This is a genomic window from uncultured Treponema sp. (assembly GCF_934725225.1).
In the GTDB taxonomy this organism is placed as follows: domain Bacteria; phylum Spirochaetota; class Spirochaetia; order Treponematales; family Treponemataceae; genus Treponema_D.
Genome location: NZ_CAKVAM010000004.1, coordinates 173,015 through 284,385, shown reverse-complemented (window position 1 = coordinate 284,385; position 111,371 = coordinate 173,015). Strand labels below are relative to the sequence as shown.

The following is a 111,371-nucleotide window of genomic DNA, read 5'->3' as shown; positions in this document are numbered from 1 at the left end:
AACAGCCAGCCGCAGCATCAGGAGGCGGAAGGACCTGCAGTCGCGCGGAAACTCCTTGAGCCGCTCTCATTTCCTTCTGACGATGTTGAGCGAATCTGCTTTATAATCGGCCACCACCACACATACAAGGCAATCGACGGCTTGGATTTTCAGATTCTTGTTGAGGCAGATTTTATCGTGAACGTGATGGAAGGCTACTGCAAGCGCGAATCAGTTCCTGCGATGAAAGAAAATGTTTTCAAGACCGCAAGCGGAAAATATCTTCTGGAAAAAATGTTTGAAAAGTCGGCGAGGTAAGTTTTTAGCTCAAAAAAATCCGATGAATATTTTTAGAATGGCCAGAAATGTCGTGTCAATAACTTTTTCTCTTTCCAAATAAAAAATTCTGCTGCGACATTATATGTCGGTTTGATGTTGTATGATTCTAGAAAATAGAATTCGGTTTTTACGGAGTTTTTATGGGTGACAGAATCGGAAGCGGAAAAGAAGTTATTCTGGTTTACGGAAATGATTTAAGAAATTGCGGAGACTCGGAATTTTATAAATATCTGCGTAAAAATTATAGAAATGTTTCCACAAAAGGCATTTTCAGTTCCTGTCCGTGGGTTTACATTAATCTGAAAGACAAGACGTTTTTTCCGGGGATTCCAGGAATAAAAATCACAGAAGCTTTTCACGGGCACGCCGTAACAGTTGATGAGTTTTTCTCGATTGAAAAGATTTATGAGGAATTAAAAGGCAAATTCTGCAGAAACAGGAAAGTCAAGGATATTTATTCAAAATACAAAGGAAAGGATGTGTTTGTTTTCAACAAGGAAAGATTTGACTGTGATGAAGGCGCGGAGGTTGCACGTCAGCTGATAAAAGAGCGGGAATTGCATGAACAGCTTGAAAAAGAAAGAGTCTTCTGTTTTATAGAACTGGACAAAGAAAAAATATTGCAAAGAGAATTTATTCTGCTGAAATCAGAAGAGACTAAAAACTTGCTTCCCTCATCTGGAATTTACGACGGAATGCTGCAGCAGCAAAGTATTCCTGGCGATGAGTATTACAAATGTAAAGTGGAGTTTACCGATACGGAAATAATCATAAGAACCGATGGATATACAAACGGTCCAGATTATTTTGAGAATTTAAAGATTTATAGGCATGATTAAACAAGTTTTGGAAAAGTGGCTATAATATCAATATTTCTCACTGGAGAAAATGATTTATATATGGAAGAAATTTGGTATCCTGCAGAAAATGAGTACGAATCTGGAATCACAAAAGAACAGTGGAAAGCGTTTGTAACGGACAGAAAAATATTTACGACAGATTCGCTGACAGCCTTTGCCTGTATTCAGAAAGCGGCTATTGCGACTTGCACGGACATGGCGGAAGAATTCGGCAGAACGAAAAATTTTTATAACAATGCTATTTGGAGAACAGACGAGAAGGTTCATAAACTGACAAATTGTCCTTTGAGTTTGCGCCCTGATGAAACTGAACGTTTCTGGTCAATCTGCTGCCTTGGAAGAAAACTGCCGAATGGAAGAATTGAACTGAAAATCCGCCCGGAATTAAAAGAAGCATTTGATGAAACCGGAGCTTTAAAAGGAGTTGAAGTTATGGAAAAAGAAAACAGAAATTATTATGTTATAAGTCCGAATGTTTGGAATGACAATAATTTTGACCATTTGCTGGATTATATGATACAAAATCATTGCGTCTTGATGGGGTGGCAAACTGATAATCCCAAGGGAAAATTGTTTTCAGATTTAAAAATTGGCGATTGTATCGTAGTTGCTTTAAGAAGAAGTTGGAAATTTAATTACTATTTTATTGGTACACTTTCTTCTGATACTGTGGAAGAATATGATGATGCTCAGAAACGGTCTTTAGAAAATTTTATTTTGCTTGAAGATAAAAACTGCGATTTTTTGAAAACATGGTCTGTCGCCGGTTCGTCGCAGATTCCTGCTATTGCTAAAATTGATAAGACGAAAAATCCTGAAATTATTTCTGCCATAAATGATATTTTGAACGGAGGAACCGTAATGCCAAATAATTCTCTTGCCGACCAGCTCACCGACCTTCTTCAGCATACTCACAACCTGATTCTCCATGGCGCGCCGGGAACTGGAAAAACGTTTCTTGCCAAACAGATTGCGGAAAAAATGGGCTGCTCACAAAATGAAATCGGCTTTGTCCAGTTTCATCCGAGCTACGACTACACGGATTTTGTCGAAGGTCTGCGCCCCAAAAATCAGAGCGGCGGCGAAATCGGATTCGAGCGGAAAGACGGCGTGTTCAAGGAATTCTGCAAAAGCGCACTGCTGGCGATGAACGTTTCTTCGGTTTCTGATAATTTTGAGCAGGTTTGGGAAAATGTCGTTGATTATCTGAATGAAAAAGATTTTATGGACATTCCGCTTCTGACAGGAAAAAGCACATTCCGTGTTGAACTGAATGAAAACGGAGACGGACTTGCTACCAGAACTTATGAGAACGGCGATTATAAGAAAGGCGAATGGATTCAGGGAAAATCCAAATTTTACAACAAAGAACAGTTGTATAATATTTACAAAGGACTTCCGGGAATTCCATCCCGAGGACATGACAACTACAGAAAAGCCGTGATTGAATATTGGAAGAAAAATTTCGGGCTTGTTGATTATTCGGTAAAAGAAAAATCTGAAAGTGAATCTGTAAAACCTTTCGTCTTCATCATCGACGAGATAAACCGTGGCGAGCTTTCAAAAATCTTCGGCGAGCTGTTCTGTGCGGTTGAGCCGGGCTACCGTGTTTCCTATGACGACTTGAAGAAAAATCAGTCTGGCGAAAAAACACTTTCAACAATCCGCACTCAGTACGCAAATCTTGAAACTGAAAAAAACGAGTTTGACAATGCGTTGAGCGTTTCAAATCCGTCAGATTACGGCCATTTTTTTATCCCGGAAAACGTCTACATTATCGGCACAATGAACGACATCGACCGCAGCGTTGACACAATGGATTTCGCGTTCCGCCGCCGTTTTGCATTCAAGGAAATCAAAGCCTCTGAAAACCTTGAAATGCTCAGAACGCTTGGTGAAATCGCGGGCGAAGCAGAAACCCGTCTTATAAAGCTGAACAACGCAATTACAGAAATCACGGAACTTTCTTCGCCTTCCTCATATCACATCGGCGGCGCATATTTCCTTAAACTGAAAGATTTTGAAGGCGGCAGCAACGAACGCTTCCAAAAACTTTGGGATTACCACTTGGAGGGGCTTCTAAAAGAATATCTCCGCGGCACAGAAAACGCGGAAGAAAATTTTGAAAAACTTAGGAGCGCGTATTTCAGTTTGGAAAATTCTGAAATAACCGATGTGTAAAATTGATAATAAACAATTCTTATAGTAAACTTTGAGAAAAGAACTATATTAAGATGTTAATATTGATTGGAAAAATGATATGATTAAGAAGAATCTTGATATTCAGAATTTGCAAAAAGAAGCTAAAATATTTTCCGAAATTGAGTCAGAGCATGATGAACCGTCGATTTTCGGCTCTACAGATGGAAAAGCAGTTGGAACTTATTTGGAGCATAAATTCAAAAATTTTCTTGCCGAAAAATATGATTTTGTGAATGGAAATTCTGCAAGCGGAATTGATTTGCCCGGTCTTGAAGTTGACATAAAAACGACAAGCATTATTCAGCCGCAGTCGTCTTGCCCATTTAAATCAGCAAGACAGAAAATTTATGGGCTTGGATACAGTCTTCTTGTTTTTGTTTATAAGAAAGAAGATAACCAAGAAACAAAGACAAGCCGTTTATATATTCTTCATACAATTTTTGTTGAGAAAAATAGAACTGCCGATTTTCAGCTTACAACAAGTATCAGCAAAATCTTGGATAATGGAGCAAATGAGGATGATATTATTGCTTTGTTTCAAGATAAAAATCTTCCTGTTGATGAAATAACAGCTGCATCTCTTTCAAAGGAAATCATTTCTAATCGTCCTGAAATCGGTTATCTGACAATCTCAAATGCGCTTCAATGGAGGCTTCAGTATTCAAGAATTATTGAAGAGGCTGGAAAAATAGGCGGAATAAACAGGCTGGTTTAAAATTGCAGAAATTAAAAGAACTTGGTGATTTTCAGACTCCAAAAGAGTTAGCTCAACTTCTCATAGAAATTCTCAGAAATAAAGATTTTATCCCCGATGCGATAATTGAACCGACTTGTGGCAAAGGATCTATTTTACTTGAGGCTGAAAAATATTTCAAAAACTCGAATATTCTGGGAATAGAAATTCAAAGAAAATATGTTGATTTTTTATCTCCTCTTATAGGTCAAAATACAAATATTTTAACTGTTGATTTTTTTGATTCGATTGATTTTATAAAGAGTTTTGTCGATAAAAATGAAAATCTTCTTTTTGTAGGAAATCCTCCTTGGGTTACGAATTCGGAACTTTCCTCAATCAATGGAGCAAATCTTCCAAAAAAATCTAATATCGATAACCTGCGAGGAATTGAAGCTATTACTGGCAAAAGTAATTTTGATATTTGTGAAAGTATTATCATGCAATTGATTTCAGAATTTTCTGATAAGCAAAGCGTTTTTGCTTTTTTGTGTAAAACTGCTGTGGCAAGAAAAATAATGCAGAGACTTTGGAAAAAAGATTTTAAATATAAGGATGCAGAGCTTTATCCTGTCGATTCACAAAAATATTTTTCGGCGGCTGTTAATTCATGTTTTTTCCTTTTGGATTGTACAGAAAAAAAATCTGTAACAACTCTTAAAATTTTTAATTCAATTGAGGAGCATAAATTTATAATTGAAAGCGGATTTATAAATGGAATTTATATTACAGATGTTTCAAAAAAGGACAGTCTTGATGTATATGGAAAGAGTATTTTTACCTGGCATAATGGAATAAAACATGATTCTGCAAAAATCCTTGAATTGAAAAATGATAACGGCATATTAAAAAACGGAAAAGGTGAAATTGTAGATGTTGAAAATGAGCTTCTCTTTCCGTTGTTAAAAAGTTCTGATATTGCAAACGATAATTTTGAAATTGAAAGGAAAATTTTAGTGACTCAGAAATATATAGGAGAATCTACAGATTATATTAAAAATAAATTTCCAAAAACTTGGTCTTATTTGGAAAACAATGAACCGCATTTTTGCAAACGAAAAAGTGTTATTTACAAAAACAAACCACGATTCGCTATTTTTTCTGTTGGTGATTATACATTTAAGCCTTATAAAATTGCAATTTCTGGGCTTTACAAAAATCTGAATTTTGTTTTGATTGAACCTAATAATGGTAAGTCTGTTATGCTCGATGATACATGTAATTATATTTCATTTGATGATATAGAATCTGCAAAATTTGTTTTTACACTCCTGAAATCAGATATCGTGAAAGAATACTTAACTGCGCGTATTTCTTTTGATTCAAAACGTCCTGTAACAACAGAAATCTTGAACTCGATAGATTTGGAGAAAGTCGCCCAATTAAAAAATAAAACCGATGATTTTTCTTCTTTATTTAAAATCTGTATTGCTCCTTCGTTATTTACTGAGTCAGAATTGAAAGTTGTGTAAAATGCTCCACCTTAAAACCACAGACAACAACTGTTCCAAAAAAGTCTCTGCAATTATACAAGGCGTTTCTTCCAGAACTGGCGACGCAGAACCTTTTTCCGTCGCTCATTATTCTTCTCTTTCTCGTATTGCGAATGTTCCTGTCAAAGAGTTGGCGGTGAAAAATCAGAATCTTCTTGTCTTTCCGTATGAAATTGACAAATCTTACGGCAGAATCGGCGAGCTTCCGATTTTTGAGATGTGCGGTTGTGCTGAAAATCTTTCCGAAGCAAAAATCAAAACCGGGAACTTGATGGGCTTTGTCGGTGTCGGTTCTGGCGGTGGTGCAGAAAACGGCGCGGTTCAGCTTGAAATTGCCTCTCGTTTTTCCAAGTCAAAAAACGACTTTTTCCTTCACTATATGCTTGGAAAAGTTTTTGGCGAAAATCTTTTCAGCCTGAATTACAACGCTTCGGGCGGCAGCGTTTTTGACCTCCTGATTTTTACTTTTCCGCTTGTCCTAAAAAATGCATTTCGGCAAGGAATTTTCAAGACCTACAGAACTTTTGAGCGGAACGACGCGAACGTAAAAGGCGCGCTGAATCTTACTCGGCACATCAGGCAGAATATTCCGTTTTGCGGAAAAATCGCATACAAGGAACGCACGCAGGTTTTTGATAATCCGCTTACCGAGCTTGTGCGCCACACGATTGAATTCATCAAGGCAAAACTGTTCGGAAAATCAGTCTTGAACTGTGATTCCGAAACGAAATCCGCAGTCAGCCAAATTATCGAGCTTACTCAGAACTACAGTTTCCATGCACGGCAGAAAATCATTTCCGAAAATCTACGAGGAACAAATCATCCGTTCTTCACAAAATGGAAGCCGCTCCAAAAACTTTGCCTTGCGATTCTGAACCATTCAAAAATAAATTATCATTCAGGCGAAAAATCAGTCTGCGGACTTTTGTTTGATGGCGCCTGGCTTTGGGAAGAATATCTGAACACAATTCTGCACCCGATTGGATTCATTCACCCGGAAAACAAGAATCACAAAGGCGGACTTAGAATGTTCAAGAATGATGACGAGCTGGCTTTTGATAAAGACTACCGCAGAATCTACCCGGATTTTTACAAAAAAGGCGAGTACATTCTGGACGCAAAATATAAGCCGCTTCAAAAAAATGTCTGCCGCGAGGATTTGTATCAGGTCATTTCCTATATGCACACGATGAAAATTTCCCGCGGCGGATTTATTTTCCCGGACGACAGCACGGATTTTGAAAACCGACGTTACAATCTTGCGGGCTACGGCGGAACTCTTGATGTAATCGGCATGAAAATTCCGGAGAAGGCAGAAAATTTGCAAGAATTCTGTTCGTTTATGAAAAATGAGGAGGAAAGAATTCCTTGGAAATTTGCAACTTTATAGTTTTTTTTCGTTTGCCATTTCCAGCTGAAAATGCGCTTTAGCAAAATCCTGTCCGCTGTTTTTTCTTGACATGAACCTTTGTGAATTATACTATTTACCAAGAAACTTGCAGTGCAGTTTTTTTATGGAGGAAAAATGAAAAAGATTCTTACAGTTGCGGTCAGTGTTCTGCTTATCGCCACATCAGCGTTTGCCGCCGGAAAAAAGAAGGATTCCAAGAAGTCGAATCTCAGGGTCGGAATGGTTACGGACTCAGGAACAATCGACGACAAGTCTTTCAATCAGGGAACTTGGGAAGGAATTTTGCGCGCCCAGAAGGACATGGGAATAAAGACAAAGTACCTCAAGCCTGCCGGAACAACAGAGGCGGATTATCTCAAGGAAATCGGAAACCTTGCGGATGCCGGCTATCAGATGATTATCTGTCCGGGATTCAAATTCGAGACGGCCGTTTATGCTGCTCAGAAAAAATATCCGAACGTTCTTTTTGTCATTCTTGACGGAAAGCCTCACACGGCGGACTACAGCACTTTCGAGACTGCGAAGAACACTGTCGCCGTCTCTTGGCTTGAGCAGGAGTCAGGATTTGTCGCAGGAGTTGCAGCTGCGGTTCAGATTAAGGAAGGAAAATTTGGATTTATTGGCGGAATGGAAATTCCTGCGGTTCAGAAATTCAACTGGGGATGGCAGCAGGGAATCGCCTATGCGAACGCCAACTACGGAACAAAGATTTCAATTGATGCGGAGAACGTCGTCTATCAGGGAACATTCTCTGACGTTGCCGCAGGACAGCAGCTTGCGGCCTCAATGTACGACAAGGGCGTTAAGGTTGTGTTCGCGGCTGCAGGCGGTGTAGGAGTCGGAGTCATCAACGAGGCAAAGACACGCCGCTCGACAGGAAAGGATGTGTGGATGGTCGGAGTTGACGTTGACCAGTACAATGATGGAATCTACGCCAAGGGAAAAAGCGCGGTTCTCACTTCCGCACAGAAATTCCTTGACCGCGCGTCCTACGATATGATTGAGGCCCAGCTTGCAGGAAAATTCCCAGGCGGACAGGAGCTTGAGCTTTCTGCGGCGAACGACGGAATCGGAATTCCTGTTAAGAATCCTAACCTTTCTGCGGACGCGCAGAAAAAGGCCGACGAGGTTCTTGCCCTCATAAAATCAGGCGAAATCAAAGTCGCGGCTTCAGGTGACGGACTCATAAAATAAAATCAGAATTTCATCTTGAAATTAGCCTTCGGCGTAAAAACCGGAGGCTTATTTTTTTATTGAGATTTGCTGTTTCATATTTGATAATTGTCATGGGGCTGTCCCAAAAGTATCTTTTTTGTCATTTTCGGGCTTGACCCGGAAATCTGTTGCTCAAGGTGCTCCGGTCAAGCCGGAGTATGACATGGGTGTGAGTCTGGGGCTTATTTTTTTTACACGGAATCCGTTTGCTGTGATATAATTTCATGTTGAAATTGGAGTAAAAATGGGCGCAGACAATTACGTGATTGAGATGCTCAATATCAGGAAGGAGTTTCCGGGTATTGTTGCGAATGACGATATTACGCTTCAAGTGCGGGACGGAGAGGTCCATGCGATTCTGGGCGAGAACGGAGCCGGAAAATCCACGCTGATGAGCATTCTGTTCGGGCTTTATCATGCGGACAGGGGAACGATAAAAATCCGCGGAAAGGAAGTTTCCATAAAGAATCCGAATGACGCGGCCCGGCTTGGAATCGGAATGGTCCACCAGCACTTTCAGCTTGTAAGCAATTTTACGGTTACAGAGAACATCATTCTCGGAAAGGAAGGCGGATTCATTCTGCACAGAAAAGAGGCTTCCGCAAAAATCAAATCGCTGAGCGAGAAGTACGGACTGAACATTGATCCCGACATGAAGGTTGAGGACATTTCCGTTGGAATGCAGCAGCGTGTCGAGATTCTGAAAATGCTTTACTGCGACGCCGACATCCTGATTTTTGATGAGCCGACAGCTGTTCTGACTCCGCAGGAAATCGACGACCTCATGCGGATTATCAGGAATCTTGTGAAGGAAGGAAAGTCCGTCATAATAATCACGCACAAGCTGAACGAGATAAAGGCAGTCGCTGACCGCTGCACGATTATCCGCCGCGGAAAACTGATTGACGTTGTGGATGTCGCTTCAACTGATGCCGCTCTTATGGCCGCGAAAATGGTCGGACGTCCTGTGAATTTCAAGGTTGAAAAGTGCGCTCCAAAAATCGGTCGTCCTGTTCTTGAGGTGAAGAATCTTTGCGTGATGAATACAAAGAAAGTTCCGGGCGTTAAGAATTTTTCCCTTACAGTTCATGCCGGCGAGATTGTCGGACTTGCGGGCGTTGACGGAAACGGACAGACTGAGCTTGTCGAGGCAATCTGCGGACTTGTTCCTGCGGAAAGCGGCTCTGTCATTATTGACGGAACGGATGCGACTAATCTGACTGTGCGCAAAAGAAATGAGCTTGGGCTTGGCCATATTCCTGAGGACAGAATCAAGCGCGGACTTATCGCTTCTGAGCGGATTGCCGGGAACATGGTGGTAAAGTCGTATTACAAGAAACCTTTCAGCAGAAACGGAATCCTGAATTTTCCGGAAATCAACTCATATTCGGCGGATGTCGTTCAGAAATTCGACGTCCGGTCAGGCGAGGGAATAAATTCTCCTGCGGGCAAGCTTTCAGGCGGAAACCAGCAGAAGATGATTGTCGGCCGCGAGATTTCCATGAATCCGAAGCTTCTAATCGCCGTTCAGCCTACACGCGGTCTTGATGTGGGCGCGATTGAATATATCCACAAACAGATTGTGGCGCACCGAGATAAAGGAAAAGCTGTGCTTCTTGTCTCTCTTGAGCTTGACGAGATTTTCAACCTTTCGGACAGAATCGTCGTCATTTCAGGCGGAGAACTGATGGACATTGTGGATACATCTTCGACCGATGAGCATTCTGTGGGACTTATGATGGCAGGCGTGAGGAAAAACAAATGATGATTAAAAAAATATTTTCTGCAAAAAAAACAGAAGAGAAAAAGAGCGGGCCGTTCATGATTGCCCTGAGCGCGATTGTGCTTGGTCTTGTTGCAGGCGGACTTCTTATGCTTTTTATCGGGGAAAATCCGTTTGAGGCTTACGCCTATATTTTCAAGGGCGCGCTGATGAACCGCGAGAGAATCGGAAACACTTTTGCGACTGCCACTCCGCTTATGTTCACGGGACTTTCGTTTGCGTTCGCATACAAGACGGGGCTTTTCAATATCGGAGCTTCCGGGCAGATGCTGGCTGGCGGACTCTTTGCTACGATTGTCGGACATTTTGTTTTTCTTCCGCGTCCGCTTTATCTTGTTGTGCTTGTGGTTTCCGCAGTTGCAGGAGGTGCCTTGTGGGGCGCGCTTGTCGGTTTCCTCAAGGCGAAGTTCAATGTGCACGAAGTAGTTTCTTCAATCATGCTGAACTGGACCGCGTACTGGAGCATTTACTATTTTATTCCGGCATATTTAAAAGGTCCTTCGCTTGAAACTGAAAGTTCTTCTATTGCCGTTACGCAGTCGCTCAGAAGCCCATGGCTCTCGGCGGTCTTTTCAGGCTCGGAATACATCAACTTGGGAATAATTTTTGCCGTCGCTTCGATTTTTCTTGTGCGCTGGTGTCTAAACCGAACCATAGTAGGGTATGAGCTTAAGGCTGTGGGCGCGAACAAATTCTGCGCGGAATATGCCGGAATCAACGTGAACCGGAGCATCGTGCTTTCGATGGTGATTTCCGGAGGACTTTCGGGGCTGGCCGGTCTTTCGTATTATGCCGGTTACTCGCTGAATATGCAGATTGGCGTGATGCCTGCCCAGGGATTTGACGGAATCGCGGTTTCCCTGCTCGGAGCTTCAACACCGGTGGGCGTTCTGTTCGCATCTCTTTTCTTTGGAATCCTTCAGTCTGGAAAAGGATTCATGAACGCGCTCACCGATGTTCCGCCTGAAATCGCGGACACGATTATTTCTGTAATAATCTACTTTACTGCGACGAGCGTCCTTTTTGAGAAATTGTGGAACGGGCTTTTCCATAAACTTCATGAAAAGAAACTTGCGAAACTTTCTGAAAATTCAAATCAATCGGGAGATGAAAAATGAATTTGCTTTATCAGGTTTTTCCTTATGTAATTGCATACACGATGCCGATGCTCATAACTTCTTTGGGCGGATTTTACAGCGAACGTTCCGGCGTTACAAACCTCGGACTTGAGGGACTTATGCTTTCTGGGTATTTTGGAAGCGCGTTTGCAATCAGGCTGCTTGAGAATTCCGCGGGACATACGCAGGTCATAATAATCGGACTTGCCGCAGGTGCTTTGTTCGGAATCATTTTTGCGCTTCTTCATGCGTTCGCATCAATAACGCTCAAGGCGGATCAGGTTATTTCAGGAACAGCAATCAATATGCTTGCCGCCGCAATCACGATTTATATCGCGCGTCAGGTTACGGGCAGCGGAAACATTCCGATTATGATGGGAATAATTCCGATGGACTATGCAGGGCTTTCAAAAATTCCGCTTCTTGGAAAACTGATTTTCTCGCGCGTATACTGGTCAACCTGGCTCGTCCTTGGAATCTGGGGATTCTCGTTCTGGCTGCTTTACAAAACCTCATTCGGTCTGCGCCTCCGTGCCTGCGGTGAGCATCCTTCCGCCGTCGCGAGCGCAGGAGTGAACGTGCATTTTATGCGCTATGTCGCGGTTATTGTGAGCGGCGCCTTGTCCGGTCTTGGCGGAGCTGTCATGCTTGTAACCTATTCCGGCGAATTCAACGGAAGCGTCGCGGGACTCGGATTCCTTTCGATTGCCGCGCTGATTTTCGGACAGTGGAAGCCGCTTGGAATTTTGGGCGCGACTTTCTTCTTCGGATTCTTCACGACGCTTGCGAACGTCTCACAGGTTATTCCAGCCCTTTCAGTGATTCCGACAGTAATCTTCAAAGTGTTCCCTTATGCGGTGACACTTGTCGCGCTCGTCTTCTCGTCAAAGAAAATGGCCGCCCCCGCCGCAAACGGAATTCCGTATTAGAAATATAACGGAGAGTTAGTATGATTGTAACATTGAAAAATGAAAATTTTGAGCTTGATGTGAATACTCACGGAGCTGAAATCAACAGGTTTGTCCGCCGTGAAAATGGGCATGATATTATTTGGCGCGGAGATTCGTCCGTTTGGAAATTTCATGCGCCGGTTCTTTTTCCTCACTGCGGAAAGATAAAAAATGCTTTTGTTCTCATCGATGGAAAATCGTTTCCGCTAAAAAGCAACGGATTTGCAAGAGACCTTGAGCACAAGCTGATTTCGCGCACAGAAGATTCCGCGGTTTTTGAACTTTCCGAAAATGAATACACGCTGAAATTTTTTCCGTACAAATTTATTCTTCGCGTTGAATACAAACTGAAAAATGACGGCGTCGTTTTTAGGTCAACCGTTACAAACACAGATTCAGTTCCGTTTAAATTCAGTCTCGGAAGCCACAGCGCATTTGCGATTGGCAATGTGAACGACTTTCAAATTGAGTTTGAAAAGAAAGAGCCTCTTGTGCAGATTGCCTGCTATGACAACGGCTTTCTTGCTTCCACTTCAAAAGGCGAGTGCCCGGTTAAAAAACTTTATGCTGAAAAAAATCCGGGAATAATTCCTGTTACTGAATCTGGTTTTGGAAACGGACATCTTTTTACGGACATAAAATCAGACTGGGCTGGACTTAGAAATATTCGGACTGGCGAACTTATTCGTGTGAACACAAAAAATTATCCGTATGTGATGATTTGGCAGAACACAGGCGCTCCCGAATTTGTCTGCATAGAACCTTGGTTCGGACTTCCCGATGCCGACAACACAGACCATCAGTGGGAACATAAGCCCGGACTTGAAATTCTTGAACCGCGAAAAACTTTCACCGCCGACCAAAGCATAACGGTTGACTAAAGAAAATGTGATTTTTTTTCTTATGCGTGATAAACTTGTTTCCACTATGCTTTCACTAATTTTTCTAATTTTAGCTGTTTTGTCCGGTGCTTATTTTGTTCTGATTAACATTGTTTCTCCGGGAACTTTTTTGGGGACGATTTTTAGTTTTTCTGCGGTTTGGTTTTGGATTGCAGTTTTCTTTGCGCTTCTTTTTGTGCTTGAAAGGCGGAAACTTTTGAAAACAATTTGCGGAAAAATTTCAAAACGTATAAAAATAATTTTGATTTCTTTAGTTTGCGCAGGAATTTTTATTGCGGGCTTGAATCTGTTTTTTATTTGTACACCACGGCTTTCTGACGGAAAAGAAAATGTGCGCTACGTAATTGTTCTTGGCGGCGGAATCACAAAAGATGCCAGGCTTACTGATTCAGTGCAGAACCGTGTGCGTGTTGCTTCCGAATATTTAAAATCTCATCCGGCGGCTCTTGCGGTCGTTACAGGCGGAAAAGGAAAATTTTCTCCTTGCCCGGAATCTGATGTTTTAAAGCCTGCGCTTGCTTCTTATGGAATTGACGAAAATCGGATTCTTGCAGAAAACAAAGCGAAAGACACAATTCAGAATTTTATGTTCAGCGCGGAACTTTTTGCAGAGCATGACGGAGTCAGCATGGAAGAAGTTCTTGCTTCTCCAGTTGCGGTCGTAACAAGCGACTTTCACATTGCGCGTGCTGAACGGCTTGCTTCCAGAATGGGATTTTCAGATGTGTACGGAGTCGCGTCAAAAACTCCGCCGCTTTTTGTCCTGAACAGCTACTGCCGCGAAATCTGCTGCTACATAAAACTGAACTTAAGAATTTTACTCACAGGAAAACCAAAACATCTGTAGCAAATCCGCGCGCTGTGATAATATTGGATAAGATTTATTTTTGACTTTTTGCTGGAGAAATTGATTATGAATAACTTTTGGGAAAAGGTAAAATTATTTTTCATTGACCTGAAAAATAAAATTGTTTCTTTTTTTGAAAAACTGAAGAATTCTTTCTGCGGATTTTTAAAATCACTGCGAAGCAAAATTTCAGACTTTTTTGAAAGACTTAAAAATTCAAAGGCGCAAAAAGATTCAAATTTAAAAGATGAGCCTGAAGAGCCAAAAATAAAAAAATCAGTTGGTAAAAAAATCGGTTTTGCATTTTTGAATTTCTTTGATATTATTTTTGATTTAGTTTTTGTGGCAGTAATTATTTTGATACTAAAGCCCGAAATTAGAAATGGCAATTCACTTTGCAATAAACTTTCGATTATTGATTTTGTGAAAAATAATTTGCCAGAAAATTTTTTATTTTTAATTTTTCTTTGTGCATTGTTGGCGGCATATTTTATTTTCAAGCTGATTTTTTCATTTATTTATGTGCGCGGTTTGCAAAGAATTTCATGTGCAATGATTGTGGTTCTGAGTATTGTTTCAATTCTTCTTTTGCCAACAAATATTTTGTTCTTTCTTTTATTTTATTTTCTTCTATATATTACGTTTCAGATTTCGTGCGGAATAAAACCCAGCTGTGCCATTTACAAACTTATTGCAGTGATAGTTTTGGACATTACGCTTTATCTTGAACTTCATATTTTTTTCATAGAAGAGATTCAGGAGTCTATAAGGAAGATTCAGAATTCAATTTTTGAAATTATTGGTTATCTTAAGATTTAAAATAATAATAAAAGGAAATTTATATGAAAATTAATTTTAGTCTTAAACAGTTTTTTCCTCAAAAGTGGCGGGTAAAACTTCCGGTTATGCTTTTTGCGGTTGTGATGATGGGAATTACGCTTTCAGTTCTTATTGAAATTGGTTGGGGAACGGATCCTGCGACTTTTATGAATTATCATGTGGCGGCATTGCTCGGAACTGATAATATCGGCTTGATTCAGATTATGGATTACGCGGTTTTTCTTATTTTTGTGATTTTGTTTGGGGCGCAGCATATTGGCTTTGGTTCGATTGCAAATATGTTTTTTATCGGATTCGTTTCTGATTTTTCACGCTGGATTTGGAAACTGATTGGGTTTCATCAGTTTTTGCAGAATGCGGAACTTTTGCCAAAGGCTGGAGTTTTCGTTGTTATTTTGATTTTCTTTGTAACTGCTTGCGCGATTTATATGAATTCAGAATTGGGAATTGCTCCTTATGATGCGGTTCCTAAAATTATCAGCGACAGATTTGTTAAGCTTCCTTTTTTTGTTGTCCGCATTATTTTTGATTATTCTGCAATTACCATTGGACTTGTGGCGGCTTGCTTTGCGAAAAATAATATTCCGAATCCAGTTGCGACTTTTGCCGGAATCGGACTTAGAACAAATATTTTCGGATCAGTCTGCATGGGACTTCTTTTAGGACCAGCCATTTCTCTTGTCGGAAAATTTATGAAAAAAATTATTCCAGTGTTTCGCGAAAATTAAAAAATAAAATCGCATTGTTTTTTGTTTCCTTGCGCTAGAAATTTTACAATTTGGATTATATACTTTCGCTTGTACTGCAATTGTGTTGAATAAAATCAGGTTCAAGGATTTTTATAAAATGAAAAAAATTGTATTATCATTTGTGTTGTTTTGTTTGTCAGTTGCGCTTTTTTCTCAGCAAGTTAAAAATTCTAAAAGTGAGATTTCCGAAAAACTAAATTTTGTTCCTCAATATAAAGTTGGCGATGAAGGCGAGGGCGGCGGAATTGTGTTTTATGTTTCGCCGGAAGGTTTTGTTGTCTATGACGGCATGGGTGGAGAAAAATTGTGCCATTATCTTGAAATGTCTAAATCAACGCTGGGTTTTTCAGGTTGGTCTCCTGCTACTGGTCATGCTAATACTTTTGCTGGAATTGGCTATGGAAAATTCAATACAAAAAAAATTTTGAACTATTATGAAGAATTCAGCCTTACAGAAGAGAATTGCGCCGCATACAGATGCAGTGTTTATTCCACAGAAAAAGCTGCGGCAGGCGAATGGTTTTTGCCAAGCAGAGATGAATTGAATGAAATGTATAAGGCAATGAGCGGAACTGTGGTTTCAGATGCAACTTACAATGACTTCTGGTCTTCGTCGGATTTGAATAATCTTTTCGCATGTGCACAGAATTTCAGTGATGGTGAATTGTGCGCTGAAGATAAAGGGTGGCTTTGGTATTCTGTTCGAGCTGTTCGGGCTTTTTAATTGCCGCAGTAACAGACACCTAATTGAGTTTATGTTATTGTCATTCCCTTGTCGGAGCACAGCAATGACAACTTCAAAAAAATTCAGCAATGACAATGTGGATTTATGTCATTGCCAGATTTAACTTTAATTGTCATTCCCTTGCTTGACAAGGGAATCTGTTTATGGGATGAGAACAAACCAAATAATGACAGGCTGAAATTATTTTATTGCAACGTAAATATAAATTGTTCCTGTTTTTCCGTCGCAGTCTTCCTGATATTCTTCAAAGTCGCCAGTGAATGTGCGTTCAAGCGGAGTGTTCCAAATTTCAGCCCAGGCTTTGCCAACGTCTTTTGCAACGTCGCCTTTCACCGTGAACTTTGCATATTTTCCGTTTGGAATTTGCTTTACAGTGAAATTTTTTTCATTTGCATCTTCTGCTGATTCATTTGAAATTTGAACTCCCACAAGAACTGTGTAATCCTGTTCCGTCGGCATTCCGTAGTCGCAGTAAAGTCCCACTGCTTTTTGATTTGTTCTGCCCATGAACTTTGACTGCACGCTTCCAAGTTTCTGCCAAAGCCCGCCAATTTTTTGCGTCATATCCGGCGCGCTGTTTGATGTTACTTCTGTAAGTCCTGCGAATGTCATTTGCGGCAATTCTACGATTTCGTATTTCATGTTTTCTCCATTGAAAAAAAATTATGCTTGAATTATAAAACGCTTAATATGACAACAGTATGTCATGTTTTGTTTTAAATTGCATTTATTTTTTTTTTCTTAAATGCTATGATGAAAATGTCCGTGAAAAAAAAATTTGTCTTTGCTTTGTTTATTTTATTTTTCTCTTGCTTAAAGTTCAGCGCTGAAACTTTTTCACTTGCGGCTTCCGTTGGTTTTCAGTCTGGAAAAGTTCAGGAATATGTTTATGATTCTGGCGATGTTCTTAGCCGTCTTGATTGGAAAACTGATTTTATTCCTGTTGCGGATATTTCTTCTAGACTGAATTTTTTTCACGTTGTTACTGACATTGATTTTCTTTGCGCCTTGCCGATAAAGTATGGAACGATTGAAGACCGGGACTGGCTTGGCGAAGATAAAACAAGAGTTACAAATTTTTCAAAGCACAATCTTTCAGTTGAAAGAAAATTTGAAGTTGAAGCAAAAAGCGGATATGAATTTATTTTTGAAAAAATAAAACTTGTTCCGCAGATTGGCTTGCGTTATCGCAATCAAAAGTTCAAAGCGCACGACGGATATTATCAGTATGCGGATTATGAAAGTGGAGAGTATTTGAACGGTTCAATTGAAAGAAAAAAAATTAATGGAACTGGACTTTCTTACGAGCAGCAGTTTGTACTTCCGTTTATTTCTCTTGAAGCTGAATCTAAAATTTTTTCTAGCTGGGTTCTGGTTTTAAACTGGAGGTGCTATCCTTATATTTATTGCTTTGCGGTTGACAGACATTATTTTAGAAATGCGGATTTCCGCGATGCAATGTACGGCTCTGGATTTTTGCTTGGCGCGGAATTGCGTTACAAATATTTTTCAATTCTTGTTGATTACGAATTTCTTGAATGCAAAAACGGAACGTCAGAATATAAGGAAGACGGAAAATCCGCAGTAAAGCTTTATACTGTGCCGGGAATAAAATCTTCTGTTGTTTCTGTTATGGCGCGGTATAGATTTTAAAATAAAAATATGTCGCAGAAAAATCTTTTTGAACTCGTTTACATTCTCTTGGATAAAAAATCTGTAACTGCAAAAAATCTTGCGGAACATTTTGGTGTTTCTGAAAGAACAATTTTGCGTTGGGCAGAATCTTTGGCGGAAGCGGGAGTTCCCATTTATTCTACGCAAGGAAGATACGGCGGATTTGCGATTGCAGAAAATTATGTGCTGGACAAAACTATTTTTACTGATGAAGAAAAATGTTCTGTTGTTTCAAGTTTGAAGGCTGTTGCAAAACTTTCAGGCAACGAGCATTCTTGCAAAAATTCTGCGGAAAAAACTGCGGTGCAAAAACTCAGCAAGTTTGCTGAAAAAAATACTGACTGGCTTGAGATTGATTTTTCTCCATGGAATCCGCAGGGAAAAAATATCAACGAAATATTTAACAAACTTAAAAATGCCATAATAGAAAAACAGCAAGTTGAGTTTGATTATTTTTCACTTAACAAAAAAACTGAGCATAGAACTGTTCAGCCTTGGAAAATTGTGTTCCGCGGTGTTGGCTGGTATTTTTATGGCTGGTGCAATGTGCGTTGCGCTCCAAGATATTTTAAACTGAATAGAATTTGCAATTTAAAAGTGTTGAACAAAAAAGTTTTTATGGAAGAAAAAGAATTTGAAACTGAACAGAAAAATTCTTATAGTGCGGAAAAAGAAATTCCTCTGGTTGAAATTGTTATTCAAGTTTCAGACAGCGAGCTTTATAGAATCCTTGATGAATTTGCGGTTTGCAAAGTTGAAAAATTTTCTTCAGAAAGTTCAATTGTAAAATTCAATGCACCGGAAGTCGGCTGGCTTGTTCCATTTCTTTTGTCATTTGGTTCAGCTATAAAAATAATTTTTCCTGAAAAAATAAAAGGGCAGTTTTCTCTTGAAGTAAAAAAAATGTCAGCACTATTAAATGAAAAATAAAAATTCAATTGAAGAAGATAAAAATATTTGTATAATAAATTTTAGTTTATACATAAGGTTGAATATAGAGTTTTATAAATTAATGTCATTATCGGACTTGACCCGATAATCTATTTAAAAGTTATACTAGATTCCCGCGTCATTGCACGGGAATGACAGTTAAACAGGTGTTTTTATGAAAAATTTTTTGCGGATTTTATTTTCATCTTTTGTTTTAGTTTTGTTTTTTGGATGCATGACGACAACGACTTCAGCAGGAAATGTCGGCGCGGACAGAAATCAGCTTATGATTGTTTCCGAAGCGCAGATGGAGCAAAGCGCGAATGAATCTTATGCTCAGGTTATTGCTGAAGCAAAAAAATCCGGCACGCTGAATGTTGATGCTACGACTGTTGCCCGCGTAAGAAATGTTGCAAAAAATTTAATTTTACAAGTTGGAGCTTTTAGGGAAGACGCGCTTTCTTGGAACTGGCAGGTGAATGTAATCAGCGATAGCACTGTAAATGCTTGGTGTATGCCCGGCGGAAAAATTGTTGTGTACACTGGAATTATCCAAAGCCTCAATCTGACAGATGCGCAGCTTGCCGCTGTAATGGGACACGAAATTGCGCATGCGCTTAGGGAACATAGCCGTGAGCAGGCTAGCAGCGAAACTTTGAAGAATGCTGGAATCGCAGTCGTTTCTTCTGTTGCAGGACTTAATGAAACTGGAAACTCTTTGCTTGGACTTGCGGCTCAATATACTTTAACTCTTCCATTTTCACGTTCGCACGAAACAGAAGCGGATCACATTGGAACAGAACTTATGGCACGCGCTGGATACGATCCTAATGAAGCTGTTGCAGTTTGGGAAAAAATGTCTGCGCTCGGCGGAAGCCAAGTTCCAGAAATTATGAGCACTCATCCTTCCAACACAAGCCGTATAAAAGATTTAACTGAAATTTCTAAAAAAGTTTATCCGCTTTACGAAGCTGCAATAAAGTAAAATTTAAATGAAAATTGCCGGAACAAGTCCGGCAATAGTTTTTTTATTACTTAATATTTATTTCCAGACTTCTTCTGCAATTTTGCGGACAAGCGCGATTTTTGCCCACTGCTCTTCCTCTGTAAGCTTGTTTCCAATCTCGCACGAGGCAAATCCGCACTGAGGGCTGAGATAAAGTCTTTCAAGCGGAATATATTTTTCGGCTTCTCTTATGCGGGCAATCACAGCGTTTTTGTCTTCAAGCACTGGAGATTTTGTTGTAATAAGGCCGAGAACGACTTTCTTTTCTTTGCTGACTTTCGCAAGCGGAGCAAATCCGCCCGATCGCGCGTCATCATATTCAAGATAAAGGCTGCTCACGTTCTCTTTCGCAAAAACGTAGTCCGCAACTGTGTCGTAAGGGCCGCTTGTAAAATACGTAGAATGATAGTTTCCGCGGCAGATATGCGTGTTGATTGTCATATCGCTTGGCTTTTCCGCAAGCGCAAGATTGTTCACTTTCAAAAGCTGCTCTTTAACTTCTTTCAGGCTTCCGAGCTTTTCGTATCTTTGGGCAGCCGCATTTCCAACAACCGCGCCCCAAGTGCAGTCGTCAAGCTGGAGAGTGCGGCAGCCGGCATCGTAAAACTGCTTAATCACACTGCGGTAAGCATTTGCAATGTCCTCGATAAGCTCGTCGTTTGTCGGATAGATTTTTCTTGTCGCCTCAAAGTTTTTCGGAATATTAAGCTGCTGCAGGAACTGCGCTGGAGCCGGAATCGTCTGCTTTGCCTCGAATCCGTCGCTTTCAAGGCTTTTCACGAATTTAAAGTCTTCCACAAACGGATGCGCCTTTGCGGAAATCTTTCCAGTGATAAAAGTGTCCTCAAGGTCTGCAATCTCGCCGTTAAAAGGAACACCGCCGCCTTCTTTTTTATGCTCCACGCCGTTGAATCCCCAGAAAAAGTCAAGATGCCAGAACTTTCGGTTGTACTCGCCATCAGTGATGTACGGAAGCCCAGCTTTTTTCTGCTTCTCAATCAGTTTTTTTATCTCTTCCTTTTTGATTGCGTCAAAATCAGCCGCTGAAATATCGCCTTTCTCAAACGAAGCGCGCGCCTTTTTCAAGCTTTCCGGGCGAAGAAAACTGCCCACAACATCAAATCTTTTTTCTGCCATAAATTCCTCCAGAAGTTCTGTTTTTTGTTTTTCTTGACGAAAATATAGCCGATTAAAGAAATCGTGAAAAATACTAATTTTATGCGGTTTGATATAGATTTAAACTATAATGAAAGATTAAAATAAGGCGAAATGACACTACAGCAGCTAAAATACGCGGTTACAGTCGCCGAGTGCAGGACAATTTCAAAAGCGGCGGAAAAAGTCTTTATCTCGCAGCCGAGCCTCACAGCCTCAATCAGGCAGCTTGAAGACGAAATGAACGTGAAAATCTTCTCGCGAACAAACAAGGGAATTGAAATCACAAAAGACGGCGAGATTTTTTTGTCCTACGCGCGGCAGGTTCTTGAACAGGCAGACTTGCTCGAGGAAAAATTCACAGGAAAGCGAAGCGCGAATCCGTTTTTCAGCGTTTCTTGCCAGCACTACTCGTTCGCGGTGAATGCTTTTGTTGACGTAATCAAAGAATTCAAAGGAGAAAAATACAATTTCACGCTACGGGAAACCCAGACTTTTGAAATCATCGATGACGTTTCGCGCCTAAAAAGTGAAGTGGGAATTCTCTACACGGACTCAAAAAACGAGGAGATAATCGGAAAACTTCTTAAGAAAAACGAGCTTGAATTCTCCGAGCTTTTTACGGCAGAACCTCACGTTTTCATAAGCGATAAAAATCCGCTCTGCAAAAAAAGCCGAATCACCCTGAAAGACCTTGCGCCTTTTCCTTATCTCGTGTTTGAGCAGGGCGAGCACAGCTCCTTTTATTTTTCGGAAGAGCCTTACCCCGCGATTGACCACGAAAAAACAATCATGGTGCGGGACCGAGCGACTCTCTTTAATCTTCTGATTGGACTTGACGGATTTACAGTAAGCTCAGGCGTAATCGACGAGGAGCTGAACGGCGAGCATATAATATCGCGGCCGCTAGAACTGGACGAGAAAATGAGAATTGGAATAATCACAAAGAAAAACGTGATTCTTTCAAGATACGCGGCAAAATATATTGAGGCGGTGAGGAAATATATTTGAGAGGGATGCGGGATGAGGGAAGTGGGACATGGGAAGAGGAATACGGGGGATTAATGTTTTCTGAAAGTATAAAGTTTTTTGGAACGTTACGATGACGTTTGGAGAAAATGTTTGCGGACAAAGAACGTTAAAATAACGTTTTGAAAAATTACACTCGAACGGCAAACGTTACGGTAACGCAAGGAGAAAACAAGCAAATTCGGTAAACGTTATTTTAACGCTGGCGGAAATCAGATGTTGCCGAAGAAAATCAAAATAACGTTCGTCAAAAGTGCGCCAGTTCACGGAACGTTACGATGATGCAATATGAAATCAATTGAAGATGAAACATTTCCGTTTGACAACCTATTAGTCGGTCGGGTATATTGTCAGTGATATTTTTATTCAGGAAAATTCACGATGGCGGAAAAAGGTAACACAAAGCAGGTGATTATGGCGGCGGCGCTGGATTTGTTTTCGGTGCAGGGCTACGAGGCGACTTCCATGCAGCAGATTGCGGAAGCGGTGGGAATCCGTAAGCCTTCTCTTTACAGCCACTTTGTGGGCAAGCAGGAAATTCTTGACGCGCTTGTGCTGACGACAATCGAGCAGTACGAAAAACATTCGCTTTTTGCTCAGGCGGACTGGAACAATCCCGATTTTACCGCAGGCAAGCAGAACATTACAGAAAACGACGTTCTCCAGATGATTCTGAAACATTTCCGCTACATTGTCCACGATCCGCAAATCAGCAAGTCGCGAAAAATGCTTACAATCGAGCAGTTTCAAAATCCTACGCTCAAGGAGCTTCAGACCAAGCAGAATTACACGGATGTTATGCGATATTTTACCGGGCTTGTGAAATTTCTTATCAGCCGGAAAAAACTTTTCGGAAGCGACGTTGAAATTATGGCGGCTCAACTTTGTCTTCCGATTTCCGTTTGGATAAACCTTTGCGACCGTGAACCTAAACGCGAGGGTGAAATTGTCGATCTGATTGAAAAGCACGTCCGTCAGTTTTTTAAGATTTACGGAAATAAAAAGTGAGAGAGGCTAAAATGAGCAGAATTCTTGTATTGAACGGAAGCGTGCGCAGAGACGGAAACACGAATCTTCTTGCGCAGTCATTTGCAGAAGGCGCGCGGAAAAACAACAGCGTGGAAATTGTCTCGGTGGCGGATTTCAAGGTGAATCCGTGCATAGGCTGCAACTCGTGCTTTAAACGAGAGGGAAACGCCTGCTTCCAGAACGACGATATGACAAAGATTTACAAAAAACTCAAAAACACGGACATCCTCGTGATTGCCTCGCCGGTTTATTTCTACGGAATCAGTGCGCAGCTTAAAGCCGTGATTGACCGCCTGCACACTCCGATGCGCGATTCGTTTCCGATAAAAAAACTCGCTCTGATTCTGGTCGGTGCCGCAAGCCTGCCTGAAATGTTCGACGCGGTAAAAACGCAGTACCGGCTTGCGCTGAATTTCTTTGGCCTTGAGGACGCGGGAACAGTTCTTGTGCGCGGCGCAAAGGAAAAAGGCGACGTAAAAAACACGGACGGACTGAAAGAGGCTTACAACCTCGGAAGCTCGATGTGAAAATCAGCGGAAATAAAAATTACGAAGGAACAAAACATGACTGAAACAAAAAACGACATCTGGGAAAAACTTTACAATGCGGCGAAAAAAGTTCAGAATGCGCGGACTGTCTCGCCTTTTATCGAGGCCGGAGGAGTTGCGGCTGCGATTCTCACAAAGGGCGGAAACATTTATGTCGGCGTCTGCATCGACACGGCAAGCACGCTCGGAATGTGCGCGGAACGGAACGCGATTGCAAACATGATTACGAACGGAGAAAGTCAGATTGAAAAGCTCGTCGCCATAACTCCCGACGGAAAAGTTGGTTCACCGTGCGGAGCGTGCCGCGAATACATGATGCAGCTCGACAAAGATAGCGGTGAAATCGAAATCCTCGTAGACTACGAAACGCGAAAAACTGTCCGCCTGAAGGAACTGATTCCCGACTGGTGGGGAAAGTCCCGGTTTGAGGGAGAATAAATTTTTTACGAGGAGATAATACAAGGAAAATGGCTTTTGACTTCAAAAAGGAATACAAGGAATTTTATCTGCCTAAAGGCAAGCCGGAAATCGTAAATGTTCCGCGCATGAACTATGTTGCGGTCCGCGGCAAGGGAAACCCGAACGAGGAAGGCGGCGCGTACAAGGAGGCAATCGGCGTTTTGTACGCTGTAGCCTACACGCTCAAAATGAGCTACAAGAGCGACTACAAAATTGACGGATTCTTTGAATATGTCGTGCCTCCGCTTGAAGGCTTCTGGTGGCAGGACGGAAGGCGCGGCGTGGACTATTCGCGGAAGGAGAATTTCAACTGGATTTCGCTCATCAGGCTGCCTGATTTTGTCACGAAGGAAAATTTTGACTGGGCGGTAAAAACTGCAAGCCGCAAGAAAAAACTTGACTGCTCGGCTGCGGAATATCTTACGGTTGACGAGGGACTTTGCGTCCAAGTCATGCACACAGGAAGCTACGATGACGAGCCTGCGACAATTGCGCTGATGGATTCATTTCTGGCGCAGAACGGCTACGAAAACGACTTTGGCGAAAACCGTTTCCACCACGAAATCTATCTTTCCGACCCAAGAAAAACCTCCGCGGACAAACTAAAAACTGTAATCAGGCATCCGGTCAGGAAAATGTAGAACTTGACTGAGATTATCAACCGGGTTTGCTTCGCAAACGTCGCGGGTCAAGCACGACAAAGACAAGCTTAGGGCTTTGCATACCTGACGGTATGCAGCGAGATTTTGCTGTCGCAAAACTCGGTTATTTTACGTGTGCGCTTATGCGCACGTCCTAAGCTAAAGCTTAGGGCATGGAACACTGGCGAAGGTTGTTTGAACAACCGAAGCCAAAGACCGCAGCCGTGCGATTTGCACAGCGAGGACTTAGAGCGGACAGCGAAGTGCGGAACGCCCGAAGGCGGAGGCGGAGTAAAACGAAGCCGCAGCCGGAAGCCCCTTATAAAAACTGAAAGAAAGGCAATCCGCTATTGACAAAATCTAACACAATTAGTTTAATATGCGAAAATATTCGGGAGAAATTAAAATGAAAATTCTTGTAATCAACTGCAGCCCGGTAAAAAACGGTGCGACTGCGCAAATCGTGAAGATGGTTTGTGATTTTTGCAAAAAAGGCAACGAAGTCCGCGCGGTTTGCATTGACGACTACGAGATAAAATTGTGCCGGGGCTGCCGGAAATGCCACGAGCGCGCGGAATGCTCAATTTTGGACGACACAAAAAAACTGATGGCGGAATACGAATGGGCGGACAGAATCGTTTCCGTTTCGCCGTCGTACTGGGCGGACATTCCGGGGCAGTTCAAGGTTTTTATTGACAGATGCACTCCCTGGTGCAACACCCACGAGCCGCACGTAAAAATCTCAGGCGGCAAAAAAGGCTACACAATCGCGCTTAGAACCGGACCGTCAATGCCGGAATGCGAAAAAATAATCGGCAGCATCGAGCATTTCTACGGACATCTTGAAATCGAAGCGAGCGGAAAACTCGGACTTTGCAAAGTTGAACACAAGGAAGATGTCGCGGCACGCACGGAGGAAATCCAGGAATTCTGCGAGGGGATTTGCTGCGACTGAAAAAAGTAAAACCAACCACAAATGAGGCATTATGAAAATTGAACACGTTGCACTTTATGTGAATGATTTGGAAGGCGCACGGATGTTTTTTGAAAAATATTTTTGTGCAAAATCAGGCGAGCTTTATCACAACAGAACATCCGGCTTCAAGTCGTATTTTCTGACATTTGACGGCGGAGCAAGGCTTGAGATTATGACGCGGCCAGAAATTCAGGACGTTGAGAAAAATCCTTTGAGCGCAGGCTACGCCCATGTCGCCTTCAGCGTGGGAAGCAAAGAGGCAGTTGACGCTCTTACCGAAAAACTGAAAGCTGACGGCTACAAGGTTTCAAGCGGTCCCAGAACAACCGGCGACGGCTACTACGAAAGCTGCATTGTCGGAATTGAAGGAAATATGATTGAAATCACGGAATAAAAAGGAAAGAAGAATGAACTCCACCACAACCACACAAGACAAATATCACGAAATCAAACGGCGGCTTCTTCTGCTTGCGGAAAAACGCGCGGAAATAAAGGCGGTTGTCGCAATCGGCTCGTCAACAAGAAGCGATGTTCCGGCGGACGAGTATTCCGACCTTGACCTTATAATCGCGACAGACGACACGGAATCCTGGCTTTACGGAAATCTTCCGGCGGAACTTGGCGACGTGAAAGTTTCGTTTGTTGAACCGACTCTTGGCGGCGGAATGGAGCGGCGAGTTCTGTTCGACGGCTATCTTGATGTGGATATGATTGTTTTTACGGCCGGGCAGTTTTTGAACGCGGTGAACGACGGAACTGCAAGCTGGGTGATGAACAGAGGCTATGCCGTGCTGCACGACAGAATCGGGGCGGCGGAACTTTTGAAGCAAAAAATCACTTTGGAAATTCACAAGAGTGATTTTTCCGAAAGTGAATTTCAGAACCTTGCGAGCAACTTTTACTTTCACACGGTATGGGCGGCAAAAAAACTTCTGCGCGGCGAGCTTTGGTCTGCCAAAATGTGCCTTGACTCGTACCTGAAAAATCTTCTGCTCAAAGTGCTGGAAGTCCAGGCCGCAACAAAAAATCACGCTGATGTCTGGCACGACGGAAGATTCCTTGACCGCTGGGCGGACGAAGAAATCCGCATGGAACTGAAAAACTGCTTTGCCCGTTACGACAAGGACGACATGAAAAACGCGCTGAAATCGACTCACAGGCTTTTTGCCAAAATCGCCAAAGAAACCGCCGCACTAAAAAACTTCGCGTACCCGGACGAAGCGGAAAAGTTTTCAAAAGAATTTCTGGAAGAAAAGTTGTAGAGTAATTTACGGCGGCTTGCACAAGAATGATATGAAACCAGCCTGTCATTGCCGTGCTTTCTTTCTCTGTCATTGTTGCATTCGCCACTGTGTTGTCATTGTCGGATTTGTATTTTTCTTATCATTGTCGGACTTGATCCGACAATTCCCCTAAATAAGATTTAAACTTATTTGCAAATTTCTTCCCAATGCTCTTTTGTCATTACGGTTGTGTGTCCGACGCGCACTTCATTCAAAAGAGGGACTGAAACTTCGTCGCAGGTATGGTGAAAGACGAATCCCAGTTTTTCCTGTACGCGTTTTGATTTTTTGTTTCCGTCGTAATATCCGCACCAGACGGTTTTCATGCCGAGTTCCTCAAATGCACGTCGCAAAAGTTCTCCGGCGGCTTCGGGCATGTAGCCTCTTCCCCAAAACGGTTGTGCGAGCCAGTAGCCAAGCTCACATTCGTCGTCGCGTTCGGTCATGTCGGTGTGTCCGTTCAGTTTTAGTTCCACCGAGCCGATTGCGATGTTGCTTTCCTTTTCGCAGATTGCGTAACATTCCGCTCCGTTCAGCACATTCTTGATTATGCCCTTGCTTTCTTCCATGCTTTTGTGAGGAGGCCAGCCGGCAATCGGTCCCACTTCAGGATTTTTCGCATATTCAAAAAGGCTTTCTGCGTCAGATTCTGTCCATTTTCGCAATATCAGTCTTTGTGTTTTCAGCATTTTTTTCACCTCTTTTCATTTCTTCGATTTTTTCAAACGCAACCGTTTTGTTTTTCATCGAGATTTTCGCGACTTTTATCAGCATTAAAGATAAAAACCGGAAATACTGTCCATTGTCAAAACCTCAATGTCCTTTATTTGTTTAAGCTGTTTGTCATTGGTTATGAATTTTGAGCAGCCAGAAATTTTTGTTGTCGCCAAATGAATTGCGTCCAAGGCTTTGAATCCTGTATATACTGAGCGAATTTTTGCGGCTTCAAAAGCAAGCTGCTTATCAACAGGAATTACGGCAATTCCCATTCCGTCTAAAAATGTATTGAACGCAGTTACGGAATTTTTGTCATCGTGAGCAAGCGGATAAACACAATACTCTTCAACCGTCACGGCGGAAGTTACGAGCGGAATATTTTTGCTGTAGCAGGACATAAAGAAATGGCGGATTTTTTCAAAATACAAATCGCTTTTTTCCAGATAATAAATAAAAGGTGCTGTATCAAGATAGAATTTAGAATCTGTCATTATCGCGAAGTTCCCTTATATGTTCGTCCGCATGATTCGCCCTGTCAGTGTGCTTAACGAGGCTGTCAAAAACGAAATTTTCTTTGCCGGAATAATAATTTTTTTTGTACTGCTCAACAATATTCCCGATTACAACGGAAATTTCATCAAGACATTCCGCCGGGGCGGACTTTATCTGTTCCAAAACTGTTTCATAAGACATTTTTGCCTCCGTCTTGTTCATTATAACACGATTTTCCCCGAAATTACAGTTCCGCTTAATTTCCGGTTTTTTCAAATGCAACCGTTTTGTTTTTCATCGAGATTTTCGCGACTTTCCAGCCGAACTCTTCAAGCTCCTTTTTATAGGTCAAGAACGAATGGTCGAGCGGCGCTCCAGCGATTTTTGCGATTTCGTCAAAGGTCAGGCTGAAAGATTCCGTTCCGTTTTCTTCTATATAATTCCAAAGTTTTCGTATTTGCTCATTTTGATTTCCTCTTCTTAGGAACTGGCGTAACCTTTTCCAGAATCGGAATAACTTTGTCCAGAAGCTCGCGGTTTTCGATGTCGAGGATAAAATGCTCCTTTGCGCCGTCGTAAGGAAATCCGCATTCCGCGCTGAATTCCTTCATAATCGGCTCGGTTTCCGCAAGCTTTTTCACAAAAACCGTGTTGTCGCACACAAGAAGAACCGGTTTTTCGTTCAGGTACGCCATATATTCGCCGAACATCTTGCGGTTTCGCACCTCGCCGTATTGTTCAATCTGCTCGCACACAAAATCAATGTATTCTTTGGTTGTCGCCATTTTTGTTTCCTCTTAATTTTTTTTTGCTTCCGGCTGCGGCTTCGTTTTACTCCGCCTCCGCCGTCGGGCGTTCCGCACTTCGCTAACGCTCATCCTCCGCACTCGCTCCACCCTGCGGTTTTCGCTCGCTTGCGGTGGACTGCTTCGCAGGTGCTCCATGCCCTAAGCTATTTCCTCGCCATTATTACCGCAAACTTTCCGTTCAGATAAATACATTCCGCACCCTTGAATCCCGCTTGTTTAAGCCATTCGGTTTCCTGCCGCACGGAACATTCACGGTCGAGCTTTTTGCGTTCCTGCCAGCGGTCAAATTCTTTTTCCGAGAGATTCGCAGACTTTATCTGCTCAGTCCAGTATTCTTCGATGTTTTTATTCATTTCAAAATCTTCCGCGCAGAACTGGTCGTAGTTTATGAAAGTTCCGTTTTCGCCGAGCTCGCCGTAAATATTTTTGAAGAGATTTTGTTTCGCATCGTGTTCAAGATGATGAATCGAAAGCGCGGAAATCACAAGGTCGGGCTTTCCCGCCGGAAGCTCCTTTGAATAGTCAAGAATTTTGTATTCCACATTCGAAAGATTTTCAAAACGCTTTTTCGCCACCGCAAGCATTTCTTCGGCAAGGTCAACAAGGACATATTTCGCATCCGGAAAATGCCTGAACCAGAACGAAGGCAAAAGTCCAGTTCCAGAGCCAAGGTCAAAAATCAGATTTGGCGTTTTTTCAAGCGATTTTGCGGCAAAATCCGTTGAAGAAATGTAATAGTCATCAAAACACGGAATGAATTTTCGGCGGTTTTCGTCGTATTCATTTGCAATCAAGTTGAACTGTTCCTGCACTGTCATTTTTGTTTCTCCTTCGATTTGTTTTCCTTATTTTTCTGCCACTTTGTCTTTCAAGCCCGCCCGCAGTGCCTTGAACTTTTCCTTCCAGTCCTGTGAAATCCTGTAAGAATCGCAGATTTTTTGAATCGCCTTGCCGCATATTTTGTAGTCAAGTCCGCAAGTTCCCAGCCATTTGTGAACAGTTTCCGGCTCGGTTACGGCGAGCCCTGCAATCAGCCAGGCTTCGCCCATCTGAACGTAATAATGCCCGTCATTTTTCATCAGAGGAAGAAGCTGTTCTGCGTGTCCTCGCCCCAAATGTGCGATAAAAAGCACGTATCCCCAGCGGCGCACAAAAGGCTCTTCGGATTTTATGTATTCCGACGCATATTTCAGAGCCACTTCAAAATCCAAGTCCGCAACGTAGCCAATCAGCTCGTCCGTGTGCCACCAGTCCGAAAAAAGCAAGTTCTCGTGGATAAACGCCATCCGCGCATTCACGTCCTTTATCTGCTCAAGATTGACGTAAAAATAAATCCTGTGGAACTGCTGCTGCGTCAAAACGTGCTCTCGCAAAAGTGAAGCGTCCGCATTTTTCTTGACATAGCCGCGAATCAGGCGGTCAACGTCGGCGGTTTTGTATTTTCCGAGCGCGTCCAAATCCTTTTGAACAAGCTGCGGCGTAAGAACTAAATAGCTGCTCATTTTTCCTCCAATAAATCCTCTGGAATTTTTCAACGTGCAAGCAGATTGTTCTTTGCGCACTGATTGTTCTTGTGAATCATCGCGACTTTTTCGCAGCCCTCCATTTCTGCGCAGTCGCCGCAGGTGCTTACTTTTTTGCCAAGTGCGCATTGCCGGATCGGGCAAAGTGAATCGCAGAACGGAGTTTTCCGTCCGTTTATTCGGCAGCCGTCGCAGTTTATCATTTCCGCAGTGATTTCAACGCCGTTCAGCTTTGACCATTCAACTGCAACTTTTTTGCGCAGCTCCGAATCGTTTTCGACAGTCGCTTTTCTGGCCTCGCATGATTCGCAGTCCAGTCCGCAAAATGCAATCAAGTTTTTCATTTGTTTACCTTCCTTTCTTTTTTTTCAGGGGCTTCCCTGCCTTGCGGCAGGTCGGGCGTTCCAGCCTTCGCTCACGCTCATTCCAAAATGTTGGTTTCGACAAGCTCAATCAACATTTTGGAACTCTGGGCTTCCATGCCCTAAGCTTTTTTCAGCCACTTTCCTACAAATTCTCTTCCAGAATCCTGATTCCTTCTTCCACGCTCTGTCCGAGAATTTCCTGCATTTTTTTGAACTCGTATTTTTTGTGCAGGTTGTCCAAAACTTTGCGGTGGGCTTGTTTTCCGTGCCGCCGGATGAAGATTGCCTGCGCCTTGCTCGCGGCGGCTCCATCGTTGCTTGGCGTGTAGAATCCTTTCTCGCATTTTTCGAGTTCCGGGCAGTCAAAGCAGCCGTCAAGATTTTTTTCCCCGCAGCATTTTACGTTCGGGCATTTTCCGCCAGGAAACATCGTTCCGAACGAGCAGCAGTTGAAAGGCGAGCGGCAGCCTCCGCACCATTCGCCCAAAAAGCAGTGGCCGCACGAAAGTCCGCAGATTGCCGTCATGTCAACGCCTTGTTTTGCCGCCGCTACGATTTGGGCTTTCCACCTTCCGCCGTTTTCCAGGCGTTTTTGTTTTTCATCTCCTTCTGCTGAAAGTTCCTTGCGGTAGATTCTTGTTTCCTCTCCGCCGACCGATTTCGCCGTATTGAAAAATTCGTAGCCGTATTTTTCGTAAAGCCCCGTGTGGTCTGTTGAAATGTAAACCGCATTGCGTCCCATGACGGTTGCAACGCTTTCCGCCCAGTTCAAAAGCTCGCCTGCGTAATGATGTCCGCGGTATTCTGGCACAGTATAAACAAAGCCAATCCAAGGTGAAAGTTCCGTGGGCTGAACATCGTCGAGCGGCGCGAAAGTGCAGAAAGAGACAAGTTTCTCGCCGTCGGTCAAAAGCGGAACAAGCGCGGAATCCCCGATTGTTTCCTTCAGCTTGCCTTCGCTCAAAAGCTGGTGAAGAAATTTCGCCGCGCCCCAGTCAGCCTTTGCGATTTCTTCAAGCCAATGCGCCTTGTTGTTCGATGTAAAATATTCAATGATTTTCATGCTGTCTCCTTTTATTTGTTCTTAATTTTCTTCCATTCGCCACGTGTGATTGCGTAGACGTAGGAAATTCCGTCTTTCTCGTTGGGATATTCCTTGAGTTTTTTCATGCCGATTGCGCAGGCGGTTGAGTAACTGGCGACGTTCGTGTATTTCGTGTACGAATAAATGCGCTCATATTTTGTGTTTGCAAATGCCCAGTCGCGCACTGATTTTGCGGCCTCACTTGCGAATCCTTTGTGCCAGTATTTTTTGTTGATATGATAGCCGATTTCAGGGAGCATTTCTCCGTCGATATTCTGAATCGTAATTCCGCAGTTGCCGATAAATTTGCCAGTTTCCTTCAATATAATTGCCCACAGTCCGAATCCGTATTCCCTGTAGTTCTGAATGTTCCAGTCAATCCAGCCGCGCGTGCGTTCCTCGTCAAATGGCGCGGGATAGTGCCTCATCGTCTCCGCGTCGGACATTATCTCAAAAAGCGCGTCAAAATCTTCCGGCGTGTATTCCCGGAGAACAAGGCGCGGAGTTTCGATTATCGTTTTTCCGTTCATTTTGATTTCTTCCTGCTATTTGCGCATCCCGTCAAAAGTTCTTACGTCGCAGCCTTTGCTTTCGTAGTAGGCGAGCATTTCGGGAATCTTGTTTTTGTTGTAGCTTGTGATGCAGTCGGAAATCACGTGGACGGTGTAGCCGTTTTTTGCCATGTTGAAGCAGGTGGATTTTACGCAGGCTGTTGCGTCCGCACCGGCTATAAAAAATTCCGTGATTGCGTTCTCCTGAATGAAGGCGGAAAAATCCTCGCTTGTCAGGGCGTTGATTTTTGTCTTGGTGAAAACGTGGTCGGAAACGATTTTCATTTCAGGCACAAGCTCAGCACCGTGCGTTCCCGGCTTGAACGTTCTTGTTCCGGCGGAAAGGTTGTGGTTCTGAATGTAGACAACGTGCATTCCGCCAGCCACCGCCCAGTCAATCGCCTGATTCACACGAGTGATTATTTCCTTGTAATTTTTTGTGATGTCGTTCTGAAGGTCAATCAAGACCAGCGCACTGTTTTTCATTTTGGGTTCTCCTAATTTTTTTATTTAATTTCCATTGGCGTGAAGCGCAATCCGTTTACAACCTGTTCCGTGTCCGTGTCGCAAAATCCAAGTTTGTGATAAACGGGCACAGCATACGGCGAGGAATTCACCGTCATTTTTCCGGAACTGTTCATGCTCCGTGCGAACTCGAACAGCCTCTTTCCGATTTCCTGTCTGTGATATTTTTCGTCCACAAAAAACAGTGCGATGTGAGTTCCTTCGTTCCGCGTGGCAATGATTCCGACAAGTTTTTCTTGAACAAACGCACCGTACCAGCAGAGTTTTGAAAGGTAGGTTTCGTCATGAATGCTTTTGTAAAATTCCTCAACGCTTTCTTTTGTGTATTCAGGCGATTCAAATTCCAAAAAACACGTTCCAGGCCAAGCCCAATGCTTCCGCAATTTCTTCCGGCCTGATTTGACGGATAAAATAATCTGATTCCATAACTGCATCTCCAAAAAAATATAACTGGAAATATATCCTATCGAAAGGTAGGTTGTCAAGGGAGGGGAAGACAATAAAACGCCGTGTCATTATCGGGCGTGGATTTTTGTCATTATCGTTTTTAACCTCTTCTGTCATTGTCGGACTCGATCTGACAATCTCCTGTAATAGATCTCTGGGTCAAGCCCGAAGATGACATAAAACTAGCCAGTCATTGCCGTGCCACGACACGCGACATTTTCGAAGAAAACGCGGTCAGCAATCTCCTTGCGAAACATTTGAATAGATTCCCTTGTCAAGCAAGGGAATGACATAGAAATCAAGTGAAGGAATGACAAAAGGCAAGTTGTCATTGCCGTGCACCGACACGGCAATCTCATACACAAAACATAGATTGCCCGGTCAAGACGGGGAATGACAGTATAGCTGTTTCTTTTCGGCAATAAAGTCAATCTATCGGCAAAATAAACCACGAAAAAACATGCTTAAAATGTTTTATATTTTGCCGATAACGTGATATAATATTGCCTATGGCAAAGACAGAATATATTTCAGTTGAAGAAGCTGCAAAAATATGGAATTTAAGCGAGCGCAGCGCAAGAAATTACTGCTCACAGGGCAGAGTTCCGGGAGCTTTTTTAGAAGGCAAGACATGGAAGATTCCATCAAATGCTGAAAAACCGGACCGCAAGGCTCGTCATATAAAAACTGAGAACAATCTTTTATCAGTTTTGAAAAGAGAAAAAGAGGCCGGCTTAAAAAACGGTATTTACCATAAAATTCAGATTGACCTTACATATAATTCAAATCATATCGAAGGCTCAAAACTCACTCATGACCAGACCCGTTATATTTTTGAAACAAAAACTCTTGGCATTGCAGATGAGGCAGTAAAAGTCGATGACATCATAGAAACTGTAAATCACTTCCGCTGCATTGATTTGATTATCGAAGGCGCAAATTCTAAGCTTTCAGAAAGTTTCATTAAACAGCTTCATTATATACTGAAAACAGGTACAACAGATTCACAGAAATCCTGGTTCAAAGTAGGCGACTACAAAATGCTGGAAAATGAGGTTGGCGGAATTGAAACCGCAAAGCCTGAAAATGTCGCTAAGGAAATAAAATCATTGCTTGAAGAATATAACGCAAAATCGGAAATCACTTTTGATGATATTCTTGATTTCCACGTTCGCTTTGAATCAATTCATCCGTTTCAGGACGGCAACGGTCGCGCTGGAAGACTGATTATGTTCAAGGAATGTCTAAAACATAACATTGTTCCGTTCATCATCACCGAGAAATTGAAGATGTTCTATTATAGAGGAATCAAAGAATGGAAAGATGAGCGAGGTTATCTTAAAGACACCTGCCTGACAGCTCAGGACACCATGAAAGAAAGTTTGAATTACTTTGGCGTTAAGTATGAGGACTAGAATGGGCGATTTATCAAGTTTACCTGCCTAGTCTTTCGCACAATTGAATTGACACATCGACTTTTTATTTGTTCTCGCCATAATAGCCGCGCGTTGAATATTTAGACCACATTTCAAACATTGTTATGTAATTTATCTTGCGGCATAATCTAATTTTACCTCTTTTATTGGATGCAGAAATTTTTCTGGCTTTATGTATAAGTTTTCGAGAATCGGAATCAAGTCAATATAATCTTCCACAACTTCATCTGTATGAGAATATTTTGCTGAAACCACAAGATAGCCGTTATCCCATTCCTTAATCTGCTCAATTCGTTCAAGGCTGTACGGACCTTTAAAGCGGATTTTTGTGTTTCCGTATTTGAACTGAATTAAATCGCCCTTATTATTCAAATATGCTACATTTTCCATAACAATCTCCATAAATAGTATAACACTTAACTGGCAATTTACAGAAGTAATTTTTTTGATGTCCCATTTTGAAAGCAGCGCCGGCGTAATATACTGAAGCTTTATGTCCTCTTCCGTTATTTCGTTTATGTCAAAAATATCACTCATTTTTATCCCTTAAAAAAACAAGGGTAATTATAACATAAAAAATGCAGATTATAAAAGGAATGAAAATGCGACCTGTCATTGTCGGGCTTGACCCGCGATGTTTGCGAAGCAAACTCGGTTGATAATCCCGCCCGGCAACTCTTTTTACACTTCCTTATTGTTTTTTCCCAAATTTCCTATATAATAGTAAAACAAATTAAATCAAAAGGTGCTGACAAACTAAACTCACACTTTTTATGGAGAAAGCGATGAAAATCAACCACAAATTTCTTACCCCCCCCGTGTAATTTTTACATTATTTTTAACTTTATCGCTGCTTAGTGGCTGCATGACCGAGACTGACAGCGGCTCGGACGATGACCAACAAGTAACAACGCCTGTAGAAAATTCTTCCGATTCCGGCACTGGCGACAACGGAAACGGAAATCCTTCAAACCCAAGCAACCCGGACGACGGAAACACAAATCCTTCAACACCTTCAAATCCAGAAACACCAAAAACAACCTACACAATCACCTTTGACGCAAACGGCGGAACTGGTGAGATGAATCCGCAGACTGCTGAATCAGGAACAGAAATCACACTTTCAGAAAATGCATTCACAAAAGACGGAAACATTTTTGCAGGCTGGGCAACCTCTGCTGATGGGAACATTGTTCATGCGGACGGTGCAAAAATTACGCTGACCGCGGACATTACGCTTTATGCACAATGGACAGAAATCGGAATGGTTGAAAAAGTCTCATTCAGCATAACTGGCGATGTGGACTACAATGAAAAAATCTCTCTCTCATGCGGAACGGAAGACGTAACAATTTATTATCTGGTTGCCGCAGAAACAGACGCACCATCCGCTGAAGAAGTCTTGTCATCAAAACAAGAATATTCCGAACCGATTACAATCACAGAAAACGTCGTGATTTCCGCAGTCGCAGTAAAGGGCGGACTGAAAAACAGCGAGGTTGCGACAGCCACATTCACCATAAAAACCTACACTGTTACATTTGAAACCGCACGCGGCATAGCACCGGTAAAAATCGAAGGCTTGAAAAAAGGCGACAATCTGACGGAAGAGCAACACATGGCATTGGAAAATATTTTCGGTTACACATTTGTCGGTTGGTTTATTAAAGATATAAAGTTTACATCCAGTAGAAAAATCACTTCCGACATAACATTAACCGCAAAGTGGACAGTTGAGGGAAAATTCATTCTTGTAAAAGGTGCAACAATAACAAGTAAAATTTCAGATAGCAACGTGTTTATTGATGGAAAAACCGTAACGATAAACGATTTTTATATTTGTGACCATGAAGTTACGCAATCAGAGTACAATGCTGTAATAGGAAGGCTTCCAAGCGATATGGCAACTGCTGATGGAGATTCGGAAAATAATCCAGTGAATAAAGTAAACTGGTGCGACGCAATGATATACTGTAACAAACGTTCAATCAAAGAGGGGCTTACTCCTTGTTATTCAATTAAAAATTCTACAAATCCTAGTGATTGGGGACAAGTTCCGGCTTCAAGCAACAACACTACTTGGAATGCTGCAACTTGTGACTTTAACGCAAATGGTTATCGATTACCAACAGCAGCGGAATGGGAATATGCGGCACGCGGCGGAAACGAATTGACAGGCACACAGTATAAATATGCAGGAAGCGATTCAATAGATGAAGTTGCTTGGTACAATGGCAATTCAGCAGTAGAGGGTACCCGAAGAACTCATGAAGTAAAAACAAAAAAAGCGAACGATTTAGGATTATACGACATGAGCGGAAATGTATGGGAATGGTGTTGGGATTCCGATAATGATAATGACAACTCTCGCTACTATTGTGGTGGCAGTTGGCTCAACACAGCCGATTGCTGTAAAGTGAAATTCAGGGGCTATAGTTATCCGCAAAACAGAATCAATGATGTTGGATTCCGCGTTGTCCGCACCGCAGAATAGAAGAAAAAAAAATTGCCCGATTCCGTCGAACAATGACATAAAGCCAACCTGTCATCCTCCGGCTCGATCGGAGAATCTCGCATACTGAAAAAGATTCCTGTGTCGTGGCACAGGAATGACATTGCAATCACGCCAGATTAATCACATAACTGTTTGACGTAACCGTTTTTCTGTAGTATATTGAAATAAAGGAAATGCCCGATTTCCGTCGGTCGTCTCCACATTTTGGGTTATAAAGCCGTCCAATGTGTTCCAAACGAATGGGCGGCTTTACTTTTTAACTCTTCTTATTTTTAAGGTAAGAGAGAGTTGCGATAACTGCACTTGCAACAGTAGCAATGCAACTTATAATTGTTGCTGCCACCAAAACAAGCTCTAAAGTCATACGCAAGTCCTCCCGGTTTTCAAGATTCCAGCAAGCTGGTTTGAGTTCGGGAGACGCCGCCTTAGAAATCAGGCACTTCCAGTAAAATAATTATAGCACATTTTATTACTACTGTATATATGTAAAGTTTGAAAAATTGGTGTTATAAAAAAGGGATTCCTGTGTCGGAGCACAAGCATGACAAGAAAATAAGAGGTGGTTGAGCCTGTCGAAACCACCTAAATTACAGAGTTCATTTCGACGAGCTCAATGAACTCTGTAAATTGTATAGACCCAGCAACCTTGCAAACCGTGTCATTGTCGAACTTGATTCGACAATCTCTTTAGAAAAGTAGATTGCCCGGTCAAGCCGGGCAATGCCAATAAAAACTAAGTGTGGGAATAACAGTGAGAAACAAGCACAGAAATAACGCATAAAAAGTCAATCTCTTTATCCATTTTTCCTAAACACCTTTTTTACGCTTCTGATGTTCTTCTGCAAAAGTTCAAGAAATCTTCCGGCGTGCGCTCCGTCCATCTGCGTGTGGTGGAACTGGAACGAGACGGCGAGCGTTGTCCTGAAAAAGCGGCGGCGGTATTTTCCCCAGATTATGAACGGATTGTTGAAGATTCCGCTGTTCATGCCGACCGCGCCGTCAATTTCCGTGTCGATTATTGCGGAAGTTCCAATCACCATGCTCTGCGCAAGGTCGTGATTCCGGCAAGTTTGGGCAACCTCGCTTGTCAGCTCAAGGTAGTCGCGGTTGAATTTTTGGATGTCGTCATTGAATGGCACATCGCACGAGCTTACCTCGCCGGTTTTGTTCTTAACGATTGTGTTCACGGCAAGCGAATCGTATTTCAGAAGCTCTCTGCCCACCGGAAGCAGGAAAAATTCCTTCACCCCGCTGGCGGCTTTTCCCACGCACCAACACAAAAGCATATTGAACTTGAGTTTGCGACGTCGGCTCAGCCTTACAAGCGGCGAAACGTCCAGCGTCTTAAAAAAAGTTACCATCGGGTTCGGCGCGTTCATCCAAAGCTCAAAAGCCTGCGCCCTCGAAGTCGTATTCGGGTCAACTGAAATCGGGTTCATTTTTTCTCCTGTAAATTTTCATCGATATATTTCAAATAATCTTTTTTGCGCACTTCTTGCTCGTTTGCAAAATACCAGTTGGCAGCTTCTTTTAATCCTTCTTCAAGCGCAATTGTTTTTGGCAAAAGCGACTTTTGTTTTTTCACGTCAAGCAAATATTCGTAATCGTAAAAGCAAAAATAATTTCGCTGCTCAATTTTTTTGCTGACTTCGACAAAGGCAGGCGTTTTTGAAAGGCACTTGTAGCAAAGTGTAACCCAATCTTTTATCGAAACTGGCTGCTCATTTCCAACGTTCAGAATGTGTTCGGCAGGCTTTGTCTCGATTATTTTTTCGATAATGCGGCACAAATCTTTCACGTGAAAAAAGTGAAGCTTCATGCTGCCGTCTCCCGGAAGATAAAACGGACGGTCGAGCCTTGCGCAGTCAAAAACAAACGCCTCGCGGTAAACGTTGTTCATAGCACCGTAAATATACGGCGGTCGCAAAATGTACGCATCGGGAACTTTTTGCAAAAGTGCGTTTTCAGCTTCGATTTTGTCTGTTCCGTATTTTCCCCAAAACTTGTTCGGCTTCCTTTCACATTCTTCCGCAAACGGCTGCATTTCGTCATCTGGATAAACCGCGCTGGAACTTACCATTATATACTGGTCAAACGAGCCGAGCGAATCCGTCAAACCGATTATGTTCTGCGCGTTGTAAGCGGTAATGTCTGCCACAACGTCAAAGCGCAGATTTTTCAGTTTGCCGCCCAAATTGTGCCGGTCGCCTTCAATCAAAGTTATGCCGCTAACTTGCTTTTTTGTGTTTCTGTTCAGAACGTAAACTTCGTAGCCGTGCTCGCAAAAGTAAGAAGCGGCGTATTTGCTTACAAAAGTTGTTCCGCCAGTAATCAGGATTTTTTTCATTGTTTGTTCCTCTATTTTTTTTCAATCCATCCGTCCAGAAACTTCATCTGCTCTTCGGTGTGGAACCAGTGCTCGCCGCCTCTCATCACGGTAAGTTTTGCCTTGTGGGTGTGCGCAAAATCCGAGACGGTTTCAAGCGAAGTGAGAGTGTCGTACTCGCCGTAAAGAATTTCAGTCGGAATCTTCCATTTAATCGGATTTTTGCGGACATAAGTCAGATATTCCCAGGACAAATCGTCGCCGAAGTCCGTGCTTACCATTTTCTTTTCCTCAAGCTGAGCTTCCGTTATGCCGGCCCAATCCATCATGTTGCAAATCAGTTTTTCCATGTCCACAATCGGAGAGATGAAAAACGCCTTGATGATTTTCGCGGTGATTTTCTTTTTCGCACTGTCACTTTCAGCGTTGGTTTGAGAAACTGCGTTCATCGAAAAATACGCTCCGATGCTCTTCGCAACAAGAATCACTTTTTCGTAGCCGCCGAATTTTTCTTTTGCCCAGTTCAAAAATTCATCCTTGAAATCCCACGGTGTTACGGATGCGTACTCAAACCTGGCAACATTGCAGTTCGCAAAAAGTTTTTTATAATGTTCGGCTTCCCCCGGCATTTACGCCTTTTCCGTGAACATAAATTACGAGTGTGCTGTTCATTTTTGTTGTCCTTTTAAAAAATATCACTGGAAATATATCCTACCGAAAGATAGGTTGTCAAGGGAGGAAAATGACAAAGACAAATCAGCCTTTTCTACTTCCTATAATCCCCTCTGATAAACGGCTCGCGGATTTCTTCTTTTGTGAGGAGTGAATACTTTTTCGGGTGGCGGTAGGCGTTTCCGTGAACTTCGCGGCTTCTGTAGTCCCGCAGCTCGTCAAGGTCGATGTTAGCGATGTAGATTCCTTCGTTTTCGCCGGCTTCAACAACGAGCATGTCGCGTGAACCTGAATCCTTGGGGCGATATGCGATTCCGTCGAATGCGGAGGAATGTCCGTTGCAGTCGGGTTTTCCGCCGGGGTAGTTCGCGGTCGCAATGGCGCACATATTTTCGTAGGCTCTTGCGCGCAGCTGGGAAAGACGGTTGATTTCCATGGGGCAGGCGTTCGGAACAAGAATCACTTCCGCGCCTTTGAGCATCAAAATCCGCGCGCTTTCCGGGAATTCGCGGTCATAGCAAATCATCGCGCCGGTTTTCACAACGCCGTTTTTTATGTCAAGCTCGCACACGTAAAAGTCATCACCGGCGCAAAGAACTTTTTCATCGCCAAAGTCGCAGGTGTGGACTTTAGCGTAAGTGAGGACGGATTTTCCGTGCCGGTCAAAAAGACGGAGCGTGTTCCGCGGCTGAGGGCTGTGCTTTTCCAAAAAAGTGATTCCCACCGCCATCTCAAGCTCCGCGGCAAGATTTCCGAAGAACGAAACAAATTCGCCGTCCGCGCTTACCGCAAGCTCTTCAAGCTCCGCCGGATTTTCCGGAAAACTGTAGCCGCAGCTCCACATCTCAGGAAAAAGCGCGATGTCTGCGTCCAGAAGTTTCGCTTTCCGGCAAGCCTCCTCGCCAATCCGTTTGTTTTCTTCAATATTATTGCCCGGCATTATCTGCAAAAGGGCGATTTTCAAAGTGTTCATTTTTCTATTATACACTGATTTTTTGTTTTGAGAGGCAAAATATGTGCCGGAAAATTAGAAAATCAAAACGGCAAGTCCACGCCAAAATACGGCTCGTCCTCGTGAATCTCACTGATTCCGCGGATAGGCAATTCCTAGCGTATTTTTCATTCTTCATAATCATTCAAATTATGAATTTCTTTATGATTTTCAAAATCAGTAATTTCAGAAAAATCAACGCAGTCAAAAGAACTATAATCTAAAACAATTTTGCTGCTATAGTATTTTTCTTCTACTTTCGATAAAGCCTCTTCAAAAGAATTTGCCTCAACTTTTACTAACTCCGACAAAATCTCTTTTATTTCAATTGTATATTCGCTCATACCAAAATATTGATCGAATTTTAAAGTTTATCAAGAAGTTAAGATTCAGAATTGTTTATTCTTCAGAAAATATTTTATCCAATATCTTTTCCATTCTTGAAACCAAAGGAACTACCAACGCATTTCCCATGCAAAAATACCTGAATTTTTCAGGCATTCCAGTCGCAGTCCAATCATCAGGAAATCCTTGAATCCGTTCAGTTTCTTTTGGCGTAAGAATCCTTATTTCACTATTTAATAAATCCCTAACTATATGAGTGCTTCGGTTAAAACTTCCTTCGCTCGTAAGCATCGTGCGTGCAGGCTTATTCCATTCATCAACCATCGGGATAGCTCCCTCGGAATAAATATATTTGTGTCCATTGCTGGCGGTTCTGTATTTTCTTTTCGCTCCCTTTATATATTGCCAAGTTTTTTTAGCTTCTGAAGATAATTCAGTTTTTGTTTCATCACTATGCGTACTGTCAGGATTTGTAAAGTACAATTTATTATTTGAAATAAAGTATTTTTCAGCAACCTTTTTGTTTTCTAAGATTTCCCCTATAGTTCTTGCCTTTGTAATAATTGGATAAGTTTTTGCAGTATAAACAGAACCATCAAACATTATCCCAGAATTTGCAAAGTCAAAAGAAAAATTATCAGAAATATCCGCTATATCGCCTGAAATTGTTGTCTTTCTAATGGAGAATACATCAAGTTTTTCAATCGGAAAACATTTTGCAAAAAAACTTTTCTTCTCTAAAACCTCAGATATTAAAGAATTATTATTTTCAAGATTTAATGATTTTGCAAAATTTGTGTCTTTTTTGTAAGCGAATATGAAGGTTCTTCTTCGCCTTTGAACTTCGCCATATTCTGCGGCGTTTACAACTCTCCATTCAACAAAATAACCTTCATTATAAAAACAGGAAAGTATAATGCCAAAATCACGCCCACGTTGTTTTGAGGGAGAAAGCAAGAGTCTGTCAACATTTTCCAGAAGAACAAAAGGCGGTCTTTTTATTTTCAAAATATCCCAGATAGACCACCAAAGAACACCTTTTTTGCCTTCGATCCCTTTTTCACCATTAAGACTTCGTGCGACTGAGTAATCCTGACAAGGAAATCCGCCAACCAATAAGTTATGGTTAGGAATAGCATTTTTATCGACTATAGAAATATCAACGTTTGTCGTATCGTTTCCATTTAAATCTAAAGATGTTCCAAAATGTTTTACGTAACAATCATAAGCCCATTGAGTTTTCTTACCTGGCTCCCATTGATTAAACCACACTGTTTTCCATGTTTCCGATGATAAAGAAAAGTCTTTGTCCTTTATAGAATTAAGCCCGCACCTGAAGCCGCCCACTCCGGCAAACAATTCACAAACAGTTTTTTCCATTCTCATTTCCACAGTATACTAAAATTTAGAAATTCGATCAAGAATAAAAATTGCGGCAAAACTTAAATAAAGTCCTTCTCATCCATTTTTTGAGACAAGTAAGAACCTTTTATCCAAATATACTGTCTGTACATACTTATTCCATTTACATGCTCAGGTTTTTTTGTAGAATCTGAACTGTCTCCTCTTACAAAAATCAAACCTTCTGATGACTTTGGAAAATTCGGGGCAGACTGCGGAACTCCGGTTTTATTTATTCTTTGATTTCCTTTTGAATCCAATATTGGCATATCTTTTAATTCTTTATATATTACAAGTTCTCTAATTCTCTCCCAAACAGATTTTACATTTAAATCTATAAACTCGTCTGAAAAAGAAAGTCTCTTAAATCCTAAAAAAGTATTCTTACCAAAATCTTTGTTGTCATGCTCTTCAAAAATAATACACAATATCTGGTTTTCAGCAAAATAATCAAAAAAGTCAGAATTATCAAATGCTTCATCAATATTTGCAATTTCATCAAAGTTAATTCTAAACAGTTTCATATCTTCTGTTCTTCTGCCTTTTTCTGTAAGAACTATAGTTTTTCCCAATAATCCGATTTTATTAAAAAGCTCAATATCATGCATTTTTTTAGAAGTTCCGCCAAACATTCTGACAACAAGTCTTTCTCCTATGGCTTTATCAATTTTTCCAGCAATTGAAAATTCTGTCATCAATTCAGCCACTGTCTTATTTTTGTATTTAGATGTTATTTCATGGCATTTGGTTTCTATTTCTGAAAATGTATTGTAAGATTTTGGAAGCTGCTCAAGAGATCCGTTAAAATGTTTCTGAACGATATTTGAAACAACAGTCCTTTTCAATCTAAATCTTGGAGGATGCGGCCATTTTGGAGCAGTGTCGATAAAAAGAAGTTTGTCACGCAGATGTGAAATTTCAGGATAACGCGATTCATCATTGTTCAATGAACGAATAAAATTACGGACAATCAGCCAATCTTGTTCTAGAACACTTTTATCTTCTTCTGAAAAGTCAAGAAATTGATAACCTTTTACAAAGAAATTTGCATATTCAGAAGCTAAAACTGTTTTATCAGAAGCATAAAGATAATAAACCAGCAGCAAATGTGCTAATTTATGCCAAAATCTTGAACTTGGAAATTCTTCACCAGTTATGGTATTTGGAGACACCGCTGTTATAGACATCGGCTCTTTTGCTTCATATTCTTTCGGATTCTTTTTAGAAAGACGAATTCCTGTTGTTTTTAGTTCAGTAAGAATGCCGTCTATGTTCAAGTCTGGTGCAGCATCACTGTTCGCAGCATATCCGAAAACAGATTGCTCGATTACATCTCCTGCAATGCCTGTAATTTTTGGATTTTTCTTTGTTCTGCCAAAAACATTATTTTTATCAATTTCACCAAGGGTTTTATTGAGACAATCTTCAAGCAATTCTTGAATTTGTTGTTTTGTAAATTTATGTTCATTACTTTTTATCATATTTAATATTTTTCCATTGCAGTTAAATTTTTTATAAAAAGAGAACTTCTTCCGGCTGGCATTTTTGAAGCACATCGAACAAAACCGCACCGCCGCCCACAAACGGCTCGCAGTATTTTTTGATTTCTTGAGGATAATGTTTTCTGATTTCCGGCAAGAGCTGAGTTTTTCCGCCCGCCCATTTTACAAAAGGATGCGCTGCGCTTTGCATAAAACCACTATACACAGTTTGCAATAAAATTTCCATAGCACTTATATGGGGCAGTGCAAGAAAAATTCGCATGACTAGAAAATATGTCAGTTCGAGTCGTAAAAAATTCCGCATAAACAGAAAATGCGTTGGGCAGTGCGTGAAAATTTTCGCATGACTAGAAATTACGTCAGTTCCTGCCGTAAAGATTTTCGCATAAGTTGAAAATGCATTGGGCAGCACGTGAAAGTTTTCGAATGAGCTAAAAGTGTGTTGGGCGCACCGTGAAATTATTTTATAACGTAAAAACACGTTTTGCCAAGCAATGCAGAAATTTCATAAACAGAAAATCACGTTGGGCGCACCGTGAAATTATTTCATAACACAAAAATACGTTCACTTTTCTTTCAATCCCGCCCGCAGAGCCTTGAACTTTTCTTTCCAGTCCTGTGAAATGCGGAATGAGTCGCAGATTTTCTGAACCGCCTTTCCGCAGATTTTGTAGTCAAGTCCGCAAGTCCTCATCCATTCATACACGTTTTCCGGCTCGGTTACGGCAAGCTCTGCAATCAGCCAGGCTTCGCCCATCTGAACGTAGTAGTGGCCGTCATTTTTCATCAGCGGCAAAAGACTTTCCGCGTGTCCTCGTCCCAAACGAGAGATAAAAAGCACGTATCCCCAGCGGCGCACAAAAGGCTCTTCAGATTTTACGTATTCCGCCGCGTATTTCATGGCCGCCTCAAAGTCCAAATCCGCAACAAACCCAATCAGCTCGTCCGTGTGCCACCAGTCCGAAAAAAGCAGGTTTCCGTGGATAAATGCCATCCGCGCGTTCACGTCCTTTATCTGCTCAAGGCTCACGTAAAAATAAATCCTGTGGAACTGCTGCTGAGCCAAAACGTGAGGACGGAGCAGGGAAGCGTCCGAATTTTTCTTTACATAGCCGCGAATCAAGCGGTCAACGTCGCATGTCTTGTATTTTCCGAGCGCATCCAAATCCTTTTGAACAAGCTGCGGTGTAAGAAGTAAAGGTTCGTTCATTTTTTCCTCCAATTTTTTTATTTTTCCGGGGCTTCCCTGCCTTGCGGCAGGCCGGGCTTTGCGTGGTTACGGCTTTCGCCTCCATTCCTCCGCTTCGCTTCGGAACACGTCTTCGGCGTGCCACTCCAATCCCTAAGCTATCTTACGATTCCGCCGTGGAAAACACATTCATACACTTTCCTTGCTCCGTGGAAAATCGCCTCGTTTCCGCTGAACCATTCAAATTCGCCGCAAACCTTGCAGACGTATGTCCTGTCTCCGTCGCGAAAAAATTCCGGTCCGCGGAAAGGCAGCTTAGGCTCAACCGCCTTGAGCGCGCTTTTAAGAAAGTCACCTGAAAACGACTCGTCGAGCACACGTCCGCAGTAGTTCATAGCCCAGAACGGAATTCCGTCCTTCCACAGAGCTTCCTCACCTGAAAAATTCTTTCCGCCTAAGTACGTGTCGTAATATTCAAGAGTTCCGAACTCCGCACCCAAGTCCTCCGAATAAAAAAGGTCGTGTGAATTCTTTCGGCACGGCTGAATCTCGCTTCCTTTTCCGGCGTAGGTTGCGCGCTTTGCCCGGCACAGAAATTCCCTTGTTTCTGCGGAATCAGAAAAAGTCGTTCTACCCATCATTTCAGTTTCCGCCGTTCCGCAGCCGTCCTTCACCATAAAATCCACCGAAACACCGAAGAGAGCTGAAAGCTGCACAAGGTTTGCGATGTCGGGCACGGATTCAGATGCCTCCCACTTGGACACAGCCTGACGTGAAACGCCCAGCCGCTCAGAAAGCTTCTCCTGCGACATAAGATTCCTCTTTCTCAAACACGCGATTTTTTTTGCCAAAGACATATCTGCACCTCCAGTACATCTGAAAAATTCCGGCGCGGCAACAAAAAAAACTGACCGCATGAGCCGGTTCAAAAATTATAAGGCAGAATTTTCCGCATCACCACCAGCCATACCTTGCACAAACGGCAACCAGAGATTCCTGTGTCGTGGCACAGGAATGACATTAGAGCACGCAAGTTAATTACAATAAAAATCAAGCACAAGAATGACATTGTGTTTTGTCATCATGGGCTTCCTTTCTCTGTCATTATCGGGCTTGACCCGATAATCTACTACTTGTAAACAGTGTGATAGATTCCCGCATCAAGTGCGGGAATGACAATAAAGTGGACTGTCATTGTCGTACTTGATACGCGACGTTTGTGAAGCAAACTCGGTCAGCAATCTTATATGTGGGGATTGTCTGGTTACGCCGAGCAATGACAATAAAATCACGACTATTTCCGCCGCAGTTCAACAATATATTCCGCCGTGCCTTCCTCGTGTTTTCTTGCGCCGGTCGGGAAAAATCCGTGCCGCCTGTAAAACAAAATCGCCCTTGTGTTTTTTTCCAACGCCCACAGAAAATCCGCCTGAAAATTCTGAAGTGCAAATTCAATCAGTTCTCCGCCTGTTCCGCAGTTCTGAAAAAACGGCTCAACGTAAAGTTTTGCAATTTCAGTTTTCCGGATTTCGATGAACCCCTTTATGATGCCGCCATCTTCCGCCACAAACAGATTGTCTAACGTCTCTTCTTTTCCGAAGTAATTATCGACTGCCGAAACAACCTGCATCGTTCCAAAGGAATAGGATGCGTCCTTGAAAATCGGAAAATAATTAATCCGGTTGTTGAAAACGAAAATCTCTGCGACCCGGGACAAATCTTTATTTTCAGCTTTTCTGATTAGCATTTTTCTTTCCGAAAGTTTTTTATCTCATGTTTTGTTGTTTATAAAAAATATTATGTGAAATATATCCTACCGGGCGATAGGTGTCAAGGCAGGGCAATGACAGTAAAACATTGTGTCATTATTGAGTTCGACATTATAATCTTGGCGGTAAGTCTGTCTCAAAGTTCTATCTCCATCTCCACGTGGACAATTCCTTCTTCCAAAAAATCGCTGGAAACTTCCTTGAACCTGAATTTTTTATAAAAACCAACGGCGTGTTTCTGTGCGTCCAAATAGATTTTTTTGAAGTTCATCTTTTGCCGTATCGCATGAATGCTGTTTTCCATCAGCTCACGACCAATGCCGTTTCCGTGCTGCAAAGTCAAAACCCTGCCAATCTTCACAATGCCACAACTTTCATCCGCATAAAAAGCCCTAAGATATGCGCAAACCTTTCCGCCGTCAGCCAAAAAACAATGCAGACTTTTGTAATCAATGTCGTCCATATCCTGATAATGAATATTCTGCTCCATCACAAAAATCTCGGACCGCGCCTTGAGAAGTTCATAAAGCTCTGTTGTGTTCAACTCGTCAAATCTTTTCGCAAAAAAATCCATTTTACTGTTCCAGTTTATCACGAAGATTTTCAAATTATATCATATTTGGCAGTTGTATATAGGAAAAAAATGATTTTTTAAGGATAGAGTTAAAAAGTAAAGCCGCCCAGTCTGACCACTAGAGGCGGCTTTTCGTCAATACAGTGGAGACGACCGACAGAAATCGGGCATTTCCTTTATTCCAATATGCTACAGAAAAATGCTTTCGTCAAACAACACTGTATTTCTTAATACATTGCTTACTCCCCAAACAAATTCCCTGCCGTCATCTCAAGGTAGTTTTTTCCAGCGTAGTTCGGGAACGCTTTTTCTGCGGCGGAAATAAATTCTTCGCGGTTTTTGCACTGTGCGGCAAGCTCGCGGAGCTTTTTCACGTAGGCGATTTTTTCCGTTACCGCGTCCTGCTCCTCGACGTTCGCGTGGCTTGAAAGAATGTACTTGTAGCCGGCTTTCTGGTACGACTCAAGAATTTCAATCATTGCGGCGGCGTGCGCGTCCGAACCGATAATCGAATGGACGTACTTTCCGAGCATGTGGGTGTAAATCGCATTTGCGTCCGGAATTTCAACGTCGAAAGAAGAGCCTCGGTCGTAAATCACAAAGTCGATTCCGGCGATTGTGTTTTTTCCCTCGTGCAGAATGTTTTTGATTGAAGCCATAAAGTTTCCGCGGAAAGCAGGTCCGAACGCCTTCAAAAGTCCCTGCGTGATTCCGAATGCAGTTCCGCCGCTCACGGATTTTTTCGCGTTCTCAGTTCCCCAAACGTTCATTCCTTTGATGTAGTCCGCGCCGGCCGGATGGTCGCTGATGATAATGTCGTTCATGGGCTTTTTAAGCGAAGCAACGTATTCCTTCCAGGCGTCAAGATTTTCCGTGAACGCCGGAAGCTCGATCCCCACAAGCGCGTTTTCGCCCTCGACAATAAAAGCCGCGTCGCAAAGAGCGTCTTTTGTGTCGTAAGCGTGAAGCCTGATTTTTCCAAAGTCATAAACCGTTACAGTTCCTGCTGAAAGATTTTTTGTTGTGTTCATAATTCACCTCGAATAATTTTTTGCGTGCACGTTGTAACTTTTTTAGTTACAAGAAGAATATAATCCAGATTTGTTGTAATGTCAATAGTTACAACAAAAAAAAAGATGAGGAACCTTTGAATGGATTTATTAGAGGAAAATTGAATTGAGTAATAAGGAAATTTGTGTGTTTTTGAGATTGCTGACCGAGTTCGCTTCGCAAACATCGCGCATCAAGTCTGACAATGACACGGCATTTCGTCATTCCCTTGCTTGACAAGGGAATCTCCGCATACGGATTATTGAGTCTACGTCCAAATGAGCTGCAATTTTTTCTTATTCTTCTATATATTTATAGAGTTAAATCAGAACCGCTTGACGTGCCGTTTTCGCACTGGACATTCAAGGACATGAGTTTGTATTTTGAATCCTTATAATCAGTTTTGACCTGCTTCCATTGCTCGACTGTACCTTTATATGTGATTGTCTCAAGAGCCGTGCAGCCGTCAAACGCGTCGCTTTTTATAGAAATGATACTTGCAGGAATCTCTACGTATTCAAGAGATGAGCAGTCTTTAAATGCAGTGTATCCTATCTTATAATCTGAACTGTTTAAAATGATGACGGTTTTAAGGTTCTTGCAATCTTTGAACACATCTGCTACAAGCAATTCATATTGATATTCGGTATCCGGCGGTTCGATTGACGGAATCACTATGCCGGTAAGATTCTCACAGTCCGCAAATGAACATTTTATCCAATCATAAAAATCTATTGTTATTCCGCCAAGGTCAAGATAGACTTTTGCACCGTTTAAATTGCCTTTGATTGCCTCTATTACGCCTTTCAGATTGTCTTTTGTCATTTCGCCTGTAACCGAAATCTTGTGCTCGCCGGCAGGAAGTCTGTTTATTGCGTTGACTGCATTTTCCGCCGAAACCGTCCACTTTGCATACAAGATAATGTCGCCAGTCGAGCCTTTTACGATTTCGGTTTTTCTGCTTGAATCCGAGAATTCGCTGTCTGTGTACCAGCCGCCAAAATCAAAATATTCTCTTGACGGAGCAAGGAGCGTTATTGTCTCGGTTTCGGAAGTATAGCTTGAAGGATTTCCGTCCGCGTTTTTTCCGCCGTTTGGTTCGTAGGTGATTGTGTAAGTGATTGCAGTCCATTTTGCGTAAAGTGTAGTGTTGCCGGTTACGGTGATTTTTGTCTTGTCGGAGTATGAAACGTCTCCGTCGGCAGATGTCGCCCAACCTGCAAAGATGTAGCTGTTTTTTGTGAATGTGTTTTCCGGAAGTGTGATTTCGCTTCCTTCTTCCACGGAAATATTTGCGATTGTACCGCTTCCGCCGTTCGCGTCAAAAGTTACGGTGTAAGTTGTTTTTGGCGTTGAAGGAGTTTCGGGATTTTGTGGCTGCTCAGGTTGGGTCGGATTTTCGGGAGTTTCCGGATTTGAAGGTGTCGTTTTGATTTCTTTCCACTGCGCATGGAGTGTTGCATCCGCGGTGAATGAGAATTCCGCACCGTCTGCGTATGTTGTGCCGCTTCCGTCTGCCTCAGTGTTCCAGTTCAAGAACTCAAAGCCTGTTCTGGAGAATTTTACGGCAGGAAGATTTATTTTCTCGTTCTCCTCTTTTGTTATGCTCTCCATCTCGCCTGTTCCGCCGTTTGCACTGAACGAGAGCTTGTATTCTGCCGGTTTGCTGTCATCTCCGGTCATGCAGCCGGTGAGCAGCGAAAAAGTTAAAAATAGTGCAAAAATTACATGGGGGGGGTAAGAGGTTTGTGGTTAATTTTCATCGCTTTCTCCATAAAATATAGAATAAATTGTTATTCTTTCTATTATAACGCACAGAGGGAAAAATATCACGGTAAATGAAGAAAAAAGTGGGAAATTTTGAGGATTTTTATAGAAAAAAGATTGCTGATTGAGTTTCTTTCAGAAACATCGTAGATTACGCACGGCTATTACTAAAACTGACAGTATTTTCAAACTTTACATATATACAGTAGTAATAAAATGTACTATAATAGTTTTATTGGAAGTGCCTGATTTCTAAGGCGGCGTCTCCCGAACTCAAACCAGCTTGCTGGAATCTTGAAAGCCGGGAGGACTTGCGTATGACTTTAGAACTTGTTTTGGCAGTAGTGGCAATTGTCAATTGCATCGCTGCTGTTGCAAGTGCAGTTATCGCAACCCTTTCTTACCTTAAAAATAAGAAGAGTTAAAAAGTAAAGCCGCCCATAAGTTTTCGAAGCTAGGACGGCTTTGTACCAAACTAGTGGAGACGACCGACGGAAATCGGGCATTTCCTTTATTTCAATATACTACAGAAAAACGCTTACGTCAAACAGTTATGTGAGATTTTCGTTATAGATTCTCTAAGCGCAGGCTAAAATTCTTTTCCCGCTTGGCACTTTTTTTCTTTCAATCAGCCCTGCAAAAACACCTTCATTGCACACAGGGTGGCAAGAAAAATTATGTTCATCAGTGTAAAGACTGCAAGGAATTTTGCGGTTCCGCCTTTTTCCTGCGTGTAGAGCTTCAGGCTTATGAGGCTTGCAAGGGATGCAACCGGTGTTCCAAGTCCGCCGATGTCCACGCCAAGCAGAAGCTCCTTTGTGTCCTGCGCGAACGGATGCAGCAAAAGCGTTGCGGGAACATTGCTTATCACCTGGCTGAACGCAAGGCTTACGGCAAATTCATTTCCTCCTGTTATCCGCTTTAGAAAACTGTCCACGCTTTCAAGCCGTGCGATGTTTCCTGTGAAAATGAAAAACGCCGTGAATGTCAGAAGAAGCATAAAATCTATATTGCAAAAAATCTTCCGGTCGGAAAAAAGAACGCAAAGCGCGACAAGAACTGCCGCCGCCCATTTTGGAATCACATTCACGACCGAAAGAAGGCACAAGGCAAAAAGCGCCGTGTATAAAATGTTTTTTCCTTTGCAGCCTGATTTGCTGGTTTCGTTTTCCTGCTGTTCAATCTGGACTTTTTCGTTTTTTATTATCAGAGCTGAAAGAATCAGAAGCGCAAGGGAAAGCAATGTGTACGGAAAAAGGATTTTCATAAACTGGACTGTGCCGAGCTGCATTTTTGAGAACAGAAAAATGTTCTGCGGATTTCCGATTGGCGTAATCATGCTTCCGAGGTTCGCCGCAAGAGTCTGAAGAACAACTGTATATAATGGAAGAAAACCGCTCGTTTTTGAAAGCAGGACGACCGCGAACGGAACAAACGTAAGGAGCGCGACGTCGTTTGTGATAACCATGCTTGTAAAAAAGCAGAGCATAACAAGCGTAAGGCAAAGTCCTCGCTGACCGTGAATTTTGCGGCAGACGATGTTTCCAAGCGTGGCGAAAAGCCCTGTCCGCCTCCAGCCTGAAACGACCGCCATGAGCGAGAAAAGCGTCAGAAGCGTTCCGAAGTCGATGTACGAAATATATTTTGCGTCCGGCTTTACAAAAAACGTTGAAATGAGCGCGAATAAAAACGTGACGCAAAAGACGATTTCCTTTTTGCACCAGATGAATGTTTTTTGAAAAATTTTTCCTACTGACATTTTTTTGCCTTCTTTGATTTTGAAGATTTGAGCAACTCGCCACAATTGTATCACATATCGCAGTTTTGTACCGCATCACCCACAATGATAACAGTATTCCCATATCGTCATTCCCTTGCTTGACAAGGGAATCAGCTATGTGCATGAGATTATCGGGTCAAATCCGACAATGACAAAAGTGTAAGCATACCAAGAGACTCTCCAGCACGAAAATGATAAAACTATGAAATTTCAATTTTTACGCCAAATTTACTTGCATTTATAATAATAACATCTTATATTACATGTATAAAACGTTGTGTTGTTAATAAATTACAGTGTATCGAGGACAAAAATGGCGGCAATTACGGTAAATGTGGAACAAAAGGACAAGGAGATTTTCAATTCAATCTGCGCAAAAATGGGAATGAACATTTCCACCGCAATCAATATTTTTATCAAGGCGGTGAACCGCACGCGGACGATTCCTTTTAAAATCAGGGCGGAAGAGGAATACAACGACGAAACGCTCGCAGCCTGCAAGGAAGCGCTGGACATAAACAGCGGAAAAATTAAGGCAAAAAGGTATGATTCATTCAGGGAGGCGATGGCGGACATGGATTTGTGTGTCGCTGAGCCTGAGCCGGAATACAAGGCATGAGAAAATACAAGCTTATTTTGCGAACTTTCGGTTTTGTTTTTATTCCAAATCGGCAAGCAGTTTGTCTGCCTTGTGGTCTGTCATTGAAAGGATAATACCACATTCTTCTTCATTTGCCCTGCGGAACTCTTTCTGAATTCCAAGCGGATTTGCACTTTCCTGATTTTCCGGAATTTTTCCGCGCAACTGTGCGACGGCTTTCATGTAAAGCTGCTCAAGGTTGTAGAATCCCTTTAATTCTTCAAGGTAGCTCTTTATCCGCCTTCTGGTCCGTTCTTCTTTTTTTGTGTTTAAGGTTGAAAGATAAGTCCCCAAAAATGTGACCAAAGAGCCAAGCAACGCAAAGATTCCGCCGATTATCGCCTCTTTCATAAGTGTTTACTCCTATAAAAAAGAGTGCAGAGAAAATCCCTGCACTCATAATTGATTTATCTTACGGATTGAACGATACGGAAACCATATTTGTCATTTCCATAATCACTACCATAAGCTGTTCGATATGTAAAAGGACGCTCGCTTTCGCCATAAGCTCTATCTCTTAAAATTCGACTCGGATCATACTCGTCGGTTTTAGTGTTTACGGGATCTGAAACGGCATTAGAGGAGTATTTTCCTTCAAAATCCCAACACATTTCCCTTACATTTCCAGACATATCATATATTCCAAGTGCATTAGGTTTATACTTCATAACTTCATGAGGCTTATAACTTGATTCACCAGCTACTTCTTGCCAATTGTCACTTCCGCTATATTTGAAAGGACTGTTGTTTTTTCCTCCGCGGGCGGCATATTCCCATTCTGCTTCAGTCGGAAGACGATAGCCATTTGCTTTAAAGTTACATTTAACATTTTTCATATCTCCCTCAAGTTCTGAGTAACACGGTTCAAGACCATTCAGCTCGCTAAGTCTGTTACAGAATTCAATAACTTGTTTAAGCTTAACTCTTACTATCGGCATAGTATCGTCTTTGTAAGTACCTCTACCTTCTTTTTCTCTGGTAACTTGCTTCCACAGACTCTGAGTAACCTCATGTTTCATCATCTTAAAACTTGAAACTGTTACAGAATGCACAGGGCTTGCATCTTCATCTTCGTTGTCTCCCATTTGGAAAGTCCCTCCTTCAACATCAACCATCAGTTCTGCCATTGTCTTTTTGAGAATTTCCCCCGCAAAACTGTCGGCAACGGCATCGAAAGCATCTTTGTCTTTTCCCCATACGAATTTTGCATTGTCAATCTTTAGTTCCGGAAGTGTCTTCAGCCATGTTCTGTCTTCTGGCGCTTCGAATGAAACCAATGACTTGGGTGGATTTCCGTATTCAAGGAAAGCACTGTCAAGCTCAAGTTTTGCCTTTCCGCTGTCAATCAATTTCATGGTTGCCTGATCTATATTTTTAAAAATATACACACTGCCATATATACTCTCATCACCACCCATCATTGAGATGCGGCTGCTTGTATAAAGAGTTTTTCCGTTTTCATCTGAAATTTTTACTTTCAGGTCAATAAGGCAACCTTTTTTTGTTTGTTGATTACCCCAGTTGTCAATCGAATAAGCACCTTCTACAAATGCGGCAGGAATAATCGAATAATACGGATACTTTCCAAAATCTTTTTCATCAAAATAATCTCCCTTATAAGATTGAAAAAGAGCTGCCCCATTTTTTAAGTATGTATCTGTCACAGAAGTAAAATACCTTCCAAAATCAGCCCCTGGAGTATAATTCTTTGGTCTGGTGCCTTTTAATTCCGCCATGTATGCAGATTCTTTTGGCCATCTTTTAGGAATGCCAGTCCAGTCATCCTGCCATGATTTTTCAAGACCGGCAAGGACTGCTTCTGATATTCTTTTATATTTCGCTGACCATTCCCATTTGAGACTTACTTTGTAATTCCCAGTTTTGGTAGCCCGGTCAATGCTGTCTCTTTCCAGTTCGTAAATAATTGCTCTTGGGCTATATTCAGTCCAATATTTCTCATATTCTTTGCAGAAAACAAGCCAGTTGTCATAAATCTCAAATTCATCAAATTCACCGATTCCGGGATTTCCGTTCTTTATGGAATCCGACAAGGCGTTAAAAGCATCCTGAGCTTCTTTTGAATCCCCGGTCGGTTCTGCCGCGACAGCATCATAATAAGTTCCCAACGCATATACGAACTGCTTTTTATTTTCATAATCCTTGCCTTTTGAAAGAAGCTCGTTATAATCTGCGTTCTGCGCAAATGCGGCAAGTGAAGTTGCGGCTGTTAATATGGCTATAATAATCTTCCTTAATTTCATTTTTTTCTTCATTTTCTACTCTTGTTTTGCAAATTTAATGGTCTGACCATCAGCGGTGACGGTAATGGTGTTTTCGTTTATCGTGCAGAAAGGATTTTTTTCTCCATTGTAACTGCTGATAATATAGACTGTGTCGCCTTTTACGGTGTATTTTTCAGTCATTTCGGTTGGTTTTACAGGATTCTGTGTGTCTTTGTCAGTCTGATTAAAAGTTACTTCATCCTTTGTGAATGTAAGCGTGTAGTTCCAATAATTATCAGAGCCTTTCCAAGTCGTGTCAGCAAGTTTTACACCGCCACAGCTCATCAAAGTAACCGCGAGCGCCAATGTTGCAAGCGCAACAAAAAGTCTTTTCATAATAAAATATCCTCCGCGTTTATTGTCCGCCGACTTTTTGAGGCGAAACCTCTTTATTCTGGCAAGATTATACAGTCAGAGTTTTTTCTTGTAGTCAGTAAAAACTCACTTTATTCCTGTGAGTTTTCTCTATGGATTTTGCGGTTTTTTGAACTGTAAATTTAACGATTTTGCGGTAAATTTTGCTTACAAATTCAACGATTTTGTGTTAATATAACACTATGAAATTAACGATTTTGAGGTTTTATGACATTTAAGCGCAAAATTTACGATAAGTTTTTGGAATGGAAAAAAAACTCGGACGGCAAAACGGCTTTGCTTGTTGAAGGCGCGCGTCGTATCGGCAAATCAACCATTGTCGAGGAATTCGCAAAAAACGAATACGAATCATATATTCTCATTGATTTTACGAAAGCGTCGCAGGAAGTTTTCAAGATTTTTGACGACATTTCTGATTTGAATTATATTTTCATGCGGCTTCAGCTTATCTATCATAAAGAGCTTCACGAGCGGAAAAGCCTTGTCATTTTTGACGAGGTTCAGTTTTGTCCAAAGGCTCGGCAGGCAATAAAGCATCTTGTTGCTGATCATCGCTATGATTATATGGAGACCGGCTCCTTGATTTCGATTCGGAAAAATGTAAAGGACATTCTTATTCCAAGCGAGGAACGCACAGTCCAGATGTACCCGATGGATTATGAAGAATTCAAATGGGCTTTGGGCGACACTGTTGCTATAAAGCTTTTGCGGGAATCTTTTGAAAAATATCAGCCGCTTGGCGATGATTTGAATCGTACTATGATGCGCGACTTCAGGCTTTATATGCTTGTGGGCGGAATGCCAAAGGCTGTGAGCACTTACATCGAAACAAACAATATGAGGCTTGTTGACGAAGAAAAACGCGATATTCTTCGGCTTTATGAATCTGACTTTATGAAGATTGATTCAAGCGGGAAGGCCGCGCTTCTTTTCAAATCAATTCCGTCTCAGCTTGAAAAAAATGCCTCACGGTATCAGGTTTCTTCGGTCCTGGCAAACCAGCGCAATTCGACAGTCCTTGAGCTTATCTCCGAAATGGAAAGTTCCAAGACCGTTCTTGTGTCTTATAAATCAGACGATCCGAACGCAGGACTTACGCGGACAAAGGATTTGGAAAACTTCAAGCTTTTCGTCTGCGATACAGGACTTTTTACAACCATGGTTTTTATGGATAAGGATTTTACGGAAAATATTATTTATGAAAAGCTGCTCAGCGGCAAGCTTTCTGTGAATCTTGGGTACCTTTATGAAAATGTTGTCGCGCAGATTCTAAAGGCAAACGGAAACGCTCTTTTTTATTACACATTCCTTGATGAGAAGTCAAGGCACAATTTTGAAATTGATTTCCTTCTCGCGCGAAAGAACAAGGTTTGCCCGATAGAAATAAAATCATCGGGCTATAAGACCCACGCTTCGCTTGATGCCTTTTGCGAAAAATATTCGTCCCGTATTCTGAATAAATATCTTGCGTACACAAAGGATTTGGGAAAGGACAAGGATGTTCTCAGCATTCCAGTTTATATGACGATGTTCTTGTGATTATTCCTGTGAGTTTTCTCTGTATATTTTTGCGTCTTTCTAAGATAAAATATGAGAATGATCAGCGTAATCAGTATTGACGACCATGAAATGATAAGCCTTGGACTTGAGCAGGTGTTTTCGGAAACTGAAGACATCCGGATCTGCCATTTCTGCAAGACAAAAGATGAGGCCGCAGCGTTCATCGGCTCAAAATCTCCAGAAGAGCTAAGGCGGACGGTCGCAATGGTTGACATAAAGCTTGAAAACGGAAGCGGCTTTGATGCGGCGGACTTTCTTATCCGAAGCGGTGTGAACTGCCTTATGTATTCCTCATTTTCAAACGCGGGCTTTGTTGTAAAGACCATGGAGCACAAAATCAAGGGATTTGTCTCAAAAAATGCCGGCAAATCGGAAATCCTGGACGCGGTCCGGACAGTCGCACGCGGCGGAACCTACATCCAAAAGGATTTAATCCCCGGCATGATGTATGTAAGCTCAATCATGGTTTCCCTCACCAAGAAAGAACGCGAGCTTTTGGACTTGATTTCCGAGCATCTTCCGAACGAGATAATCGCCGCTCGTCTTGGAATTTCCAAACGCACCGTAGAAAACTACGTCTCCCGAATTTTCGACAAATTCAACGTGAAGAACCGCTACGAGTTGGGGAAGTATCTGTAGAAAGTTACCGATTCTTTAAGCGTCAATCTGCCTGGTTTGATAAATCCCGCTCTCTTCATTCCACCAAAATACAATCAGTGAACTTGAAGAGTACGACAAGAATAATGACACAATGTTTTATGAATGTGCTGATATGCTTTATATGATGGCAGAGCGCTTTTTAAAGGATGTGCCATTGACGGCGAAATCCGCGATAAGCTGATTATGAAATATCCGATTGCACAGCAGGGAGGATTTGTATGGAAATTTATGATTTTCCAGAAACAGCCAGAATCCTTTCCCCGCCCCGGAAAACGCCCCAGGCGGCGAATGTGCAGATAAGCCTGTCTGCAAAGTTTACAGGAAGGCGCACGGCTATCATAAGCAGGAGCTTTGAACGGAAGCTGTTTTCCCACAAAAACGTAAGAAAATCAGTCTGGCTGCTTGCCTGGTTGTACGCCTCCACAAAACTCAGAACGTAGCTTATGATTCCGCCCGAAATGCTCATGACAAGGCACAGCGCAATACTGAGAACAATCAGTTTTACAAAAATCGCGCGGCCCGTGTCAGTCTTTTTGATGAACAGGATTTTAAAATATCCTGCTGTAAGAGCCGCAAGAAAATGGCAGAGCATAAACAGATGTCCGGGTTCAAGCGTCCTGTTCAAAATAAAGTCAATCAGATGGTAGAAAAATCCGGCAAGCACTCCCCACCATGGCCCTGCAAGAAAACTGAGCGCCATGATAAAAACCGTGTCGCAAAAAAGAGGCAGATGGTTTATCCAGGCCACAAAGTCGCAGATAAGGTAATCTAAAAGGCCGGCAAGAACGCTTAAAGCAAAAAATACAAATCTCTTTCGGCTTGATGAATCAAAATTGAAAATCATGGTTTATTATATCAGCTGTATAAAAAATATGTTATACTCTAAAGATGAAAAAAATCACGGTTTTTATCCTGTCTGCGCTATTCAGTTTTTCGGCTTTTGCTCATAAGGCTCAGAAGCAGACTGAACCGCTTATGATGGAAGGGCTTACTCAAAAGTGGATGGAATGTGAATCGGCGGAGGAAAGTGAATTCGAAAACCGTCTTGAAGACTTTTATGCCGAAGCGCAAAAGGTCTCTCCTTCTGATACCGTGATTTATTATTTTCCGGAAGCAAAGGCCATCTACGAAAACATTCTGGGCGGAATCAATGAAGGCGACAGGCAGAAAATTGCGGAAAACGTTTGCGGCTGGGAAATCCTCCAGAAAAATCTTGCAAGGTTTCAGCTTGAGCAGGTCTATTATTCCTACAGGATTTTGATTTTTGTAATCATTATTGCAGTGCTCGCGTCGCTTGTGTTTTCGGTCATGTATCTTTTGTCGTCAAAACTCCGCAAGGAAAATCTTGCCTTTACCGCCCGGATGATTAAAACACAGGAAGCCGAGCGCGAGCGCATTTCCAACGAGCTTCATGATACGGTCTGTCAGGATTTGGGTGTGCTCCAGTTCCGCCTTGAAGACGAGGAGTCCGTCAGCCTTTGCAGAAAAATCGCATCCGATGTACGCGGCGTCTGCTATGCCCTTACTCCGTCCGATTTGAGCGAAGGAATTCTTGAGGCGCTGATTTCCCTGTGCCATGTCCTGCAGAAACAGAGCGGCGTGAAAATTGTCCTTAGCATTCAGGATGAACTCAAAAACAACAAGGCTTTTAAGACTTTCCCGAAAGACAAAAATCTGAACATTTACCGAATCACGCAGGAAATTATAACAAATGCAATAAAACATTCGGAAGCAGAAAGCATAAGCGTGCTGGTCAGAACCGTTGATGAAAAAAGCTTCAAGATTATCGTTTCTGATGACGGAAAGGGCTTTGATTTGAAAAACGCGCTCAAAAAGAAAAATCATTTCGGACTGAAAAATGTTCAGGCCCGCGCGGAAGGATTCGGCGGCGGAGTCAGCTTTAATACAGAAAAAGGGGCGGGAACGCAGGTGACGGTCGCAGTTCCGTATTAGGACGGAATTCTGCAATCCGGACATCGACATCCTCCCTAATATTGTAATAATTGAAGTTACAGCAAAAATCTGCTAAAGTTGGCGTATGAAAGTAAGCAGCAAATTTACGGTGGCGGTTCACACTTTGTTGTGCATCCATCGGTTCGGCGGGGAAAGGAAAGTCACTTCGGATTTTATCGCGGGAAGCACGGGCGTAAATCCGGTTATTATCAGGCGGACACTTCTTTCGCTCAAGGCAGCGGGCCTTGTGAAGGTTGCGGCCGGAACTGGTGGAGCGGAAATTATTGCGAAGCCGTCGTCGTTCACGCTTTTTGACATTTACAAGGCTTCGGGCAGCCTGGAGGAAAACGTTTTCGGTTTTCACGAGCAGCCGAATCCCGCGTGTCCTGTTGGCGGAAATATTCACAGGATTCTCGACTCTCACCTCGCCGACGCGCAGAAAGCGTTTGAAAAAAGTCTTGCGACAGTGAAATTTTCTGAGCTTGTAAAGGAACTTGAAGTGGCGGAAAAGCAGAAGAATTAAGAAGCCGCTGAGTTCGTAAAATCCGATTTATATCACCCAAATGCCGAGTTTTGACGAGAATTGTAATTTAAATGTTATAGCATTGTAATGACATAAACTATAAAACTCGACATTTAGACTATTCTGCTTTTTATTTTACTGCGACAATATCCGACACTGCGTAAACAAATGTCTTCTTGTCTTCGTTCCCTTTGCGGCTGTTTGTGCGCAGAATAATCCTGTAGCTTTTGCCGCTATCAAGGCTTTCGGGCAGGAAGAATTCTAGCGTCCTTGAAAGATTGCGCATTATGGATTCTGCATTCACCTTGTGCCACGTGCTTTCATCTTCAGAAAAAACTCCGTCCGCGCCACATTCGGCAAAGAAAATTCCTCCTTCATCGCCGGAAATTTTCAGTCTGCCGCCGTCGATTCTCGCTGCTTTTCCAAGTGTAATAGTTCCGTCCTTAAGCCCCGTAAAAAGGTCAGTGACAGAATCAATCGAAGGGCTTGAATCCGCAATCACGATTCTGTTTATCTCCAGCTTTGAGACTGCCTCGTTCGTCTCCTTTGAAGAAGTGAACTTTACAAGCAGCTTTTTTATCTCGGCAGTTTCGGCGGTATTTCCGCTTGTGCCGCTTGCCGCAATGTAGAAAGTTCCCAAATCCATAAGGTTCACGCTTTCGCCCCTCTGCAAGGCCTCTATTATTTCCGCCTTTATAAGGGAAAGAATGTGCTTTGCGGTTATGGCGTTCACGCCGATGTCCTTTTTCTGTGTGCGCGCTATAAGATTGTCAATCGTAACATTGCGCCGGTCAAAACGCGCGTAATATTTTCCGCCCTTGTCAAAGTGATTTTTGTACAGAGTGAGATTTCCGCTTCCCTCTGTGTCCGAATAGTTAATGTTTGTTGTTGTGCTCATTTTATATATTCCTTGTCCGTTTTGGACTGTCTGTTATAAAAAGGTGAGTTTCCTTTTCCGCACTGAACAGAATTTTTGCTTTCCGCAAGATTTTCTGTTGACCAGACACGCAAGACAGGAGTATACTTCTAAAATCAGATTTGAAGATTCTCCGTCAGGAGTGTCTTTTTTTAAAGCCCTTAGAAAATGCCTTACGCACCGCAAATGTTTACGGCAAATTTTAAGGGCTTAATTTTTTGCTTCATTTTTCATACAGCCTCCTCCAGCTCCTGAGCCGGACTAAATAAATCAAGAATCCTGTTTGAAAGAATTCTTCTCACAATGTTCGGGTACTGCCTTATGCGCATGTAGCTGTCAAAGACATAGTTTGCGCAGGTCCATCCAAGCCCGAATTCCTGCATAAGCTCATCAGGGCAGCAAGGCGAAAGTTTTATCACGAACGGCATGGCAGCCTGCGCGTAAGTTGCAAAGCGGTTGCATTCCGCTTTCATTCTGGCAGCCGACTTTCCCTGATTCTCGTACAAGTGCCCGAGCTGAATATGGGCAATCTCATACCAGATTGTAAAACGGACGGTGCAAGGCGGAAGCGAATCATTGTAGTAAATCGCGTACCTTGACTTTGCCGTCATAACAGAAAATCCCTCCTCGTACTTTGAGGTCATAAATTCCCTGTCCTCATCCGAAGAATCTGAATATTTTACAAGCTCAATTCCAAGCAGACGCGCCACCTCAAAGCAGTCCGCCGGATATTTTTTTATTCCCAAGTCCTCAAAAAGACAATTCGCCTCTTCTTCTATCTCATCATATTCACTTCCCAAAAGCTGAAATGCTCTTTCCATTTTTACCTCGTCTTACGCAAAAAGAATTTTCGCGAACCTTTTGCGCTCTTCATCGGTCAAGACTTTTGCATTGCGCGCGATAAGCTCGTAGGCCTGCTCAATTTCCTGTTCCGATGAAAATTTGTGGGCATCTTCGCTTTTTCCAGTAAGATAATCGACCGTCGTGCCCAGCGCATTTGCTATGCTCAGAAGGATTGCGCCCTTCGGAACCCTGTCCCCTTTAAGGTAGTGGGAAACCGCCCCCTCGCTCAAGTTTGTTGCATCGGCAAGAGCCTTCTGGCTCATTCCTGTTTCCGAAAGCAGTTTGCCGATTCTGTCTTTAACAGCCATGCTTTCCATAGTATTTCAATTCCTAATTCAATTCTTGCCTTATAGACGGCACGTCCGCCGCAATTGCCATTTTATTTTGCAGCGCTTTCTATTCGAGTTCAGCATTAACCTCCTAAAAACAATATAATCTACATAGTTGTCATTGTCAAGTGTAAAATTGTCAAAATTTACACATATTGACAGACCGATTCAATCTTCCTGTTTAAACAGGAAAGACGTTCCGCTTAGAACAGGAAGATGCTTTTTGCTCTAGCAGGAAAGGGCTTCCGGCTTGAAGAGGAATGGAGACAGGATTGGAAGAGGAAGAGAATGAAAACCAAAGAAGAAACTTCACACCAGTTTTCCGCATTATTTATAGGAGAAAACAGCCTGCAAAATTTCAAAAATATGTTATAATCGTATATTATGGCTTCAAAATTTTTAACGAATATTGACAAGGAATCTTCTTTATCAGGACGTGTTCAAGCATTAACAAAAAGCAGCTCAAAATTGGATTTTCTTGTCGGATATTTTTTCTTTTCAGGATTCTGTGAAATTTACAGAGACTTGAAAGACAAGCCGCTTCGTATTCTTGTGGGAATGGATGCCGAGGTCAACTTGAACAACTGCATTGTTGAATATACAACAAATCTTGACAGCAAAAAAAACACAGATTCAAAACTTACAATAAAGAGCAAATATTTTGAAAATCTCAAAAATATCATAAACAAAGCTGACATTCTGGACTCTTCAGATTTTGAAAAATCATACCATGTATTTTTGGAAAAACTTGAAAACGGAACTTTGGAAGTAAGAAAAACAAAAGATCCGAACCATGCAAAAATGTATCTGTTCTATCTGCCAAAAGAAACAACGCTTTCCGGCATGGACGAAAGCAAAATTATAATAGGCTCAAGCAATTTTTCCGTGCAAGGATTCAAGGCACGTAATGAAATCAATGTGTATCTGCAGGACGAGAATGACTTTGAGGACGGGAAAAAGATTTTTGAAGAATTATGGGAAGATTCAATTCCAATTGTCAGCAAAGAAAACAAAGACGATTTTAAAGCACTTGTCCTTGAACATACGTGGCTTGAAGCGGCTCCGACACCTTATCTAATGTACATCCGTGTTTTATATGAATATTTCAAAGCGACAGATGATTATATAAAAACGCCGAAACAAATTACCCGCGACAGGCTTAATCAGTTTTTTGATGTGTCCTACCAAGTTGATGCCATAAGGGACGGTGTCGCAAAAGTAAAAAAACATTCCGGCTGCATTGTCGCAGATGTAGTAGGTTTGGGAAAATCAGTCATAGCATCCGCAATCGCAGCGAATCTTGACAAGAGGACGATTATAATTACGCCTCCGCACTTAAAAACACAGTGGGAGGATTATGCCGCCGACTTTGGGCTTAGGGGCTGTAAAGTCTACACATCAGGAAAACTTGAAGATGCAGTCAATGAAAACAAGAACTACACCGACTCAGTAATTATCATAGACGAGGCGCACCGCTACAGAAATGAAAACACAGCGGCCTACGGCTTTCTGCATCAGCTTTGCGCAGGAAATCAGATTATTCTTCTTTCAGCCACGCCATTCAACAATAGACCGGAAGATATTTTTTCATTGATTAAGCTCTTTCAGATTCCGGCACATTCCACAATACAGACCGTAAACAATCTTGGAAATCAAATGGAACAGCTGGTCATTGAATACAAAAAACTGAAAAAAGAACATAGAGCAAAAAAATCAGATGAAAAAGAATTCAATGAGCAGTCAAATAAACTAGCTGAAAAAATCCGTGAAATCTTAGACCCAGTTATCATACGCAGAACCCGCGTCGATTTGGAAAAACTGATAAAATATCAGTCAGACTTAAAGGCTCAAGGCATTCAGTTTTCACAAGTCAAACCGCCTAAATCACAGAATTATGAGCTTGGAGAGTTATCGGAACTATATAAGAAAACTCTTGAACTGCTGACAGATGAAACCAAAGGTTTTAAAGGCACACGCTATAAGCCGATGGTTTACCTGAAAAACGACAAGGCTATTATTTCAAAATATGCGGAGCACTTTGAAGTAGACAATTTTCAGACAGGACAGAGAAACATGGCAAAATTTATGCAGCAGCTCCTTGTTCGCCGTTTTGAAAGTTCAAAATACAGTTTCATCAAAACTCTTGAAAACATACAGAATTCCATGAAAAACCTTATCAAATGGGTTGAAGATTTCAAAAAGATTCCTCTCTATAAAAAAGGCAAATTTCCTGATTTTGAGCAGATGGAAGAATTATGCGATTCCACTGAGGACTCCTTGTTTTCTCTGGATGACATTCTCCAATCCGCTTATTCAAAGGATATGGAAAAAGGTTTGATTTTTGTTGATACTGCGGATATTACCGATGATTTCAAAAAAGATTTGCTTGCGGACATAAATCTGTTTGACAACTTCCTTTCAGAATGGGCGAAAGTAAAGTCAGACCCGAAATTAACTTCCATAGAAAAAAGCATAAAATCTTCCCTAAAAAATGAGCCGCAAAGAAAAATCATCATATTCACAGAATTCTCCGATACTGCTGACTATCTTTCTGAACAGCTAAACAAAGACGGACTGCGTGCAATGATGTATTCCTCAAAGACAGCGACGAAATCCGGCCGGGAAACAATCCGCTCAAATTTTGACGCAGGCTATCCTGAAAATATGCAAAAAAATGACTTTGATGTTCTTGTGGCTACAGATGCCATTTCAGAAGGCTTCAGTCTTCACAGGGCAGGAACGATTTACAACTACGATATTCCGTACAATCCTACAAGAGTGATTCAGAGAGTCGGACGAATAAACAGAATCAACAAGAAAGTCTTTGATGAGCTTTATATATATAATTTCTTTCCAACGGCAACAGGAGAAGAAGTAAGCCACACAGCCGAAATTTCAACATTTAAAATGAAGCTTTTTCAAGCTATTCTTGGAGCCGACACAAAGATTCTCACAGAAGACGAAACAATTGACGGTTATCTTGGAAAAGAATTTACAGAAGAAGAAAACAGCACGAATTCAGTTTCTTGGGATGTAGAATTTAGAAATGAACTTTACAGAATCGAAAACGATGAAAAGGAAGCTCTTAAAGCCGCAATTGAGCTGCCCCACCGTTGCCGCATAGCACGTAAAAATGTCAATTACAAACATACAAAAACGGATTTACTGGATAATGAACTTTTTGACGACATTCAGGAAAAAGGAGTTTTGTTGTTCTCCAGAAAAGGAGACGCATACAGATTCTGCTTTACGGCCCAAGACGGCTCCACAATAAAAGTAAATCCTCAGCAGGCATTATCTTTATTCAGGGCAACAGAGAACGACAAAGGGCAAGCTGTTTCCGACGGATTTTACAAGATGTATGAAAAGGCAAAAGCGGAAAGCGGAATTGTAAGAACCTCAAAACAAAAAAGCAAAACGGCTCAGGAAGCTTTTGGAATTCTAACAGTCATGAAAAACAAAGCGCAAAACAAATCTGATAAAGAATATTTAAAATCTCTATGCGACGCAATAAGCTGGGACTCAATCCCTGCTTATTATATAAAAAAAATCGCAAGGCTAAATCCTACAGAAGATAACGCGCTTGCAGAAACAAAGGCAATAATTCCAGATAGTTACCTTATAACAATTCTTGAAAAAGACAGAAAAATCGATTCTGAACCAGAAACAGTTCTGCTTGCAGAAGAACTGATATAATATTGGAGAAAAAAAATGAAAACTTTTGATGTGTCTAAAGAATACAACAGAGAAAATTTCTCGGAATTTTTAACTGATTTTTTACCGGATGACTTTGAGCAGGCAGAAGAGGAAACTTTCTTTGAATATACAAACATTGAAGAAGGCTATAAATTAGGAACTTCTGAAAGTCTTAACCTTGATGTCTTTGAATTCCGCACAAAGGGCGACCATGATCCGCGTGTTACACTTACAAAAGAAGTTATTTCATGCATGAAAAAATACGGATTCAATCAGAATGTGCTGGCTGTTTTCTATTCTCCAAAATCACATACGTGGCGCTTGTCTTTGATTACTTCGGATTATGAATTTGTAAATGGAAAAATAAAGCCGCTTTACTCAAATCCAAAAAGGTTTTCTTTTAAGCTGGGAGAAGGATGTAAAAAACATACTCCAGAATCAATGCTTTCCAAAAAAGTTACATCATTTGAAGATTTAAAGAAGCGGTTTGATATTGAAGTTGTAACTAAGGAATTCTACCAGGAGCTGTTCAGCTGGTACACTTGGGCTTGCGATCTTTCAACCTATCCGCAAGGAAAAGGAAACAGCGTAAAACAGACTAGCAAAAACAACAAGACAAACCTTATACGGCTTATAACCCGTCTGATGTTCGTCTGGTTTATCAAACAGAAAGACTTGATTCCATCTTGGATTTTTGACGAGATGGAACTAAAAGGAATTCTGTCAGATTTTGATTCTCAAAGCACAGAAAAAGGAAACTACTACAATGCGGTCATCAAAAACTTGTTTTTTGCCACTTTGAACAAAGCCATTGCGGAGCGCGGTTTTACAGATGACGACAAGGCGTACCTGCAATACGGAATCAAGACTTTATACAGGGATGACAACAAAAAATCATTTTTCAAGGCAAGCCACGAGGAAATAATCAGATTATTCAGTTCAGTTCCTTTTTTGAACGGCGGACTTTTTGAGTGTCTTGACAAGCTTGAAGCTTCTGAAAACGGAAACAATATCCAGATTTATAACGACGGTTTCAGCAGGGAAAGTTCTCGCCGTGCTTTTATTCCGAACGCATTATTCTTCCAGAAAGAAAAAGACGGACACGAGGGCATTATTCATATCCTAAACAGATATAATTTTACAGTAGAAGAAAACAGCCCAAGCGATGTGCAAGTTGCCCTTGACCCGGAGCTGTTAGGAAAAGTGTTTGAAAATCTTCTTGGAACTTATAATCCGGAAACAAGCGAGACCGCCCGCAAGGATTCAGGCTCGTTTTATACACCGCGCGAAATTGTGAATTTTATGGTGGATGAATCCATAAAAAATTATCTAGAAAACAGCATTAAGATTTCAATCGAACAAATCAACCAGCTTTTTGATGACAACACCAGCGAGGTAAAATTCAAGAACAACAACGAAATCATCAACTTGCTTATGAACATAAAAGTTCTTGATCCGGCCTGTGGTTCGGGAGCTTTTCCAGTCGGAATTTTGCAGAGACTTGTCAGCTTAATAAGAAAACTTGATTCTTCTTATAATTCAAAGCAAAGTATTTATGAGCTTAAATTGCATTTGATTGAAAACTGCATATTCGGATCCGACATTCAGACAATCGCCGTGCAGATTGCAAAGCTCCGATTCTTTATAACGCTGATTTGCGAACAGGAAAAAGGAAACGACGCAAAAAACAACTACGGATTTGACCCGCTGCCGAACCTTGAGACAAAATTTGTGGCGGCAAATTCACTGATTGAGATTTCTAAAAAAGAAGAAAATATGGCACTCCAACTTTTTGATAACGGAGTAAGCCAAACACGTGAAGAGTTAAAAAATATCCGAGCAAAACATTTTAGCTCACAGACAGCAAAAGAAAAAATGCACTACAGAACTCTTGACAAAGAATGCCGCGAACGACTTGCAAAACTTTTGGAACAGGACAGGCTGTACGATAACGAAGATGCAAAACAACTTGCCTCATGGAATCCTTATGACCAGAACGCGGTTGCCGATTTCTTTGACGCGAACTGGATGTTCGGAATCGAGGACGGATTCGACATTGTGATTGGAAATCCGCCGTATATCCAGCTTCAGAACAACAGCGGAAAACTTGCAAAGCTATACGAAAACCAGAACTACAAGGCGTTTGCAAAGACAGGCGACATTTACTGCCTTTTTTATGAATGTGGCTTTAACCTGCTGAAAGACAACGGTCATCTCTGCTTTATCACATCGAACAAATGGATGCGCGCAGGCTACGGCGAAAAGCTACGCGACTTTTTTGCGAAAAACGTAAATCCGAAGGAGCTTATAGACTTTGCCGGCGTAAAGGTTTTTGAAAGCGCGACAGTTGACACAAACATTCTGCTCTTCCAGAAAGCGCAGAACAAAAAGCAGACTCTTGCCTGCGTCACAAAAAACATGAAATATGATGACTTAGGAAATTTGAGCCATTTTATTCAGCAGAACTCGTCAGCCTGCGCATTCGACAGCCCGGCAAGCTGGGTGATTCTCTCCCCAGTAGAGCAGAGCATAAAGCGGAAGATTGAGAGCGCGGGCGTTCCGCTGAAAGACTGGGACATAAATATTTACCGCGGAGTTCTTACCGGCTACAACGACGCGTTCATAATCAGCGGAGCAAAGAGAGATGAAATTCTTGCGGAGTGCAATACAGAGGAGGAGCGCAGGCGGACTGATGAGCTAATTCGGCCGGTTTTGCGCGGCCGCGACATAAAGCGATACGGGTATGAGTTCGCGGATTTGTATTTAATCGCGACATTTCCATCAAGGCATTACAATATTGAAGAATATCCTGCTGTAAAAAAATATCTTCTCTCTTTTGAAATTGAACGGCTGGAGCAAACTGGAAAAGAATACATTGTGAACGGAGAGAAAATCAAAGCAAGAAAAAAGACAAACAACAAGTGGTTCGAGACACAAGACAGTATCAGTTATTGGGACGATTTTTTTAAGCCAAAGATTGTGTGGTCAAGATTGATGAGGCTTTCAAAAAATGACATAAATAATTTCCCGCGCTTCTGTTTTACAAGCGGAGATTATTTTGTTGTAGACAGCTTGTGTTTTTTCTCAGGCAGTAATGTAGAAGTTCTTGTCAATGAATTGAATTCCGAATTTGCCGCTTGGTATTTTTTCAATAACGTAGCAGTTTTAGACAACGGAGGATTTCAAATGCGTCAGCAATATGTTGAAAATATTCCTCTTCCAAAACTGACAAAAGGAGTTACAAAAAAAACTGTTGACGAGAAAATATATGAAGCGTTTGGTTTCTCCAGTAAAGAAATTGACTTTATAAGAGAAGCCATCAAGCACAAACAACAGGAGGTTTTGAATATAATAAAATAGCTATTTTATTGTAATATAACCAATTGCATCTCGTTCTTCTGCTGTAAGATTATATAGGTCAAAAATCATGGAATCAATTTCTCTTGCTTTAGACTCTGTATATTCTGACTGAATGTCCAAAACTGCTGTTTTAAATTTTATTTCCGTTTTCTCATCAACTTGTATTACAGGAATTTTGTCAAAAAATATTTTGCTTAATTCTCTTGTACCGCCCAGCAATTCAGGAAAAGATTCCCTAAAACAATATTTAAATAATGATGAATTAAAAAACGCAGTTAAAAAAGCCATTGCATTTCCTGTGATGATAAAACATTTTTGGTTAGTCAAAAACGCTTTATCATCATAAACAAAAGGCAAAAATTTTGTCATATTCGGATACACAATCTTTGGCTTAAAAAAATCGTCGAAAAATTTTACTCATTCGAAAACAATATTCGTTATAAATTTGCACGATTCAATGACTGTTTCAAATGAAATATCTTTTGCAAAAGAATTTTTTCTGGCATAGTTTTTCCAGCGGTTTAGAGCCTGAATGTCTGTTTCAAGTTCTTTTAAAAGAATGTTTACATCTTCTTTTGAAAAATTAGTTTTTCGGTATCCGCAAGTTTTTGCAAACGCTTCTTTTAAATTCCGGCAGTCGATTTTATCTATTTTTAATTTATGGATTATATAGACATCGTAAAAGTCCTTGCTTCTGCTGTTAAAAAGTCCTCTGCTGTAAATTGTCTGCAATTTTTCGGCAAGAATTGTCTCTAAGTTATAAGCCTTGAAATTCAGAATGTCTTCGGCAATCAGTCTTTTATAATTGTATGTTATTGCGGCAGGAGTTATCGGGTCGCCGGTTGCTATGTCTATATTCACTGTCTGGCGGATATTCTCAAGATGTCCGATAATGCTTACTGTAAAACCGCCGTATTGGTCTTCGCCTCTTATAGGCTCAATTGATGAGAAATCAAAAGAGATATTGTCGTCTGCATTTTTGGAGATTATGTCATTTATAATTTTTACAAGATTTTCTTCTTCAAGCTCTTCCCCAGCCAGTTTAAAATCCAAGTCCTGCGTGTAACGGTTTTGCACGCCTATAACCGATGAAAGATAAAATCCGCCCTTAAAAATAAAATTTTCAGCGTAGTCAGATTTTGAAAGCCTGTACAAGAACGCCTCGAAAAAATATGTCGCAAGAAGAACATTCGCGCTTGCTCCGGTTTTTGCGGAGAGACTTTTTATGCGGGCCTGCACAGAGTTTTTGCTATAGTTCATTCAGCACCACCATCATTGTGTCATAGACTTTTTTTTGTATTCCCATTATTTTTGCGTATTCAATAAGCCGGTTAGGATTTTTATTTTTCAGTTTTGAATAGTTATAAAGGACTTTCGTGTAAATTTCAGAATCGATTTTTTCTGAACGGCGGATAAGGTCGCAGACTGTTTTTTCCGCATTGTATGCAAGAACTTTATTTCCTAGATTCGTTTCAACTTCAGTAATTCCAAGCTTATAAGTTTCTTTTTTATAGTCCGTGTGAATAATCGCGATATTTTCTTTGGGGCTGAAAGGACGGTAGTTTTTCGGTCCTGTTACTTCAAAAGTCTGGGGAAGGGAATCCGCAAGATTTAGAAGATAAAGGGCAGACTCATAGGAAAAGATGAATTTGGGATACTTATACTGGAACACAAGAAAATCATCTGTAATCCAGTCTGACTTTGCATAGAACCCCGCCGCAAGTTTTTCAAGTTTTTCCTTACGCACAAAGTCCGTCAGAAACCAGGATTGGATTCCATTTTGGTCAACCTGCCTGCGGGTTATATATCCGCCATTTTTGTTGAGAATGTCGCCTAGTTTTGACGAGTTTGTATTTTCTTGCATTTACAACTTATTTTATGATTTTTTGGTTGAAAACGCAAGAAATAATTTTATATAAAAATGCGAACAAGATGGAATTGTTTCATTGCCACTCGATAAAATCAATTTCTTCTTTTGACAGACCGTAGAGTTTATAGACTTTCTGGTCTATTTGTGATTCGCTGTCTTTTTCCGAAAATGGGCTTTTTCCTTTTTTTGGTGGAACAGGAAGTTTTTCTATGAACATAGGCTTGTACTCAAAATATCCGCCGTTCCTCGTAACGCCAAGATTTCGTATATAATAATCGGCCAGCTTGGAATTCAGAATACGCAGCAAATATTCGTCAGCAGGAACAATCATTGGACACGGCGCATTCACGAACATTCCTGCCTGGGCAACGGCATAAGATGCTCGTAAATTCAAGTTTCCCCACACAATCTTTGGCTTAAAAAAATCGTCCAAATATGCGCAGTTACGAAGGTTGTACGGAGTGTCGCCCTGGTCGGCTCTTTTCTCGATTTTATCCCAATATTCATCCAGATGTTTTTTCACCGCTGGATAGTCTTTCTCAACGTCGATTCTTGGAATTCCTTTTTCCTTGATTCCGTTGTGCGTGTTTATCAGCCACAAATCCGCGAACTCATACCCGTATCGCTTTATGTCGCGGCCGCGCAAAACCGGCCGTATAAGCTCATCTGTTTTCCGCCGCTCCTCCTCTGTCTTGCACTCCGCAAGAATTTCCGCTCTCTTTGCTCCGCTGATTATGAACGCGTCGTTGTAGCCGGTTTTTATTCCATAATTGATTGAAATGTCCCAGTCCTTCAGCGGAACGCCCACGCTCTCAATCTTCCGCTTTATGCTCTGCTCGACTGGGGAGAGAATCACCCAGCTTGCACAGCTTTCAAATGCGCAGGCTGACGAGTTCTGCTGAATAAAATGGCTCGTTTTTTTACTTCATTTTTCCAAGAAATCTTGCAAGTGTATTCCGGTCAACCTTAAACTTTTTGGCAATCTGACGTTGGGAAATTCCAAAAGCGAGCATCTCATCTATAATTTCCCTTTTTCCATACAGTTTGTGTTTTAAAGGGGAAGTTTTCCGACCTTTTGGCCGGCCAAGACTTATTCCTTCCGCCTTTTTCAGTTTCAACGCTTCCTTTGTCCGCTGGCTAATCAAATTGCGCTCGATTTCCGCGCTCAGTCCAAACGCAAACGCCAAAACCTTGCTTTGAATGTCATCGCCAAGCCTGTAGTTGTCCTTTATTGTCCAAACCTTGCAGTCTTTTTTCATGCAGATTGAAAGGATTTCCATAATCATGAACAGGCTTCTTCCAAGCCGGCTAAGTTCCGCGCAGATTATCAGATCGCCGCTCTGAACATGATTCAGCAGGACTCCGAGCTTGCGCTTGTCATAGTTTTTTGTTCCGCTGATTGTCTCTTCTATCCAGCCGTCAATCTCAAGATTTTCCTTCTTGCAGAAATTGAAGATTTCAAAACGCTGATTTTCAACCGTCTGCTTGTCCGTGCTCACGCGGATATAACCATAAATCATTTTGTACCTCCATGACTGTTGTAAAATAAAGCTATAATCCACCTCAGAAAGAATCTACAGCCGACTTAAAAACGACATGAAAATCGGAATCATCAAGGGAATTGCCGTATCAAGTACGACAATGACATTTAGAAGTTAACAAAGAGTTTGGAATATATTCCAAACTATTGCTTGTTTTTACAAAAACTTTGGAATATAATCCAAACTATGAATGATATTCTTCGTCTGGAATTTTTAGAAAAACTCAAAACTTACAAGGATAAGCACATCATCAAGGTGATTACTGGAATCCGCCGCTGCGGAAAATCAACCCTGATGAAAATGTTCCGCAATTGTCTTCTTGAAAGCGGAATTTCCGCAGAGCAAATCATCTTCCTGAACTTTGAGGACTTCGACAATTACGAGCTTTTGGACCCGAAATCACTTTATGAATTTCTGAAAACTAAAATTCAAAAAGACAAAATGACTTACATTTTTTTCGATGAAATTCAAAATGTAACGGATTTTCAGCGGGTTGTGGACAGCCTTTTTCTGAACGAAAAAATCGACATCTATATAACAGGCTCGAACGCATACCTTCTTTCGGGAGAGCTTGCAACGCTGCTTTCAGGAAGATACATAACGATTGAAATGCTTCCGCTTTCGTTCAAGGAATTTGCCTCCGCGCAGAATCCGTCGCTGTCGCTTTCCGAAAAATACAGGCTTTACGTTGAGCAAAGCTCGTTCCCCTACACGCTGAACCTTGACGGCGACAAAAATGAAATTCTCGACTATCTCGGCGGAGTTTACAGCACAATCGTCCTGAAAGATGTTGTCTCGCGCTATAAAATCAGCGACACAAAAATGCTTGAAAGCGTTGTGCGGTTTATTTTTGACAGCATAGGAAGTCCCGTCTCGACAAAGAAAATCACGGACACAATGGTTTCGTCAGGAAGAAAAATCGACTCAAAGACAATCGAAAAATACATCACGGCCTTGCAGGACTGCTACATTGTCTACGAGGCAAAACGCTACGACGTTAAAGGCAAACAGTATCTTAAGCTTCTCGAAAAATATTACGCTGTTGACATTGGACTTCGCTACTTGCTTTTGGGGCAGAAAGCGAACGACACAGGCCACATTCTTGAAAATGTGGTTTATCTTGAGCTGATTAGGCGAGGCTACAAAGTCTATGTCGGAAAAATCGGCGACATGGAAATCGACTTCGTCGCACAAAATCAGGAAGGAAACACGTACATTCAAGTTTCGGCGAGCGTAAGGGATGAAAACGCGCTTCAAAGGGAACTCCGGCCTCTCCAGCTTGTGCGCGACAGCTACCCCAAGCTGCTTTTGACGCTGGACGACGACCCGACCGCCGACTTTGACGGAATCAAGCGGATAAACGCAGTTGAATGGCTTATGGGAACTTAAATAAAAAAAATGACAGTCTTAATCGAAGAAATTAGAAAATCTGAACGCTCGGCGGAACTTGTGCAGAATCTTTTGGAGATTTGGGAAAAATCTGTTCGGGCGACGCACACATTTTTATCGGACGAGGAAATTCTGAAAATCAAGGAATATGTTCCAGGCGCAATTTGCTGTGTTGAGACGCTTTTGGTTTTGCGTGAAAAAGGCGAAAATTTTCAAAGATTAGGATTTATGGGAATCGGAGGCAGAAAAATCGAAATGATTTTTCTTTCGTCTGACGCGCACGGAAAAGGATTCGGCAAAATGCTTGTTCAGCATGGAATCAAAAATTTTTTTGCAGATAAAGTTACCGTAAACGAGCAGAATCCTAATGCAAAAAGATTTTATGAACACCTCGGGTTCAAGACGTACAAGACAAGCGCGACCGATGAGCAGGGAAATCCGTTTCCGATTGCATTTATGAAATTATAAAAGAATGCGTAACGTTTCGTAAAATCACGCCAGTTCAGCAAGCGTTAAAATAACGCTGAATGAAAGCGCGTTCGGTCAGAAAAAATCAAAATAACGTTTTACGGAATTACGTCAATTCATCGAACGTCATCATAACGTTTTTCAAAATTGCTTCAGTTTGCGGTGCGTTATCGTAATGTTTTTTAAAATCACGCCAGTTCACGGAACGTTAAAACAACACTTCAAGAAATTGCGTCAGTTCAAAGAACGTTATGATAATGCGAACAAAAGACACGCCGGGCGTAGCATAAATTTTCCGTTTTCTAAAACAGTTTTCTTATCCTTTCCTGAAAAATATGAATGAAAGCCCTGTCGGCTCGGACTGTTCCTTGTACGGCTTGTATCCTGCCTGAGTGTACAGGGCGATGTTCGTCCAGCTTTTTGAGCACGTGTACAATTCTTTTTGCGCGGAAGGAAAGAGCCTGTCGATTTCTTCAAGAAGCCTCTTTGCAAATCCTTTTCGGCGGAAGTCCGGATGAACCATCAGCCGCCCGACATTTATTTTGCCGTTCTCTTCTTTATAGCGGATTGCGCCGATGATTTTTCCGTCGTCATTTACAAGCTTGAGCGTTCTCCAGCTGCTGAAGTCAGCCGAATTTTCCTGCGCCGTTTCTGTAAGAGCCGGAACATCGCGGCTTCCAATCATTTCAGCCTCGCTTTCAAAAGAGAGCAGCTGCAGCGCGAAAAGCTCTGGAATATCGTTTTTGTCCGCCGGAATTATCTTCATATTTTCCTCCAATGTTCTGCCCGAAACTGCGTTTCTGACAAATCACAGTTCACTCAGTTCCACTGCGTTTCCGTTTTCTCTTATCAGATTAATCAAATCGGCTGTTTTTAGCCAGACGGTCGCGGTGTTTTCGTTCGGGTGGATTCCAATCAGCCCGGGAGGCTCAAGAAAATCCTTGTCCAAGAAAAATTTCACCTTGCGGCCGGTGCCGTTCAAAAGTCCTAGCGGAGTTACAGAGCCGGGTGTGAGCTTCAGAAAATTCATCAGGTCTTCTGCGCTTGCAAAAGAGAGCGGCCGGGTTCCGTGGGATTTACGGAATTCTTTTAGGTCAACGCGCTTGTTTCCTTTTACGGTAATCAGAAAATATTCGCGTTTTTTGTCGTCGCGCACAAAAAGATTTTTCGCGTCACATTCCGGGTGAGGCAGCGCAACATCGCAGATTTCGTCCATGCTGAAAACCGCCTTGTGCTCGGTGACTTCGTATTCAATGTTTTCCGCGTTCAAAAAATCGTAGGTTTCCTGTTTCGTCATGATTTTAAAATTATAGCAGGATTTTGGGGAATTGTTTGCATCCGCCGAAATTTTTGCTAAAATCTTCCTATGAAAATAAAAAAATGCGGTTTAGATGATGTTCTTGATTTGCAGAAAATATACCGTCAGACTTTTTATGAGACTTTCTCGGAGCAAAATTCCGAAGAAGATATGAGAAAATTTTTGGACGAGGCGTACAGCGAGGAAAAACTGAAATCCGAGCTTGAGAACGAAGAATCAGAAACGTTTCTTGCAGTGGAAAATCAAAAAACTCTCGGTGTTCTGAAAATCAACACTGGAAATGCGGAAACGGAATCCGGCTTGGAAAATTCTCTTGAAATTCAGCGGATTTATGTACTGAAAGAATCAAAAGGGCTTGGAATCGGAACGGCTTTTATGAATCTTGCCGAAAAAAAGGCACGGGAGCTTGGAGTTTCTTTTATTTGGCTTGGCGTTTGGGAGAAAAATTTTCCTGCGCAGAAATTCTACACGGACAAAGGCTTTAGAAAATTCAGCGGGCATGCTTTTGTTGTAGGCGATGATGTCCAGACTGATTTTCTGATGAAAAAAGAGCTTTCTTGATTCAGTTTCATTCCACCTTAAACACATCCAGCTACGCGTTAGGGCATGTAAGCCCGAAGTTCTGGAGCGGAACGAAGTGTTCGCACGAAGCGAAGCGGAAGAATGAGCGTTAGCGAAGGCTGGAACGCCCGGCCCGACGTTTTCCGCCAAAGTCAATTATTCTGCGGAAGACGACTCCGCCACGGATGGCGGATTAGGGCAAATGCTCCCTAGAAAAGCGAAGCTTCTCGAACGACAGGATGTCGGGAAACGCCCGAAAAAAAACCTTGACTTGAGGTAAAATTTAAAAAAGAGATACGATTTTATTTGTCGAAAAGTATGCGGAACAAATAAGCTTAATTTTTTTTGCATAAAATATTGTTGAGGCAGAAAAATGAATTTAGATGAATCTATTAACGAAGTGAAAAAAGTGTTTTTTTGATACCAAAAAGATAAAATGTGAAGACTGTAAATACAAGACATTCTCAACGAATATGAAAATAACAGATTTTCTAAAATTTTTAAACCGGCAATAACTTTTGTTCGGAAGTATAATTGCTTCTATAATGGCAATGGTTGATTCATGTGGCAAAAATGCAAAAGAAAAACAGTTGATACGTTTTCTTGATAAATACATAAAGGAAAAGAAATGGGAATCAGTTCATAGTAAATAGTTTACAAAACTGTGGAAAGAATATAAAAGACAAAATGAGCAAGCACGAAAAGTTTTGGAATTATGCTGAAAACAAAACCGTTTCATTTTAAAAACTCAGCAAAAACAATGAGAGGCAAAAAGTTGGATTCAGAAAAAATAACTTTGCGTGAATACGAAAGTAACGATGCAAAAACGATTGTAACTTGGCTCAAAGACGAATATGCGTTTAGGCAATGGTGCGCGGACCGCTACGGAAATTTTCCAATAACGGCGGACGACATGAATGTGCTTTACGAAAAAGGCGGAGTTATGCCGTTTACTTTTTGCTGCGGAAACGAAATTGCGAGGCATTTCATAATTCGTTATCCGAGTGCAAAGCGTGATGAGGTTCGGCTTGGATTTGTGATTGTTGACGATAAAAAACGTGGTCAGGGCTTCGGAAAAAAAATGATTCAGCTTGCCTTGAAATATGCTGCGGAAAATCTGCGCGCAAAAAAAGTTTCGCTTGGTGTTTTTGAAAACAATCCCGGCGCGCTCAAATGCTACAAGTCCTGCGGATTCAAGGAAGTTTCAGAATCAGCTTACACTTGTTTTGGCGAGCGATGGAAAAGCATTGAGATGGAAATCAGTTTGGAATAGGGCAGTGAGATTCTGTCAGAGTGCGACTTTGTGCAAGGTGATGTGCGGAAGTGGTACAGCGTAATGTACCGAACTGATACAAGGCGATGTGCAGTTGTGATACAGCTTAATGTATCATGCTGGTACAAGGTAATTTATGGAATTGATACACTGGAATGTATCATGTTGGTGCAAGAAAAGATTCCCCGACACGTGCCGGGGGAATGACAGGCAGCCAGCCGCGATAATGACAGGGCGGCTGCCCAATAAAAAACTCAGCCAAAGCCGTGGGTTTCTCCTACAGCCTCTTCACGTTCAGAGCGCGGACGGCGTTCAGGACTGCCAGAACCATTACGCCCACATCGGCGAAGATTGCAAGCCACATATTCGCGATTCCCAGCGCGCCGAGCACAAGACAGGCGAACTTGATTGCGAGCGCGAACGTGATGTTCTGATAGACGATTCCGATGCACTTGCGCGATATTCTGATTGCCTTTGCGATTTTGAGCGGATCGTCGTCCATGAGTACAACGTCAGCGGCTTCAATTGCTGCGTCTGAGCCCATCGCGCCCATCGCAATTCCTATGTCGGCACGAGAGAGCACCGGCGCGTCGTTTATTCCGTCGCCCACGAACGCAAGCACATCGTTCTTTCCTTTTTCTGAAATCAGCTTTTCAACCTGATTCACCTTGTCCGCCGGAAGAAGCTCTGAGTGAACCTCATCGATTCCAAGATCAGCTGCGACTTTCTCCGCAACCTTTTTCGCGTCTCCGGTGAGCATTACGGTCTTTGCGACTCCTGCCTTTTTGAGTGCGGAAAGAGCTTCCCTTGATGTCGGCTTTTCAACGTCGGAAATCACGATGTGTCCGGAATATTCTCCGTCAATCGCCACGTGGATTATCGTTCCGACCGAATGGCATTCCGTCGCGTCGATTCCGAGCTTTTTCATCAGCTTGAGGTTTCCGGCAGCGACTTTGTGTCCGTCAACTTTTGCGGTGATTCCGTGTCCGCTGATTTCCTCGATGTCCGTGACCCGGCTTCTGTCGATTTCCTTTCCGTAGGCTGCCTGAAGGCTTCTGCTGATCGGGTGGGAAGATGCGCACTCCGCGAACGCCGCGTATTCAATCAGCTTCGCCTCGTCAATCTTGCTGTGGTGAACCGCCGTAACTTCAAAGACTCCGCGGGTCAGCGTTCCTGTCTTGTCGAACACGACGATTTTTGACTTTGAGAGCGTCTCAAGGTAGTTCGAGCCTTTTATAAGCACGCCTTCCTTGCTTGCACCTCCAAGTCCTGCAAAAAAGCTGAGCGGAATGCTGATTACAAGCGCACACGGACAGCTGATTACTAGGAAGGTGAGCGCGCGGTAAATCCAGTCGCTCCAGTTTGGATCTGATTTTGCGATGAGGCAGACGAGCGGCGGAAGAACGGCAAGGGCTAGCGCGCTGTAGCAGACCGCAGGCGTGTAGACTCTTGCGAACTTTGAGATGAATTCCTCCGACTTGGATTTTCTTGAGCTGGCGTTCTCCACAAGCTCCAGGATTTTTGAGACGGTTGACTCGCCGAATTCCTTTGTCGTCCTGACTTTGAGTACGCCTGTCATGTTTATGCTTCCGCTGATGACTTCCATTCCAGAACTGGCATCCCGCGGAAGGCTTTCACCTGTGAGTGCGCTTGTGTTCAGCGTTGAGTTTCCTTCTATTATAATGCCGTCAATCGGAACTTTTTCTCCGGGCTGAACCACAATCACAGTTCCCGGCGCGACTTCGGAAGGGTCAACCTGAACAAGCTTTCCGTCCTTTTCGATGTTCGCGTAGTCCGGGCGGATGTCCATAAGGTCCGTGATGTTCTTGCGGCTTTTTCCGACCGCATAGCTTTGGAAGAATTCTCCAATCTGGTAGAAAAGCATTACGGCGACCGCCTCGTTGCAGTCGTCAATCAGAAGAAGATTTCCGTGCGCGTTGTAGACTGCAAGCGCGAACGCTCCCACGGTTGCAACTGCCATCAGAAAATTCTCGTCGAAGACCTGACGGTTTAAGATTCCTTTTCCGGCTTTCTTGAGGATGTCGTATCCGATTATCAGATAGTCAGCCACGTAGAGAATCATCTTGAGCGGAACTTTGCCCGGAATGGCGGCGAACACGTTCAGCCGGTCAAGCACGTTCAGAACCAAAAGCAGCGCAAACGCCACAATGATTCTTGCAAGCATTTTCTTCTGTTTCTTCTTCATAATTCTTCCTTGTGTTACAGTTCAATCTCGCAGTCGTCCTCGACTTTCTTGCACGCCTTGAGGACTGCCTTCATAACTTTCTTGTCGTCCTGTCCGTCGTCGAATTCCACTGTCATTTTCTGAAGCATGAAATTCACGCTGGCATCCTTTACGCCTTCAACAGTTTTTGCAGCGTCTTCCATTTTAAGAGCGCAGCTCGCGCAGTCAACTTCAATCTTGTAAGTCTTTTTCATGTTTTCCTCCAGAAATGTCGGTTCTGTTTATTCCTTCGATTAAGCGGTTGTTTAATCTTTATGTTCAAGATATAATCCAAAGCGGATATTTGCAAGAGCGGCGGAAGATTTATTTCCTTTTCGGAAAAACAAATTTCCGTTTGGAACGCTGAATGGGAGGCGTAAAATGAAGCTTGTTCACGTGCATAACGACTATTTCAATCTGGACTTGCTGAAGGAGATTCTTTCCGATGGAAACGCCGTGAGGGAGTCTGCGGAATGTTTTGCGGTTTTTTCCGATGAGGTTCGCGTGCAGATTTTTATGCTGCTGTGCCATACTAAGCAGTGTGTTTTGAACATTGCGGATTTTATGGAAATGACTGCGCCTGCCGTGTCTCATCATCTGAAAATCTTAAAGGATGCGGAACTGATTGAAAGCTGGCGTGACGGCAAAGAGGTTTTTTATTCAGCGTCGGATTCGGAAAAGGGCCGCACGATGCACGAAATCATAGAAAGGCTGATGAAGACAAACTGCCCGGACTTTGAGACAAAGCATGAGAAAATAAACGAGCATTCGGAATTTCAGGACAGGCAGATTGAGACAGTGAAGAAAGTCCACGACTTTATGTGCGAGCATATTTCCGAGCGGTTCACGATTGAAGACCTTGCGCGCAGATTCGGCATGAACACGACGACGCTCAAAACTGTTTTCAAGGACGTATATGGAACTTCTCTTGCCTCGCATATCAAGGAACACCGCATGGAAAAGGCTGCGGAACTCCTTGCCAAAACTGACCTTTCAATAAGTGAAGTTGCTTTGCAGGTTGGCTATGAGAGCCAGGGCAAATTCAGCGCGACCTTCAAGGAATTCTACAACATGATTCCAAGCGAGTACAAGAAAGAAAAGCGGTGAGGCGAGGGGAATTTTTTTAGTCCAGCTGTGTTTGCCAATTTTTATTTTCGTAAGCGGCAAAGCACATTTTTATCTGCTCAAGATTATTTTTTTCTTCCGCAAGATTCAGACTGGAAATTTCTTCAAGTGAAAAGTAGCGGCTTTCTGTTGTCTCGATGTTCGCCGTGAAGTTTCCGTCTTTTTTTATTGAGCAGAGAATGAAGATTTTGCAGATTTTCCAAGCGTAGACTGGCTTGTTGTGTTTTTCTCTGTCCTGAACCGCAATCACTTTTTCCGCGCTTACTTCGATTCCGGCTTCCTCAAGAACTTCTTTTTCTGCATTTTCTTTGACCGAGCAATCAGCATCGCACCAGCCGCCGGGAAGAGACCAAGTTCCGTTGTTTTCTTTTACGAGCAGAATTTTTGAGTTTTTGAAAACTGCCGCACGAGTGTCAATTTTTGGAGTCTGATAGCCAGTTTCATTGCAGAAAAGTTCCGTTGCTTTTTCAAGCGGAATTTCAGTTTTGTGCGCAATAATTTCCGCAGAGATTTTTCTGATTTCCTCGTAGCGTTCCTTGTCGAACTTCTCCTTTCCGTAAGTGAGTCCGGCCTGCGCTATGCTCTGGAGTTTTACTGCCCAGTCAAGCCAAATATTTTCCCCGCTCATTTTTCCTCCCGGTTTCTTAGCATTTCCGCGCCGCTGATTACTTTGTTGCGGTAGGTGATGTCGGTGCGTTTTGTAAAGCCGTGATTTTCCCAGAATGTGTTTCCGCTTTCATTGTCGGAAAAGACTAGCAGGGCGACTTTAGCGATTCCCTGTTTTTTGAGCGCGTCCGTTGCGGCTTGGAGCATGGCGGTTGCGATTCCGCGTCTTCTGAATTGGGGAAGAACCGCCGTGTGGTAAATGTAGCCACGCCTGCCGTCGTGTCCTGCGATGAGCGTTCCGGCAAAAGTTCCGTCTGTTTCTGCAACAAAGCACGTCTTGGGATTACGGCGCAGAAAACGGACAATGCCTTTTTTTGTGTCGTCAATGCTGTTCAAGCCCATGCTCGGAATGTTCTGCCAAAGTTCAAGGCATTTTTTCCAGTCGTGTTTTTTCATAACCCTGATTTTCATTTATTCCGCCTTGCACATCAGTTTGAGCCTCTGCGATTCGTCGTAGTCAAAGCCGAATTTTTCGTAGAACGGAATTTTGTCCGGCTCGGCGCAGAGTTCCACGAAAATGTTTGTTCCGCTCACGCCGTTTTTTCTGATAAAGTTCAAAAGCTCGTCAATCAGAAGCCTTCCGATTCCCATTTTCTGATATTCGGGGCGGACAACAACGTCCTTGATGAAGTAGTCCAGTCCCAAGTCGCCGAGCATCCGCGCCATGCCGACGATTTTTCCGCCGTCAAAAACTGAGACGCGGAACAGAGTGTTTTTCATCGCAAGCTCCGTCTGTTCGGGCGAAGGACCTGCTCCCCAAACCGTTTCCCAAAGCTCGATAAACTGAGAAGCCGTAAGCTCATTGTATTTTATTGTAAGATTTTCTGTTGATTTTGCGGTCATTCCTTTTTTTCCTTGTCATCGTCATTTTTGTTTCTGGTTAGATAGAATGTGCCCAGGCAGAAATTCGCGACGCCTAAGCAAAGCCAAATTACGCTGCTAGAAAAACCGCTTTTGAGCATTCTTATTGTAAAAATGATGAAAAATCCCACCGCAACCAAATAGTATAAAATTGAAAGTTTTTTGTTCATTCCTGTCTCCTTGAAAGTTTTTATAGTATATTTCATTACGGTGGATTTTGACAAGCTAACATCGTTATTTTTTTGTTTCCGACTTCAACAAAAACTTTAGATGTCATTTCCTTGCTTGACAAGGGAATCTATTGAATGTTTTTTACCGAGATTGTTGGATTAAGTCCGACAATGACAAATCGCTAAACTGACAATGAAAATAAAAAAGGCTGCCCGGTTGGACAGCCTTTTTTAGCAACTATAAAATGCTATTTTTTAACCTTACTGTTTTATGTATTCATCGCAGTCAAGGTCAAAAATGAATTCGTAGTCTGTGCCTGTTTTCATGCTGTCTGATGACAATGTGCTAGGAAGCTTTGAGAATTTAATTGTGATGTATCCGTTTGCTTTGTTTCGTCTATCATCACCATTCAATTCTTTTAAAGTTTTTGTTGCTTTTGCTTTTACTGTGTATGAACCTTCAATTTCTTTACCAGAGAAAGTTTTTGCGCTTGCATCTACTTCGATGTCCCAGCCATCTTTTATGGCGCCATTTATTTCTATTTCTTCACTATCAAATTTTGCTCTAATTGTAGTTTCCGTCGCACACTGAAAATTAGAATTCTTTACATCTTCGTCATCAGCAAAGTAGTCGCCCAAAAGAATGTTTCCGTTGTCCTTTACGAAATAGCACATTGTAGTTGTTTCTGCAAACATATCCTCATCGCCGAAAAATTCTTTTGCTTCTTCAACAGTGCATTTTTCATATTCTGCAAAATATTTATATACATCATTCATTGAAGTCATTTTTGTGCCATCGCAAGTCCAAGAAACAACTTTCAAATAAAGAAGTCCTTTATCTGCATTGTAAGTGTAGTTGTATTCCGTTATTTTTGTTTCTTCTGATTCGCCTGTTTCCTGTTCAACTTTTGTTTCTGTAACAGTGCTGTCTTTAAATGCGTAAGTGACTGTTTTTGTCTCGTCGTCATCTGACTTTGTGTACTTGTAAGAGTTTCCGGCAAGAACGTTTTCTCCTACAGAGCCATTGTCGTCATCATCATCACTGCCGCTAGAGCAAGACGCGAATACGAACGCAAATGCAAGAAGCATAAGCGCTGTGCAAATTTTTTTCAAAGCTTTCATAAAAAGCCTCCTTATAAAAAATAAAATATGCGGCATTTTACATCGGGGGGGGAGTGTCAAGTGCTTATATAAAAAAAGTGAAAATTTCTTTTTCTTGACGTGATGCTGCTGTCTGCTATATAATTACTAATCAAGTTAGTTTTTAAAAGGGAAGCAAAGATGAACAAAACATGGTCAGAACTCAACAAGAGAATGCAAATTCAGCTTAAAAAAGAAGCGACTTTTACAGACGGAATTGCAACGCTTTTTGAACTGAGGAAAGAACTTATACAGGTTGCGGACGGATTTTTCCTCGACTTGAGCTGCGAGGAGTTCTGCGCGATTCCCTTTTTGAACGCGGAAGGCTACCATTCAAAGACGGTCGCATATTCGCTCTGGCACATTTTCAGAATTGAGGACATTGTAGCGAACACGCTGATTGCAGGGGAACTGATTGCTGGCGAAAAAGCTGGTGATGAAACGGCAGGACTTGGCACGAAACATTCCGAACCGACCGAACATTTTTTCGGTGAACAGGTTTTCTTTTGCGGAAACTACAAGGAACGCACAAAAAGCCCGATTATCACGACCGGAAACGAACTTGTAAAACAGCAGATTGCAGACTTTTCGCGCCAGCTGAACCTTGACGAGCTTCAAAACTACATTCACGAAGTCAAGGCCCGAACTGAAAAAATTCTTTGTGCCCTTTCCTATTCCGACCTAAAGAAAAAAGTTTCCGCCGAACGCAGAAAAGAACTTGAATCACTGAACGTCGTCAGCACGGACGAAAGCGCCGCCTGGCTGATTGACTACTGGTGCGGCAAGGATTTCCGCGGACTTGTTCAAATGCCGTTTTCGCGCCACTGGATAATGCACATCGAGGCGGCTCTGCGGATTGCAGGGAAAGTGAGGAAGTAAAAAAATATTTTTCCCTTGACAAATACTTCTGACAAACGTTAGTATACATTTATGATTCGGACTTTTGCGGACGGGGAAACGGAGCTGATATTCAACGGAACAAGAAGCAGAAAACTTCCGCCTGAAATTCAAAATGCCGCACGAAGAAAACTCAGAATGATTTACGCCGCAAAAACCGTGGACGACCTGCGGATTCCGCTCGGAAACAGGCTTGAAAAACTTTTAGGAAATCTGGACGGATATTTTTCAGTTAGAATAAACGACCAGTGGCGGATAGTTTTTAAATTTGAAGATGGAGGTGCTGAAGATGTCGGAATACAAGATTATTACAGATGACAAGCTGCCTAACATTCACCCTGGCAAAATTTTGAAGGAAGAGTTCCTTGACCCGATGAATATCACGGCGTACCGGCTCGCAAAGGAAATCGACATTCCGCAGACAAGAATTTCCGAGATAATCCACGGGAAGCGTTCAATAACAGCCGACACGGCAATCAGGTTTTCAAAATTCTTTGGAACGACGGCGGAATTCTGGCTGAATCTTCAGAATCTCTACGATCTTGAGGAAGAGGAAAGCAAGCACTATGCGGAATTCTCCGCAATCAAGATGTACGCTTACGTTTAAGACATGAAACTGATTCTTCTTATCGCGGCAATTTCATTCCTCTCGTATTTTTTGACCACAACGATTGTTGATGTTGTTCTGATGGGGCGGCTTGATTTTTGTTTCAGTGCAAAAGCAAAGGCAAAGGAATTTCTTATCACAAAGGCGAACAGAATCGATTTTCAGGACGGATTCAAATGCTCAGGATTTTCTTCCGCGTTCGTGATGCGACACTGGGACATCAGCGTGGACGGAAATTCTGTCTACGAAAAAATGCCGAACAAAATGCGCGACGGCTACGTTTATCCAAAAGGAATCTTCAACTTTCTTTCTGAAAACGGATTCAAGGTAAAATACTGCCGAGGAAACCTGAACGCGCTGAAAAATGCGGTCGCCGCCGGAAACCCTGTAATCGTGCTGATAAAAATCCGAGCGGACAAAAACTGGCTCCACTACGTTCCAGTTGTTGGCTACGATGAGCAGAATATCTTTGTCGCAGAATCGCTTGCCGAACTTTCAAACTGCAACGAGCCGCATTATAATAGAAGAATTCCGGCAAAAGAATTCAAGAAACTCTGGAACACCGCAATGCCCAAAATGCCGCTGTATGCGAACACGTTTTTTACGGTGGAAAGATGATAAACTCACTCAAACAAATTAAAGACTGAAAATCGCACGGGAAACCGTAAACCGCAACATGAAAAAACTTCAGCAGGAAAAAATAATTCAGCGGCTCGGCGCGGACAAAAACGGCAGCTGGAAGATTTTACAATAAGCACAATGTTCTGTTTCCTAAATTCTTGACAAAACTAATCTTATTAGGTATATATTAACTAATTTAATTAGTTTTACAAAGAATTTCCGCAATCTCTGCGGAAATGGCAATTTTTCAGAATTTACAAGGATTCACATGGAAATCAGGTACGAAAAACTCAATCACGGAAATTTTGGCGGACATTCGCTCGATGATTTTATAAGGCATCAGACAATCACAGAATGCTGGCGGAACGTTGACGGCGAGCTGAAGCTTGTTCCGAACGATTTTACTGAGGACTGGACGGTTGAAAAATGCCGTGAAGTTGCCGCAGGAATTTCTTGCAGGCTGGAAAAGGACTTGTCGGCATTCGGGGCATTTTGCGGAAACCGCCTTGTGGGATTCGTAACGGTCGAGCACGAGATTTTCGGCAATTCGGCAAAGTACGTGAATCTTGAGCAGTTTCAGGTTTCACAGGATTTCCGCGGAAAAGGAACCGGGCGCAAGCTGTTCGCCCTCGCCTGCTCGGAAGCGAAAAATCTTGGTGCGCAAAAGCTCTACATTTCAGCCCATTCGTCAAAAGAAAGTCAGGCGGCGTACAAGGCTTTGGACTGCATTCCGGCTGTGGAAGTAAACGAAAAAATGGCGGCGGAAGAGCCGTTCGACATCCAGATGGAGTTTGCGCTGGAGCAGGAAAAAATATATGAAAATTGAATACAGAAAAGCGGATTTGGCAGACGCTGAACTGCTGACGAACATTTATGATTCTGCGTTTTATGACGATTATGTGAGATTCGGTGAATGTCCTGCTTACGGCAAGAGCAAAGCGGCGATGGAAAAATCCATATCGGAATATCCCAAGCTTATCATTTTATGTGATAGTGAGCCGGCCGGCTGTGTTTCCTGCAAAAAAATCTCCGACAGAATATATGAAATCGGCTGCCTGTGCGTTGTTCCAAAACTTCAGGGAAAAGGAATAGGAACACACGCGGTCAAATATGTAACATCGCTTTACAAGGACGCTGAAAAATTCACCTTAATCACGCCGATAGAAAAAAAGGAAAATGTAAAGTTCTACACAGAAAAATGCGGCTTCAAAATCGAGTCAACAGAAACAGACGGAAATGTAAAAGTGGCACGGCTTGTTTTAGAAAAATAAATTTAAGTTTTGCAACGAGGAACAGTCAGTTATTTTATTTGAGAGATGGATAAAACTTGCGGTTTGCTGCAACTTTTTGGATTGAAGGAAAGTTCAGAACGTGCAAATATGAGTGATGTGGGATTTTTACTGATAAAAAAAAGTGAATTTATGAAATCACGGATCAACTATATCGACAACTTAAGAACGGTTACAGTATCATTACTGATTATCTATCATGCAGCCATGGCCTACAATTCATGGGGCGAGGCGAATTATATATTCTTCGTAAGAGTCAATCCTATTGCATCAATAGTGGTGTTCATGTCGCCGTGGTTTATGCCTGTCATGTTTTTAATTGCCGGAGTGTCCGCATCATTTTCAATGAAAAAAAGGGGATGCGCGGATTTTATCAAAGAAAGATTCCAAAGATTGGGCATCCCATTTCTATTTGGCATTATATTTATCAATCCAATATTAAGCTTTGTTGCAGATAAATCGCATAATGGTTATGGCGGAAGCTATTTTGAGCATTACTCGGTATATTTTACCAGATTCACGGATTTAACAGGATATGACGGTGGATTTACGCTTGGTCATTTTTGGTTTATAGCGGTATTGATTGTGCTTTCCTGCATAGGTTGCGGCGTGATTAAAGCCATTGACTGCACAGTCGGGAATAACAGAAATGCGATGCTTATCGTAAACGTCATACTTGTGATTCTTGCGGTTGCTTCGTTTGATATAACGCTTTGGAGCAAGAAGATTCCTACATATTTGTGCATATATTTGCTTGGATATTATTTATTCAGCAGGCAGGATTTCACAGAAAAACTTGTAAGTTTCAAGTGGCTGTTCATCGTTGCATTTGCCTTGTTTTCCGCCATGAATGTGATTTTGTTTGTGTATGTTGAAGATTATCAATTACTGAATACGATTTGCAATTATCTGTCATTTGCGACAGGAATTCCGGTGCTCGTCTGTTTTGGAAAAACGTGTCTGGATTACACCGGCACAGTCAGCAGATACTGCGCAAAATTATCATACGTGTTCTATATTGTACACTTTCCAATCGTGGTTTTGTGCCAGTATTTTATTTCTTTGACGGGAGCAGGAAGTATATACAATTTTGTTTTATCCCTTGTAATATCATCAGTTGTAACGTGTGGCGTTTGTTGCATTATAGATAAAACTTTGAAAAGGAAAAATATTTGAATCCTTTCTGCGGTTCTTTAAAACCACTGCTTATTGACAGCCGAAAGGGAAGCTTATCATTATAATGATAGACACCCTATCCGCCTAATGATATGCCGCCTATCAGCATAATGACAGGCACTCTATCCGTGTAACGATAGGCGGCGAATCAGAAATCCTGCAATAGATCTTCGGGTCAAGCCCGAAGATGACAAGTTATGCCGGGCAATGATAGTCTGTGCTTTGTCATTCCCGGACTTAACTTTTTTGTCATTGCCGCGCTTGACGCGGCAATCCCGATTCAATCCTACTTTCTTTCCAGCTCCTCCTTTTCCAGCGCGCGGATTGAGCGGCTTGTTCTGAAGATTATGCAGACTGCGACTCCGGCGAACGCAATCACAAAGAAGAGCAGGGCAGCCCCGGAGCCTTTTCCGCTTCCGAAGACGCGCTCAAGGAATGTGCCTGCCGCGAATCTTGCCATGAACGGCTCGAACACTTTGTCCACAAGAAATCCGCCTAAGAAATATCCCGCCGGAATCGTGAAGAACTGGAACGTGTTCCGCACCGAATAGACACGCCCCTGAATCTCGTCCGGAACGCGCAGCCGCATGATTGCGTCAAGGTTCGTGCTCATCAGCGGAATCAGAATGTAGCCCAAAAATCCACCGACGCACCACACGAGCGGCGAACGTCCCAGCGCAAGCATGATGTTTTCCGTTCCCATCGAGATGAACAGGCACAAAAAGATTGTCCGCACACGGTTTTTCGGAGCCGGAACTGCCGACGCAAGAACGCTTCCTATCAGCATGGAAATTCCGATTACCGAGTTCACCATTCCAAGCGCTTTTTCTCCGCCTGTTCCTTTTGAGAGAACCATCGCCGGAAGAGCCGCGCTGTAAATCGAAGCAATCAGGTTGATTGACGAAAGAAACATTATCAGGCGCAAAAGTCCGCGCTCGTTTTTCAGGAACGAGATTCCGCCTTTTACAGAATCCATAAGGCTTGCTTTTTCCGCCTGATTTTCCGGAGCTGACTCCGCGTTTTCAGTTTTGATTTCCGCATTTATGTTCGGCTCAGGAATTTTTATGGCGAGCGCAAGGACAAGGAACGCCGCGGAAAAAGTCGCAAGGTCGATGGCGACAACCGCAGTCAGTCCGAAAATCCCGATGACCGCAGTCGCAATGACCGGCACGAAAATCGAATTCAAGGCGTTGGAAAAGTAGCGAAGTCCGCCCACGCGCTGATAGTGCTGTTTTGGCAGAATCCGCGAGACCGCAACTTCAGATGCAGGCGACTGAACCGTGTTCATCAGTCCGTTCACCGCGTTTATCAGGTAAAGATGCCAGATTTCAAGAAGCCCGTTTTTGAGCAGGATGAACATCACCACGGTTGAGACCGCCGCCACCGAATCGCAGACGAGCATTGTGGCTTTCTTGTTCCACCTGTCGCTGAGCGCGCCGGCAAAAATGCTGAGAATCACGTAAGGCGTGTAGGTTGAGACCATCAGAAGGGCTGTCATGAGCGCAGAGCCTTTCTGCGTGTAAGACCAGATGACAAGCGAATATGAAGTCATCGCGCTTCCGAATGAAGAGAAGGACTGTGTAATCCACAAAAGCAGGAACGTCCTCATTTCCCGCAGGATTTTCATAAAATTTTTCATAAGACTTTGCTCCATTTGATTTCATTTTTCTGATGAAACGCAAAGCCCAAGAGCAGAAACTACTCCGTACAAACTGCCCTAAAAGACTTTGCACGGAGACACTGCAATACAAAGAATCACGGTCTACCTCCTGATGTAGTTTGTCATTATCCAGCTTGACTGGATAATCCATTTGAAAATTTGCGACGCAAACTTGCCGCTCATTCTAAATAAGCGGCGGAACTTTTGCAAGGGGGAAATATTTTGCTGGTTTTACTGGTTTTGCATCAGCTTCATTTTATTGCCGCATGGATTCGGAATTGAAATACAAGTCATCAGGGCAGATGTCCTGTCCGTTTGCCCATTCGATGTTGAATCCGTTTGGACGCACGGTCTTAAAGTAGGAAGGGTTTTTCAGTTCACCGAACCAGGAGCCTTTGATGTACGGCTTTACATCGAAAAGCTTTGTTTCGCCGTTGTTAAATCTTAAATTGAGCTTATAGTCATTTTCAGGAGTTACATTTATGACAGTCGGTCTTAACATATTCAGCCTCGCTATTTTAACGGATCAATTTTGAAGAACTGCTCGCCTTCATCAAGAAGCCGCCAGTTTGCCTGTAAGTCTTCCTTGTGAATTTCAATCCATGCCTCAACAAGTTTTTTCTTTGAGGCTGGAATTTTTCCTTCGAGCTGCTCTCCTTCCAGTGAGAACACGGATTCATCATCACCGCAAATGACGTGAATATGCGGAACATGATGCTTTCCACCATGCTCACTTTGCATTCTGATTATAATTCCATAAAACATTGAGATTACAGGCATTTTTGATTCCTCCGCTATATTATAAATATATCACAGTTTTACTGGTTTTGCGTCAGATTTTTATGCAATGCAGGGCAGGACGCGGGAATTATAAAATGTACGCGGAGACAAAAAAATCCGCCGGGCAGGGCGGACTTGCAAAGGAATTTATATTAACCGTAAACGGGGCGATTTTCATCAAGTAATTTTTGCAAAAGCGGATTATTAGCCTTTGCCTTTACATCCAATTTTGAAAGGGAATCGGATGGAAGAGTTCCATTACGTCCAGCTTCCTCCCAAGCTCTGTTTGTAGAAGCTGATGAACCTGTTTTTATGTCAACTCCAATCATAATACTTCCTGGAAAGGATCCTGTTTTTGTATATACGGTAACAACACCATTATCTTTTACCGTTACATTCTTTAGTAAACTTTCATCAACATTACCAAAATCAATAACACGACCAGCAATAATCTTTATATTAGTATCATTTTTAACCCCATTTACAATAATTTTTGATGATGGTGCCACAATTTCCTTTGGACCAACACCAGCAAAATCAATTATACCGTAATTTCCTTGCTTTGTAAATGTAAGTCCAGAAACATCACCAGAAAAACGAACATTTTTAGGGATAATAGATGTTTCAACATCAGAAGTCAAATTTCCAGATACATTAACATTTTTCAAATTGTTCGTTAACTTTTTAGCCATTAAAAGAGCTATATTGATATCAAGATTATAAGCATTGCTATTATAAGAACCATTTGTGTTATACATATATTCACCACCTAAATATTCCTCAGCATCAAAAGGAACATTAGAAGCTTTACCCATAGAAATTTTATCACTTGCACCATTTATGTAGTAATTTTCAAACAGCTTGTCTATTCCTATATCAAAAAAATTATCTTCTTCTGGTGAAGTGTTAAAAAAATTAACATCAAAACTTAAATTCGGAAGATTCGATTCTGTGTACAGATATGAAATCAGTGTGTTCTCGTTGAATTTTCTGAGTTTTTTGTCATAGTCAATTGTCGGAGTGTTAAGCATACCGGTAAAAGTTGTTTCTCCGATATTGATGCTTGTGATTTTTGCGTCCGGATTTTTCAGGATGATTCCGCCTTTGTATGCGTCAATAAGATTGTGCTCCTTGCCGAAAGAAACGTCCACCTTTGAAACTTCCTCTCCAAAGACAAAGGCTTTGGGAATAGAGCAATCAGTATTTCCTCCATAGCTTTCCGACCATACATAATAGTAAAACGGCTTTTCAAGAAAATCCACGCCGTCAATTTCTGTATGTCTGTCGTACTCATCTGTTTTTATGCAGTCACTGTAATTCGAAGGCAGGTTGAACGCTTTTCCGTAGTCGTCCCATTCAAAATAGGCGTTGCTTTTAGAAGTGGCAGAACCGTAAGGAATTCCAAGTTTCTGATATATCGTTTCACCGAATCCGTTTTCGGAAAAATCGAGGAAGAAATTTGCGGTGGAGGAGTTGTAGGCGCAGGTTATGTTCTTAACGCTCTTTTCTGTGAGTTTTTTCTTTGCCGCAATGAATGCGATGACGTTCACTTTTGAGCCAGTCGGCTTGAGCACATATTCGGCTTCCGGATCAACGGCGGCGGATTCAAGTGCCACTCCGTCAACAACGGTTTTTCCGTCGTCAGAAATCAGGACTTCCACAGAACTGCTCTGCTCGCTGCGGCTTATTGCGTCCAGATTCTGCACAAGATTCACGCTTGCTCCGTATATGAATCCGTCTTTTAATGATATGACAGCGTTAAACGGCGGAAGTACATAAGTCCTGTATTCAGTGTTTGAAATTTTCTTGTCGTCCTTTACGCTGTATTTTACGGTGAGATTCACGACGCTCGGAGTTATATATCCGTAACCGCTCATTTTGTCTGCCACACAAAGCTCGGTTTTTCCTCTTATAAGCTCTTTTATTTCTGAAGTTGAAATATTTTCGCCCGCAAGTTCGTTTTCAACATAGACCGTACAGGTTCCGTCAAGATTCACAACAACCGAACTTTCAACATTTGCGGAATAAATATTGTCAGGATTTTCCGGCGCGTCCGGCTCGTTCCTGTCGTCAGGATTCTCCTGGCTTCCGTTGTTTTCGGTGTTGCTTCCGCTGTCATAGTCAGAATTTCCGCCTGAGCCTGAGTCCATGCAGCAGGGAAAAAGCAGAATAAGCGCGAAGAGCGCGGCGGTGAATTTTGCGGTGTTCTTTTTGTTGGCCTGTGGTTTCATGAATTTCTCCTGTGAATAAGTTGATAAGGAAATGCATTGTTTTATAGAGTTATTTCTGTTTACTATAAAGCAATTTTATTACTCTATCAAGTAATTGTTATTCTGTATAGAGAATCGTTTTATGCTCTAAAGAATAATATCATTTTCGTATGACAAATGAGGAAATTCACAGATATGTAATTGAGAAGATAAGGCTTGCGCGCATTTCAAAGGGACTTTCGCAGCTGGAAGTGTGCACGCGCGGAAATTTCTCGCAGAGCTTCTACACGCACGTCGAATCCGGCAGAAACCAGCCGTCGCTCATGACCATAATCAGAATCGCAGAGGTTCTTGAGACGAATCCGCGTGAATTTTTCCCTGAGTCAGAAATAAAGTCAAAGTCCGAAATCAAAAAAGAAATCGCCGCGCTGCTTGAGGCGCTGTAAGCAGAAATGGCGTTGTTCGGTACAGTCTTTATGCTGCTGCAGGATTGGCTTTTTTACATATTCGGACGCAAAAAGGTCTTAAACTGTTTGACGGAAACAATTTTCTTTGATATATTGGAAATAAAGGAAATGCCCGATTTCTGTCGGTCGTCTCCACCGTATTAGACGAAAAGCCGCCTCTAGTGGTCAGACTGGGCGGCTTTGCTTTTTAACTCTTCTTATTTTTTAGGTAAGAAAGGGCTTCAAGAATCAGAATGGCTAAATTAATAGCCAACGAAATAGCTTCGTAAATCGTCATCTTCGCAAGTCCTCCCGGCTTTCAAGATTCCAGCAAGCTGGTTGAGTTCGGGAGACGCCGCCTTAGAAATCAGGCACTTCCAGTAAAATTATTATAGCATACTTTATTACTACTGTATATATGTAAGGTTCAAAAAAATCCTTTACTCCAAGACTTTGAGAAACATGGCGCAGTTTTCAAGTTCGGTGAATCCGGTTTTCTTGTAGAAGCTGTATGCCGGAATTCCGTGCTCTGTCTGAAGGTAAATTGTGCATATATTTTTCTTTTTGAGCGAATCTTCAATTCCTTTCATGAACAGTTTTCCGTTTCCTTTGCCCTGCGCTTCCTTGTTCAGAAAAAAATAATCAAGAATGTATTCAGTTTCGCTCCACCAGTGCCGAATGCAGCCTATTGCGGCTCCGTAAAGTTTTCCGTCTATAAAAAATCCGAAGACAAGCGAGCCTCTGCGTTGCGTCAGGTCGCAGATATATTCGTGAAGCTGAACGAAATCATTCCAGCCGTCATTCCAAGGCGGCGAACTGAAAACATCGCGGAACATAGTTTTGATTTGCGAAAAATAAGAATCGTCCAGTTCGCGGATTTTACACATAATATTCTGCGCCGTGGTCGTAGCTGCCTACAAGCGGACTGTTGAGCACGCGGAATTTTCTTTTTGTTTCCCAGACGTTGCAAAGTTTTTCAAAATTTTTGTCCGGGTCTAAAAGAAGTTCTGCAAGCTCGTCAAGTTCGCAAAGTTCCTCTTCGCTCAAGGAGTCAAGTCTTCCGTCCATAAATTCCGGCAGAAATGTAAAAGTAAGCTCGTTGTTCATAAGCGCGTGAAAGTCGTAAACCAGATAGCGGGCGAGGGCAGGAATTCCGCAAGTTCCTTTTCCGTCCGCATACAAAAATTTTTTTCCGTCTGATTTTCCGCGCCTCACTGAAATCCAGCTTTCCGCCGCCCAGTCGAATTTTTCGTGCGGAATATCGTACTGGCGAATTTCCATTCCGGCTTCCTCATAAAATCCGTCAGCGTCAAAAGTAATCCATCTGTTTTCCTTTTCGCAAAAATATTGATTTATCCAGTGATCCATGCTGATTCCGTTTTTAAAGTACGGAGCAAATCCCGCCCGGCTTCTTGCAGGAATTCCTTTCGCCTTTAAAATTGTACTCATAAGAACTGAAACGTAGCGGCAAGTTACGACAATTTTATTTTCCACGGCTCTGTCTTTTGTAAATCCGCGCTCGTCAAGCCTGAAAAGTTCCGCTGTCATTGCGGCTGCGGTTACAAGCAAATCGTCGTGGCATCTGGGAGCGAACCAAGGGTAGCGGTTCATGTCGCCGTATAAAAGCGTGGCGTTGAAATTTGTGTTGCCTTCCTTGAGCGTAACCCGGTGAATAACCTGAGAACAGACAAGCCGTCCGAGTTCTGAAATGTCGTCTGGCAACGTGCGGAAATATTGCGCGTACAATCCTGAATACGTGAACGTTCCGGTTTTTCTGTAATGCTCCAAAATTTTTTCTTCCATAAAATCCTCCGCGCTCATATTACTAAAACTGAAAAAAATCTTCCTGACAATTTTTGCGCATTTTTGTTCTTTTGCGGATTGAAGTGCAAACGCAAAGTTTATAAAATTGCCTTATGATTTTGAATATTTTGGCGGTTGCGGCTGGCGGAGCGGTGGGAAGTGTTCTGCGTTATCTTTTTACGCTGATTCCAGTGAAGAGCGTTTTTCCGTTCCAGACTTTTTTTGTGAATATGCTTGGCTGCTTTGCGATTGGCGTTGTTACAGCGGCGGCTTCTTTGGCGGCACAGAAAGTTTCTTTTAGGTTCAGTCCGCTTGTTGTGCTTTTTCTTAAGACTGGTGTTTGCGGCGGATTCACAACTTTTTCTACGTTTGCGTTGGAAAGCGCGAATTTTGTTTCGGGGAAGAATTTTTTTATGGCGGCAATTTATGCTTTTTCAAGTCTGATTTTGGGAATTCTTTGTTTGATTGCCGGGCAGAACTGCATCCGTTAATTAAGTCTCTTTGAACTTGCCGATGCTTTGCTCGTTGACACTTTTTTCTTTTCTGCTATGATTTGCGTATGAAAAGCGATTATCTTACTTCAAAGCCGGCGTTTTACGCGCTTTTTGTTTTTTCTCTTCCGATTATTATTGGCAATTTGTTTCAGCAGCTTTACACGATGGTCGATTCGGCGGTCGTGGGGCGTTTTGTGGGCGAGCAGGCTTTGGCGGCGGTCGGGGCTTCGTATTCGCTTACGGTTGTTTTTATTTGCGTGGCGATTGGCGGCGGTGTCGGCTCTTCGGTAATTGTGAGCAAATATTTTGGCGCTCGCAATTTTTCGGCGATGAAAACTGCGGTAAGCACTGCGTTTCTGACATTTTTGGGAATCAGTATTTTTCTTGGCGCGGTGGGAATTGTTATAAACCGGCCGCTTCTTGTTGCGTTGAAAACTCCTTCTGATGCGCTGGACATGGCGCTTGTTTATCTGCGGATTTATTTTCTGGGGCTGCCGTTTTTGTTCATGTACAACGTGATTTCTTCGATGTTCAATGCGCTTGGAAAGTCGCGGATTCCGCTTGTTTTTCTGATTTTTTCTTCTGTGCTGAATGTCGCGCTGGATTTTGTGTTTGTTGCGGTTTTTAAGACCGGCGTTGCGGGTGCGGCTTGGGCTACGCTGATTGCTCAGGGACTTTCGTGCGTTTTGTCGTTCGCGGTTTTTATGAACACGCTTGGAAAATTCAAGGATTCGGATGATGGCGTTGCGGCGAAAGAAGCTGGTTGCAGCGGAAAATTCCGTTTTTTTGATGGACGAGAGCTTGCTTCAATGGCGAAAATCGCAATTCCTTCTATATTACAGCAGTCCACTGTTTCAATCGGAATGATGCTGGTTCAGTCCGTTGTGAACAGTTTCGGCTCGGAGGCTCTTGCCGGATATTCCGCGTTCAGCCGGATTGCGTCGATTGCGATTGTACCGATGGCGGCGTTGAACAACTCAATGTCCTCATACACGGCGCAAAACATCGGCGCGGGAAAACCTGAGCGCGTTGTAAAAGGCTACCGGGCGGCAAATCTTATGGTCGCGTTTTTTGCGGTAACGCTCTGCGTTTGCATTGAATTCTTTTACCGTCCGCTTATTTCTCTTTTTATCGGAGCTGGTGGAAGCGAAACTGCCTTGCGGACAGGGCAAGCGGCCTTGCGTTTTGAAGGATTTTTTTACTGCTGGATAGGATTCAAAATGGCATGCGACGGACTTTTGCGTGGAGCTGGCGACATGAAAGTTTTTACGCTTGCGAATCTAATCAACCTTTCAATCCGCGTTATTGTCTCGGTTGTATGCGCTCCACGGTTCGGAATTGAGTGGGTCTGGTATTCTGTTCCGATGGGCTGGTTCACGAACTTTGTGATTTCATTCGCGGAATACAGAACGGGAAGGTGGAGGAGGGGATTTAGTTTATGATTATTTCAAAAATCAATGAATAAAATCTTTTTTTCAACAAGGATAAAAATGCCGAAAAAATAATAGTAGAAAATAATTTACAAGGAGTTGCACCATGAACGAAACTTTGAAAATTCTTGAGACGCGCAGAAGCTGCCGCAAATTCAAGCCAGACATGATTCCGGAAGAAGATTTGAACGCTGTAATCCGAGCCGGAACTTTTGCGCCGACCGGAAAAAATCTTCAGTCGCCGATAATCATTGCGGTTACGAACAAGGAACTACGCGATAAAATCAGCGAAGAAAACCGGAAAATCGGCGGATGGAACGAAGGCTTTGATCCGTTTTACGGCGCGCCTGTGATTCTGATTGTCCTTGCCGACAAAAGCGTTCCGACCTACATTTACGATGGCTCGCTCGTTATGGGAAACCTGATGAACGCTGCAAAAAGTTTAGGGCTCGGCTCAATCTGGATTCACCGCGCAAAGCAGGAATTTGAAAGCGACTTCGGCAGAAAAATTCTTTCAGATCTCGGAATAAAAGGCGATTTTGAAGGAATCGGACACGTCGCGCTCGGTTACGCTGCCGAAGGCGGAGAAGCAAAAGCCGCTCCCCGCAAAGAAAATTACGTTTATTGGGTAAAGTAAAAATGCATTTTCATTGCTCGGTCAAGCCGGGCAATGTCAATATGAAATTTTTTGATTTTCATTTTTACTGAACTTTTTTGTACCAGCTGATAACTTCGCCTAGATTTTCCGCGCAAACTTTTTCGCCGCCGTGAAGCATAATTTCAAGCATTTCGTTTTCCCGCTGAGTGCGGTCTGTCTTTGCTCCGAGCTGCTTTGTAACCATTTTGACCATCATGCTCATCATAAGACGGTAGAGCCCGTGCAGTTTTTTTACATTGAAATTTCCCTGCAATGTAAAAAGCGGAACTTCGGCAGGAACAGAAGTTTTTTCGCGGATTTGTTCTGTGCGTGTTCCGGTTCGTTCCATGCCGACTGCGCAGACTGCACGGATTTTGTACTTTTTTGCAGCCGCCTTGTAGCCTTTTACTTTTGCCGCCATTATCCAGCCAAGATAAATGATTTCGCTTCCTGCCTCGACTTTTGACTTTGCCTCTTCCATTGAAAATGCCGGAAGTCCAGTTTGTTTCGCGAGCATTTTTGCGTATTGCGCCGTGCTTCCTGTGTTTGTTGTGTAGATGATTGCTTTCATTTTTTCCTCCGAAATTATTTTGATTATTTTTTCGCCCGTTCTTTTTCGAGCCGCTCTATAAAATTTTTTATGTGATTTTCAAGCTGAACAAAAACTGATTTTTTTGTGTTCTCTTCCGTGCCATCATAAACGCTGTAAAGAATAAAAATCGGTCCGTAAAATTCAAGCGCAAGTTGTTTTGCTTTCAGTTTTGATTTTGTTATCTTTTTGAAAATCTTCGTCATGTATTCAAGCGGACCTGTTCCAAGATAATTTTGATAAAGGTCAGACATTTCCTTGCTGCGAAACTGTTCCAATGTAAGCATTTTGCGGAACTGTGCGGAAAAATTTTCTTCCGTCCAATGCCTGAACTGCGCAATGCTGTACTCGCAGATTTTTTCAGCTTGAATCTGAGTGTATGCTTCTGCGAATTTTTTTTGTTCAACTTCTGGCATTTCGTATTTTTTTGCGCGTTCCAAATCAAGCTCTGCCATGCGTTCAATAATCTGCTCAAGAATTTGCTGCTTGCTTTCGTAATGTTTGTAAAGCGCGCCTTTTGTGATTTTTAGTTGAGATGCAATGTCGTTCATGGAAGTTCCTAAAAATCCGTTTTGTGAAAAAAGTTCAAGCGCAGTTTCTATAATTTGATTTTTTGTTTCGCCGGACATTTTATCTCCGTTTTGAATTTTGATATTAAGTAACCGTTTGTTTACTTGTAAATGTATTTTAGTTACCAATCGGTTACTTGTCAAGAGAGTTTAATTATTTGAAATAAAATATTTATAAAGCGAATACTTTAATTTGGATTTTTTTTTCAACTTGTCATAAAAAACTAACAAAAAACTTATGTATTTTTCATTTGCTTTATTTAAAAAGAGTGCTAAAATATTTTAAGAAATCATTTTTTCGGAGGTAATTATGAAAAAAATTCTGAAACTTGCTGCGGTGCTTGTTGCGCTGTTTGCAATGACAAATTTTATTGCTTGCTCTGATGGCGGCAGTTCAAGTAGTAGTGGGGGGGGGTACTAATGACGTAACCTCTAATGACGGAGGAAGTACAACCAATCTCAATGGTCATGTTGGAAAATATTATACAATGTACTATGGTGAGAAGTTAAAGTCTTGTATTTATTTTGAGTCAGCTACATCAGGAACTATTTGGTATTACAATGATAATTTTACAGCTTTGTATAAAAAGAGTTTTACATGCACTGCTGCTAAATATGAATATTATATGAAAAGATTGGATATAACTTGGGATGGATATTCATCACCAGTTGAAGCTATCTTACAAGATGATGACGATTATCTTCAGGTTAAAGTTAATTTTATTGATGATAAGGAACCATCAGATTATAGTGTGGACACGAAACCAGACGTTCTAAATTAAATCAAAAATAATATTGAATAACAACTTTTAATTTAATTTTTTTGCCTGCCAGAACATAAGGTTTTTTAAAGCATTTGTTGTTGGCAGGTTTATTTATTTTAAATAGTATAGATTCTTCTTCCGTAAAAATATAGAATTGCAATGTGAAGAAATTTTTTATTCTTTTTTCTGCTGTATTTTTATTTTCTGCTTTGCTTATTTCGTGCCATATTTTTGATGAGGACAACGACCCGAACCTAATTCGCCCAAACTCGTGGGATTACAGAAATGTCCCTGACAGCCACAACTGCGGCGCGGATGAATCGGCGGAATTTACAGTTGCCAGCGGCGACACGGAGATTGCGCCCGGCATTACGGTCGCTTTCCGCACGGACACGGACAAGTTCAATTTTTCTTCTTATAAAATCAAGGAGCTTCCCGACCGCACGACCGTCCGCAACTTTGACTTTTCCAGCCACGATTTTGTTACGCTCGGAATGGACAGATATAATGGAAGAAAAACGGTTGTTTTTGAGAACTGCAGGTTCAAGGCTTTTAGAAATGATGCGGTAGACCCGGATTCTGCGGGAAAAGTTTATTTTGTTTTTAACAATTGCTCGTTCGGCGGAAACGTGAGCAGCTCCTACATTACGTTGAATAATTGCAAGATTGGCGGATTTACTTCGGATGCGATGAATCCGCTGCGTGAATTCTATGCGAAAAATCTTTATGTTTACGATTTGGCACACGAAGTGTTTTCCAACGAACTTCACTTGGACGGAATTCAGATTTACGGCGACCAGCGTTCCCGGCAAAATGTAGTTGACGGAAAATGGATTTCTAAAGTTGAAACCGGCGAGATTCATTTTGACAATGTGCGTTTTGAGATTCCTTCAATTAATCTGGGCACGGAAAACAAGGCTTATGTGAATGCGTGCGTGATGTTTCAGCTTGAATTCAGCGATGTTGACAATGTTTCGTTCAAAAATCTGTACGTGAATGGCGGCGGCAAATGGTTTCCGCTTTATCTGGATTACGGAAAAAACAATGAGCGGTCAAAAAATGGCGTTTCATGGTCGCACAAAAATCTTGTCATGCAGAATGTGCTTGTTTCAAACAATTTTGGAACAATTTTTTATCCGCAACTGCTTTCAGACGCAAAAATCGAAAACGTTGACCACCACAACTATCTTTTTGTAACTTCAATATGGAAAGACGAAAAAGGCGATGCACATTTTCTTGTTACAAACGACACAAATTCAGACAAAACGTTGACTGTAAAAACCGACAAAGGGATTTTTACATACGAAATTCCACACTGCCCCAGCAACTGGGTCTTGGGCGGAGAAATTGACAAAGGCTTGAACCCGACAGAACCGCTCGCTGATTCCGCCGGAAAACCTTACACGGAATACAAGTTTTCAGATTTGCCGTTCGATTTGGAATACACAATTTCCGGCTCGCCGAGTTTTATTCTCTGCTATCAAGGGGAAGAACAAATCCGCTATGCAAGTCTGGACGGGAAAAAGCATTATTATTCGGAAGTTCGGGAATAATTTTATGCGTTTTATGCTGAAATCTTGTCTACAGTTTTTGTATTCGTTATAATTTTTTGCATTAAGGAAAAAAAATGGAAAAAATTACAATCAGAAAATATACGGAAAAAGACGTTTCTGCAATGTGCGGAATATGGAACGAGGTTGTAGAGGAAGGCATTGCTTTTCCGCAGGAAGAGACTTTGAATGAAAAAAGCGGAGCGGAATTTTTTGCAGCTCAAACCTATTGTGCAGTCGCCGAAGAAACTGAAAGCGGAAAAACCGTCGGGCTTTACATTCTGCACCCGAACAATGTCGGCCGCTGTTCGCACATCGCAAACGCAAGCTACGCCGTAAGTTCCGCCTGCCGTGGACTACACATCGGGGAGCTTCTCGTGAAGGACTGCCTTGATCAAGCACGCACCTCAAATTTCAAGATTTTGCAGTTCAACGCCGTTGTTGCAACAAACATCCATGCACGGCATTTATACGAAAGGCTCGGTTTTATTCAGCTTGGAACAATCAAAGGCGGATTCAAAATGAAAGACGGACATTTTGAGGACATCTGCCCGTATTACCGCGAAGTGTGAAATTTACAGCAAGTTTTAAGAAAAAAAATGAACAGGCTGGAAAAAAAGTTCTATTTTTTGAATAAATCAGAGTGAGTTCCTGTTCGGGAAAGCTCAAGAATCAGAACTTCATCTTTTATCTGATAAATTAAAAGCCAGTCCGGCTTTATGTGACATTCACGGTGGGTCTTCCAGTTTCCTTCAAGCGCGTGGTCGCAGTATTTTTCATCAAGAGGCAGCCCGTTTGCAAGTTTTCCTACTATTTCTGCAAAAAGGCTTAAGTCGTAATGCCGCTTTTCAACTTTCTTCATGTCTTTTTTCATTGCAGAGGTGAATTTTACTTCGTATTTTGTTTTTTCTTTTGAAAATTCCATTACTTTAACAAAGCCTCCATCAAGTCATGAACATTATTATATCCTTTTACATTCGGGTCGTTCGCAATTCTGTCGCCTTCTTTCATCGCCTTGATTGTCTTGCGGTTCGGGCGGTCAACAGCGATGTCGAACGGAATTCGTCCTTCGCGGAGAACCTGCTTTGTGAAAACGTTGTAAAGCCCGGAAACCGTCATTCCGACCTGCTCGCAGAATGAAGAGATGTCTTTTTTGTCCTGGTCATCGAGTGTGATTGTCAAGTTTGCCATAATTTCTCCTGTAAAAAATCAGTGTTATACAATTGAATATATGTGAATTTTATGTGTTTTTCAAGTGAAAATTACAGCTTTTTTTTATTGCTTTTCGTTCAATTTTGAATAGATATAGGTGTCCTTCCAGATTGGATTTCCGTCTTTGTCTTTTCGGAAGTAGATGTCTTTGCGCAAATGTCCTTCGCGGATAAAGCCGAGCCGTTCCAAAAGTTTCCAGGAGGCGCTGTTCAATGGATCGCAGTTTGCTTCAATTCTGTGCGTGCCGTTTGAAAAGGCGTTCTTGCACATAGAGAAGCAGGCTTCAAAGGCGTAGCCGTTTCCCCAGAATTTTTTGTTCAGAACGTAGCCGAGTTCTAGCGATTCACATTCGCGTTTTCCAAGAAAGACATTTCCAATCATTTTGCCAGTAGATTTAAGTTCAATTGCAAAAATCTCGTCAGAAGAAATCCGCCATTCAAGGTTTTTCTTTGTCTCGTCAAAGCTGAGTGCGCTGTACGGTTCAAAACGCACAACTTCCTCATCGGAAAGATATTCGTACAAATCATTTAAATCTTTTTCTTCGTATTTGCGGATAATCAGGCGGTCGGTTGTGACTGGTAATTTCATAAAATCTCTCAGTGTTTTTTTTGTTCTTGAAGTAATTATAATGCAAAATTTCTATTTGTTTGCTGAAATTATTCCATTGCGTGAAAACATGCATTTTCAGTCTGCAGAATAATTTCATTTGTTGCTTGATGTGTTTTCTGCCCGTGAAATTTTTGCATTACTCGGTAATGGGTAGTATTCACGGACATTTCAGCTCATGTCGTAGAGTTTAGTTTTCGGACGGATTCAGTACACTGCCGCCGAAATCCTGAACGCAGACATTTCCGTAAGTCGGATGTCCTGACTTTACCGAGACACCCATCGCCCTGAAATTCCTGTTCAGTATGTTTTTCCTGTGCCCGGCTCCTTCAATGCCTTTGTCTATGAGCAGATCCATTACAAGCTGCAACGCGGTTCCGTTTGTCCTTGCCGCCAGATTCTCGCCGTAAGTTGAGTCTCTGTAATATTTCTTTATTCTTGTAAAACAGTCCGTTCCGTCGGAAGAGCCATGCTGGAAAATGTTGTTTGCTATCATGTCGTCTGCATGAGCCGCAGCTGCTTCGCACAAATCTTTGTCAGGAGACAGCATCGGCAAGTCATCCGATAAAGTCTCCAAATCCGCATAAAGGGACTTCACATAAGAGTCGTTTTCGTCATAACCGTTTTTGGAGTCCGCCACAAAGGGTTTTGCGACAAGCTCAAGGAATTTCTTGCCGTTTACGCGCGCAAGATTGCAGTAATAGTAGACATATATTTCATCTGCCGTGAATAAATCCAAATTTGAGGCGGTGAGCGCTTTTCTCTTTTCTTCCCCTGTCCAAGACGCAGTTTCTTCATTTACTGTAACAGGAGGAGTGTCAGGCCCGTTCTGGTCATAGACGACTTCTTTGCAGTATTCGTTCCAGTCATCAGCCCAGCCTTCAGGCGCAGTCTTCTTGAATGCGACGTAAATTGTGGCGTTTGTCGCCTTTTCAAACGCTCCCTCAGGTATTTCCGTTACCGACAGCGGAATGACGATTTTTGTTATCCCCGAACCGAATCCCTGTCCGTCTCCTCCAGTGACCGCGACAGTTCCTTCCTCAATGTTGACTTCTCCTGTCTTTCTTAGCGGGCACTGGCATAAGTACCATGCGTCCTTCCAGGTGTACTTTGCATACAAAACACCGTCGATACTTTTATAGATGGGATTTTCGCCGATTACGTGAATCGATTCCAGTTTTTGCGCCATGAATCCGTATCCGCCCAAATCAATCAACTTGTCGTAAAACACGATGGACTTTAAGCTGTTGTTCTTCAAAAATGAGAAAGTTCCCATTGTCTTTAACGTTTTTGGCAGAACTAAATTCTGTATGCATGAATGACAGCCGAGATTGTCTGTGAACTGGGTAATCTGCAGGTCGGACAGATCCACGTTTATTAGAAAGGTCAGGTCGGTCATCTTGTTAAAAAGTTTGGTCAGCTTCGTGCCGCCTTTTGAGCCTTTAACCTTGTATGTCATTCCTTTTTGGAAACTGATTTCATTGATTTCGTTTTGGCTCATGACATCAAGGTCTATTACAACTATCTCATCGTCATCTGCTCCTAGCGGATTATTTGGATTAAGTTCCTTTTCAGTTTCGCTGGATGAAGTTTCATTGTTGTTGCCAAAAATATTTTCGTCAAAATTGCATCCCCCCCCCATTATAGTAAACGCCACAAGCATTGCAATCACGGCAAAAAGTTTGATTTTTTTCATAAATGATTCCTCCTTAAAATATGGCTGATGTTGTTTTTATGAACGGATTATATCCCTGCGAATTGACATAATATTCGCATTGCAAGAATATATCATTTTTATTCAGAGTTCAATGCGAAAAAACAGTTGTGGCTTGGCTTTTCATCTCTTGCCAGCGCTTTTTTTGTGAATTGTGTTGTTGTTTTCATTTTCTTCTTCCTTATGCGCCGTAATCACCGTGTAGCTGTACGCGTTCACCGTGATTGTGCAGCCGTCTGTTTTTATGTACCAGTTTTTTCCCTTGCGAAAGATTTTGTTGATGGAATTTTTGCTGTTAGCGTTGCCTGATTTCTCGTTGTGAACTGTTCCGCAAGTTTCGCCACCGCTTGATTCTTCATTTTCAATATTTTTTGCTGCCGTAAGAATTGCGTTCTTGCACCAGGCGACGGCATCGCCGGTTTCAAGACCGAGATTCCGTTTTATGCGGACAGCGCCTAATTCCGTCGTGTGAAGTTTTTCAAGATTTTCTAAAAGTTCGTTTGTCATTTTTTGTCCTTGTGAAGTTGTTGGAGGCTAAGAGGTTCCAAATGTCATTGTCGCACTTGATTTTCATTTGTCATTCCTGTGCCACGACACAGGAATCTCTGACAACACATAAGATTTTCGGGTCAAGCCCGAAAATGACATAAAAGATACTTTTGATAAAACCTTCTGTAAAAGTTCGTTTGTCATTTTTTGTCCTTGTATGCGTCAGTGTCATCATCGGGCTTGCCCCGATGATCTTATCGGAGATTATTAACCGAGTTTGCTATGCAAACATCGCAACTCAAGATGGATAATGACATGAGTTTTGCTAGTATGAAATCAAACCTTTTTTATAAATTCATACACTTTTTCTGACCAAGTCCAGATGTCCTTACAGTCGTTCTTTACAAAGTGGACTTTCTGCGCAAGGTTCTGCGGAATGTGTTTTTCCAAAGCGGCGCGCTCGTTTTCCGGCACAACGATTGCGTGAATCCAGTCCTTTAAAATCACTTCGTCCTTGATTTTGAGCGGAAGAACGCCTTCAAAAACTGCATTCGGGTGCGTGCAAAGTTTTTTGTAGTCAAAGAAAAATCTTACGCCGGGAGTAAAATCCTCGCTCAAGTCCTTTTCGTTCGGGAATCGCTTCAATTTTCGTTCCATTACAAGACGGTCGCCAGCCTGGCAGTTTCCCCAAGCGAACATGATGTATTCAAAATAATCCGCCGGGTCTTTCGCCGCGTTCCGTGCCTCCTTTGCAAGTTCCGCGCCGCTTATTTTCCGCGCTTTTACAGGCGAAAGAAGCGAGCCGCAGTCAAAGATTTTTGCCGCGTTTTCCACAGGCGAAGTGTGGCACACAAAATCGGTCATGCAGCCTTTGTAAGTGGGGCAGGCGGTGCACTCGGTGATTTTTGCCGGAGCTGAAAGGCGGGGATTGTTTTTCAATTTGAACTGTTCGATTTGCGAAAGAATTTCGCCGCTCGCTTCGATTTGACATTCGCGGCCGTAAAGTTTTTCGTAGTTGATGAAGTCCAGTACCGTCTGAATTTCCCAGTCTGTTATTTTTGGAAATGCCGAAAGCTTCTTGTAAAAAATGCCGTCCCAACATTCTGTGCAGTCAAAATTTCCTATTTTGATTTTCATTTTTTAAGTGCGGAAATTATAGAATGAAAAAATCAGTTCAGCAACCTTTGCAAAATTTTTTATTGACTTGATGACAGGCCTGCGTTTGTTTTATCATTAACTAAAATTGAAAACGAGAAAATAAATTTTATGCAGAAAAATATTTTTATTCCAGAGCATATTGTGCATCCGTTCAGTCCGTTTTTTTGCGAGGATTCCTGCGTTCTTATTGTGGGAAGCCTTCCGTCTGTAAAGTCGCGGGAAAATGGATTTTACTACGGACATCCGCAGAACCGTTTTTGGAAAATGCTTGCCCTTGTTTTTTCTGATGAAGTTCCGAAGACTACAGAAGAAAAGAAAAATTTTTTGAGGCAACATAAAATCGCAGTTTATGATTCAATCAAGGAATGCACAATTTGCGGCTCATCTGACAGTTCAATTAAAAACGTTGTTCCTTCCGACATAAAATCAATTGTTGAAAATTCCAATGTCAAAAAAATTCTTGCCAATGGAAAAACTGCCGCAAAATTTTTTCTAAAATATCAGGATGAAAATTTGTGCTCCATGCTAAAAACGCTTCCGTCCACAAGTCCTGCCAACGCTTCATTTTCCCTTGAAAAACTTGCAGAAAATTGGCGCGCGGAATTGCAAAAATAAATTCAAAACTTTTTTGTTTTTCCAAAATTCGAAATTTCAAATCCCATAGAAAATATTTTCTGTTTATTCTATAATACTGCCACATCATTTTTTACAGAGGCTTTTTATGTCTAACTATCCTTTTCAAAATATTGAAGTAAAATGGCAGAAGTACTGGGAAGAAAACAAAACTTTCCGCGTAGAAGAAGACAAATCATTTCCAAAAGAAAAACGCAGATATATTCTTGATATGTTTCCGTATCCGAGCGGAGCGGGACTTCACGTAGGACATCCTGAAGGCTACACAGCCACAGATATTTACAGCCGCTACTTGCGCATGAACGGCTGCAATGTTTTGCATCCGATGGGCTACGACTCGTTTGGACTTCCTGCTGAAAACTATGCGATAAAAACCGGAACTCATCCTTCAATCACAACAAACGCTAACATTGCAAATTTTACGCGCCAGATAAAAGCTCTTGGATTCAGCTATGACTGGGACAGATGCGTTTCAACTTGCGACCCGGAATATTACAAATGGACGCAGTGGATTTTCCTTCAGCTTTACAAAAAAGGCTTGGCTTATGAAGCTGCAACTCCAATCAACTGGTGTCCTTCTTGCCTCACAGGTCTTGCAAACGAGGAAGTAAAAGAAGGCAAGTGCGAAAGATGCGGCGCAGTTGTAACACGCAAGACAATCCGCCAGTGGATTTTGAAAATCACCGATTACGCAGAACGTCTCCTTGAAGATCTTGATTTGCTTGACTGGCCTGAAAGCGTAAAGCTCATGCAGAAAAACTGGATTGGAAAATCTTGCGGCGCGGAAGTTGAATTTGAAGTCGCTGACAAAGACGGAAACGGAAGCGGAAAATATTTGAAAGTCTACACAACAAGAGCCGACACGCTTTTTGGCTGCACTTACATGGTAATGTCGCCGGAACACAAAATGCTCAAGGAGCTCACAACTCCAGAGCAAAAGTCCGCAGTTGAAGCTTACGTTGAAGAAGCCGCAAAAAAATCCGACCTTGAGCGCACGGACTTGAACAAAAACAAGACTGGCGTTTTTACAGGAAGCTACGGAATTGATCCTGTAAACGGAGTGAAAGTTCCAATCTGGATTTCTGATTACGTTTTGACTTCTTACGGAACTGGCGCGATTATGGCTGTTCCTGCGCACGATGAGCGCGACTGGGATTTTGCAAAGAAATTCAATTTGCCGATTATAAAAGTAATTGCTACAAGAGAAGACGTTGTTTCCCTTGGCGGCGGAGACGAAAAGAAAGGCGCAGAACTTTTGCAGGCCGCTTCAAAAAATCCAGAGGAATACAAAAAACTTGTTGAAGCCCATCCTGAAATTTTCTGTGTGGCAAATGAATGCACTTCTGCAAAAGACGGATATTCAATCAACTCGGAATTCCTCACAGGAAAAAGCACAAAAGACGCGATTCAGGAAATGATAAAATTCCTTGAAGAAAAAAAATGCGGAAAGGCAACTGTAAACTACAAGCTCCGCGACTGGATTTTCAGCCGTCAGCGTTACTGGGGCGAACCGATTCCTCTTGTTCACTGCGAAAAATGCGGATGTGTTCCGGTGCCGGAAAAAGATTTGCCGGTAAAACTTCCTGATGTAAAATCTTATCAGCCAACAGGAACAGGAGAAAGCCCTCTTGCTGCAATCGAGTCCTGGGTCAACACAACTTGCCCTAAATGCGGCGGAAAAGCAAAGCGCGAGACAAACACAATGCCTCAGTGGGGCGGTTCGTGCTGGTATTATCTTCGCTACCTTGATCCAAAAAACAATTCAGAGTTCTGCTCAAAAGAAAAAGAAGAATACTGGATGCCTGTTGACCTTTATGTTGGAGGAGCTGAGCACGCGGTTCTTCACCTTTTGTATGCAAGATTCTGGCACAAAGTTCTTTATGACATCGGAGCAGTTTCAACAAAAGAGCCGTTCCATCGCCTTATAAACCAAGGACTTATAACTTCGTTTGCATTTCAGCGCAAAAACAAAACTCTTGTTCCGACAGATGAAGTTGAAGAAAAAGACGGAAAATATTTTGAAAAGTCAACAGGCGAGCAGGTTGAGCAGATTATCGCCAAGATGTCCAAGTCGCTCAAGAATGTTGTAAATCCGGACGAAATGATTCAGAAGTACGGAGCAGATTCTGTGCGTATGTACGAAATGTTCATGGGACCGCTCACTGTTTCCAAGCCCTGGAACACACAGGGACTTGTAGGAATAAACCGCTTCCTTGAAAAAGTCTGGAATATCAGTGAAAAGCCAATGGACGACATTGACATAAAAGGCAAGATTGAAGACAAAGCCCTTGTTGCGCTTAGAAAGACTTTCGCCCAGACAATCAAAAAGGTTACAGAAGACACAGCTTCTCTCAGCTTCAACACTGCAATCAGCCAGATGATGATTTTTATAAACGAAGCTTCAAAGTTCAATTCTCTTCCAAAAGAAATGTGGAAAGACTTTGTTCTTATTCTTAGCCCGTATGCGCCTCACCTTGGCGAAGAGCTTTGGCAGAAACTTGGCGGAACAAAAACTGTAGCTTACGAAAAATGGCCTTCGTTCAGCGAGGAATTCTGCAAGGAAGACAGCATTCAGATTGTCGTAATGATAAACGGAAAACTCCGCGACAAATTTGAAGCCGCTCCTGGAACAGATGACGAAACGCTTAAAAATCTTGCATCCCAGACTGAAGGCTACAAAAAGTTTACGGACGGAAAGACGATTGCGAAAGTCATTGTTGTAAAAGACAAGCTTGTAAACATCGTGGCAAAATAAATGAACGCGACAAGCTTAAAAGCCCATTACATCAAAGTGGCAGGAGTTGCGGCCCTGGTTGGAAACGCAGTTCTTGCCGCTGTGAAGTTTTTGTTCGCATATCTTTCAGGTTCTCTTGCGGTTGCAGGCGATGCAGTTGACAGTTCAACCGATGTTCTGATTGCGCTTGTAACTTTGTTTGTAAGCCGCATAATTCAGCAGCCGGGCGACAAGGAGCATCCTTGGGGGCACGCAAGGGCAGAAACGACTGCAACGATGGCTTTGGCTTTTATAATTTTCTTTGCGGGCGCGCAGATTGTTCTTTCCGCGGCAAAAAAACTTATTCTGCATGATTTTCACTCTGAAACTTCACTTGTGGCGGTTTATGCGGCTGTTATTTCAATTGCAGGAAAATCTCTTCTTGCCTTTATTCAGTTTCACTACGGAAAAATTGCCGAAAGCGAAATTGTAAAGGCAAACGCCCAGAACATGAAAAGCGACATAATGCTTTCCGCCGCTGTTCTTGCAGGACTTTTATGCTCAGACTTTTTTAAGCTTCCTTTTCTTGACCCGGCAATTGCGCTGCTTGTGGGACTTTGGGTTATAAAAAATGCCGCTTCCCTTTTTGCAAGGATGAACCTTGAGCTTATGGACGGAAACGCTGACAGTTCCCTTTACAAAAAACTGTTCGATGCGGTTGCAACAGTTTCCGGTGTCCAAAATCCGCACAAGGCCAGAATCCGCAGAATGGCTTCCAGTTTTGACGTTGACTTGGACATTGAAGTTGACCCGTCGCTTTCCGTTTACGAGGCGCACGAGCTTAGCGAGCAGGTT

The 111,371-nt window shown here is 42.2% G+C and carries 121 protein-coding genes and 2 pseudogenes (2 of these 123 running past the window's edge); 58 read left to right on the top strand and 65 right to left on the bottom strand.

The features are described from left to right. The 15 genes from Q0H92_RS08190 to Q0H92_RS08120 form a co-directional block, all read left to right on the top strand. On the top strand, positions 1-297 hold the 3' portion of the coding sequence (locus tag Q0H92_RS08190; RefSeq protein WP_296013722.1) for an HD domain-containing protein. Its footprint begins 204 nt before the window's first position; only the last 297 of its 501 coding nucleotides appear in the window; the start codon falls outside the window, past its left edge; it ends in the stop codon at positions 295-297. Between the two features lie 161 nt (positions 298-458). Beyond that, positions 459-1,157 (top strand): hypothetical protein, encoded by a 699-nt coding sequence (locus Q0H92_RS08185; RefSeq protein ID WP_296013721.1) that lies wholly within the window; start codon positions 459-461, stop codon positions 1,155-1,157. A 60-nt stretch (positions 1,158-1,217) separates the two neighbouring features. Further along, positions 1,218-3,359 carry an AAA family ATPase gene (locus Q0H92_RS08180; RefSeq protein ID WP_296013720.1) on the top strand — a complete coding sequence of 714 codons (2,142 nt, stop codon included), beginning with the start codon at positions 1,218-1,220 and terminating at the stop codon, positions 3,357-3,359. 79 nt (positions 3,360-3,438) lie between these two features. Further along, positions 3,439-4,095: a restriction endonuclease gene (locus Q0H92_RS08175; RefSeq protein WP_296013719.1), complete on the top strand. Its 657-nt coding sequence runs from the start codon at positions 3,439-3,441 to the stop codon at positions 4,093-4,095. A 2-nt stretch (positions 4,096-4,097) separates the two neighbouring features. Then, entirely contained in the window at positions 4,098-5,585 is a 1,488-nt protein-coding gene (locus tag Q0H92_RS08170) for an N-6 DNA methylase (RefSeq protein WP_296013718.1), read from the top strand. A gap of 1 nt (position 5,586) precedes the next feature. Next, complete coding sequence (locus Q0H92_RS08165; RefSeq protein ID WP_296013716.1) at positions 5,587-6,996, top strand: hypothetical protein; 1,410 nt, start codon at positions 5,587-5,589, stop codon at positions 6,994-6,996. A 135-nt stretch (positions 6,997-7,131) separates the two neighbouring features. Continuing rightward, positions 7,132-8,211 carry a BMP family ABC transporter substrate-binding protein gene (locus tag Q0H92_RS08160; RefSeq protein WP_296013715.1) on the top strand — a complete coding sequence of 360 codons (1,080 nt, stop codon included), beginning with the start codon at positions 7,132-7,134 and terminating at the stop codon, positions 8,209-8,211. Positions 8,212-8,476: 265 nt separating this feature from the next. Next, on the top strand, positions 8,477-9,997 hold the full coding sequence (locus Q0H92_RS08155) for an ABC transporter ATP-binding protein (protein ID WP_296013713.1): 1,521 nt from the start codon (positions 8,477-8,479) through the stop codon (positions 9,995-9,997). Then, a complete protein-coding gene (locus Q0H92_RS08150) occupies positions 9,994-11,133 on the top strand; it encodes an ABC transporter permease (RefSeq protein WP_296013711.1) in 1,140 nt (379 codons plus the stop codon). Before Q0H92_RS08155 ends, Q0H92_RS08150 begins: the two co-directional genes overlap by 4 nt. Beyond that, complete coding sequence (locus Q0H92_RS08145; protein WP_296013710.1) at positions 11,130-12,062, top strand: ABC transporter permease; 933 nt, start codon at positions 11,130-11,132, stop codon at positions 12,060-12,062. The genes Q0H92_RS08150 and Q0H92_RS08145 overlap by 4 nt, the downstream gene beginning before the upstream one ends. A gap of 20 nt (positions 12,063-12,082) precedes the next feature. Beyond that, positions 12,083-12,964: an aldose 1-epimerase family protein gene (locus Q0H92_RS08140; protein ID WP_296013709.1), complete on the top strand. Its 882-nt coding sequence runs from the start codon at positions 12,083-12,085 to the stop codon at positions 12,962-12,964. Between the two features lie 46 nt (positions 12,965-13,010). Then, complete coding sequence (locus tag Q0H92_RS08135; protein WP_296013708.1) at positions 13,011-13,832, top strand: YdcF family protein; 822 nt, start codon at positions 13,011-13,013, stop codon at positions 13,830-13,832. A gap of 66 nt (positions 13,833-13,898) precedes the next feature. After that, positions 13,899-14,651, top strand: a complete 753-nt coding sequence (locus Q0H92_RS08130) for a hypothetical protein (RefSeq protein ID WP_296013707.1) — start codon at positions 13,899-13,901, stop codon at positions 14,649-14,651. Positions 14,652-14,674: 23 nt separating this feature from the next. Then, a complete protein-coding gene (locus Q0H92_RS08125; protein WP_296013706.1) occupies positions 14,675-15,400 on the top strand; it encodes a hypothetical protein in 726 nt (241 codons plus the stop codon). A 118-nt stretch (positions 15,401-15,518) separates the two neighbouring features. Continuing rightward, positions 15,519-16,145: a hypothetical protein gene (locus tag Q0H92_RS08120; protein ID WP_296013705.1), complete on the top strand. Its 627-nt coding sequence runs from the start codon at positions 15,519-15,521 to the stop codon at positions 16,143-16,145. Between the two features lie 201 nt (positions 16,146-16,346). Here Q0H92_RS08120 and Q0H92_RS08115 read toward each other — a convergent pair whose 3' ends face one another. After that, on the bottom strand, positions 16,347-16,808 hold the full coding sequence (locus tag Q0H92_RS08115) for a GyrI-like domain-containing protein (protein ID WP_296013703.1): 462 nt from the start codon (positions 16,806-16,808) through the stop codon (positions 16,347-16,349). A 123-nt stretch (positions 16,809-16,931) separates the two neighbouring features. Between Q0H92_RS08115 and Q0H92_RS08110 the strand changes: the two genes are divergently transcribed. The 3 genes from Q0H92_RS08110 (at position 16,932) to Q0H92_RS08100 (ending at position 19,755) form a co-directional block, all read left to right on the top strand. Then, positions 16,932-17,819, top strand: a complete 888-nt coding sequence (locus Q0H92_RS08110; protein ID WP_296013702.1) for an omptin family outer membrane protease — start codon at positions 16,932-16,934, stop codon at positions 17,817-17,819. A gap of 9 nt (positions 17,820-17,828) precedes the next feature. Next, a complete protein-coding gene (locus Q0H92_RS08105) occupies positions 17,829-18,770 on the top strand; it encodes a YafY family protein (RefSeq protein WP_296013701.1) in 942 nt (313 codons plus the stop codon). Between the two features lie 175 nt (positions 18,771-18,945). Further along, the gene (locus Q0H92_RS08100) at positions 18,946-19,755 is read left to right on the top strand and encodes a M48 family metallopeptidase (RefSeq protein ID WP_296013700.1); all 810 of its coding nucleotides are present in this window, start codon (positions 18,946-18,948) and stop codon (positions 19,753-19,755) included. 57 nt (positions 19,756-19,812) lie between these two features. Here the strand turns inward: Q0H92_RS08100 and Q0H92_RS08095 are convergent, their stop codons facing one another. Next, the gene (locus tag Q0H92_RS08095) at positions 19,813-20,913 is read right to left on the bottom strand and encodes a 5-methyltetrahydropteroyltriglutamate--homocysteine S-methyltransferase (protein ID WP_296013698.1); all 1,101 of its coding nucleotides are present in this window, start codon (positions 20,911-20,913) and stop codon (positions 19,813-19,815) included. Positions 20,914-21,045: 132 nt separating this feature from the next. On the opposite strand from Q0H92_RS08095, the gene Q0H92_RS08090 reads away from it, so the two are divergent. The 9 genes from Q0H92_RS08090 to Q0H92_RS08050 all read left to right on the top strand — a co-directional run bounded on the left by Q0H92_RS08090 (position 21,046) and on the right by Q0H92_RS08050 (position 26,875). Next, positions 21,046-21,942 carry a LysR family transcriptional regulator gene (locus tag Q0H92_RS08090; RefSeq protein ID WP_296013697.1) on the top strand — a complete coding sequence of 299 codons (897 nt, stop codon included), beginning with the start codon at positions 21,046-21,048 and terminating at the stop codon, positions 21,940-21,942. Positions 21,943-22,341: 399 nt separating this feature from the next. Continuing rightward, positions 22,342-22,968 carry a TetR/AcrR family transcriptional regulator gene (locus Q0H92_RS08085; RefSeq protein ID WP_296013696.1) on the top strand — a complete coding sequence of 209 codons (627 nt, stop codon included), beginning with the start codon at positions 22,342-22,344 and terminating at the stop codon, positions 22,966-22,968. An 11-nt stretch (positions 22,969-22,979) separates the two neighbouring features. After that, positions 22,980-23,516 (top strand): flavodoxin family protein, encoded by a 537-nt coding sequence (locus Q0H92_RS08080; protein WP_296013695.1) that lies wholly within the window; start codon positions 22,980-22,982, stop codon positions 23,514-23,516. Positions 23,517-23,552: 36 nt separating this feature from the next. Continuing rightward, on the top strand, positions 23,553-23,975 hold the full coding sequence (locus Q0H92_RS08075; RefSeq protein WP_296013694.1) for a cytidine deaminase: 423 nt from the start codon (positions 23,553-23,555) through the stop codon (positions 23,973-23,975). A 29-nt stretch (positions 23,976-24,004) separates the two neighbouring features. After that, entirely contained in the window at positions 24,005-24,637 is a 633-nt protein-coding gene (locus tag Q0H92_RS08070; protein ID WP_296013693.1) for a GyrI-like domain-containing protein, read from the top strand. Between the two features lie 105 nt (positions 24,638-24,742). Beyond that, the gene (locus tag Q0H92_RS08065; RefSeq protein ID WP_296013692.1) at positions 24,743-24,991 is read left to right on the top strand and encodes a hypothetical protein; all 249 of its coding nucleotides are present in this window, start codon (positions 24,743-24,745) and stop codon (positions 24,989-24,991) included. A gap of 52 nt (positions 24,992-25,043) precedes the next feature. Continuing rightward, positions 25,044-25,592, top strand: coding sequence for a flavodoxin family protein (locus Q0H92_RS08060; RefSeq protein ID WP_296013691.1), 549 nt, complete (start codon positions 25,044-25,046; stop codon positions 25,590-25,592). A 31-nt stretch (positions 25,593-25,623) separates the two neighbouring features. Next, positions 25,624-26,007 (top strand): VOC family protein, encoded by a 384-nt coding sequence (locus tag Q0H92_RS08055; protein WP_296013690.1) that lies wholly within the window; start codon positions 25,624-25,626, stop codon positions 26,005-26,007. Between the two features lie 13 nt (positions 26,008-26,020). Beyond that, the gene (locus Q0H92_RS08050; RefSeq protein WP_296013689.1) at positions 26,021-26,875 is read left to right on the top strand and encodes an aminoglycoside 6-adenylyltransferase; all 855 of its coding nucleotides are present in this window, start codon (positions 26,021-26,023) and stop codon (positions 26,873-26,875) included. Between the two features lie 167 nt (positions 26,876-27,042). Here the strand turns inward: Q0H92_RS08050 and Q0H92_RS08045 are convergent, their stop codons facing one another. The 12 genes from Q0H92_RS08045 to Q0H92_RS07990 all read right to left on the bottom strand — a co-directional run bounded on the left by Q0H92_RS08045 (position 27,043) and on the right by Q0H92_RS07990 (position 33,526). Then, a complete protein-coding gene (locus Q0H92_RS08045; protein WP_296013688.1) occupies positions 27,043-27,585 on the bottom strand; it encodes a GNAT family N-acetyltransferase in 543 nt (180 codons plus the stop codon). 84 nt (positions 27,586-27,669) lie between these two features. Next, on the bottom strand, positions 27,670-28,104 hold the full coding sequence (locus Q0H92_RS08040) for a PIN domain-containing protein (RefSeq protein WP_296013687.1): 435 nt from the start codon (positions 28,102-28,104) through the stop codon (positions 27,670-27,672). Continuing rightward, positions 28,091-28,306, bottom strand: coding sequence for a hypothetical protein (locus Q0H92_RS08035; protein WP_296013686.1), 216 nt, complete (start codon positions 28,304-28,306; stop codon positions 28,091-28,093). Before Q0H92_RS08035 ends, Q0H92_RS08040 begins: the two co-directional genes overlap by 14 nt. A 260-nt stretch (positions 28,307-28,566) precedes the next feature. Then, a complete protein-coding gene (locus Q0H92_RS08030) occupies positions 28,567-28,890 on the bottom strand; it encodes a TfoX/Sxy family protein (RefSeq protein WP_296013685.1) in 324 nt (107 codons plus the stop codon). Positions 28,891-29,057: 167 nt separating this feature from the next. After that, positions 29,058-29,732 (bottom strand): class I SAM-dependent methyltransferase, encoded by a 675-nt coding sequence (locus Q0H92_RS08025; protein WP_296013684.1) that lies wholly within the window; start codon positions 29,730-29,732, stop codon positions 29,058-29,060. A gap of 27 nt (positions 29,733-29,759) precedes the next feature. Further along, complete coding sequence (locus Q0H92_RS08020; RefSeq protein ID WP_296013683.1) at positions 29,760-30,416, bottom strand: DNA alkylation repair protein; 657 nt, start codon at positions 30,414-30,416, stop codon at positions 29,760-29,762. Positions 30,417-30,445: 29 nt separating this feature from the next. Continuing rightward, a complete protein-coding gene (locus tag Q0H92_RS08015) occupies positions 30,446-30,781 on the bottom strand; it encodes a DUF3795 domain-containing protein (protein ID WP_296013682.1) in 336 nt (111 codons plus the stop codon). A 163-nt stretch (positions 30,782-30,944) separates the two neighbouring features. Further along, positions 30,945-31,865 carry a GNAT family N-acetyltransferase gene (locus Q0H92_RS08010; RefSeq protein WP_296013681.1) on the bottom strand — a complete coding sequence of 307 codons (921 nt, stop codon included), beginning with the start codon at positions 31,863-31,865 and terminating at the stop codon, positions 30,945-30,947. Positions 31,866-31,876: 11 nt separating this feature from the next. Beyond that, positions 31,877-32,416: a GNAT family N-acetyltransferase gene (locus tag Q0H92_RS08005; RefSeq protein ID WP_296013679.1), complete on the bottom strand. Its 540-nt coding sequence runs from the start codon at positions 32,414-32,416 to the stop codon at positions 31,877-31,879. Between the two features lie 15 nt (positions 32,417-32,431). After that, a complete protein-coding gene (locus Q0H92_RS08000; RefSeq protein WP_296013678.1) occupies positions 32,432-32,923 on the bottom strand; it encodes a cysteine hydrolase in 492 nt (163 codons plus the stop codon). A 20-nt stretch (positions 32,924-32,943) separates the two neighbouring features. After that, the gene (locus Q0H92_RS07995; RefSeq protein ID WP_296013676.1) at positions 32,944-33,309 is read right to left on the bottom strand and encodes a GNAT family N-acetyltransferase; all 366 of its coding nucleotides are present in this window, start codon (positions 33,307-33,309) and stop codon (positions 32,944-32,946) included. Beyond that, the gene (locus Q0H92_RS07990; protein WP_296013675.1) at positions 33,299-33,526 is read right to left on the bottom strand and encodes a hypothetical protein; all 228 of its coding nucleotides are present in this window, start codon (positions 33,524-33,526) and stop codon (positions 33,299-33,301) included. Before Q0H92_RS07990 ends, Q0H92_RS07995 begins: the two co-directional genes overlap by 11 nt. A 392-nt stretch (positions 33,527-33,918) precedes the next feature. Between Q0H92_RS07990 and Q0H92_RS07985 the strand changes: the two genes are divergently transcribed. Then, on the top strand, positions 33,919-34,824 hold the full coding sequence (locus tag Q0H92_RS07985; protein WP_296013673.1) for a DNA-binding protein: 906 nt from the start codon (positions 33,919-33,921) through the stop codon (positions 34,822-34,824). A 132-nt stretch (positions 34,825-34,956) separates the two neighbouring features. Here the strand turns inward: Q0H92_RS07985 and Q0H92_RS07980 are convergent, their stop codons facing one another. Beyond that, the gene (locus tag Q0H92_RS07980) at positions 34,957-35,382 is read right to left on the bottom strand and encodes a hypothetical protein (RefSeq protein ID WP_296013671.1); all 426 of its coding nucleotides are present in this window, start codon (positions 35,380-35,382) and stop codon (positions 34,957-34,959) included. Positions 35,383-35,710: 328 nt separating this feature from the next. On the opposite strand from Q0H92_RS07980, the gene Q0H92_RS07975 reads away from it, so the two are divergent. Further along, positions 35,711-37,339: an SUMF1/EgtB/PvdO family nonheme iron enzyme gene (locus Q0H92_RS07975; protein ID WP_296013670.1), complete on the top strand. Its 1,629-nt coding sequence runs from the start codon at positions 35,711-35,713 to the stop codon at positions 37,337-37,339. 815 nt (positions 37,340-38,154) lie between these two features. On the opposite strand, the gene Q0H92_RS07970 is transcribed toward Q0H92_RS07975, so the two are convergent. The 15 genes and pseudogenes from Q0H92_RS07970 to Q0H92_RS07900 form a co-directional block, all read right to left on the bottom strand. Continuing rightward, positions 38,155-38,799 (bottom strand): CatA-like O-acetyltransferase, family 2, encoded by a 645-nt coding sequence (locus tag Q0H92_RS07970; RefSeq protein WP_296013668.1) that lies wholly within the window; start codon positions 38,797-38,799, stop codon positions 38,155-38,157. Then, a complete protein-coding gene (locus Q0H92_RS07965) occupies positions 38,796-39,707 on the bottom strand; it encodes an NAD-dependent epimerase/dehydratase family protein (protein ID WP_296013667.1) in 912 nt (303 codons plus the stop codon). Before Q0H92_RS07965 ends, Q0H92_RS07970 begins: the two co-directional genes overlap by 4 nt. A gap of 11 nt (positions 39,708-39,718) precedes the next feature. Continuing rightward, positions 39,719-40,358, bottom strand: a pseudogene (locus Q0H92_RS07960) (alpha/beta hydrolase). A 94-nt stretch (positions 40,359-40,452) separates the two neighbouring features. Next, on the bottom strand, positions 40,453-41,331 hold the full coding sequence (locus Q0H92_RS07955; RefSeq protein ID WP_296013664.1) for a carbon-nitrogen hydrolase family protein: 879 nt from the start codon (positions 41,329-41,331) through the stop codon (positions 40,453-40,455). A 146-nt stretch (positions 41,332-41,477) separates the two neighbouring features. Beyond that, complete coding sequence (locus tag Q0H92_RS07950; RefSeq protein WP_296013663.1) at positions 41,478-41,693, bottom strand: DpnD/PcfM family protein; 216 nt, start codon at positions 41,691-41,693, stop codon at positions 41,478-41,480. A 55-nt stretch (positions 41,694-41,748) separates the two neighbouring features. Then, positions 41,749-43,074 carry a DNA (cytosine-5-)-methyltransferase gene (dcm, locus tag Q0H92_RS07945; protein WP_296013661.1) on the bottom strand — a complete coding sequence of 442 codons (1,326 nt, stop codon included), beginning with the start codon at positions 43,072-43,074 and terminating at the stop codon, positions 41,749-41,751. Between the two features lie 62 nt (positions 43,075-43,136). Further along, positions 43,137-44,576 (bottom strand): MutH/Sau3AI family endonuclease, encoded by a 1,440-nt coding sequence (locus tag Q0H92_RS07940; protein WP_296013659.1) that lies wholly within the window; start codon positions 44,574-44,576, stop codon positions 43,137-43,139. A 31-nt stretch (positions 44,577-44,607) separates the two neighbouring features. Next, positions 44,608-44,787 carry a DNA adenine methylase gene (locus tag Q0H92_RS07935; protein WP_296013658.1) on the bottom strand — a complete coding sequence of 60 codons (180 nt, stop codon included), beginning with the start codon at positions 44,785-44,787 and terminating at the stop codon, positions 44,608-44,610. Positions 44,788-45,162: 375 nt separating this feature from the next. Continuing rightward, entirely contained in the window at positions 45,163-45,807 is a 645-nt protein-coding gene (locus Q0H92_RS07930; protein ID WP_296013657.1) for a DNA alkylation repair protein, read from the bottom strand. Between the two features lie 137 nt (positions 45,808-45,944). Then, entirely contained in the window at positions 45,945-46,643 is a 699-nt protein-coding gene (locus tag Q0H92_RS07925; RefSeq protein ID WP_296013656.1) for a DUF5680 domain-containing protein, read from the bottom strand. Positions 46,644-47,080: 437 nt separating this feature from the next. Then, positions 47,081-47,533, bottom strand: a complete 453-nt coding sequence (locus Q0H92_RS07920) for a GNAT family N-acetyltransferase (RefSeq protein ID WP_296013655.1) — start codon at positions 47,531-47,533, stop codon at positions 47,081-47,083. Positions 47,534-47,691: 158 nt separating this feature from the next. After that, on the bottom strand, positions 47,692-48,129 hold the full coding sequence (locus Q0H92_RS07915; RefSeq protein WP_296013654.1) for a GNAT family N-acetyltransferase: 438 nt from the start codon (positions 48,127-48,129) through the stop codon (positions 47,692-47,694). A gap of 239 nt (positions 48,130-48,368) precedes the next feature. After that, the gene (locus tag Q0H92_RS07910; protein WP_296013653.1) at positions 48,369-49,160 is read right to left on the bottom strand and encodes a hypothetical protein; all 792 of its coding nucleotides are present in this window, start codon (positions 49,158-49,160) and stop codon (positions 48,369-48,371) included. Between the two features lie 331 nt (positions 49,161-49,491). Further along, the gene (locus Q0H92_RS07905; RefSeq protein ID WP_296013652.1) at positions 49,492-50,862 is read right to left on the bottom strand and encodes an InlB B-repeat-containing protein; all 1,371 of its coding nucleotides are present in this window, start codon (positions 50,860-50,862) and stop codon (positions 49,492-49,494) included. 712 nt (positions 50,863-51,574) lie between these two features. Next, positions 51,575-52,705 carry an SLC13 family permease gene (locus tag Q0H92_RS07900; RefSeq protein WP_296013651.1) on the bottom strand — a complete coding sequence of 377 codons (1,131 nt, stop codon included), beginning with the start codon at positions 52,703-52,705 and terminating at the stop codon, positions 51,575-51,577. 334 nt (positions 52,706-53,039) lie between these two features. Between Q0H92_RS07900 and Q0H92_RS07895 the strand changes: the two genes are divergently transcribed. Next, entirely contained in the window at positions 53,040-53,345 is a 306-nt protein-coding gene (locus tag Q0H92_RS07895) for a type II toxin-antitoxin system RelB/DinJ family antitoxin (protein WP_296013650.1), read from the top strand. A gap of 39 nt (positions 53,346-53,384) precedes the next feature. On the opposite strand, the gene Q0H92_RS07890 is transcribed toward Q0H92_RS07895, so the two are convergent. Genes Q0H92_RS07890 through Q0H92_RS07880 form a run of 3 tightly spaced genes read right to left on the bottom strand, consistent with a single transcriptional unit; the run spans position 53,385 to position 55,984 of the window. Continuing rightward, positions 53,385-53,717, bottom strand: a complete 333-nt coding sequence (locus Q0H92_RS07890; RefSeq protein ID WP_276779482.1) for a hypothetical protein — start codon at positions 53,715-53,717, stop codon at positions 53,385-53,387. A 56-nt stretch (positions 53,718-53,773) separates the two neighbouring features. Further along, on the bottom strand, positions 53,774-55,639 hold the full coding sequence (locus Q0H92_RS07885; protein WP_296013649.1) for an SUMF1/EgtB/PvdO family nonheme iron enzyme: 1,866 nt from the start codon (positions 55,637-55,639) through the stop codon (positions 53,774-53,776). A 3-nt stretch (positions 55,640-55,642) separates the two neighbouring features. After that, entirely contained in the window at positions 55,643-55,984 is a 342-nt protein-coding gene (locus Q0H92_RS07880; protein ID WP_296013648.1) for a hypothetical protein, read from the bottom strand. A 246-nt stretch (positions 55,985-56,230) separates the two neighbouring features. Between Q0H92_RS07880 and Q0H92_RS07875 the strand changes: the two genes are divergently transcribed. Together Q0H92_RS07875 and Q0H92_RS07870 are read left to right on the top strand one after the other, a co-directional pair. Beyond that, the gene (locus Q0H92_RS07875) at positions 56,231-57,562 is read left to right on the top strand and encodes an AAA family ATPase (protein ID WP_296013647.1); all 1,332 of its coding nucleotides are present in this window, start codon (positions 56,231-56,233) and stop codon (positions 57,560-57,562) included. Positions 57,563-57,619: 57 nt separating this feature from the next. Then, a complete protein-coding gene (locus tag Q0H92_RS07870) occupies positions 57,620-58,222 on the top strand; it encodes a response regulator transcription factor (protein WP_296013644.1) in 603 nt (200 codons plus the stop codon). Positions 58,223-58,469: 247 nt separating this feature from the next. Here the strand turns inward: Q0H92_RS07870 and Q0H92_RS07865 are convergent, their stop codons facing one another. After that, positions 58,470-59,087 carry an ECF transporter S component gene (locus Q0H92_RS07865; protein ID WP_296013643.1) on the bottom strand — a complete coding sequence of 206 codons (618 nt, stop codon included), beginning with the start codon at positions 59,085-59,087 and terminating at the stop codon, positions 58,470-58,472. Between the two features lie 44 nt (positions 59,088-59,131). On the opposite strand from Q0H92_RS07865, the gene Q0H92_RS07860 reads away from it, so the two are divergent. Together Q0H92_RS07860 and Q0H92_RS07855 are read left to right on the top strand one after the other, a co-directional pair. After that, complete coding sequence (locus Q0H92_RS07860; RefSeq protein ID WP_296013641.1) at positions 59,132-60,196, top strand: sensor histidine kinase; 1,065 nt, start codon at positions 59,132-59,134, stop codon at positions 60,194-60,196. An 85-nt stretch (positions 60,197-60,281) separates the two neighbouring features. Then, entirely contained in the window at positions 60,282-60,719 is a 438-nt protein-coding gene (locus Q0H92_RS07855) for an Rrf2 family transcriptional regulator (protein ID WP_296013640.1), read from the top strand. A 130-nt stretch (positions 60,720-60,849) separates the two neighbouring features. Here Q0H92_RS07855 and Q0H92_RS07850 read toward each other — a convergent pair whose 3' ends face one another. The 3 genes from Q0H92_RS07850 to Q0H92_RS07840 form a co-directional block, all read right to left on the bottom strand. Next, a complete protein-coding gene (locus Q0H92_RS07850) occupies positions 60,850-61,617 on the bottom strand; it encodes a DUF4469 domain-containing protein (RefSeq protein WP_296013639.1) in 768 nt (255 codons plus the stop codon). A 248-nt stretch (positions 61,618-61,865) separates the two neighbouring features. Continuing rightward, positions 61,866-62,456 carry an ImmA/IrrE family metallo-endopeptidase gene (locus tag Q0H92_RS07845; RefSeq protein ID WP_296013638.1) on the bottom strand — a complete coding sequence of 197 codons (591 nt, stop codon included), beginning with the start codon at positions 62,454-62,456 and terminating at the stop codon, positions 61,866-61,868. A gap of 12 nt (positions 62,457-62,468) precedes the next feature. Next, positions 62,469-62,786, bottom strand: a complete 318-nt coding sequence (locus tag Q0H92_RS07840) for a helix-turn-helix transcriptional regulator (protein WP_296013637.1) — start codon at positions 62,784-62,786, stop codon at positions 62,469-62,471. Between the two features lie 405 nt (positions 62,787-63,191). Here Q0H92_RS07840 and Q0H92_RS07835 point away from each other — a divergent pair, with 405 nt between their 5' ends. Both Q0H92_RS07835 and Q0H92_RS07830 read left to right on the top strand, forming a co-directional pair. Then, a complete protein-coding gene (locus tag Q0H92_RS07835) occupies positions 63,192-66,503 on the top strand; it encodes a helicase-related protein (protein ID WP_296013636.1) in 3,312 nt (1,103 codons plus the stop codon). A gap of 15 nt (positions 66,504-66,518) precedes the next feature. Then, positions 66,519-69,863 carry an Eco57I restriction-modification methylase domain-containing protein gene (locus tag Q0H92_RS07830; protein ID WP_296013634.1) on the top strand — a complete coding sequence of 1,115 codons (3,345 nt, stop codon included), beginning with the start codon at positions 66,519-66,521 and terminating at the stop codon, positions 69,861-69,863. Here Q0H92_RS07830 and Q0H92_RS07825 read toward each other — a convergent pair. The 5 genes and pseudogenes from Q0H92_RS07825 to Q0H92_RS07805 all read right to left on the bottom strand — a co-directional run. Next, a pseudogene (locus tag Q0H92_RS07825) lies at positions 69,864-70,256 on the bottom strand (TaqI-like C-terminal specificity domain-containing protein); the annotation flags it as partial. A 24-nt stretch (positions 70,257-70,280) separates the two neighbouring features. Further along, the gene (locus tag Q0H92_RS07820) at positions 70,281-71,123 is read right to left on the bottom strand and encodes a nucleotidyl transferase AbiEii/AbiGii toxin family protein (protein WP_296013633.1); all 843 of its coding nucleotides are present in this window, start codon (positions 71,121-71,123) and stop codon (positions 70,281-70,283) included. Beyond that, positions 71,113-71,727 (bottom strand): hypothetical protein, encoded by a 615-nt coding sequence (locus Q0H92_RS07815; RefSeq protein ID WP_296013632.1) that lies wholly within the window; start codon positions 71,725-71,727, stop codon positions 71,113-71,115. The genes Q0H92_RS07820 and Q0H92_RS07815 overlap by 11 nt, the downstream gene beginning before the upstream one ends. Before the next feature lie 79 nt (positions 71,728-71,806). Further along, complete coding sequence (locus Q0H92_RS07810) at positions 71,807-72,589, bottom strand: TaqI-like C-terminal specificity domain-containing protein (RefSeq protein ID WP_296013631.1); 783 nt, start codon at positions 72,587-72,589, stop codon at positions 71,807-71,809. Between the two features lie 64 nt (positions 72,590-72,653). Continuing rightward, positions 72,654-73,253, bottom strand: a complete 600-nt coding sequence (locus Q0H92_RS07805; protein ID WP_296013630.1) for a master DNA invertase Mpi family serine-type recombinase — start codon at positions 73,251-73,253, stop codon at positions 72,654-72,656. Positions 73,254-73,460: 207 nt separating this feature from the next. On the opposite strand from Q0H92_RS07805, the gene Q0H92_RS07800 reads away from it, so the two are divergent. Then, on the top strand, positions 73,461-74,663 hold the full coding sequence (locus tag Q0H92_RS07800; RefSeq protein ID WP_296013629.1) for an ATP-binding protein: 1,203 nt from the start codon (positions 73,461-73,463) through the stop codon (positions 74,661-74,663). A 9-nt stretch (positions 74,664-74,672) separates the two neighbouring features. Then, entirely contained in the window at positions 74,673-75,131 is a 459-nt protein-coding gene (locus Q0H92_RS07795; RefSeq protein ID WP_296013628.1) for a GNAT family N-acetyltransferase, read from the top strand. Positions 75,132-75,447: 316 nt separating this feature from the next. Here the strand turns inward: Q0H92_RS07795 and Q0H92_RS07790 are convergent, their stop codons facing one another. Then, entirely contained in the window at positions 75,448-75,897 is a 450-nt protein-coding gene (locus Q0H92_RS07790; protein ID WP_296013627.1) for a GNAT family N-acetyltransferase, read from the bottom strand. Positions 75,898-75,939: 42 nt separating this feature from the next. Continuing rightward, the gene (locus Q0H92_RS07785) at positions 75,940-76,428 is read right to left on the bottom strand and encodes a prolyl-tRNA synthetase associated domain-containing protein (RefSeq protein WP_296013626.1); all 489 of its coding nucleotides are present in this window, start codon (positions 76,426-76,428) and stop codon (positions 75,940-75,942) included. Positions 76,429-76,497: 69 nt separating this feature from the next. Here Q0H92_RS07785 and Q0H92_RS07780 point away from each other — a divergent pair, with 69 nt between their 5' ends. Both Q0H92_RS07780 and Q0H92_RS07775 read left to right on the top strand, forming a co-directional pair. After that, complete coding sequence (locus tag Q0H92_RS07780) at positions 76,498-77,010, top strand: GNAT family N-acetyltransferase (RefSeq protein WP_296013625.1); 513 nt, start codon at positions 76,498-76,500, stop codon at positions 77,008-77,010. 775 nt (positions 77,011-77,785) lie between these two features. After that, complete coding sequence (locus Q0H92_RS07775; protein WP_296013624.1) at positions 77,786-78,283, top strand: GNAT family protein; 498 nt, start codon at positions 77,786-77,788, stop codon at positions 78,281-78,283. 277 nt (positions 78,284-78,560) lie between these two features. Here the strand turns inward: Q0H92_RS07775 and Q0H92_RS07770 are convergent, their stop codons facing one another. Both Q0H92_RS07770 and Q0H92_RS07765 read right to left on the bottom strand, forming a co-directional pair. Next, positions 78,561-80,489, bottom strand: a complete 1,929-nt coding sequence (locus tag Q0H92_RS07770; protein ID WP_296013623.1) for a heavy metal translocating P-type ATPase — start codon at positions 80,487-80,489, stop codon at positions 78,561-78,563. Between the two features lie 14 nt (positions 80,490-80,503). Continuing rightward, positions 80,504-80,722 (bottom strand): cation transporter, encoded by a 219-nt coding sequence (locus Q0H92_RS07765; protein ID WP_296013622.1) that lies wholly within the window; start codon positions 80,720-80,722, stop codon positions 80,504-80,506. A 166-nt stretch (positions 80,723-80,888) separates the two neighbouring features. Here Q0H92_RS07765 and Q0H92_RS07760 point away from each other — a divergent pair, with 166 nt between their 5' ends. Then, positions 80,889-81,614, top strand: a complete 726-nt coding sequence (locus Q0H92_RS07760; protein ID WP_296013621.1) for a metalloregulator ArsR/SmtB family transcription factor — start codon at positions 80,889-80,891, stop codon at positions 81,612-81,614. Between the two features lie 16 nt (positions 81,615-81,630). Here the strand turns inward: Q0H92_RS07760 and Q0H92_RS07755 are convergent, their stop codons facing one another. From Q0H92_RS07755 to Q0H92_RS07735, 5 genes are all read right to left on the bottom strand, one after another. Next, entirely contained in the window at positions 81,631-82,260 is a 630-nt protein-coding gene (locus tag Q0H92_RS07755; RefSeq protein ID WP_296013620.1) for an NUDIX hydrolase N-terminal domain-containing protein, read from the bottom strand. Then, positions 82,257-82,709, bottom strand: a complete 453-nt coding sequence (locus Q0H92_RS07750) for a GNAT family N-acetyltransferase (RefSeq protein ID WP_296013619.1) — start codon at positions 82,707-82,709, stop codon at positions 82,257-82,259. Before Q0H92_RS07750 ends, Q0H92_RS07755 begins: the two co-directional genes overlap by 4 nt. Further along, the gene (locus Q0H92_RS07745) at positions 82,710-83,141 is read right to left on the bottom strand and encodes a GNAT family N-acetyltransferase (protein WP_296013618.1); all 432 of its coding nucleotides are present in this window, start codon (positions 83,139-83,141) and stop codon (positions 82,710-82,712) included. Continuing rightward, positions 83,138-83,365, bottom strand: a complete 228-nt coding sequence (locus Q0H92_RS07740) for a hypothetical protein (RefSeq protein WP_296013617.1) — start codon at positions 83,363-83,365, stop codon at positions 83,138-83,140. The genes Q0H92_RS07745 and Q0H92_RS07740 overlap by 4 nt, the downstream gene beginning before the upstream one ends. Before the next feature lie 225 nt (positions 83,366-83,590). Then, on the bottom strand, positions 83,591-84,451 hold the full coding sequence (locus Q0H92_RS07735) for a hypothetical protein (RefSeq protein WP_296013615.1): 861 nt from the start codon (positions 84,449-84,451) through the stop codon (positions 83,591-83,593). A 159-nt stretch (positions 84,452-84,610) separates the two neighbouring features. Here Q0H92_RS07735 and Q0H92_RS07730 point away from each other — a divergent pair, with 159 nt between their 5' ends. From Q0H92_RS07730 to Q0H92_RS07700, 7 genes are all read left to right on the top strand, one after another. Further along, positions 84,611-85,348, top strand: a complete 738-nt coding sequence (locus Q0H92_RS07730) for a hypothetical protein (RefSeq protein WP_296013614.1) — start codon at positions 84,611-84,613, stop codon at positions 85,346-85,348. Positions 85,349-85,399: 51 nt separating this feature from the next. Then, a complete protein-coding gene (locus Q0H92_RS07725) occupies positions 85,400-85,684 on the top strand; it encodes a type II toxin-antitoxin system RelE/ParE family toxin (protein ID WP_296013613.1) in 285 nt (94 codons plus the stop codon). Then, positions 85,656-85,973, top strand: a complete 318-nt coding sequence (locus Q0H92_RS07720) for a HigA family addiction module antitoxin (RefSeq protein ID WP_296013612.1) — start codon at positions 85,656-85,658, stop codon at positions 85,971-85,973. Before Q0H92_RS07725 ends, Q0H92_RS07720 begins: the two co-directional genes overlap by 29 nt. A 3-nt stretch (positions 85,974-85,976) precedes the next feature. Then, the gene (locus Q0H92_RS07715; protein ID WP_296013611.1) at positions 85,977-86,591 is read left to right on the top strand and encodes a C39 family peptidase; all 615 of its coding nucleotides are present in this window, start codon (positions 85,977-85,979) and stop codon (positions 86,589-86,591) included. Between the two features lie 271 nt (positions 86,592-86,862). Then, positions 86,863-87,420, top strand: coding sequence for a GNAT family N-acetyltransferase (locus tag Q0H92_RS07710; protein WP_296013610.1), 558 nt, complete (start codon positions 86,863-86,865; stop codon positions 87,418-87,420). After that, a complete protein-coding gene (locus Q0H92_RS07705; RefSeq protein WP_296013609.1) occupies positions 87,410-87,865 on the top strand; it encodes a GNAT family N-acetyltransferase in 456 nt (151 codons plus the stop codon). The genes Q0H92_RS07710 and Q0H92_RS07705 overlap by 11 nt, the downstream gene beginning before the upstream one ends. 45 nt (positions 87,866-87,910) lie before the next feature. Beyond that, positions 87,911-89,059: an acyltransferase gene (locus Q0H92_RS07700; protein WP_296013608.1), complete on the top strand. Its 1,149-nt coding sequence runs from the start codon at positions 87,911-87,913 to the stop codon at positions 89,057-89,059. A gap of 286 nt (positions 89,060-89,345) precedes the next feature. On the opposite strand, the gene Q0H92_RS07695 is transcribed toward Q0H92_RS07700, so the two are convergent. The 4 genes from Q0H92_RS07695 to Q0H92_RS07680 all read right to left on the bottom strand — a co-directional run bounded on the left by Q0H92_RS07695 (position 89,346) and on the right by Q0H92_RS07680 (position 93,730). Then, complete coding sequence (locus tag Q0H92_RS07695; protein ID WP_296013606.1) at positions 89,346-90,698, bottom strand: MFS transporter; 1,353 nt, start codon at positions 90,696-90,698, stop codon at positions 89,346-89,348. 277 nt (positions 90,699-90,975) lie between these two features. Beyond that, on the bottom strand, positions 90,976-91,221 hold the full coding sequence (locus Q0H92_RS07690; protein ID WP_296013605.1) for a DUF2442 domain-containing protein: 246 nt from the start codon (positions 91,219-91,221) through the stop codon (positions 90,976-90,978). Positions 91,222-91,232: 11 nt separating this feature from the next. Then, the gene (locus Q0H92_RS07685) at positions 91,233-91,499 is read right to left on the bottom strand and encodes a DUF4160 domain-containing protein (RefSeq protein ID WP_296013604.1); all 267 of its coding nucleotides are present in this window, start codon (positions 91,497-91,499) and stop codon (positions 91,233-91,235) included. Positions 91,500-91,651: 152 nt separating this feature from the next. Continuing rightward, the gene (locus tag Q0H92_RS07680) at positions 91,652-93,730 is read right to left on the bottom strand and encodes a hypothetical protein (RefSeq protein WP_296013603.1); all 2,079 of its coding nucleotides are present in this window, start codon (positions 93,728-93,730) and stop codon (positions 91,652-91,654) included. Between the two features lie 149 nt (positions 93,731-93,879). On the opposite strand from Q0H92_RS07680, the gene Q0H92_RS07675 reads away from it, so the two are divergent. Continuing rightward, entirely contained in the window at positions 93,880-94,155 is a 276-nt protein-coding gene (locus Q0H92_RS07675) for a helix-turn-helix transcriptional regulator (RefSeq protein WP_013700822.1), read from the top strand. Between the two features lie 440 nt (positions 94,156-94,595). Here Q0H92_RS07675 and Q0H92_RS07670 read toward each other — a convergent pair whose 3' ends face one another. Both Q0H92_RS07670 and Q0H92_RS07665 read right to left on the bottom strand, forming a co-directional pair. Continuing rightward, positions 94,596-95,042 carry a GNAT family N-acetyltransferase gene (locus Q0H92_RS07670; protein WP_296013602.1) on the bottom strand — a complete coding sequence of 149 codons (447 nt, stop codon included), beginning with the start codon at positions 95,040-95,042 and terminating at the stop codon, positions 94,596-94,598. Continuing rightward, a complete protein-coding gene (locus tag Q0H92_RS07665) occupies positions 95,035-95,958 on the bottom strand; it encodes a transglutaminase domain-containing protein (RefSeq protein WP_296013601.1) in 924 nt (307 codons plus the stop codon). Before Q0H92_RS07665 ends, Q0H92_RS07670 begins: the two co-directional genes overlap by 8 nt. A 113-nt stretch (positions 95,959-96,071) precedes the next feature. Between Q0H92_RS07665 and Q0H92_RS07660 the strand changes: the two genes are divergently transcribed. The 3 genes from Q0H92_RS07660 (at position 96,072) to Q0H92_RS07650 (ending at position 98,519) form a co-directional block, all read left to right on the top strand. After that, positions 96,072-96,449 (top strand): CrcB family protein, encoded by a 378-nt coding sequence (locus Q0H92_RS07660; RefSeq protein ID WP_296013599.1) that lies wholly within the window; start codon positions 96,072-96,074, stop codon positions 96,447-96,449. 68 nt (positions 96,450-96,517) lie between these two features. Next, entirely contained in the window at positions 96,518-97,894 is a 1,377-nt protein-coding gene (locus Q0H92_RS07655; protein ID WP_296013597.1) for an MATE family efflux transporter, read from the top strand. 94 nt (positions 97,895-97,988) lie between these two features. Beyond that, positions 97,989-98,519, top strand: a complete 531-nt coding sequence (locus Q0H92_RS07650) for a nitroreductase (RefSeq protein ID WP_296013596.1) — start codon at positions 97,989-97,991, stop codon at positions 98,517-98,519. A 64-nt stretch (positions 98,520-98,583) separates the two neighbouring features. On the opposite strand, the gene Q0H92_RS07645 is transcribed toward Q0H92_RS07650, so the two are convergent. Then, positions 98,584-99,090: a flavodoxin domain-containing protein gene (locus Q0H92_RS07645; RefSeq protein WP_296013593.1), complete on the bottom strand. Its 507-nt coding sequence runs from the start codon at positions 99,088-99,090 to the stop codon at positions 98,584-98,586. 23 nt (positions 99,091-99,113) lie between these two features. Then, positions 99,114-99,737: a TetR/AcrR family transcriptional regulator gene (locus tag Q0H92_RS07640; RefSeq protein ID WP_296013587.1), complete on the bottom strand. Its 624-nt coding sequence runs from the start codon at positions 99,735-99,737 to the stop codon at positions 99,114-99,116. A gap of 323 nt (positions 99,738-100,060) precedes the next feature. Between Q0H92_RS07640 and Q0H92_RS07635 the strand changes: the two genes are divergently transcribed. The 3 genes from Q0H92_RS07635 to Q0H92_RS07625 all read left to right on the top strand — a co-directional run bounded on the left by Q0H92_RS07635 (position 100,061) and on the right by Q0H92_RS07625 (position 102,563). Beyond that, a complete protein-coding gene (locus tag Q0H92_RS07635) occupies positions 100,061-100,459 on the top strand; it encodes a hypothetical protein (RefSeq protein WP_296013583.1) in 399 nt (132 codons plus the stop codon). Positions 100,460-100,602: 143 nt separating this feature from the next. Beyond that, the gene (locus Q0H92_RS07630; protein ID WP_296013579.1) at positions 100,603-101,994 is read left to right on the top strand and encodes a hypothetical protein; all 1,392 of its coding nucleotides are present in this window, start codon (positions 100,603-100,605) and stop codon (positions 101,992-101,994) included. Positions 101,995-102,068: 74 nt separating this feature from the next. Beyond that, positions 102,069-102,563, top strand: a complete 495-nt coding sequence (locus Q0H92_RS07625; RefSeq protein WP_296013573.1) for a GNAT family N-acetyltransferase — start codon at positions 102,069-102,071, stop codon at positions 102,561-102,563. 50 nt (positions 102,564-102,613) lie between these two features. On the opposite strand, the gene Q0H92_RS07620 is transcribed toward Q0H92_RS07625, so the two are convergent. From Q0H92_RS07620 to Q0H92_RS07595, 6 genes are all read right to left on the bottom strand, one after another. Beyond that, on the bottom strand, positions 102,614-102,916 hold the full coding sequence (locus tag Q0H92_RS07620) for a type II toxin-antitoxin system YafQ family toxin (RefSeq protein WP_296013568.1): 303 nt from the start codon (positions 102,914-102,916) through the stop codon (positions 102,614-102,616). Further along, positions 102,916-103,182 carry a type II toxin-antitoxin system RelB/DinJ family antitoxin gene (locus Q0H92_RS07615; RefSeq protein WP_078930473.1) on the bottom strand — a complete coding sequence of 89 codons (267 nt, stop codon included), beginning with the start codon at positions 103,180-103,182 and terminating at the stop codon, positions 102,916-102,918. Before Q0H92_RS07615 ends, Q0H92_RS07620 begins: the two co-directional genes overlap by 1 nt. Positions 103,183-103,266: 84 nt before the next feature. Continuing rightward, positions 103,267-103,791 (bottom strand): GNAT family N-acetyltransferase, encoded by a 525-nt coding sequence (locus Q0H92_RS07610; RefSeq protein ID WP_296013562.1) that lies wholly within the window; start codon positions 103,789-103,791, stop codon positions 103,267-103,269. 208 nt (positions 103,792-103,999) lie between these two features. Continuing rightward, on the bottom strand, positions 104,000-105,505 hold the full coding sequence (locus tag Q0H92_RS07605) for a CAP domain-containing protein (protein WP_296013558.1): 1,506 nt from the start codon (positions 105,503-105,505) through the stop codon (positions 104,000-104,002). Positions 105,506-105,646: 141 nt separating this feature from the next. Next, positions 105,647-106,030: a DUF3781 domain-containing protein gene (locus tag Q0H92_RS07600; RefSeq protein ID WP_296013555.1), complete on the bottom strand. Its 384-nt coding sequence runs from the start codon at positions 106,028-106,030 to the stop codon at positions 105,647-105,649. 318 nt (positions 106,031-106,348) lie between these two features. Next, positions 106,349-107,149 carry a hypothetical protein gene (locus Q0H92_RS07595; RefSeq protein WP_296013551.1) on the bottom strand — a complete coding sequence of 267 codons (801 nt, stop codon included), beginning with the start codon at positions 107,147-107,149 and terminating at the stop codon, positions 106,349-106,351. Between the two features lie 129 nt (positions 107,150-107,278). Here Q0H92_RS07595 and Q0H92_RS07590 point away from each other — a divergent pair, with 129 nt between their 5' ends. The 3 genes from Q0H92_RS07590 to Q0H92_RS07580 form a co-directional block, all read left to right on the top strand. Continuing rightward, a complete protein-coding gene (locus Q0H92_RS07590; RefSeq protein ID WP_296013546.1) occupies positions 107,279-107,785 on the top strand; it encodes a DNA-deoxyinosine glycosylase in 507 nt (168 codons plus the stop codon). Positions 107,786-107,891: 106 nt separating this feature from the next. After that, complete coding sequence (leuS, locus tag Q0H92_RS07585) at positions 107,892-110,558, top strand: leucine--tRNA ligase (RefSeq protein ID WP_296013544.1); 2,667 nt, start codon at positions 107,892-107,894, stop codon at positions 110,556-110,558. Then, positions 110,559-111,371: the 5' portion of a cation diffusion facilitator family transporter gene (locus tag Q0H92_RS07580; protein WP_296013542.1), read on the top strand. Its footprint extends 120 nt past the window's final position; the window shows 813 of its 933 coding nt (coding positions 1-813); the start codon lies at positions 110,559-110,561; its stop codon lies off the right edge, out of view.

What these genes read in the sequence shown, in the direction of transcription:
- Q0H92_RS08185 (WP_296013721.1), top strand. Translation starts at nt 459, where the DNA reads ATGGGTGACAGAATCGGAAGCGGAAAAGAAGTTATTCTGGTTTACGGA.
- Q0H92_RS08180 (WP_296013720.1), top strand. Translation starts at nt 1,218, where the DNA reads ATGGAAGAAATTTGGTATCCTGCAGAAAATGAGTACGAATCTGGAATC.
- Q0H92_RS08175 (WP_296013719.1), top strand. Translation starts at nt 3,439, where the DNA reads ATGATTAAGAAGAATCTTGATATTCAGAATTTGCAAAAAGAAGCTAAA.
- Q0H92_RS08165 (WP_296013716.1), top strand. Translation starts at nt 5,587, where the DNA reads ATGCTCCACCTTAAAACCACAGACAACAACTGTTCCAAAAAAGTCTCT.
- Q0H92_RS08160 (WP_296013715.1), top strand. Translation starts at nt 7,132, where the DNA reads ATGAAAAAGATTCTTACAGTTGCGGTCAGTGTTCTGCTTATCGCCACA.
- Q0H92_RS08155 (WP_296013713.1), top strand. Translation starts at nt 8,477, where the DNA reads ATGGGCGCAGACAATTACGTGATTGAGATGCTCAATATCAGGAAGGAG.
- Q0H92_RS08150 (WP_296013711.1), top strand. Translation starts at nt 9,994, where the DNA reads ATGATGATTAAAAAAATATTTTCTGCAAAAAAAACAGAAGAGAAAAAG.
- Q0H92_RS08145 (WP_296013710.1), top strand. Translation starts at nt 11,130, where the DNA reads ATGAATTTGCTTTATCAGGTTTTTCCTTATGTAATTGCATACACGATG.
- Q0H92_RS08140 (WP_296013709.1), top strand. Translation starts at nt 12,083, where the DNA reads ATGATTGTAACATTGAAAAATGAAAATTTTGAGCTTGATGTGAATACT.
- Q0H92_RS08135 (WP_296013708.1), top strand. Translation starts at nt 13,011, where the DNA reads ATGCTTTCACTAATTTTTCTAATTTTAGCTGTTTTGTCCGGTGCTTAT.
- Q0H92_RS08130 (WP_296013707.1), top strand. Translation starts at nt 13,899, where the DNA reads ATGAATAACTTTTGGGAAAAGGTAAAATTATTTTTCATTGACCTGAAA.
- Q0H92_RS08125 (WP_296013706.1), top strand. Translation starts at nt 14,675, where the DNA reads ATGAAAATTAATTTTAGTCTTAAACAGTTTTTTCCTCAAAAGTGGCGG.
- Q0H92_RS08120 (WP_296013705.1), top strand. Translation starts at nt 15,519, where the DNA reads ATGAAAAAAATTGTATTATCATTTGTGTTGTTTTGTTTGTCAGTTGCG.
- Q0H92_RS08115 (WP_296013703.1), bottom strand. Translation starts at nt 16,808, where the DNA reads ATGAAATACGAAATCGTAGAATTGCCGCAAATGACATTCGCAGGACTT.
- Q0H92_RS08105 (WP_296013701.1), top strand. Translation starts at nt 17,829, where the DNA reads ATGTCGCAGAAAAATCTTTTTGAACTCGTTTACATTCTCTTGGATAAA.
- Q0H92_RS08100 (WP_296013700.1), top strand. Translation starts at nt 18,946, where the DNA reads ATGAAAAATTTTTTGCGGATTTTATTTTCATCTTTTGTTTTAGTTTTG.
- Q0H92_RS08095 (WP_296013698.1), bottom strand. Translation starts at nt 20,913, where the DNA reads ATGGCAGAAAAAAGATTTGATGTTGTGGGCAGTTTTCTTCGCCCGGAA.
- Q0H92_RS08090 (WP_296013697.1), top strand. Translation starts at nt 21,046, where the DNA reads ATGACACTACAGCAGCTAAAATACGCGGTTACAGTCGCCGAGTGCAGG.
- Q0H92_RS08085 (WP_296013696.1), top strand. Translation starts at nt 22,342, where the DNA reads ATGGCGGAAAAAGGTAACACAAAGCAGGTGATTATGGCGGCGGCGCTG.
- Q0H92_RS08080 (WP_296013695.1), top strand. Translation starts at nt 22,980, where the DNA reads ATGAGCAGAATTCTTGTATTGAACGGAAGCGTGCGCAGAGACGGAAAC.
- Q0H92_RS08075 (WP_296013694.1), top strand. Translation starts at nt 23,553, where the DNA reads ATGACTGAAACAAAAAACGACATCTGGGAAAAACTTTACAATGCGGCG.
- Q0H92_RS08070 (WP_296013693.1), top strand. Translation starts at nt 24,005, where the DNA reads ATGGCTTTTGACTTCAAAAAGGAATACAAGGAATTTTATCTGCCTAAA.
- Q0H92_RS08060 (WP_296013691.1), top strand. Translation starts at nt 25,044, where the DNA reads ATGAAAATTCTTGTAATCAACTGCAGCCCGGTAAAAAACGGTGCGACT.
- Q0H92_RS08055 (WP_296013690.1), top strand. Translation starts at nt 25,624, where the DNA reads ATGAAAATTGAACACGTTGCACTTTATGTGAATGATTTGGAAGGCGCA.
- Q0H92_RS08050 (WP_296013689.1), top strand. Translation starts at nt 26,021, where the DNA reads ATGAACTCCACCACAACCACACAAGACAAATATCACGAAATCAAACGG.
- Q0H92_RS08045 (WP_296013688.1), bottom strand. Translation starts at nt 27,585, where the DNA reads ATGCTGAAAACACAAAGACTGATATTGCGAAAATGGACAGAATCTGAC.
- Q0H92_RS08040 (WP_296013687.1), bottom strand. Translation starts at nt 28,104, where the DNA reads ATGACAGATTCTAAATTCTATCTTGATACAGCACCTTTTATTTATTAT.
- Q0H92_RS08035 (WP_296013686.1), bottom strand. Translation starts at nt 28,306, where the DNA reads ATGTCTTATGAAACAGTTTTGGAACAGATAAAGTCCGCCCCGGCGGAA.
- Q0H92_RS08030 (WP_296013685.1), bottom strand. Translation starts at nt 28,890, where the DNA reads ATGGCGACAACCAAAGAATACATTGATTTTGTGTGCGAGCAGATTGAA.
- Q0H92_RS08025 (WP_296013684.1), bottom strand. Translation starts at nt 29,732, where the DNA reads ATGACAGTGCAGGAACAGTTCAACTTGATTGCAAATGAATACGACGAA.
- Q0H92_RS08020 (WP_296013683.1), bottom strand. Translation starts at nt 30,416, where the DNA reads ATGAGCAGCTATTTAGTTCTTACGCCGCAGCTTGTTCAAAAGGATTTG.
- Q0H92_RS08015 (WP_296013682.1), bottom strand. Translation starts at nt 30,781, where the DNA reads ATGAAAAACTTGATTGCATTTTGCGGACTGGACTGCGAATCATGCGAG.
- Q0H92_RS08010 (WP_296013681.1), bottom strand. Translation starts at nt 31,865, where the DNA reads ATGAAAATCATTGAATATTTTACATCGAACAACAAGGCGCATTGGCTT.
- Q0H92_RS08005 (WP_296013679.1), bottom strand. Translation starts at nt 32,416, where the DNA reads ATGAACGGAAAAACGATAATCGAAACTCCGCGCCTTGTTCTCCGGGAA.
- Q0H92_RS08000 (WP_296013678.1), bottom strand. Translation starts at nt 32,923, where the DNA reads ATGAAAAACAGTGCGCTGGTCTTGATTGACCTTCAGAACGACATCACA.
- Q0H92_RS07990 (WP_296013675.1), bottom strand. Translation starts at nt 33,526, where the DNA reads ATGACAGAAGAGGTTAAAAACGATAATGACAAAAATCCACGCCCGATA.
- Q0H92_RS07985 (WP_296013673.1), top strand. Translation starts at nt 33,919, where the DNA reads ATGGCAAAGACAGAATATATTTCAGTTGAAGAAGCTGCAAAAATATGG.
- Q0H92_RS07980 (WP_296013671.1), bottom strand. Translation starts at nt 35,382, where the DNA reads ATGAGTGATATTTTTGACATAAACGAAATAACGGAAGAGGACATAAAG.
- Q0H92_RS07975 (WP_296013670.1), top strand. Translation starts at nt 35,711, where the DNA reads ATGACCGAGACTGACAGCGGCTCGGACGATGACCAACAAGTAACAACG.
- Q0H92_RS07970 (WP_296013668.1), bottom strand. Translation starts at nt 38,799, where the DNA reads ATGAACCCGATTTCAGTTGACCCGAATACGACTTCGAGGGCGCAGGCT.
- Q0H92_RS07965 (WP_296013667.1), bottom strand. Translation starts at nt 39,707, where the DNA reads ATGAAAAAAATCCTGATTACTGGCGGAACAACTTTTGTAAGCAAATAC.
- Q0H92_RS07955 (WP_296013664.1), bottom strand. Translation starts at nt 41,331, where the DNA reads ATGAACACTTTGAAAATCGCCCTTTTGCAGATAATGCCGGGCAATAAT.
- Q0H92_RS07950 (WP_296013663.1), bottom strand. Translation starts at nt 41,693, where the DNA reads ATGAGCGAATATACAATTGAAATAAAAGAGATTTTGTCGGAGTTAGTA.
- dcm (WP_296013661.1), bottom strand. Translation starts at nt 43,074, where the DNA reads ATGGAAAAAACTGTTTGTGAATTGTTTGCCGGAGTGGGCGGCTTCAGG.
- Q0H92_RS07940 (WP_296013659.1), bottom strand. Translation starts at nt 44,576, where the DNA reads ATGATAAAAAGTAATGAACATAAATTTACAAAACAACAAATTCAAGAA.
- Q0H92_RS07935 (WP_296013658.1), bottom strand. Translation starts at nt 44,787, where the DNA reads ATGCAAAGCGCAGCGCATCCTTTTGTAAAATGGGCGGGCGGAAAAACT.
- Q0H92_RS07930 (WP_296013657.1), bottom strand. Translation starts at nt 45,807, where the DNA reads ATGAACGAACCTTTACTTCTTACACCGCAGCTTGTTCAAAAGGATTTG.
- Q0H92_RS07925 (WP_296013656.1), bottom strand. Translation starts at nt 46,643, where the DNA reads ATGTCTTTGGCAAAAAAAATCGCGTGTTTGAGAAAGAGGAATCTTATG.
- Q0H92_RS07920 (WP_296013655.1), bottom strand. Translation starts at nt 47,533, where the DNA reads ATGCTAATCAGAAAAGCTGAAAATAAAGATTTGTCCCGGGTCGCAGAG.
- Q0H92_RS07915 (WP_296013654.1), bottom strand. Translation starts at nt 48,129, where the DNA reads ATGGATTTTTTTGCGAAAAGATTTGACGAGTTGAACACAACAGAGCTT.
- Q0H92_RS07910 (WP_296013653.1), bottom strand. Translation starts at nt 49,160, where the DNA reads ATGAACACAACAAAAAATCTTTCAGCAGGAACTGTAACGGTTTATGAC.
- Q0H92_RS07905 (WP_296013652.1), bottom strand. Translation starts at nt 50,862, where the DNA reads ATGACCGGAGATGACAGCAAACCGGCAGAATACAAGCTCTCGTTCAGT.
- Q0H92_RS07900 (WP_296013651.1), bottom strand. Translation starts at nt 52,705, where the DNA reads ATGTCAGTAGGAAAAATTTTTCAAAAAACATTCATCTGGTGCAAAAAG.
- Q0H92_RS07895 (WP_296013650.1), top strand. Translation starts at nt 53,040, where the DNA reads ATGGCGGCAATTACGGTAAATGTGGAACAAAAGGACAAGGAGATTTTC.
- Q0H92_RS07890 (WP_276779482.1), bottom strand. Translation starts at nt 53,717, where the DNA reads ATGAAAGAGGCGATAATCGGCGGAATCTTTGCGTTGCTTGGCTCTTTG.
- Q0H92_RS07885 (WP_296013649.1), bottom strand. Translation starts at nt 55,639, where the DNA reads ATGAAGAAAAAAATGAAATTAAGGAAGATTATTATAGCCATATTAACA.
- Q0H92_RS07880 (WP_296013648.1), bottom strand. Translation starts at nt 55,984, where the DNA reads ATGAAAAGACTTTTTGTTGCGCTTGCAACATTGGCGCTCGCGGTTACT.
- Q0H92_RS07875 (WP_296013647.1), top strand. Translation starts at nt 56,231, where the DNA reads ATGACATTTAAGCGCAAAATTTACGATAAGTTTTTGGAATGGAAAAAA.
- Q0H92_RS07870 (WP_296013644.1), top strand. Translation starts at nt 57,620, where the DNA reads ATGATCAGCGTAATCAGTATTGACGACCATGAAATGATAAGCCTTGGA.
- Q0H92_RS07865 (WP_296013643.1), bottom strand. Translation starts at nt 59,087, where the DNA reads ATGATTTTCAATTTTGATTCATCAAGCCGAAAGAGATTTGTATTTTTT.
- Q0H92_RS07860 (WP_296013641.1), top strand. Translation starts at nt 59,132, where the DNA reads ATGAAAAAAATCACGGTTTTTATCCTGTCTGCGCTATTCAGTTTTTCG.
- Q0H92_RS07855 (WP_296013640.1), top strand. Translation starts at nt 60,282, where the DNA reads ATGAAAGTAAGCAGCAAATTTACGGTGGCGGTTCACACTTTGTTGTGC.
- Q0H92_RS07850 (WP_296013639.1), bottom strand. Translation starts at nt 61,617, where the DNA reads ATGAGCACAACAACAAACATTAACTATTCGGACACAGAGGGAAGCGGA.
- Q0H92_RS07845 (WP_296013638.1), bottom strand. Translation starts at nt 62,456, where the DNA reads ATGGAAAGAGCATTTCAGCTTTTGGGAAGTGAATATGATGAGATAGAA.
- Q0H92_RS07840 (WP_296013637.1), bottom strand. Translation starts at nt 62,786, where the DNA reads ATGGCTGTTAAAGACAGAATCGGCAAACTGCTTTCGGAAACAGGAATG.
- Q0H92_RS07835 (WP_296013636.1), top strand. Translation starts at nt 63,192, where the DNA reads ATGGCTTCAAAATTTTTAACGAATATTGACAAGGAATCTTCTTTATCA.
- Q0H92_RS07830 (WP_296013634.1), top strand. Translation starts at nt 66,519, where the DNA reads ATGAAAACTTTTGATGTGTCTAAAGAATACAACAGAGAAAATTTCTCG.
- Q0H92_RS07820 (WP_296013633.1), bottom strand. Translation starts at nt 71,123, where the DNA reads ATGAACTATAGCAAAAACTCTGTGCAGGCCCGCATAAAAAGTCTCTCC.
- Q0H92_RS07815 (WP_296013632.1), bottom strand. Translation starts at nt 71,727, where the DNA reads ATGCAAGAAAATACAAACTCGTCAAAACTAGGCGACATTCTCAACAAA.
- Q0H92_RS07805 (WP_296013630.1), bottom strand. Translation starts at nt 73,253, where the DNA reads ATGATTTATGGTTATATCCGCGTGAGCACGGACAAGCAGACGGTTGAA.
- Q0H92_RS07800 (WP_296013629.1), top strand. Translation starts at nt 73,461, where the DNA reads ATGAATGATATTCTTCGTCTGGAATTTTTAGAAAAACTCAAAACTTAC.
- Q0H92_RS07795 (WP_296013628.1), top strand. Translation starts at nt 74,673, where the DNA reads ATGACAGTCTTAATCGAAGAAATTAGAAAATCTGAACGCTCGGCGGAA.
- Q0H92_RS07790 (WP_296013627.1), bottom strand. Translation starts at nt 75,897, where the DNA reads ATGAAGATAATTCCGGCGGACAAAAACGATATTCCAGAGCTTTTCGCG.
- Q0H92_RS07785 (WP_296013626.1), bottom strand. Translation starts at nt 76,428, where the DNA reads ATGACGAAACAGGAAACCTACGATTTTTTGAACGCGGAAAACATTGAA.
- Q0H92_RS07780 (WP_296013625.1), top strand. Translation starts at nt 76,498, where the DNA reads ATGAAAATAAAAAAATGCGGTTTAGATGATGTTCTTGATTTGCAGAAA.
- Q0H92_RS07770 (WP_296013623.1), bottom strand. Translation starts at nt 80,489, where the DNA reads ATGAAGAAGAAACAGAAGAAAATGCTTGCAAGAATCATTGTGGCGTTT.
- Q0H92_RS07765 (WP_296013622.1), bottom strand. Translation starts at nt 80,722, where the DNA reads ATGAAAAAGACTTACAAGATTGAAGTTGACTGCGCGAGCTGCGCTCTT.
- Q0H92_RS07760 (WP_296013621.1), top strand. Translation starts at nt 80,889, where the DNA reads ATGAAGCTTGTTCACGTGCATAACGACTATTTCAATCTGGACTTGCTG.
- Q0H92_RS07755 (WP_296013620.1), bottom strand. Translation starts at nt 82,260, where the DNA reads ATGAGCGGGGAAAATATTTGGCTTGACTGGGCAGTAAAACTCCAGAGC.
- Q0H92_RS07750 (WP_296013619.1), bottom strand. Translation starts at nt 82,709, where the DNA reads ATGAAAATCAGGGTTATGAAAAAACACGACTGGAAAAAATGCCTTGAA.
- Q0H92_RS07745 (WP_296013618.1), bottom strand. Translation starts at nt 83,141, where the DNA reads ATGACCGCAAAATCAACAGAAAATCTTACAATAAAATACAATGAGCTT.
- Q0H92_RS07740 (WP_296013617.1), bottom strand. Translation starts at nt 83,365, where the DNA reads ATGAAATATACTATAAAAACTTTCAAGGAGACAGGAATGAACAAAAAA.
- Q0H92_RS07735 (WP_296013615.1), bottom strand. Translation starts at nt 84,451, where the DNA reads ATGAAAGCTTTGAAAAAAATTTGCACAGCGCTTATGCTTCTTGCATTT.
- Q0H92_RS07730 (WP_296013614.1), top strand. Translation starts at nt 84,611, where the DNA reads ATGAACAAAACATGGTCAGAACTCAACAAGAGAATGCAAATTCAGCTT.
- Q0H92_RS07725 (WP_296013613.1), top strand. Translation starts at nt 85,400, where the DNA reads ATGATTCGGACTTTTGCGGACGGGGAAACGGAGCTGATATTCAACGGA.
- Q0H92_RS07720 (WP_296013612.1), top strand. Translation starts at nt 85,656, where the DNA reads ATGTCGGAATACAAGATTATTACAGATGACAAGCTGCCTAACATTCAC.
- Q0H92_RS07715 (WP_296013611.1), top strand. Translation starts at nt 85,977, where the DNA reads ATGAAACTGATTCTTCTTATCGCGGCAATTTCATTCCTCTCGTATTTT.
- Q0H92_RS07710 (WP_296013610.1), top strand. Translation starts at nt 86,863, where the DNA reads ATGGAAATCAGGTACGAAAAACTCAATCACGGAAATTTTGGCGGACAT.
- Q0H92_RS07705 (WP_296013609.1), top strand. Translation starts at nt 87,410, where the DNA reads ATGAAAATTGAATACAGAAAAGCGGATTTGGCAGACGCTGAACTGCTG.
- Q0H92_RS07700 (WP_296013608.1), top strand. Translation starts at nt 87,911, where the DNA reads ATGGATAAAACTTGCGGTTTGCTGCAACTTTTTGGATTGAAGGAAAGT.
- Q0H92_RS07695 (WP_296013606.1), bottom strand. Translation starts at nt 90,698, where the DNA reads ATGAAAAATTTTATGAAAATCCTGCGGGAAATGAGGACGTTCCTGCTT.
- Q0H92_RS07690 (WP_296013605.1), bottom strand. Translation starts at nt 91,221, where the DNA reads ATGTTAAGACCGACTGTCATAAATGTAACTCCTGAAAATGACTATAAG.
- Q0H92_RS07685 (WP_296013604.1), bottom strand. Translation starts at nt 91,499, where the DNA reads ATGCCTGTAATCTCAATGTTTTATGGAATTATAATCAGAATGCAAAGT.
- Q0H92_RS07680 (WP_296013603.1), bottom strand. Translation starts at nt 93,730, where the DNA reads ATGAAACCACAGGCCAACAAAAAGAACACCGCAAAATTCACCGCCGCG.
- Q0H92_RS07675 (WP_013700822.1), top strand. Translation starts at nt 93,880, where the DNA reads ATGACAAATGAGGAAATTCACAGATATGTAATTGAGAAGATAAGGCTT.
- Q0H92_RS07670 (WP_296013602.1), bottom strand. Translation starts at nt 95,042, where the DNA reads ATGTGTAAAATCCGCGAACTGGACGATTCTTATTTTTCGCAAATCAAA.
- Q0H92_RS07665 (WP_296013601.1), bottom strand. Translation starts at nt 95,958, where the DNA reads ATGGAAGAAAAAATTTTGGAGCATTACAGAAAAACCGGAACGTTCACG.
- Q0H92_RS07660 (WP_296013599.1), top strand. Translation starts at nt 96,072, where the DNA reads ATGATTTTGAATATTTTGGCGGTTGCGGCTGGCGGAGCGGTGGGAAGT.
- Q0H92_RS07655 (WP_296013597.1), top strand. Translation starts at nt 96,518, where the DNA reads ATGAAAAGCGATTATCTTACTTCAAAGCCGGCGTTTTACGCGCTTTTT.
- Q0H92_RS07650 (WP_296013596.1), top strand. Translation starts at nt 97,989, where the DNA reads ATGAACGAAACTTTGAAAATTCTTGAGACGCGCAGAAGCTGCCGCAAA.
- Q0H92_RS07645 (WP_296013593.1), bottom strand. Translation starts at nt 99,090, where the DNA reads ATGAAAGCAATCATCTACACAACAAACACAGGAAGCACGGCGCAATAC.
- Q0H92_RS07640 (WP_296013587.1), bottom strand. Translation starts at nt 99,737, where the DNA reads ATGTCCGGCGAAACAAAAAATCAAATTATAGAAACTGCGCTTGAACTT.
- Q0H92_RS07635 (WP_296013583.1), top strand. Translation starts at nt 100,061, where the DNA reads ATGGCGGCAGTTCAAGTAGTAGTGGGGGGGGGTACTAATGACGTAACC.
- Q0H92_RS07625 (WP_296013573.1), top strand. Translation starts at nt 102,069, where the DNA reads ATGGAAAAAATTACAATCAGAAAATATACGGAAAAAGACGTTTCTGCA.
- Q0H92_RS07620 (WP_296013568.1), bottom strand. Translation starts at nt 102,916, where the DNA reads ATGGAATTTTCAAAAGAAAAAACAAAATACGAAGTAAAATTCACCTCT.
- Q0H92_RS07615 (WP_078930473.1), bottom strand. Translation starts at nt 103,182, where the DNA reads ATGGCAAACTTGACAATCACACTCGATGACCAGGACAAAAAAGACATC.
- Q0H92_RS07610 (WP_296013562.1), bottom strand. Translation starts at nt 103,791, where the DNA reads ATGAAATTACCAGTCACAACCGACCGCCTGATTATCCGCAAATACGAA.
- Q0H92_RS07605 (WP_296013558.1), bottom strand. Translation starts at nt 105,505, where the DNA reads ATGAAAAAAATCAAACTTTTTGCCGTGATTGCAATGCTTGTGGCGTTT.
- Q0H92_RS07600 (WP_296013555.1), bottom strand. Translation starts at nt 106,030, where the DNA reads ATGACAAACGAACTTTTAGAAAATCTTGAAAAACTTCACACGACGGAA.
- Q0H92_RS07595 (WP_296013551.1), bottom strand. Translation starts at nt 107,149, where the DNA reads ATGAAAATCAAAATAGGAAATTTTGACTGCACAGAATGTTGGGACGGC.
- Q0H92_RS07590 (WP_296013546.1), top strand. Translation starts at nt 107,279, where the DNA reads ATGCAGAAAAATATTTTTATTCCAGAGCATATTGTGCATCCGTTCAGT.
- leuS (WP_296013544.1), top strand. Translation starts at nt 107,892, where the DNA reads ATGTCTAACTATCCTTTTCAAAATATTGAAGTAAAATGGCAGAAGTAC.